88 protein-coding genes and 3 tRNA genes (1 of these 91 cut by a window edge) are annotated in these 95,610 nt (G+C 70.9%); 30 read left to right on the top strand and 61 right to left on the bottom strand.

Annotation, left to right across the window (positions count from 1 at the left end; translation table 11 throughout):
• Nucleotides 1-392 precede the first annotated feature (392 nt).
• The 6 genes from WFJ01_RS03260 to WFJ01_RS03235 all read right to left on the bottom strand — a co-directional run bounded on the left by WFJ01_RS03260 (nucleotide 393) and on the right by WFJ01_RS03235 (nucleotide 4,600).
• Nucleotides 393-1,082, bottom strand: a complete 690-nt coding sequence (locus WFJ01_RS03260; protein ID WP_336628182.1) for a response regulator transcription factor — start codon at nucleotides 1,080-1,082, stop codon at nucleotides 393-395.
• A gap of 159 nt (nucleotides 1,083-1,241) precedes the next feature.
• The gene (locus WFJ01_RS03255) at nucleotides 1,242-1,916 is read right to left on the bottom strand and encodes a hypothetical protein (RefSeq protein WP_336628181.1); all 675 of its coding nucleotides are present in this window, start codon (nucleotides 1,914-1,916) and stop codon (nucleotides 1,242-1,244) included.
• On the bottom strand, nucleotides 1,909-3,033 hold the full coding sequence (locus WFJ01_RS03250) for a hypothetical protein (protein ID WP_336628180.1): 1,125 nt from the start codon (nucleotides 3,031-3,033) through the stop codon (nucleotides 1,909-1,911). The genes WFJ01_RS03255 and WFJ01_RS03250 overlap by 8 nt, the downstream gene beginning before the upstream one ends.
• Nucleotides 3,034-3,188: 155 nt before the next feature.
• On the bottom strand, nucleotides 3,189-3,500 hold the full coding sequence (locus WFJ01_RS03245) for a hypothetical protein (RefSeq protein ID WP_336628179.1): 312 nt from the start codon (nucleotides 3,498-3,500) through the stop codon (nucleotides 3,189-3,191).
• A gap of 55 nt (nucleotides 3,501-3,555) precedes the next feature.
• A complete protein-coding gene (locus tag WFJ01_RS03240) occupies nucleotides 3,556-4,323 on the bottom strand; it encodes an ABC transporter ATP-binding protein (protein WP_251444054.1) in 768 nt (255 codons plus the stop codon).
• Between the two features lie 16 nt (nucleotides 4,324-4,339).
• Nucleotides 4,340-4,600 (bottom strand): hypothetical protein, encoded by a 261-nt coding sequence (locus tag WFJ01_RS03235; protein WP_251444051.1) that lies wholly within the window; start codon nucleotides 4,598-4,600, stop codon nucleotides 4,340-4,342.
• A 202-nt stretch (nucleotides 4,601-4,802) separates the two neighbouring features.
• On the opposite strand from WFJ01_RS03235, the gene argG reads away from it, so the two are divergent.
• Nucleotides 4,803-6,251 (top strand): argininosuccinate synthase, encoded by a 1,449-nt coding sequence (argG, locus tag WFJ01_RS03230; protein ID WP_336628178.1) that lies wholly within the window; start codon nucleotides 4,803-4,805, stop codon nucleotides 6,249-6,251.
• 118 nt (nucleotides 6,252-6,369) lie between these two features.
• Here the strand turns inward: argG and WFJ01_RS03225 are convergent, their stop codons facing one another.
• Nucleotides 6,370-7,041, bottom strand: a complete 672-nt coding sequence (locus WFJ01_RS03225; RefSeq protein ID WP_336628177.1) for a class I SAM-dependent methyltransferase — start codon at nucleotides 7,039-7,041, stop codon at nucleotides 6,370-6,372.
• Nucleotides 7,042-7,246: 205 nt separating this feature from the next.
• Between WFJ01_RS03225 and WFJ01_RS03220 the strand changes: the two genes are divergently transcribed.
• The 4 genes from WFJ01_RS03220 (at nucleotide 7,247) to WFJ01_RS03205 (ending at nucleotide 12,023) form a co-directional block, all read left to right on the top strand.
• Nucleotides 7,247-7,915 carry a TetR/AcrR family transcriptional regulator gene (locus WFJ01_RS03220; protein WP_336628176.1) on the top strand — a complete coding sequence of 223 codons (669 nt, stop codon included), beginning with the start codon at nucleotides 7,247-7,249 and terminating at the stop codon, nucleotides 7,913-7,915.
• Entirely contained in the window at nucleotides 7,912-8,844 is a 933-nt protein-coding gene (locus WFJ01_RS03215) for a hypothetical protein (protein WP_251444039.1), read from the top strand. The genes WFJ01_RS03220 and WFJ01_RS03215 overlap by 4 nt, the downstream gene beginning before the upstream one ends.
• A complete protein-coding gene (locus WFJ01_RS03210) occupies nucleotides 8,841-10,736 on the top strand; it encodes a YhgE/Pip domain-containing protein (RefSeq protein ID WP_336628175.1) in 1,896 nt (631 codons plus the stop codon). The genes WFJ01_RS03215 and WFJ01_RS03210 overlap by 4 nt, the downstream gene beginning before the upstream one ends.
• 528 nt (nucleotides 10,737-11,264) lie before the next feature.
• Nucleotides 11,265-12,023, top strand: a complete 759-nt coding sequence (locus WFJ01_RS03205; RefSeq protein ID WP_336628174.1) for an alpha/beta fold hydrolase — start codon at nucleotides 11,265-11,267, stop codon at nucleotides 12,021-12,023.
• 37 nt (nucleotides 12,024-12,060) lie between these two features.
• Here the strand turns inward: WFJ01_RS03205 and WFJ01_RS03200 are convergent, their stop codons facing one another.
• Nucleotides 12,061-13,557: a glutamate-cysteine ligase family protein gene (locus tag WFJ01_RS03200; RefSeq protein WP_292882193.1), complete on the bottom strand. Its 1,497-nt coding sequence runs from the start codon at nucleotides 13,555-13,557 to the stop codon at nucleotides 12,061-12,063.
• 63 nt (nucleotides 13,558-13,620) lie between these two features.
• Here WFJ01_RS03200 and WFJ01_RS03195 point away from each other — a divergent pair, with 63 nt between their 5' ends.
• Nucleotides 13,621-14,175: a 4'-phosphopantetheinyl transferase family protein gene (locus tag WFJ01_RS03195; protein WP_336628173.1), complete on the top strand. Its 555-nt coding sequence runs from the start codon at nucleotides 13,621-13,623 to the stop codon at nucleotides 14,173-14,175.
• On the opposite strand, the gene WFJ01_RS03190 is transcribed toward WFJ01_RS03195, so the two are convergent.
• On the bottom strand, nucleotides 14,120-14,704 hold the full coding sequence (locus tag WFJ01_RS03190; protein ID WP_336628172.1) for a cysteine hydrolase family protein: 585 nt from the start codon (nucleotides 14,702-14,704) through the stop codon (nucleotides 14,120-14,122). The two genes, WFJ01_RS03195 and WFJ01_RS03190, sit on opposite strands and share 56 nt — an antisense overlap.
• A gap of 54 nt (nucleotides 14,705-14,758) precedes the next feature.
• Between WFJ01_RS03190 and WFJ01_RS03185 the strand changes: the two genes are divergently transcribed.
• Both WFJ01_RS03185 and WFJ01_RS03180 read left to right on the top strand, forming a co-directional pair.
• Nucleotides 14,759-15,211: a MarR family winged helix-turn-helix transcriptional regulator gene (locus WFJ01_RS03185; RefSeq protein ID WP_336628171.1), complete on the top strand. Its 453-nt coding sequence runs from the start codon at nucleotides 14,759-14,761 to the stop codon at nucleotides 15,209-15,211.
• 5 nt (nucleotides 15,212-15,216) lie between these two features.
• Nucleotides 15,217-16,632, top strand: coding sequence for an MFS transporter (locus WFJ01_RS03180; protein ID WP_336628196.1), 1,416 nt, complete (start codon nucleotides 15,217-15,219; stop codon nucleotides 16,630-16,632).
• A 6-nt stretch (nucleotides 16,633-16,638) separates the two neighbouring features.
• Here the strand turns inward: WFJ01_RS03180 and WFJ01_RS03175 are convergent, their stop codons facing one another.
• The 11 genes from WFJ01_RS03175 to WFJ01_RS03125 form a co-directional block, all read right to left on the bottom strand.
• Nucleotides 16,639-17,343, bottom strand: a complete 705-nt coding sequence (locus WFJ01_RS03175; RefSeq protein WP_336628170.1) for a GNAT family N-acetyltransferase — start codon at nucleotides 17,341-17,343, stop codon at nucleotides 16,639-16,641.
• Nucleotides 17,344-17,470: 127 nt separating this feature from the next.
• Nucleotides 17,471-18,859, bottom strand: a complete 1,389-nt coding sequence (locus WFJ01_RS03170; protein ID WP_336628169.1) for a M1 family metallopeptidase — start codon at nucleotides 18,857-18,859, stop codon at nucleotides 17,471-17,473.
• 61 nt (nucleotides 18,860-18,920) lie between these two features.
• Nucleotides 18,921-22,895, bottom strand: coding sequence for a Pls/PosA family non-ribosomal peptide synthetase (locus WFJ01_RS03165; RefSeq protein WP_336628168.1), 3,975 nt, complete (start codon nucleotides 22,893-22,895; stop codon nucleotides 18,921-18,923).
• A gap of 109 nt (nucleotides 22,896-23,004) precedes the next feature.
• The gene (locus tag WFJ01_RS03160) at nucleotides 23,005-23,937 is read right to left on the bottom strand and encodes a type IV toxin-antitoxin system AbiEi family antitoxin domain-containing protein (protein WP_442928028.1); all 933 of its coding nucleotides are present in this window, start codon (nucleotides 23,935-23,937) and stop codon (nucleotides 23,005-23,007) included.
• A 508-nt stretch (nucleotides 23,938-24,445) separates the two neighbouring features.
• The gene (gene mnhG / locus WFJ01_RS03155; protein WP_251444007.1) at nucleotides 24,446-24,835 is read right to left on the bottom strand and encodes a monovalent cation/H(+) antiporter subunit G; all 390 of its coding nucleotides are present in this window, start codon (nucleotides 24,833-24,835) and stop codon (nucleotides 24,446-24,448) included.
• The gene (locus WFJ01_RS03150) at nucleotides 24,832-25,101 is read right to left on the bottom strand and encodes a monovalent cation/H+ antiporter complex subunit F (RefSeq protein WP_251444004.1); all 270 of its coding nucleotides are present in this window, start codon (nucleotides 25,099-25,101) and stop codon (nucleotides 24,832-24,834) included. Before WFJ01_RS03150 ends, mnhG begins: the two co-directional genes overlap by 4 nt.
• On the bottom strand, nucleotides 25,098-25,676 hold the full coding sequence (locus WFJ01_RS03145; protein ID WP_336628166.1) for a Na+/H+ antiporter subunit E: 579 nt from the start codon (nucleotides 25,674-25,676) through the stop codon (nucleotides 25,098-25,100). The genes WFJ01_RS03150 and WFJ01_RS03145 overlap by 4 nt, the downstream gene beginning before the upstream one ends.
• Entirely contained in the window at nucleotides 25,673-27,235 is a 1,563-nt protein-coding gene (locus WFJ01_RS03140; protein ID WP_251443988.1) for a Na+/H+ antiporter subunit D, read from the bottom strand. The genes WFJ01_RS03145 and WFJ01_RS03140 overlap by 4 nt, the downstream gene beginning before the upstream one ends.
• Nucleotides 27,232-27,810, bottom strand: a complete 579-nt coding sequence (locus WFJ01_RS03135) for a Na(+)/H(+) antiporter subunit C (protein WP_292882220.1) — start codon at nucleotides 27,808-27,810, stop codon at nucleotides 27,232-27,234. The genes WFJ01_RS03140 and WFJ01_RS03135 overlap by 4 nt, the downstream gene beginning before the upstream one ends.
• A complete protein-coding gene (locus tag WFJ01_RS03130) occupies nucleotides 27,810-30,755 on the bottom strand; it encodes a Na+/H+ antiporter subunit A (RefSeq protein WP_336628165.1) in 2,946 nt (981 codons plus the stop codon). Before WFJ01_RS03130 ends, WFJ01_RS03135 begins: the two co-directional genes overlap by 1 nt.
• A 126-nt stretch (nucleotides 30,756-30,881) precedes the next feature.
• Nucleotides 30,882-31,970 carry a LacI family DNA-binding transcriptional regulator gene (locus WFJ01_RS03125; protein WP_336628164.1) on the bottom strand — a complete coding sequence of 363 codons (1,089 nt, stop codon included), beginning with the start codon at nucleotides 31,968-31,970 and terminating at the stop codon, nucleotides 30,882-30,884.
• 58 nt (nucleotides 31,971-32,028) lie between these two features.
• Here WFJ01_RS03125 and WFJ01_RS03120 point away from each other — a divergent pair, with 58 nt between their 5' ends.
• The 3 genes from WFJ01_RS03120 (at nucleotide 32,029) to WFJ01_RS03110 (ending at nucleotide 34,826) form a co-directional block, all read left to right on the top strand.
• Nucleotides 32,029-33,255, top strand: coding sequence for an MFS transporter (locus WFJ01_RS03120; RefSeq protein WP_292882226.1), 1,227 nt, complete (start codon nucleotides 32,029-32,031; stop codon nucleotides 33,253-33,255).
• Between the two features lie 152 nt (nucleotides 33,256-33,407).
• Nucleotides 33,408-34,103: an endonuclease NucS gene (gene nucS, locus WFJ01_RS03115; RefSeq protein WP_336628163.1), complete on the top strand. Its 696-nt coding sequence runs from the start codon at nucleotides 33,408-33,410 to the stop codon at nucleotides 34,101-34,103.
• A gap of 48 nt (nucleotides 34,104-34,151) precedes the next feature.
• A complete protein-coding gene (locus WFJ01_RS03110) occupies nucleotides 34,152-34,826 on the top strand; it encodes an HAD hydrolase-like protein (protein WP_336628162.1) in 675 nt (224 codons plus the stop codon).
• A gap of 263 nt (nucleotides 34,827-35,089) precedes the next feature.
• On the opposite strand, the gene WFJ01_RS03105 is transcribed toward WFJ01_RS03110, so the two are convergent.
• From WFJ01_RS03105 to WFJ01_RS03065, 9 genes are all read right to left on the bottom strand, one after another.
• Nucleotides 35,090-35,293, bottom strand: a complete 204-nt coding sequence (locus tag WFJ01_RS03105) for a cold-shock protein (RefSeq protein ID WP_045250254.1) — start codon at nucleotides 35,291-35,293, stop codon at nucleotides 35,090-35,092.
• Nucleotides 35,294-35,812: 519 nt separating this feature from the next.
• Nucleotides 35,813-36,397, bottom strand: a complete 585-nt coding sequence (locus WFJ01_RS03100; protein WP_336628161.1) for a GNAT family N-acetyltransferase — start codon at nucleotides 36,395-36,397, stop codon at nucleotides 35,813-35,815.
• Nucleotides 36,394-37,026 carry a TetR/AcrR family transcriptional regulator gene (locus tag WFJ01_RS03095; protein WP_251443965.1) on the bottom strand — a complete coding sequence of 211 codons (633 nt, stop codon included), beginning with the start codon at nucleotides 37,024-37,026 and terminating at the stop codon, nucleotides 36,394-36,396. Before WFJ01_RS03095 ends, WFJ01_RS03100 begins: the two co-directional genes overlap by 4 nt.
• Before the next feature lie 61 nt (nucleotides 37,027-37,087).
• Nucleotides 37,088-39,163: an MDR family MFS transporter gene (locus WFJ01_RS03090; protein ID WP_292882241.1), complete on the bottom strand. Its 2,076-nt coding sequence runs from the start codon at nucleotides 39,161-39,163 to the stop codon at nucleotides 37,088-37,090.
• Between the two features lie 177 nt (nucleotides 39,164-39,340).
• Nucleotides 39,341-39,958 carry a TetR/AcrR family transcriptional regulator gene (locus WFJ01_RS03085; RefSeq protein ID WP_251443959.1) on the bottom strand — a complete coding sequence of 206 codons (618 nt, stop codon included), beginning with the start codon at nucleotides 39,956-39,958 and terminating at the stop codon, nucleotides 39,341-39,343.
• A 55-nt stretch (nucleotides 39,959-40,013) separates the two neighbouring features.
• On the bottom strand, nucleotides 40,014-42,122 hold the full coding sequence (locus WFJ01_RS03080; RefSeq protein WP_336628160.1) for an MDR family MFS transporter: 2,109 nt from the start codon (nucleotides 42,120-42,122) through the stop codon (nucleotides 40,014-40,016).
• 425 nt (nucleotides 42,123-42,547) lie between these two features.
• Nucleotides 42,548-44,398 carry a lipase family protein gene (locus WFJ01_RS03075; protein WP_336628159.1) on the bottom strand — a complete coding sequence of 617 codons (1,851 nt, stop codon included), beginning with the start codon at nucleotides 44,396-44,398 and terminating at the stop codon, nucleotides 42,548-42,550.
• A 388-nt stretch (nucleotides 44,399-44,786) separates the two neighbouring features.
• Nucleotides 44,787-48,158 (bottom strand): LuxR C-terminal-related transcriptional regulator, encoded by a 3,372-nt coding sequence (locus WFJ01_RS03070; RefSeq protein WP_336628158.1) that lies wholly within the window; start codon nucleotides 48,156-48,158, stop codon nucleotides 44,787-44,789.
• Nucleotides 48,159-48,226: 68 nt separating this feature from the next.
• Nucleotides 48,227-48,310: transfer RNA gene (locus WFJ01_RS03065), tRNA-Leu, on the bottom strand.
• A 196-nt stretch (nucleotides 48,311-48,506) separates the two neighbouring features.
• On the opposite strand from WFJ01_RS03065, the gene WFJ01_RS03060 reads away from it, so the two are divergent.
• From WFJ01_RS03060 to pknB, 7 genes are all read left to right on the top strand, one after another.
• Entirely contained in the window at nucleotides 48,507-49,235 is a 729-nt protein-coding gene (locus WFJ01_RS03060) for a DUF3662 and FHA domain-containing protein (RefSeq protein ID WP_336628157.1), read from the top strand.
• On the top strand, nucleotides 49,228-49,746 hold the full coding sequence (locus WFJ01_RS03055) for an FHA domain-containing protein FhaB/FipA (RefSeq protein WP_295032239.1): 519 nt from the start codon (nucleotides 49,228-49,230) through the stop codon (nucleotides 49,744-49,746). The genes WFJ01_RS03060 and WFJ01_RS03055 overlap by 8 nt, the downstream gene beginning before the upstream one ends.
• A 9-nt stretch (nucleotides 49,747-49,755) precedes the next feature.
• The gene (locus WFJ01_RS03050; protein ID WP_251443945.1) at nucleotides 49,756-51,006 is read left to right on the top strand and encodes a PP2C family protein-serine/threonine phosphatase; all 1,251 of its coding nucleotides are present in this window, start codon (nucleotides 49,756-49,758) and stop codon (nucleotides 51,004-51,006) included.
• The gene (locus WFJ01_RS03045) at nucleotides 51,003-52,385 is read left to right on the top strand and encodes an FtsW/RodA/SpoVE family cell cycle protein (RefSeq protein ID WP_251443943.1); all 1,383 of its coding nucleotides are present in this window, start codon (nucleotides 51,003-51,005) and stop codon (nucleotides 52,383-52,385) included. The genes WFJ01_RS03050 and WFJ01_RS03045 overlap by 4 nt, the downstream gene beginning before the upstream one ends.
• Complete coding sequence (locus WFJ01_RS03040) at nucleotides 52,382-53,845, top strand: peptidoglycan D,D-transpeptidase FtsI family protein (RefSeq protein WP_251443941.1); 1,464 nt, start codon at nucleotides 52,382-52,384, stop codon at nucleotides 53,843-53,845. The genes WFJ01_RS03045 and WFJ01_RS03040 overlap by 4 nt, the downstream gene beginning before the upstream one ends.
• Nucleotides 53,842-55,554: a serine/threonine-protein kinase gene (locus WFJ01_RS03035; RefSeq protein WP_251443937.1), complete on the top strand. Its 1,713-nt coding sequence runs from the start codon at nucleotides 53,842-53,844 to the stop codon at nucleotides 55,552-55,554. The genes WFJ01_RS03040 and WFJ01_RS03035 overlap by 4 nt, the downstream gene beginning before the upstream one ends.
• Nucleotides 55,555-55,619: 65 nt before the next feature.
• Nucleotides 55,620-57,320: a Stk1 family PASTA domain-containing Ser/Thr kinase gene (pknB, locus tag WFJ01_RS03030; RefSeq protein ID WP_285814243.1), complete on the top strand. Its 1,701-nt coding sequence runs from the start codon at nucleotides 55,620-55,622 to the stop codon at nucleotides 57,318-57,320.
• Nucleotides 57,321-57,363: 43 nt separating this feature from the next.
• Here pknB and WFJ01_RS03025 read toward each other — a convergent pair whose 3' ends face one another.
• Complete coding sequence (locus WFJ01_RS03025; protein ID WP_292882268.1) at nucleotides 57,364-57,546, bottom strand: hypothetical protein; 183 nt, start codon at nucleotides 57,544-57,546, stop codon at nucleotides 57,364-57,366.
• Nucleotides 57,546-58,325, bottom strand: coding sequence for a class E sortase (locus WFJ01_RS03020; protein ID WP_336628156.1), 780 nt, complete (start codon nucleotides 58,323-58,325; stop codon nucleotides 57,546-57,548). The genes WFJ01_RS03025 and WFJ01_RS03020 overlap by 1 nt, the downstream gene beginning before the upstream one ends.
• 77 nt (nucleotides 58,326-58,402) lie before the next feature.
• On the opposite strand from WFJ01_RS03020, the gene WFJ01_RS03015 reads away from it, so the two are divergent.
• Nucleotides 58,403-58,642 (top strand): cell division protein CrgA, encoded by a 240-nt coding sequence (locus WFJ01_RS03015; RefSeq protein WP_233310795.1) that lies wholly within the window; start codon nucleotides 58,403-58,405, stop codon nucleotides 58,640-58,642.
• A gap of 264 nt (nucleotides 58,643-58,906) precedes the next feature.
• On the opposite strand, the gene WFJ01_RS03010 is transcribed toward WFJ01_RS03015, so the two are convergent.
• The gene (locus WFJ01_RS03010) at nucleotides 58,907-59,797 is read right to left on the bottom strand and encodes a rhomboid family intramembrane serine protease (protein ID WP_251443914.1); all 891 of its coding nucleotides are present in this window, start codon (nucleotides 59,795-59,797) and stop codon (nucleotides 58,907-58,909) included.
• A gap of 34 nt (nucleotides 59,798-59,831) precedes the next feature.
• Nucleotides 59,832-60,389 carry a peptidylprolyl isomerase gene (locus WFJ01_RS03005; protein ID WP_336628155.1) on the bottom strand — a complete coding sequence of 186 codons (558 nt, stop codon included), beginning with the start codon at nucleotides 60,387-60,389 and terminating at the stop codon, nucleotides 59,832-59,834.
• A gap of 132 nt (nucleotides 60,390-60,521) precedes the next feature.
• Here WFJ01_RS03005 and WFJ01_RS03000 point away from each other — a divergent pair, with 132 nt between their 5' ends.
• The 3 genes from WFJ01_RS03000 to WFJ01_RS02990 are packed head-to-tail and all read left to right on the top strand — an operon-like array spanning nucleotide 60,522 to nucleotide 62,071.
• Entirely contained in the window at nucleotides 60,522-61,031 is a 510-nt protein-coding gene (locus WFJ01_RS03000; RefSeq protein WP_295032249.1) for a DNA helicase, read from the top strand.
• Nucleotides 61,032-61,081: 50 nt separating this feature from the next.
• Complete coding sequence (locus tag WFJ01_RS02995) at nucleotides 61,082-61,531, top strand: aminoacyl-tRNA deacylase (RefSeq protein ID WP_251444361.1); 450 nt, start codon at nucleotides 61,082-61,084, stop codon at nucleotides 61,529-61,531.
• Nucleotides 61,532-61,585: 54 nt separating this feature from the next.
• Nucleotides 61,586-62,071 (top strand): hypothetical protein, encoded by a 486-nt coding sequence (locus WFJ01_RS02990; protein WP_292882278.1) that lies wholly within the window; start codon nucleotides 61,586-61,588, stop codon nucleotides 62,069-62,071.
• A gap of 1 nt (nucleotide 62,072) precedes the next feature.
• On the opposite strand, the gene WFJ01_RS02985 is transcribed toward WFJ01_RS02990, so the two are convergent.
• Nucleotides 62,073-62,501, bottom strand: a complete 429-nt coding sequence (locus WFJ01_RS02985) for an NUDIX hydrolase (RefSeq protein WP_251443902.1) — start codon at nucleotides 62,499-62,501, stop codon at nucleotides 62,073-62,075.
• Nucleotides 62,502-62,539: 38 nt separating this feature from the next.
• Complete coding sequence (locus tag WFJ01_RS02980) at nucleotides 62,540-64,168, bottom strand: amidohydrolase (protein ID WP_336628154.1); 1,629 nt, start codon at nucleotides 64,166-64,168, stop codon at nucleotides 62,540-62,542.
• A gap of 134 nt (nucleotides 64,169-64,302) precedes the next feature.
• On the opposite strand from WFJ01_RS02980, the gene WFJ01_RS02975 reads away from it, so the two are divergent.
• Entirely contained in the window at nucleotides 64,303-64,761 is a 459-nt protein-coding gene (locus WFJ01_RS02975; protein ID WP_336628153.1) for a hypothetical protein, read from the top strand.
• A gap of 17 nt (nucleotides 64,762-64,778) precedes the next feature.
• On the opposite strand, the gene WFJ01_RS02970 is transcribed toward WFJ01_RS02975, so the two are convergent.
• Nucleotides 64,779-65,657 carry a cytochrome c oxidase assembly protein gene (locus WFJ01_RS02970; protein WP_251443894.1) on the bottom strand — a complete coding sequence of 293 codons (879 nt, stop codon included), beginning with the start codon at nucleotides 65,655-65,657 and terminating at the stop codon, nucleotides 64,779-64,781.
• Between the two features lie 186 nt (nucleotides 65,658-65,843).
• Between WFJ01_RS02970 and WFJ01_RS02965 the strand changes: the two genes are divergently transcribed.
• The 4 genes from WFJ01_RS02965 to WFJ01_RS02950 all read left to right on the top strand — a co-directional run bounded on the left by WFJ01_RS02965 (nucleotide 65,844) and on the right by WFJ01_RS02950 (nucleotide 69,368).
• The gene (locus WFJ01_RS02965) at nucleotides 65,844-67,040 is read left to right on the top strand and encodes an inorganic phosphate transporter (protein ID WP_336628152.1); all 1,197 of its coding nucleotides are present in this window, start codon (nucleotides 65,844-65,846) and stop codon (nucleotides 67,038-67,040) included.
• Nucleotides 67,041-67,057: 17 nt separating this feature from the next.
• Nucleotides 67,058-67,348, top strand: a complete 291-nt coding sequence (locus WFJ01_RS02960; protein WP_251443888.1) for a hypothetical protein — start codon at nucleotides 67,058-67,060, stop codon at nucleotides 67,346-67,348.
• Nucleotides 67,345-68,019 carry a DUF3349 domain-containing protein gene (locus WFJ01_RS02955; protein WP_336628151.1) on the top strand — a complete coding sequence of 225 codons (675 nt, stop codon included), beginning with the start codon at nucleotides 67,345-67,347 and terminating at the stop codon, nucleotides 68,017-68,019. The genes WFJ01_RS02960 and WFJ01_RS02955 overlap by 4 nt, the downstream gene beginning before the upstream one ends.
• A gap of 227 nt (nucleotides 68,020-68,246) precedes the next feature.
• Nucleotides 68,247-69,368 (top strand): M24 family metallopeptidase, encoded by a 1,122-nt coding sequence (locus WFJ01_RS02950; protein ID WP_336628150.1) that lies wholly within the window; start codon nucleotides 68,247-68,249, stop codon nucleotides 69,366-69,368.
• A 55-nt stretch (nucleotides 69,369-69,423) separates the two neighbouring features.
• Here WFJ01_RS02950 and WFJ01_RS02945 read toward each other — a convergent pair whose 3' ends face one another.
• The 12 genes from WFJ01_RS02945 to WFJ01_RS02890 all read right to left on the bottom strand — a co-directional run bounded on the left by WFJ01_RS02945 (nucleotide 69,424) and on the right by WFJ01_RS02890 (nucleotide 80,603).
• The gene (locus tag WFJ01_RS02945; protein WP_295032262.1) at nucleotides 69,424-69,954 is read right to left on the bottom strand and encodes a flavin reductase family protein; all 531 of its coding nucleotides are present in this window, start codon (nucleotides 69,952-69,954) and stop codon (nucleotides 69,424-69,426) included.
• Nucleotides 69,951-70,325 (bottom strand): cupin domain-containing protein, encoded by a 375-nt coding sequence (locus WFJ01_RS02940; RefSeq protein ID WP_295032264.1) that lies wholly within the window; start codon nucleotides 70,323-70,325, stop codon nucleotides 69,951-69,953. The genes WFJ01_RS02945 and WFJ01_RS02940 overlap by 4 nt, the downstream gene beginning before the upstream one ends.
• Entirely contained in the window at nucleotides 70,318-71,802 is a 1,485-nt protein-coding gene (locus tag WFJ01_RS02935) for a 4-hydroxyphenylacetate 3-hydroxylase family protein (protein WP_336628149.1), read from the bottom strand. The genes WFJ01_RS02940 and WFJ01_RS02935 overlap by 8 nt, the downstream gene beginning before the upstream one ends.
• Entirely contained in the window at nucleotides 71,799-72,464 is a 666-nt protein-coding gene (locus WFJ01_RS02930; RefSeq protein WP_295032268.1) for a DUF2848 family protein, read from the bottom strand. Before WFJ01_RS02930 ends, WFJ01_RS02935 begins: the two co-directional genes overlap by 4 nt.
• Nucleotides 72,461-73,276 (bottom strand): nitrilase-related carbon-nitrogen hydrolase, encoded by an 816-nt coding sequence (locus tag WFJ01_RS02925; RefSeq protein WP_295032270.1) that lies wholly within the window; start codon nucleotides 73,274-73,276, stop codon nucleotides 72,461-72,463. Before WFJ01_RS02925 ends, WFJ01_RS02930 begins: the two co-directional genes overlap by 4 nt.
• On the bottom strand, nucleotides 73,276-73,998 hold the full coding sequence (locus WFJ01_RS02920; protein WP_295032272.1) for an alpha/beta fold hydrolase: 723 nt from the start codon (nucleotides 73,996-73,998) through the stop codon (nucleotides 73,276-73,278). Before WFJ01_RS02920 ends, WFJ01_RS02925 begins: the two co-directional genes overlap by 1 nt.
• Nucleotides 73,999-74,166: 168 nt before the next feature.
• Nucleotides 74,167-75,141, bottom strand: coding sequence for an AraC family transcriptional regulator (locus WFJ01_RS02915; protein WP_336628148.1), 975 nt, complete (start codon nucleotides 75,139-75,141; stop codon nucleotides 74,167-74,169).
• A 97-nt stretch (nucleotides 75,142-75,238) separates the two neighbouring features.
• The gene (locus WFJ01_RS02910; RefSeq protein WP_251443880.1) at nucleotides 75,239-76,093 is read right to left on the bottom strand and encodes an ABC transporter ATP-binding protein; all 855 of its coding nucleotides are present in this window, start codon (nucleotides 76,091-76,093) and stop codon (nucleotides 75,239-75,241) included.
• Complete coding sequence (locus WFJ01_RS02905) at nucleotides 76,090-76,941, bottom strand: ABC transporter ATP-binding protein (protein WP_295032276.1); 852 nt, start codon at nucleotides 76,939-76,941, stop codon at nucleotides 76,090-76,092. The genes WFJ01_RS02910 and WFJ01_RS02905 overlap by 4 nt, the downstream gene beginning before the upstream one ends.
• Nucleotides 76,938-77,864, bottom strand: a complete 927-nt coding sequence (locus WFJ01_RS02900; RefSeq protein WP_295032278.1) for an ABC transporter permease — start codon at nucleotides 77,862-77,864, stop codon at nucleotides 76,938-76,940. The genes WFJ01_RS02905 and WFJ01_RS02900 overlap by 4 nt, the downstream gene beginning before the upstream one ends.
• Nucleotides 77,861-78,928, bottom strand: coding sequence for an ABC transporter permease (locus tag WFJ01_RS02895; protein WP_251443871.1), 1,068 nt, complete (start codon nucleotides 78,926-78,928; stop codon nucleotides 77,861-77,863). Before WFJ01_RS02895 ends, WFJ01_RS02900 begins: the two co-directional genes overlap by 4 nt.
• Nucleotides 78,929-79,010: 82 nt before the next feature.
• A complete protein-coding gene (locus tag WFJ01_RS02890; RefSeq protein ID WP_336628147.1) occupies nucleotides 79,011-80,603 on the bottom strand; it encodes an ABC transporter substrate-binding protein in 1,593 nt (530 codons plus the stop codon).
• Between the two features lie 167 nt (nucleotides 80,604-80,770).
• On the opposite strand from WFJ01_RS02890, the gene WFJ01_RS02885 reads away from it, so the two are divergent.
• On the top strand, nucleotides 80,771-81,310 hold the full coding sequence (locus WFJ01_RS02885) for an Lrp/AsnC family transcriptional regulator (RefSeq protein ID WP_251443865.1): 540 nt from the start codon (nucleotides 80,771-80,773) through the stop codon (nucleotides 81,308-81,310).
• Nucleotides 81,311-81,397: 87 nt separating this feature from the next.
• Here the strand turns inward: WFJ01_RS02885 and WFJ01_RS02880 are convergent, their stop codons facing one another.
• The 3 genes from WFJ01_RS02880 to yczE all read right to left on the bottom strand — a co-directional run bounded on the left by WFJ01_RS02880 (nucleotide 81,398) and on the right by yczE (nucleotide 83,533).
• Complete coding sequence (locus WFJ01_RS02880; protein WP_251443863.1) at nucleotides 81,398-81,739, bottom strand: hypothetical protein; 342 nt, start codon at nucleotides 81,737-81,739, stop codon at nucleotides 81,398-81,400.
• A gap of 344 nt (nucleotides 81,740-82,083) precedes the next feature.
• On the bottom strand, nucleotides 82,084-82,905 hold the full coding sequence (locus tag WFJ01_RS02875) for a phosphatase PAP2 family protein (RefSeq protein WP_336628146.1): 822 nt from the start codon (nucleotides 82,903-82,905) through the stop codon (nucleotides 82,084-82,086).
• A gap of 7 nt (nucleotides 82,906-82,912) precedes the next feature.
• A complete protein-coding gene (gene yczE, locus WFJ01_RS02870) occupies nucleotides 82,913-83,533 on the bottom strand; it encodes a membrane protein YczE (protein ID WP_295032284.1) in 621 nt (206 codons plus the stop codon).
• Nucleotides 83,534-83,594: 61 nt separating this feature from the next.
• Between yczE and yczR the strand changes: the two genes are divergently transcribed.
• Nucleotides 83,595-85,019, top strand: a complete 1,425-nt coding sequence (gene yczR / locus WFJ01_RS02865) for a MocR-like transcription factor YczR (protein WP_295032286.1) — start codon at nucleotides 83,595-83,597, stop codon at nucleotides 85,017-85,019.
• A 49-nt stretch (nucleotides 85,020-85,068) separates the two neighbouring features.
• On the opposite strand, the gene WFJ01_RS02860 is transcribed toward yczR, so the two are convergent.
• The 6 genes from WFJ01_RS02860 to WFJ01_RS02835 all read right to left on the bottom strand — a co-directional run bounded on the left by WFJ01_RS02860 (nucleotide 85,069) and on the right by WFJ01_RS02835 (nucleotide 88,940).
• Nucleotides 85,069-85,542, bottom strand: coding sequence for a hypothetical protein (locus tag WFJ01_RS02860; RefSeq protein WP_295032288.1), 474 nt, complete (start codon nucleotides 85,540-85,542; stop codon nucleotides 85,069-85,071).
• Between the two features lie 229 nt (nucleotides 85,543-85,771).
• A tRNA-Ala gene (locus tag WFJ01_RS02855) sits at nucleotides 85,772-85,844 on the bottom strand.
• A 63-nt stretch (nucleotides 85,845-85,907) separates the two neighbouring features.
• A tRNA-Ile gene (locus tag WFJ01_RS02850) sits at nucleotides 85,908-85,981 on the bottom strand.
• 54 nt (nucleotides 85,982-86,035) lie between these two features.
• Entirely contained in the window at nucleotides 86,036-86,959 is a 924-nt protein-coding gene (locus WFJ01_RS02845) for a DUF4097 family beta strand repeat-containing protein (RefSeq protein WP_292882316.1), read from the bottom strand.
• Complete coding sequence (locus tag WFJ01_RS02840; RefSeq protein WP_292882319.1) at nucleotides 86,956-87,657, bottom strand: LuxR C-terminal-related transcriptional regulator; 702 nt, start codon at nucleotides 87,655-87,657, stop codon at nucleotides 86,956-86,958. Before WFJ01_RS02840 ends, WFJ01_RS02845 begins: the two co-directional genes overlap by 4 nt.
• Complete coding sequence (locus tag WFJ01_RS02835; RefSeq protein WP_336628145.1) at nucleotides 87,645-88,940, bottom strand: sensor histidine kinase; 1,296 nt, start codon at nucleotides 88,938-88,940, stop codon at nucleotides 87,645-87,647. The genes WFJ01_RS02840 and WFJ01_RS02835 overlap by 13 nt, the downstream gene beginning before the upstream one ends.
• A gap of 198 nt (nucleotides 88,941-89,138) precedes the next feature.
• Between WFJ01_RS02835 and WFJ01_RS02830 the strand changes: the two genes are divergently transcribed.
• Nucleotides 89,139-89,852, top strand: coding sequence for a VIT1/CCC1 transporter family protein (locus WFJ01_RS02830; RefSeq protein WP_292882322.1), 714 nt, complete (start codon nucleotides 89,139-89,141; stop codon nucleotides 89,850-89,852).
• A gap of 73 nt (nucleotides 89,853-89,925) precedes the next feature.
• Here the strand turns inward: WFJ01_RS02830 and WFJ01_RS02825 are convergent, their stop codons facing one another.
• The 4 genes from WFJ01_RS02825 to WFJ01_RS02810 form a co-directional block, all read right to left on the bottom strand.
• Nucleotides 89,926-90,327 (bottom strand): DUF3566 domain-containing protein, encoded by a 402-nt coding sequence (locus WFJ01_RS02825; protein ID WP_251443841.1) that lies wholly within the window; start codon nucleotides 90,325-90,327, stop codon nucleotides 89,926-89,928.
• Nucleotides 90,324-92,903, bottom strand: coding sequence for a DNA gyrase subunit A (gene gyrA, locus WFJ01_RS02820; RefSeq protein WP_336628144.1), 2,580 nt, complete (start codon nucleotides 92,901-92,903; stop codon nucleotides 90,324-90,326). Before gyrA ends, WFJ01_RS02825 begins: the two co-directional genes overlap by 4 nt.
• 65 nt (nucleotides 92,904-92,968) lie before the next feature.
• The gene (gyrB, locus tag WFJ01_RS02815) at nucleotides 92,969-95,050 is read right to left on the bottom strand and encodes a DNA topoisomerase (ATP-hydrolyzing) subunit B (protein WP_292882329.1); all 2,082 of its coding nucleotides are present in this window, start codon (nucleotides 95,048-95,050) and stop codon (nucleotides 92,969-92,971) included.
• Nucleotides 95,051-95,168: 118 nt separating this feature from the next.
• Nucleotides 95,169-95,610: the 3' portion of a DUF721 domain-containing protein gene (locus WFJ01_RS02810; protein ID WP_251443832.1), read on the bottom strand. Its footprint extends 50 nt past the window's final position; 442 of the gene's 492 nt are visible here — the last part of the coding sequence; its start codon lies beyond the right edge, outside the window — the gene reads right to left on this strand; it ends in the stop codon at nucleotides 95,169-95,171.

Below are 95,610 nucleotides of genomic sequence, written 5' to 3'. Positions count from 1 at the left end.
GCCACCGGAAGGACACTTATCGCGACCCGAGCGGATCCACCGCCCCCGCAGATCCCTTCAGGTCGCGATTCCTCCCTCCAGGTCGCAGTTTCGGCGCTTCCCCAGCCACCGGAAGGACACTTATCGCGACCCGAGCGGATCCACCGCCCCCGCAGATCCCTTCAGGTCGCGATTCCTCCCTCCAGGTCGCAGTTTCGGCGCTTCCCCAGCCACCGGAAGGACACTTATCGCGACCCGAGCGGATCCACCGCCCCCGCCGATCCGATCCACGGCCGGCACGAATCCATTCGCGACGCTGATCCGGATCGGAATCCGCCCCGCCCCGCCCCGCCCCGCCCCGGAAGCTTCTCCTGCCGCGCCTGGGCCACGACGCGGGCCCAGAACCCCGGGGGTCAGATCCGCTCCGGGATCCGGCCCAGCGCGCGCAGCACCACCTGCAGCCGATCGCGCACCTGCCACCGCGTCATGACGCGACCCAGATGGGCCTTCACCGTCGCCTCGGAGAGATGCAGATTCGCCGCGATCTCACGGTTCGTCATGCCCCGCATCAGCTGCCGCACGATCTCGCGCTCCCGCGGCGCCAGCGAGTCCAGGTCGGCGCGGTCGGCCGCGACGGCGCGACTCGGGCAGTGCACCACGTGATCCACGAGGTCGCGCAGCACCCGCCTCGACGCGATGACGTTGCCACCGGCCGCCTCGACGATCGCATGCACCAGTTCGCGCGGGTCGGCGTCGCTTCCGACCACCCCCTGCACGCCGACCTCGAAGAGCTCCCGCACGCGACCGAACGGCTCCGCCGGCGCGATCACGATGACGCGCGCCACGGACGTCGCTGCGGCGAGCGCCGCGAGGATCTCCTCATCAGGACCGCCGGCGCGCGTGAGATCGAACACGATGATCGGCGGATCCCCGCTCCGATCGCCGCGATCGCGGCAGATCGCCGTCGCGTCCCCGATCGACCCCCTCTGCTCGACCGATCGGCCGAACTCGGCCGAAAGGATCGTCGACAGCCCGGATGCCATCAAGCCATTGCCTGAGACCACGACGATCGGCGCGTCTCGAAGCTCGGTATCCACGTTCATGGAACCCCCTTCTCACAGTACAGGCATCTGTACTGTGAGAAGGGGAGGAACCCGTCCCTGTGGACAACGGTTCGGCGCCGCCTGCGAGACCGCGCCCCGCAGAGCACAGCCCGCGGGGCCGCGCCCCCGTCGCGCGGGGGCGCCCGCGCTCCGCGGAACTCACCGGCCGCGGATGATGGCCCGGAGGGTCGCGCCGTCGCCGGCCGGGAGCGCGAGCCCGGCCACATGCCCGGCCGCGATCAGGGTCACCATCAGCACGGCCGCCGGCGCCAGGGCGAACAACGGCCAGCCGAGGGACGCCGCGACGAGAGGCGCGAAAGGCCCGGCGAGCACGACCCGGAGGTCGGCGCTACGGCGGCCCGAGAGCCGCACCACCCGGCACGACGCACCTCTCACCGTCAGCACCGCCGGCGCCGTCCTGCCGACCAGGATCCGATACGCCAGCACGTGCCCGAGCTCGTGCACCAGCACCGAGCCGATCAGCGCGAGGCCCGTCAGCGACAGCGCGATCAGGGCCAGGAACCCCGCGCACACCCCGACGAGGAGCGCCGCTGCGAGCACGGCTCCGATCAGCCCCATCCCCGTGGCGAAGAACCGCAGGCACATCCCGGCCGCGGCCAGGACGCCGGAAGGCAGCCGCCGCGACCGCGTGGTGAACCAGGGCGGCAGCCGCCAGCGGCGTCCGGCGACGTGCACGAAGAGCTCGTCGCTGCAGAGCCCGAGAGCGACCGCCTCCGGATCCGACTCCCGGATCCGGAGGCCCAGCGCCGGGCACTCGAGGAAGCCATCGGCCTCGCCGACCCCGCTCCGGGTGATGCGGCGGACCTCAAGCACGCGCCGGGTCCTGCACGCGCTGGCGCACGGCGACGACGGCGAAGAGGCCCGCGAGCAGGACGATCGCCGCGAGCACGATCACGCGATCCGTTCCCGGGGCGGCGACCGTCGACACCCAGCCTGCCGCGAGCGTCGCCGGCATGTAGATGAGGGCGACCAGGAACCCCGCGGCGGTCGCCGACAAGGGCTGCTCCTCGCTGTACGGCACCACGGCGCCGCCGAGCAGGCCCGCGACGAGACCCAGGGCGCACCGCAGCAGGATGTCGGGGAGCTGCATCGCGGGGACGAGGCCCAGCAGCAGCACCGCGAGCAGGATCGGCGCACCGAGCACGGCTCCGGAGAGCGCCGCCGCGAGCGCCTTGGGCCACAGCAGCGGCACGGCATCGCCGCCCGCCAGCCGCGCCACCCAGTGGGTGCGGATCGTGCGCCCCACCGCATGCACCGCCAGCACGAACGGCAGCACGGGCAGCGCTCCGGCGAGCGCGGGCACGATGATCCCCGCGGCGGGGACGGTGACGGCGAGCACCCAGACGGCCGCCGCCCCGAGCGGCAGCATGAGTGCGGCGACGACGAACTGAGGGTTGCGGATCGCGATCAGCCCCTCCGCCCAGAGCTGACCCCACCACGGCGTACGACGGAGCGGACGGGTGCCGCGGAGCAGTCGCACCGAGGTCCGCGGAGCCCCGGGCACGTGGTGACGGGACACGAACCAGAGCAGGCCGGCCGCCACCAGAATCCAGAGCACGACGAGCGCCGCAGACCACCCGTCCGGAGCCACCGCGGTGCGGGCGAAGACCCGCGACGGCAGCAGCTCGCCGATCCCGTCGCCCCCCGATCCGGAGCGGCGCAGCGCCAGGATGTCGGGTGCCGCGACGGCGAGCACACCGGCGAACGTCAGCACTCCCGCCACCGTAGAGGCGTAGGGGAGCGGCAGCCGCAGCCGCTTCATCCCGACGGACTGCAGGCCGGAGAAGACCGCGACCGCGGCGAGCATCATGCTGAGCAGCAGCAGCGCGTAGAGCACGAGGCCGCGCGCCATGCCGAGAAGATCCGGGCTCGTCCGCACCAGGACGACCACCGAGGTGCTGCTCAGGGCCGCGCTGGAGACGAGACCCATCGCCAGCACCGGCACGAGCTGCCCGAGACATGACGACGACGGAGCTCCCGGCGGCGACCGTGACCGTCCGCGTCGTCGTCCCGAGGATCTTCGCGACCTCCCTGACCCAGAGCTTCAGGACGACGGCCGACACCATGCTCAGTTCGCGCACGGAGTCACCCCGCGTTCTCCGCCTGCTGCCGCGCCTGGCGGGACCTCCGCCCGGCGAGCGTCCGGATGACGACATACAGCGCGGCGACGACGAGCACCCCGACCCCGATGCCGACCGGCTGCGGCACGAAGTTCAGCGCGGTCGCGTTGTTCTCCGCCGAACGCCAGATCCTGATGACCCCGGGGATCACGACATCTCCGGCGGTGCTGAACGCCATCGCCAGGGCCGCCGCGATGGCGATGAACATCACGCACACGCCGAGCACGAGACCGGTGAGGCAATGCAGGAGGACCTTGAGACCGAAGGGCATCGGCATGCACTTCCTTTCGAGATGCGGCGGACGGTGGGCTGCCGTTCACCGGTCGGGCGGATCAGAGGAAGACCGACGCGAGCTGCTCCGCACGCAGCGCCGCATCGCCCGCGCGACCCGTCACGCGCAGGAAGACGTCTTCGAGGGTCGCGCAGCCGTCGGTCTGCGCGACCAGTCGCGCCGGCGCACCCGCCACGACGATGGATCCCCGGTCGAGGATGGTCACCTCATCGCAGTCGCGCTCGGCCCGGAGCATGTCATGGGTCGCCACCAGCACGGTGTGCCCGCCTTCCGCATAGGCGAGGAGGAGACGCCGCACCCCCAGCGCGGCGTCGGGATCCAGCCCGCGGAAAGGCTCGTCGAGGATGAGCAGCGCCGGCTCGTGCATGACCGCGGCGATGAGCTGGAGCTTGCGCTGCATGCCGTGCGAGTACTCGGCGACGGCGACGCCGAGGTCATCCGCGATGCCGAGCATCTCGGCGAGGCTCGCTGCGCGGGCGGAGTCGTCCCGTCCGCGCAGCGCATCGTGGAACCGGAGGAACTCCCCGCCGGTCAGGGCACCGGGGAGGGGCAGGTCGTCGGGAGCGAATCCCACCCCTCTCCGGCTCGCCTTGTCCTGCACGTCGACGCCGACGATGCGGACGCGGCCCCGATCCGGGCGGATCAGCCCGGTGACGATGTGCAGCGCAGTGGTCTTGCCGGAGCCGTTCGGACCGAGCAGCCCGTGGATCCTCCCCGGACCGACCTCCATAGAGAAGTCCCCCAGCACGGTCCGCGAGCCGTAGCTCTTCACGAGCGCCTCCGCGCTCAGCACCGCCTCCGCCGCCATCGCCGTCACCTCGCGCCTAGGAGGCGCAATAGACCTTCCACGTGCCGCCGGACGTCCAGGACGGCATGTCCAGTGCCGGCCAGCCCCCCTGATTGCGGCAGTAGATGAACCACGCGGTCATCAGCCCCAACGCGATCACGATGGCGATCGCGATGACGATGAGCCAGACGTAGCTGTCCCGACGGACCACGAGCAGACCTCGGATCCGCTCCTCCCCCGCCGCGACGGCCTCGGCCACGCGATTCTGCAGCAGTGCGGTCGCTTCCATCACAGACATACGACCCTCCCTCCGTTCTCTGCACCCCTCCATGGGCTGCATCTGCAGAGTAGGGATCGACGAGACGGAGCCGCTTCGCCCATTCGTCTCGACCGGTGAGACTTTCGTCGCCCCTTCGGCAAACTATCAGGTACCCGGGCAAAAGAACCCGCGCGCCCGCCTCGCCGTCATCGGGTCCAGGGCCGCCGATAGACTGGACCCCATGTCCAAGGTCCTCCAGTCCCTGCCCGTCGGCGAGCGCGTCGGCATCGCCTTCTCGGGAGGCCTCGACACCTCCGTGGCGGTCGCCTGGATGCGCGACAAGGGCGCCGTGCCCTTCACCTACACGGGCGACCTGGGGCAGTACGACGAGGACGACATCGCCTCGATCCCGGGCCGCGCGCTGGAGTACGGCGCCGAGGCCTCGCGGCTCATCGACTGCAAGACCGCGCTGGTCGAAGAGGGCTTCGTCGCCCTCAGCTGCGGGGCGTTCCACATCCGCTCCGGCGGCAAGACCTACTTCAACACCACGCCGCTGGGCCGCGCCGTCACCGGCACGCTGCTCGTGCGCGCCATGAAGGAGGACGGCGTCGACATCTGGGGCGACGGCTCCACCTACAAGGGCAACGACATCGAGCGGTTCTACCGCTACGGCCTGCTCGCCAACCCCCGCCTGCGCATCTACAAGCCGTGGCTCGACGCCGACTTCGTCACCGAGCTGGGCGGGCGCAAGGAGATGAGCGAGTGGCTCGTCGCGCACGGCTTCCCCTACCGCGACTCCGCCGAGAAGGCCTACTCGACCGACGCCAACATCTGGGGCGCCACGCACGAGGCGAAGACCCTCGAGCACCTCGACGTCTCGCTCGAGACCGTCGACCCGATCATGGGCGTGAAGTTCTGGGATCCGTCCGTCGCGATCGACACCGAGGACGTCACGGTCACGTTCGATGCCGGCCGCCCGGTCGCGATCAACGGCGTCGAGTACACGGATCCGGTCGCGCTCGTCATGGAGGCGAACACCATCGGCGGCCGCCACGGCCTCGGCATGAGCGACCAGATCGAGAACCGCATCATCGAGGCGAAGTCGCGCGGCATCTACGAGGCGCCCGCCATGGCGCTGCTGTTCATCGCCTACGAGCGCCTGGTCAACGGCATCCTCAACGAGGACACCCTCGCGACGTACCACGAGCAGGGCCGCCGTCTGGGCCGCCTCATGTACGAGGGCCGCTGGCTCGAGCCGCAGTCGCTCATGCTGCGCGAGTCGATCCAGCGCTGGGTCGGATCCACGATCTCCGGCACCGTCACGATCCGCCTCCGCCGCGGCGACGACTGGACGATCCTCGACACCGTCTCGCCGAACCTGTCCTACGGTCCGGAGAAGCTGTCGATGGAGCGCGTCGGCGACGCCGCCTTCGGCCCGGTCGACCGGATCGGCCAGCTCACGATGCGCAACCTCGACATCGCCGACTCGCGCGCGCGTCTGGAGCAGTACGCCGGCCTGGGCCTGGTCGGCGGCGCGACGGGCGAGCTCGTCGGCCGGGTGACCGCGGGTGAGGCGAACGAGATCACCGAGTCGGTCGAGGGCACGACCCTCGCCGAGACCGAGGAGGCCCTCGCCGACGCCGTGGACGCGGCCAGCGAGGGCGCGGCCTTCGACTCCGGCACCGACTGACCGCGGGCGGCATCGGCCGCCGTGAACGACCGGTTCCCGCTCGCCGCCCCCGGAGCGGGTCGACAGCGGCCCGCCCCGCGACGGGAGCCGTTCCGGGCATCCTCGGGGAAGGGCGGCGTCACCCTGCTGCCACCACGGCGGCCGGAGGCACCAGCAGACCACCGGGGCGCCCCCGCGGCCCGGGGCGCACGCGCCGGACGCGGAGACCGCACGCGCGCAGGAGCACCTCGTCCCGGGAGGCCCGCCCGTAGTCCAGCACGATGAGACTCCCCCCGCGCGCGAGCACCCGCGCCGCTTCCCGGAGCAGTTCCTCACGTGCGCGATCCGGGATGCTCGACAGCTGGAGCGTCACGAGCTGGAACTGCCCGTCCCGGTACGGCAGGCGGCATCCGCCCGCGAACGAGGTGGTCCCCCCGATCGTCGTGGTCGCCGTGGGGAAACGCGACGCCAGCATGAGACCCACGTGCTCGGGCGTCGCTCCGACCGTCAGGATGCGCGCATCGTGCTGCAGGCGCACCCCGCCGATCAGGCGCGCCCACAGCAGCACCCCTCCCGGCCCCTTCGTGTACCAGAACGATCGCAGCAGGCACGCGGCGGCGAACGCGGCGAGCACGAGAGCGGCGTGCAGCGCCCAGGCCTGCGACCCGAGGGCGGATCCGCCCACGAGGAACAGCGCCATGAGGACCGCGAGAAGGGCCAACGTGACGGACCTGCGTCCGACCGCCCCGGCGACGCGGCCCGCCCGAGACGAGACGCCGAAGCCCGACCGCCCTGGATCCATGGAGATCACGGCTCCACGGTAGGCAACGGATCCCTGAACCCGCGCCCGCTCGAGTCCAAGATCGTCGTCCGCCACAACGGGTGTTGGCCTGCGACAAGATCCGCGGGCCTCCGACCGGCCGAGCGGCGCGACCAGTCGGGCCCCGGGGCGTCCCGGAGCCGGTCCATCTCCGTAACTTGCACAGCACTGTGCAAGTTAGCGGTACACTTGTGCTGTGACAGAAACGACCGCTCCCCGGCGCCAGCGCCGCGACGCCGCAGAGAACCGCGCCGGCATCCTCGCCGCCGCCTCGCAGACGCTCGCCGCGGACCCGCACGCCTCCGTCGACCAGATCGCGCGCGCAGCCGGCCTGAGCCGGCGCGCCCTGTACGGGCACTTCGACGATCGCACCGCGCTCGTGCACGCGCTGGTCTCCGCCGGGGCGGCACGCTTCAACGCGATCGCGCAGCGGGTCGACGATGCCGACAGCCGCATCGCTCTGGCGCGGCTCACCGCCGACCTGTGGCGCGAGGCCGCTCACGTGCAAGTCGCCGCCGCCATCGCCCTCGACGAGGCGCACGTCGAGGAGACCGCGGCCGCGCTCGCCCCGCTGCGGCGCGTGCTGGCCGCGCTCGTGCGGCGCGGACAGGACGACGGCGAGCTGCGGCAGGACATGACCGCGCCGACGCTCGCCCGGCTCATCGAGGAAAGCGCACGCACCGTGGTCACCCGCACCGACGCCTCCTCGCCCGTCGCCGCGGGCATCGCCGTGCGGGCGGTGCTCAGCATCGCCGGCCTCGGCTGGCGGGAGATCGACGCGCTGCTCGCCTCCCACCCGGGACTCGCGGCGACCGTCGCGCCCGATACGCTTGCCACGATTCCCGCCGAGGAGGGCCGCGCATGAGGATCGCCGTGCACGAGGTCAGCAAGGGCAAGAAGGGCCACGCGCTGCCCACCACATCGCTCGAGATCGAGACGGGCCACGCCCGGTTCGTGCTCGCCGAGACCGAGCTGCGGCCCACGGTGCTGGGGCTCATCGCCACGGGCCGCATGCGGCCCGACACGGGCGAGGTCACGATCGACGGCACCCGCAACGACCGCGACCTGCGGCGCCGGATGGCCCTCGTCGACGCCCCCGAGGTCAGCGACCCGCACCCCGGAGTGACCCTCGCCGCGGTCGTGGGCGAGGAGCTCATGTTCGCCGGTCTCCCCGCCACCCCGCTGCACGCCCGGCGCTGGCTCGAGCAGATCGGCTTCGCCGAGCTCGCCACGCAGCCGATCGGCACGATCAAGCCCTCCGTGCGCGTGCGCGTCATGGCCGAGCTCGCCGTGCTGCGCGACGACGTGGAGGGGTTCGTGCTGGTCTCCCCCGACCGCCACGGCGGACGCCCCGAGGGATGGTGGCGCATCGCCGCGGAGTTCGCCGAGCGCGGCTTCGCCGTGCTCGTGATCGTCGGCGGATCCGCGGCCGCCGTCATCGAGCGACTCCCGGAGGCGCTCGAGACCGACTATCCGTCCAACGCGACAGTGCCGGTGCGTCCGCTCGCCGACGTGACCGGCTCGACGGCGGTGATGGCGGCGGATCCGAGTGAGGACCTGCTGCCCCCGGTGGACGTCGAGCAGGCACCGGCGGAGCCGGAGCGGGAGGAGACCCCGCCACCCGACGAGCGGCGCGTTTCGTCTCAGGCGCCTGCGGGGTCTTCGCTCGACGACCCCGAGGAAGACCCGGCGCCCTCGCTCGATCCCGAGGAAGACCCGCCGTCCTCGCTCGATGACCCGCAGGATCCCCCCGCCCACACCCCCACCGAGACCGAGAACGGAGCCGAGCGATGAAGATCCCCGCGATGATCGGCGCAGAGCTCCGCCGGCTGACCGCGTCACCCATGGCCGTGATCGCGCTGATCGCGCTGATGGCGGTGCCGATCCTGTACGGCGGCCTCTACCTCTGGGCGAACCAGGACCCGTACGGCAAGTTCACCGAGGTGCCGGTGGGTCTCGTGGTCGAGGACACCGGCGCCACGTCGGGCGACACCACCACGAACTACGGCGAGAAGGTCGCCGACAACCTCGTCGAGGGCAAGGCGTTCGACTGGCAGCGCCTGAGCGCCCCGGCCGCACGCGCCGCGCTCAAGAACGGCGACGTCGACTTCACGGTGACGATCCCGAAGACGTTCTCCGAGGCGCTGCTGTCCTCCTCCGGCACGAGCCCCCATCAGGCGCGGATCGAGCTCGAGACGAACGACGCCAACAACTACCTCGCGTCGTCGATCGGATCCGGCGCGGTCGAGAAGATCCGGCGCTCGGTCGCCGAGATGGTGGGCCAGGAGGCGGCCGACAAACTGCTCACCGGACTCAGCGACGTGCGCGACAAGCTCGGCGAGGCCGCCGACGGCGCCGGAAAGCTCTCGGACGGAGCGAACACCGCGGTCTCCGGCAGCGGTCAGCTCGCCGACGGGACCACCCAGCTCGCCGACGGGGCCGCACAGCTCGCGGGCGGCACGGCCCAGATCGCCGACGGCTCGCAGCAGCTCGCCGACGGCGCGGCGACCCTGGCGAACGGCGCGCAGCAGGTGAGCGACGGCAACCAGCAGATCGCGCAGTACGCGAACGAGGCCGGATCCCTCGTGCAGCAGGCGACCGACGCCCTGCCCCAGGTGCGCAGCGACATCGCCGCCGCCCTCGCCGACCGCGGACTCTCGCCGTCCGAGATCGACGCGGTGCTCGCGAAGCTGGATCCGCTCGGCGACAAGCTCCGCAGCGGCAACGACACCGTGCAGGGCGCGGTCGGCAAGATCGACCAGCTCGCCGACGGTAGCGCCCAGGTGGCGTCGGGCAGCGCGACGCTCGCCGACAAGTCGCAGCAGCTCGCGAACGGCGCCCAGACCGCGGCATCGGGCGCCGCGACCCTGAGCTCCGGCGCGGCGAGCGCGCGCGACGGCGCGAAGGCGCTGCACGACGGCCTCGGCACGCTCGCGAACGGCATCGTCACCCTGCGGGACGGCCTCGCCGCCGGCGTCGACGCGATCCCCGCGTCCACCCCCGAGCTGCGGTCCGAGCAAGCCAAGACCATCGCGAACCCCGTCGACGTGTCGAGCGACAAGGTCGCCGCGGCGAAGGACTACGGTCAGGGCCTCGCGCCGTTCTTCGCGGCGCTGGCCGGCTGGATCGGCATCTACGCGCTGTTCCTCATCATCAAGCCGATCTCACGGCGCGCGGTGACCGCGCTGCACTCGCCGATCCGGATCACGCTGGCGGGGTGGCTCACGCCCGCCGCCTTCGGCGCTCTGCAGATGCTGGGCCTGCTGGGTGTGCTGGCGTGGGCGCTCGGGTTCACGTTCCAGAACGGCTGGGGCGCACTCGGGATCATGGTGCTCGCCTCGGCCACCTATGCCGCGATCATCCTGGCGCTGAACGTGTGGCTCGGATCCGTCGGGCAGTTCATGGGACTCGTGCTCATGGTGCTGCAGCTGGTGACGGCGGGCGGCACGTTCCCCTGGCAGACGCTCCCGACGCCGCTCACCGCCCTGCACCACGTGCTGCCGATGGGCTACGTCGTGGACGCGATGCGCCAGCTCATGTACGGCGGCCAGGTGGGCCGGGCGATGACCGATCTGGGCGTCCTCGGGATCTGGCTGGTCGGATCCCTGCTGATCGCCATGATCGGCGTGACGAGGATGACGCACAAGCGCACCCTGCGCGACCTGCAGCCCAGCCTGATCGGCTGAGGCACGGCGCCGCTCGCCACGGTGGGGCGGGGCAGGCCGGGGGCGCGGGTCGGGCGGGCGCCGAGGTGGGCGGCGCCGGCAGCGCGGTTGGGTGCGCCCCCGGCGCCGGACTCGCGGTGGCCGCACCGGCGCCGGACTCGCGGTGGCCGCACCGGCGCCGGACTCGCGGCCGAGCACAATTCAGGCTGGACAACGGCGAAACGGCAGTTCAGCCCTCCGTTCCGGCGCGGCGCAAGATCCAGCCTGAGTTCGGCGCGGGTGCGTGCGGCGACCGGCTCGGGCGGGTGGGGCCGGCGGCCGGATCCTCAGGCGGTCCAGGCGACGTCGGTGGCCTGCCGTCGGCCGACCGCATTCAGGCTGGACGTCCGCGTAAGGGCGCCCCGGCCGTCTGTTTCGGGTCTCCGCGCGAGTCTGGCCTGAATTCGGCATGCGCCGCGGGCGCGCGGGCCGGGCGCGCGGGCCGGCAGCGCGGGCCGGCAGGGCGGGTCGGTAGGGCTCCTCCTCCGCCCGATGTGATGAGGTGGTGAGGTGAGCACTCCCGATCTGACGCCGGCGCTCGACGGCGACGTCCTGGCGTTCACGGACGGTTCGTCGACGCTGATCGCCGAACACGCCGGATCCGGGTCCGACGCCTTCCTGCTCGTGCACGGTCTCGGCATGGGTCGCAGCGTCTTCGCCGATCTGGCGCGCCGGCTCGACGGGAGGGTCGTGGCCGTCGACCTCCCCGGGTTCGGCGCGGCTCCGGAGCCCCGACGTCCGCTCACGATGCCGGGGCACGCCGACCTGATCGCCGCGCACCTCGCGGCAGCGGGCGTGCCGCCGGTCACCGTGATCGGCCACTCGATGGGCAGCCAGGTCGCGGCCGAGCTGGCCGTGCGCCATCCCGACCGGGTGCGGGCGGTGGTGCTCGCGGCGCCGACGGTCGACGCCGGCGCCCGTCGTGTGGCGCGGCAGGCGCTGCGCTTCCTGCGCGACACCGCCTCGATCGACCCCCGTGTCGTGGCGCGCGGCGTACGGGAGTATCTGCGGGCGGGCCCGCACATCATCCGCAAGATCCGCGCCACGGTCACGCACGACCCCGACGAGGTCTATCCGCGGATCGCCGTGCCGACCCTCGTCCTGCGCGGCGTGCGCGACCCCGTCTGCCCGCCGGTGTGGACCCGCACCGTGGCCGACGCGATCCCGCGCGGCGAGTTCGCGGAGATCCCGGGATGCGGGCACGAGACGATGATCCGCGATGCCGGCCCCGCCGCCGACCGGATCCGGAAGTTCCTCGCAGGGCTCTGATGCGCGCGGCACACGGCGTGCACCCGACGCCGGCCGGTCAGTGCTCCCAGGTGTGCACCGGATCGCCCGTGTGCATGTGCTCCAGGTAGTCGGCGAGCATGCCGTGCAGCGCCTGGGACCGGGTGGCCCCGGCGCGCTCGCGCGCGGCGACGTTCTCACGCTGCCACACCGCGCCGTTGCGCCCGGTCAGGCAGCGCTGCTCGATGATCCCGAGATAGCGGTCGCGCTCGACCGGATCCACCCCGTAGCCGTCCAGCCCCTCGGAGGCGAGGGCGAGCAGGCGCCGCAGCACCAGCTCGCGCGGGCCGATCCAGCCCAGCTCGGGCCAGTACAGGCGCGATTCGATGCCGTCCCGCGCCGCGGCGTGCAGGTTCTCCTCCGCGGCGTCGAAGGTCATCTGCGTCCACAGCGGACGATCGGCCTGCGCGAGCGCGTGCACGAGCCCGTAGTAGAACGCCGCATCGGCGAGCACGTCCACGATGCTCGGGCCGGCCGGCAGCACGCGGTTCTCGAGCCGCAGGTGGTAGCGATCGCCGTTGCCGTCGTAAATCGGACGGTTCCAGCGGTAGACCGTGCCGTTGTGCATGCGCAGCTCGGCGAGCGCGGGCGTGCCGCCGCGCGCCAGCACGGCGAACGGATCCTCGTCGGTGCTGACGGGCAGCAGCGCGGGGAAGTACCGCGAGTTCTCCTCGAAGAGGTCGAAGATCGACGTCACCCAGCGCTCCCCGAACCACACCCTCGGGCGCACGCGCTGGTTCTTCAGCTCGACCGAGCGGGTGTCGGTCGCCTGTTCGAAGAGCGGGATCCGGGTCTCGTGCCAGAGGGCCTTCCCGGCGAAGAAGGGCGAATTGGCGGCGAGCGCGACCTGCACGCCCGCGATCGCCTGGGCCGAGTTCCAGTACGCCGCGAACTCCGCGGGATCCACCTGCAGATGCAGCTGCACCGAGGTGCACGCCGCTTCGGGCAGGATCGTGTCGCAGACGATGTCGAGCGTCTCCCGTTCGGCGCCGTCGCCGAGCGCCGGTCCGTCCAGGCGCAGCTCGATGTCCTCCCCTCGGGCGGCGAGGATCTGCTGGCTGAGCAGGTCGTATCGCGGATCCGCCGACAGCCATTCCCCGGTGAAATGATGCTCGTCGAGGGTCGGCAGCATCCCGATCATGGCGAGGCCGCACCCCGTGCTGCGCGCCTTCTCGTCCGCCGCGTTCAGCGAGGCGCGCAGCGAGTGCTCCAGGTCGGTGACGCTGCGTCCGGCGAGCGGGCGGGGCTCGACGTTGATCTCGATGTTGAACTGACCGAGCTCGGTCTGGAACGCCGGGTCGGCGATCGCGTCGAGCGCCGCGGCGTTCGCCATCGCCGGATCGCAGGCGTCGTCGACGAGGTTGAGCTCGATCTCCAGACCGAGCCGCGGTTCCGCGATCTCGAACTGCCCGTCGGCGAGCATCATCGCGAGCGCGTCCAGGCAGCGCGCGGTCTTCTCGCGGAACTCCGTGCGGTCCTGACGGGTGAACACCCGTTCGTCGACATGGTCTCCCATGGCGAGAAGCTACTCGCCCCGGGCCCGCCGCGTCGAGGACGGATTCCGCCTTACGCTGATCCCGTGCAGCAGACGATGGTCGAGGGGGTGCGCGTCGCCTGGGCGCGCTCGGCCCCCGACGACCGCCGCGAGACCGCGAGCACCCTGATCGGCGCTCTGGCCGCCGAGCTCGCCCCGGGTTCCGACCTGAGGATCGAGCACCGCTGTCCCGTCTGCGGCGGACCGCACGGACGGCCGGTGGTGCTGGAGGCTCCGGTGCACGCCAGCGTCGCCTACGCGGACCCCTGGGTGGTCGTGGCGGTCGCCCCGGATCGGGAGGTCGACGCTCTCGGCATCGACGCGGAGGTCCCGGACACCGCGCTCGATCTCACGGCGCTGTTCGCACCCGCGGACGCCCCGGACCTGCGCGGCTGGACGGCGATCGAGGCCGTGCTCAAGGCCGACGGGCGCGGACTGCTCGTACCCCCGGATCAGGTGCTGTTCGCGCCGGACGGAGTCGCGTCGGTGCCCGGCGGCGGTGCGTTCCGGATCCTGCCGGTCCCCGCCGGTCCCGACCTCGTCGTCAGCCTCGCCCTGCGTCGCCGCCGCTCAGCCCCGACGCCCACTCGTCGACCGTGACCACGTCCGCCTGACGGGGGAACACCTTCTCCAGCAGCACCCGATGCACCTCCGGATCCTGATCCGCGCAGGCGTCCGAGAGCACCGTGAGCCCGAAGTCGTGGTCGGCCGCGTGGCGCACGGTGCTCAGCACGACCCCGCTCGTCGAGACGCCGGCGAGCACGAGGTCTGTCGCATCGAGCCCCCGCAGCAGCACGTCGAGGTCGGAGGCGAACGCGCCGTACCTCCGCTTGATGACGACGGGCTCTCCGGGGAGGGGTGCAAGAGCGGCGACGATCTGCGTGGCCTCGGCGTCCTCCCCCATGTACGGCGCCGTGGGCGACTGGCGGATCGCGCCGAAGGCCTTGTTGCGTGCGGCCGCCTCGGGGAAGCCCTCTCGGAAGGCGACGCGGACGAAGACGACGGGGATGCCCGCGGCGCGAGCGGCGGCGAGCGCGCGCTGCGCGTGCACGAGCACATCGGAGCCGCCTTCGGCGTAGCGTCCGGCGATGCCGTTCTGGAAGTCCATGAGCAGGAGTGCAGTGGTCACCTCAGGTCCTTTCGACCCTTAGACAGGTACAACTGTGCAGTTTAGACTGTTGATATGTCCGAGACCTCGCCCGCGACCGATGCATCCGCTGTGAGTGCGCGTCAGACCGCACTCGACCTCCGCGCCGTGGTCGCCCGGCTGCTCCGCCAGTTCCGCGAGGCCGGCGCCGACGAGACGATCACGCCCTCCCAGGCCTCGGCCCTGGCCCGGCTGGGCAAAGGCGGCGTCTCGACCGTGAGCGCCCTCGCGACGGCCGAGCGCGTACGGCCGCAGTCGATGGCCGCGACCGTCGACGCGATCGAGGCGCTCGGACTCGTCACGCGCAGCCCCGACCCGGGGGACGGGCGCCGGCAGATCATCGAGCTCACGGACGCCGGACGCGCCAGGATCGAGGGCCAGAGGGATGCGGCCGCGACCTGGCTCGAGCACGCTCTGGACGCGCTCGACGAGAGCGAGCTGCGCGTGATCTCCACCGCGACCGGACTGCTGGAGCGGATGCTCCCGTGATCCGGATGCCCGCGGCGCCGATCGGCGGGCCCGCGCCCGAGGGCCGCTTCGACCGGCGGCTGCTCGCCCCGATGATGGTGGGGTCGATCCTCAATCCGATCAACACGGCCATCATCGCCGTCGCGCTCACCCCCATCGGCCTCGCGCTCGGCGCCCCCGCCCGGGAGACCGTCTGGCTGGTGTCCAGCCTCTACCTCGCCACCGCGATCGGTCAGCCCCTCGTCGGCCGTCTCGTCGACATCTTCGGCGTGCGCTCCCTGTACCTGCTCGGCGCGGTGCTCGTCACCGCCGCGGGCGCCATCGGGCTGCTCGCGCCGGAGAACCGCGACAGCATCTGGTGGCTCGTCGCGGCGCGCGTCATCCTCGGCCTCGGCACCTGCGCCGGCTACCCCGCCGCGATGCACATGACCCGCGCGGAAGCAGACCGCACCGGCCTGGCATCGCCGGCGGGGATCCTCACGCTGCTCAGCGTCACGACGCAGACCATCGCCGTGATCGCGCCGGCGCTCGGCGGCGTGCTCGTGGGGGCCTGGGGCTGGCGCGCCACGTTCGCCGTGAACGTGCCTCTGGGGCTCGCGACGCTGCTGCTCGGCGCCCTCTTCCTCCCGCGCCGGACGGGCCTCGAGCCCGCCGTGCAGGATCGGCCGCGGATCGACGGGATCGGGATCCTCCTCTTCGCGGTCGCGATGCTCGCCCTCCTCGTCTTCCTGCAGAACCTCGCACCGACCCTGATCTGGCTGCTGGTCGTCGCCCTCGTGGCCGCAGCGGCCTTCGCGTGGTGGGAGCGCCGGATCCCGGATCCCTTCATCGACGTGCGCGTGCTCTGGGGCAACGGGCCGCTGCTGCTCAGCTACGTGCGCTCCCTGCTGACCGCGACCATCTCGTACACGTTCGTCTACGGCTTCACCCAGTGGCTCGAGGACGGCCGCGGCCTCAGCCCGACCGTCGCGGGACTGGTGCTGCTCCCGGTCTTCGCCACGGGGATCGCTGTCGCACTCGCCTTCGGGCGGCGACCCGAAGTGGCCGGCAAGCTGCTGGTCGGATCCGCCGCGCAGCTCGTGGCCGGGATCCTCGTGCTGTTCATGACCGGGTCTTCGCCGATCTGGTTCCTCGTGCTCGCGATGCTCGTGCTCGGCATCCCGCAGGGCCTCAACAACCTCGCGATCCAGAACTCGCTCTACTACCAGGCCGAGCCCGAGCGCATCGGGTCCTCGGCCGGCCTGCTGCGCACGTTCTTCTACCTCGGCGCGATCGTCTCCTCTGTGGTCTACGGCAACGTCTACGGCGCGCGGGCGACCACGGAGGGTCTGCACGTGCTCGGCTGGGTCGTGGTCGGGATCGCCACGGTCTTCCTCGTCCTCACCGTGTTCGACAGCTCGCTCGCGCGGATCGGGCGGGACGCACCGGACGCCGGGACCTGAGGCCGCTCAGCCCTCGGCGAGGTGCCTCCACCACGTGATGCCGGTGCCCACGCGGGTGAACCCGCACCGTGAGTAGAGGAGCTCCCCCTCCGGCGTCGCGTTGAGCACCGCCTCCCGGGCGCCGGACCGCGCCGCGGCCGCGCAGACGGCGGCGAGCAGCCCGGTTCCGAGGCCGCGCCGACGGAACGCCGGCCAGACCGCCATGTCGAAGACGCCGGCAAGGTCCCCGCTGCGGAAAGACCAGGCGCGCCCGGCGAACCGCTCCGACTCCGCGTCGCGGGCCACGGCGCACCAGGCGATCGCGGGCTCGATGCGGGCGAGGGCGAGCCGCTCCTGCTCGAATCCGCCGGCGAGGGATCCGGGTTCGCGGATCAGGGCGATCCGCGCGTCATCGTCGACCGGCGTCTCGGCGAGCGTCGCGGACATCCAGCACGGCGCCCAGCCCCGCTCGAACCCGGCCTCGGCCAGCGGCGTCTCGTCGACCTCCGCGCCGAGCCAGACCCCGACGATCCCCCGGCCCCGCTGCTCGGCCCGCGCGACCCCGCGCCGCAGCGCGTCGACCGTCGGCGCCTCCGGGAACAGGAGGTTCATGCCGTCCGGCCCGTCGGTCCAGACCAACCCGTCCTCGACCAGGCACTCGCCACCCAGCGTCTCCGCCCGGGCGCGGAACCACGCGGTCTGCACGCGCTCGCACTCCGCCACCGTCGCCACGATGTCCAGTGTGACCGGTTCCGGCTATCAGGCACAGCCCCCGCGGGTGGCCGGTGGGCTCACGTCTCGGCCCGCCCGGCCACGAGTGGTCGTCAACCCGCCTCGCCCGCCCGGCCACGCGTGCTCCTCAGCCCGCACCGCCCGCCCGCGGGGTCACGTTCAGCGCCTCGGTCACCGGAGCCGGCTCGACGGCCGCGATCCCCGCCGGCGGTTCCGGCAACCTCGGCAACGCGGTCGCGTCGAGCCAGGCGTCGAAGAAGGCCTCCAGCCGGCGGCCCGCGATCTCCGCGGCGAGCAGGCGGAAGTCGGCCGTCGTGGCGGTCGCCGCGGCGAAGCGCGAGGTCCACTCCCGCAGGATCCGGAAGAACGTCTCGTCGCCCACGGTGAGCCGCAGGGCGTGCAGCAGCAGGGCGCCGCGCTTGTAGACGCGATCGTCGAACATCAGCTCGGGACCGGGGTCGGAGAGCACCAGATCCTGCGGCTCGGCGGCGAGCGCCGCCCAGTGTCCGAGCGCCTTGGCGTGCGCACTGTGACCGCCGCTGCGCTCGGACCAGATCCATTCGGCGTAGCAGGCGAAGCCCTCGTTGAGCCAGATGTCGCGCCAGCGCTCCACGCCCACACTGTTGCCGAACCACTGGTGCGCGAGCTCATGCGCGATGAGGCGCTCCAGGCTCCCCCGCCCGTCGATGTGGTTCGCGCCGAACACGCCCATGCCCTGCGCCTCGAGGGGGATCTCCAGATCGTCGGCGGTCACCACGAGCCGGTACGAGGGCAGCGGATACGGCCCGAAGGCCTCGGCGAAGACCGCCATCATCTGCGGCAGCGGGGCCAGGTCCGCGTCCACCCGCGCGGTCAGCGCGGCCGGATGGAGCACCTGCCCCTCGACCCCCGCGAGATCCATGCCTCGTGCGACATACTTGCCGATCTGCACCGTCGCCAGGTAGGTCGGGGTGGGGGTCGGGCGCTCGAAGACCCAGGTGGTGCGCCCGCCCTTGGTCGCGGTGGAGACGGGCTCGGCCGCGGCGACCGCATAGCCCGGATCCGTCGTGACGGTGAGCCGGTAGGTCGCCTTGTCGCCCGGGTGGTCGTTGCAGGGGAACCACGAGGGTGCGCCGATGGGCTGCGAGGCGACGATCGCCCCGTCCTCCAGCTCCTCCCAGCCCAGCGTGCCCCAGCGGGTCCGCCGTGGGCGGGGAGCCCCGCCGTAGGAGACGGCGAGCTCGAACGGATCCCCCGGTGCGAGCTCGCGCCCGAACGCGACCTTGAGCTTGCGGTCGGTCTGGGTGAAGCCGATCCGGCCGCCCTTTCCCGCACCCCCGCGCGGGGCCTGCACCTTGGTCGCACGGAGGCCGACGAGGTCCAGCGAGATCGACTTCGTCGGCTCGAGCACGCGTCCGTGCACGAGCGCGACCCCGTCCAGCCGGTTGCTGCCGAGGCGGTAGTCGATCCTCAGGTCGTAGTGCTCGACGCGGTAGCGGCGGTCGCCGCTGTGCGGGGTGTAGTCGTCGGGGCTCACGGTTCCATGCTCACAGATCGCGGCGTGCGATGCGCGCCCCCCGCGCCCGCAGGAACGACGTTCATTCCGCGTCCTGGTAGGTGCGCACCTTGACCGCGCGCCACGGGCCGATCGGGTTGCCGCTCCAGCGGCTCCCCACCGGCACGGTCTCCCCGCGCATCACGAGTGACGCCGGGCCGACCGTGGCATCGGATCCGATGGTCGCCGCGGGCAGGATCACGCTGTGCGGGCCGAGGGTCGCTCCGGCTTCGAGGGTCACCGTGTCGATGCTCATCACCCGGTCGTGGAAGAGGTGCGTCTGCACCACACAGCCGCGGTTGACCGTGGCGCCGTCGCCGAGGGTGACCAGATCCGGCTCGGGCAGCCAGTAGCTGTCGGTCCAGACGCCCTTCCCGATCCTCGCGCCCAGCGAGCGCAGCCAGACGGCGAGCGCGGGCGTGCCCGCCGCCGCGTTGGCGAACCAGGGCGCGGCCATCATCTCGGTGAAGGTGTCGGCGACCTCGGTGCGCCACACGAAGCTCGACCACAGGGGGTGCTCCCCGGGGCGGATCGGCCCGACGAAGATCCACTTCGCGGCGGTCGCGAACCCGGCGGCGACGGCGCCGGCGATCAGCAGCACGACGCCGGAGAGCACCACCGTCCAGCCCAGGCCGACGCCTGTGGCGAGGGCGGCGAGCGTCAGCAGCACCGCCAGTCCCAGGGCGCAGGTGAGGATGACCGGCACGAGCCGGCACAGCTCCCACAGCCCGCGGGCGACCCGCAGGGCGGTGCGCGGGCGGTAGGTGCGCTCGAGGTCCGACTCGTTCACGACCCGGCGCAGACGCACCGGCGGCGAACCCAGCCAGGAGGAGCCCGCCTTCGCCTTGTCCGGCGCGACCGACAGCACCGCGACGAGGCCGTCCTTGGGAACCTTGTGCCCGGCGCCGGCCATCCCGGAGTTGCCGAGGAAGGCGCGCTTGCCGATGCGGGCCGCGGCGATCCGCATCCAGCCGCCGCCGAGCTCGTAGGAGGCGACCATGGTGTCGTCGGCGAGGAAGGCGCCGTCGTCGATCGTCGTCATCGAGGGGATGAGCAGCACGGTGGAGATCTCCACCTCCTTGCCGACCTTCGCCCCCAGCAGCCGCAGCCACGTGGGGGTGAGCAGGCTCGCATACAGCGGGAAGAGCAGCGTGCGGGCGGAGTCGAGCAGACGCTCGGTGGTCCAGGCCTGCCAGGCGATGCGCCCGCGGACCGGGTGGATCCCCTCGCGCAGCCCGATCGCGAGCAGTCGCGTGAACGCCACGACGAGCACCGCGAACACCAGTCCGGTGACGAGCACCGACGGCACGAGCCAGATCGCGAGTCCGGGGATCGCCGCGCCGATCGTCGCGGCCCCCCGCGCGCCCTGCACCAGCACCAGGGCGCCGAGGGCGAAGGCGATCACCGGAAGCAGTCCGAGACCCATGCTCGATGCGGCATATGCCCAGAGCCAGCGCCGCGGCGACGGCGGACGCTCGGGAGCCAGCGGGGCCGACTTGCCGCCCACCCGCACCGCGGGGGACCCGGCCCAGCGCTGGCCGGCGCGCACCCGCCCGAAGACGGCGGATCCGGGGGCCACCTCGGCGCCGCGCCCGATCCGCGTGCCCGGTGCGAGCGTGCTGCGGGCGCCGACCACCGCGCCCGCGCCGATCCGGATCGCCCCGATGCGCACGACGTCGCCGTCGATCCAGTAGCCGGAGAGGTCGACCTCGGGTTCGATCGCGGCACCCTGGCCGATCTCGAGCATGCCGGTGACGGGGGGAAGGGTGTGCAGGTCGACGTCGGGGCCGATCTTCGCCCCGAGTGCCCGCGCGTAGTAGCTCACCCACGGGGCGCCCGCGAAGCCGACCGGGTCGATCTGGTGGCTGACCTGCTCGGCGAGCCACAGGCGCAGGTGCACCCCGCCGCCGCGCGGGTGATCCCCCGCGCGCACCCCGGCGAGCAGCAGACGGGCGGCGACCGCGGCGACCGCCATGCGCCCGAACGGGGTCGCGAACACCACCAGGCCCACGACGAGCAGCCAGAGCGGTGCGGTCGGCAGCCAGCCGAAGCCCGGGACGAGCTGCAGGAGCGCGCTGCCGGTGAGCAGCCAGAGCACCCACCGGATGCCTCCGAGCACGAACAGCGGAACCCCGAGCACGGTCTGGATCCACTGCATCCGCCGCGGCGTCGGCCGCGACTCGTGGAAGTCGCCGGGCTCCGGCTCGTCGTCGCCGGCCTCGGCCTCGACCGCGTCGGCCATGCGGCGCAGGCGCGGCAGGTCGTAGACGTCGGCCATCGTGAACTCGGGCGCACGGGCGCGGATCCGGCTGACCAGCTGCGCGGCCGCAAGGGATCCGCCGCCGAGCTGGAAGAAGTCGGCGTCCTCGTCGAGCGGACGCACACCGAGCACGGCGAACCATTGCTCGGCGAGCCAGGCGGCGGTGCCGGTGAGGGTCGAGTCGTCGGCGTCGGGGTCGTTCAGCGGCCACGGCAGCGCGGCCTTGTCGACCTTGCCCGAGGTGCGCACCGGGAGGTCGTCCATGACCGCGAGCAGCGGGATGAGCGGCGCAGGGAGCGTCTCGGCGAGCTCGGCCCGTGCGGTCTGCCGGTCGAAGCCCTCGGTCGGCACGACATAGCCGACGAGCAGCGGGATCCCGCCCTCGCTGCGCTGCACCACCACCGTCGCGGCGGTGACCGCCGTGAGGTTCTGCAGCGCAGCCTCCACCTCGCCGAGCTCGATCCGCCGACCGCCGATCTTGACCTGGTCGTCGGCGCGGCCCTGGAACACCAGGCCCGCCTCCTCGTAGCGCACGAGATCGCCGGAGCGGTAGGCGCGCTCCCAGCCCAGCGACGGCATCGGCGCGTACTTCTCGGCGTCCTTCACGGGATCCAGGTAGCGCGCGAGACCGACGCCGCCGATCACGAGCTCACCGGCTTCGCCCTCCGCGACGCGGTTGCCCTCCGCGTCCACGACCGCGAGCTCCCACCCGTCCAGCGGCAGGCCGATCCGCACCGGCTCCCCGGCGCGCAGCGCGTCGCCGTCCATCTCCGCCGCGCAGGCGACGACCGTGGCCTCAGTGGGGCCGTAGGTGTTCCAGACCTCGCGGTCCTCCCCCACCAGGCGCGCGGCGAGCTCGGGCGGCAGCGCCTCGCCGCCGAAGATCAGCAGCCGCAGGTTCTCGATCGCGTCCTGGGGCCAGAGCGCGGCGAGCGTCGGCACGGTCGAGACCACGGTGATGCCGTGCCCGAGCAGCCACGGACCCAGATCCTCCCCTGAGCGCACGAGCGCGCGGGGAGCCGGGACGAGACAGGCGCCGTAGCGCCACGCGAGCCACATCTCCTCGCACGAGGCGTCGAAGGCGACGGAGAGACCGGCGAGCACCCGGTCGCCGGGGCCGATCGGCGCATCCTGCAGGAACAGGTTCGCCTCGGCGTCGACGAACGCGGCGGCGGAGCGGTGCGTCACGGCGACGCCCTTGGGCACCCCCGTGGAGCCGGACGTGAAGATGATCCACGCGTCGTCGAGCGGCATGGGCGGGGTCACGGTCGTGATCGCGACCGAGTTGGGGTGCGGCTCGTCTCCGCCGAACAGGCCGTCGCCCGCGACGCCGGCGGACGCGGATCCGGATCCGTCGTCCGTGTCTTCCGGGGAATCCAGGCCGCGGAACACGCCGCCCGCACCGATCACGCCGCGCACCTTCGCCTCGCCGAAGACGAGGTCGGCGCGCTCCTGAGGATCGTCGGCGTCGACCGGAACGTAGGCGGCGCCCGCCGCGAGGGTGCCGAGGATGGCGATGTACAGCTCCCGGCCGCCCGACGGCATGCGGATCCCGACCCGGTCGCCGCGCAGCACCCCGTGCTCCCGCAGGCGGGCCGCCGTGCGCCAGACCTGCGCGAGGAGCTCGCCGTAGCTGAGCGCGCCGCCCGCGTCCTCGATCGCCGAGGCGTTCGGATGCCGCCGCGCGGTGTCGACGAGGATGTCGATCAGGGTGCGGGGCGTCGCCGCGAGTGCGGCACGGTCGAGGATGTCTTGCATCGGGTTCCGTTCGAGCGGCTGCACGCGGGGCGCGTGCGCGCCCAGGGTACCGCGGGCGGGGAAACAGCAGGTGAAGCGGATCCGGTGGCCTGCGCACCCTCCGCGCAACTCAGGCCACATCGCGGATCCGGGCCTCGATCCGCCGTGTTTCTCCGGTTCTGCGATGCGGGACCTGAGTTGTGCGAGGACTGTACGAAGGCCGATGGGCGATCACCCGCTGAAGCTGCCGACGGAGCCAGCCCTGACGCTCGAAGGCGTCGCTGGCGATCACCCTCACCGTCACGTACCCGCGGGCGGCGGCCTCGAGGTCGCGTTCCCGGTCTCGCACCTGCTGCTCCCACCCGCCGTGATGGGCGCGACTGTCGCATTCGATGATCAGCCAGCCGTCCACCAGGAAGTCGACTCTGCCGACGTCGTCGATCCAGACCTGCAGCTCGACCGAGCAGTCCAGCCCGCGAAGGATCAGCCGCACCAGTGTCTCCGGCCCGGACTCGGCCCGGCCGTCCACGAGCCGCAGCAGGACGCCGCAGCGCGCGGGGAGCTCGGCGAAGATGTCCCGAAGGGCCTCCAGGTCGATGAGCCCGAGATGAAGAAGACTGTCCAGGGTGGCGATCGTCGCACGGGGGCTCTGACAGAGGACCGATTGCAGTATCGCATCCCGAAGACCGGCGGCATGCGTTCCCAGGGCCGGCCCGGACAGATCGCGCCAGTGCGCCACCTCCTGCGGGCCGCGTCGAGGAAGCCGCGCGGCATTCGGGGGCATGTGGCAATGAAGGCGCCGATCGTCCAGGACGAAGACACCCACGAGTCGCAGCAGCGACACGCAGGTCAGGCGGCCGCCGAGGCTCGCGGCCTTCGCCATCTCCGGGGGCGCGTCGGCCGAGGCGAAGACACCTCGACGCACACGGATGAGACGCCCCGACCGGACAGCGAGCTCGATGGCCGATCGCGTCCAACCCTGTGATCTCAGTTCGCGGGTCCGGAAGATGCAGGGATCCAGTCCGGTGGTGCCCGCCGGATCCGACGTTGTTGTTCGCAGCATTCACCGACCCTGGCGCAGAACGGCCCTCCGAAACCGGGTCATGAATAACTTCCCGCTCGCCGCCGATTGTGGAGGACGAACGAGCGCGCCCCTCTCCCGCGCACTATTCAGGCCCCGGTATCCGGAAACCCCGGAGAACGGCCACATAGGCCGCAAACCGAACGGTCCAGCCTGAATTGCGCGTGGCTCAGCCTCCGCACACCCGGAACCGCAGTCGCGTCGGCGCCACGCGCTCGCGCCAGCGGCGGTCCCGAGCGTCCGCTCCCGCACCGCGCCTACCGTCCGCACCGGCGGCCGGCTCGAGATCCCGGGCGCACAACTCAGGCCAGAACTCTGCATCGGCCCGCGCAGATACCCACATCCGCTCTGCGCACGGACTACAGCCCGAATTGTGCGGCGCGGGGCGACGCCACCGCACGGCTGAACCACCGCCCCGGGGCCGAACCACCGGCGCGGGGCCGAACGACTGCCCTACGGCCGGACCACCGCCCCGCGGCCGGATCGCCGACTACCCCGCGGCGGGCGGGGTGCGCTTCGAATCCGCGAGCTCGTCGACCACGAGGGAGCGCTCGTCGATCGTGCCGTTGCGGTACGCCTGCCGTCCGACCATGTGCGCCGAGAGCGGGGCGGTTGCGAACTGCATGAGCACCACGGGCGCCACGAGCAGCAGCCCCAGCACGATCCCGATGACGGAGCGCTGGGAGAGGGCGATAGCGAGGCAGATCAGCAGCAGTCCCAGCACCTGGGGCTTGGTCGCGGCGTGCAGCCGGTTCGGCACGTCGCGCAGGCGCAGCAGCCCGATCGCGGCGGTGAGGCACAGCAGCGCCCCGATCAGCACGAGCACCCACACGGCCGTGTCGACCACGGCATCCGGGATCCGCCACTCGAAGACGTTCATGACGGCGTGTTGTCCCTCCGCGCGACATAGCGCGCCACCGAGATGGATCCGAACACGCCCACCGCGGCGACCACGATGAGCACCGGGAGCGTCCGGGTGTGATGGTTGATCGCCATGTCCGCACCGAGCACGCACATGACCTCGGTGAGCAGCACGTCGGCGGCGACCGCGCGGTCGAGGATCGACGGGCCGATCACGATGCGCACCACGGCGAGGATCGCGGCGACCGCGAACACGACCATGATCACGAGCAGGAGCGGATTCACGGGCGGACCTCCCTCTCGGCGCGCTCATCGGCGCGCAGCTGCGCGGCCTGCGCCGGGGAGCCGAGGGCGCGCACGATGCGGCGCTCCCAGCGCAGGACTCCGGCGCGCTGGTGCTCCACGTCCTCGAGCGAGCGCACGCCGATCACGTGCAGGTACAGCGTGCGGGTGTCGCGCTCGGCCTCGACCACAAGCGAACCGGGGATGAGCGACGAGGTGACCGCGACGTGGGTCATCACGAGGTCGTCGGCGTACCGCAGCGGCACGGCGATGATCGCGGCCCCCGGCGGGCGCCGCGGGTTCAGCACCTGCGCGGCGACGCTGAGCGATCCGTGCACGACCGCGGCGAGGAACTGCACGACGAGCAGCGCCGCCCACCACAGGTTGATCCGCCCGGACAGCTCGATCGTGGGCAGCCGGAACACGCGCGTCACGAACAGCGCCACGACGACGCCGGTCACCGCCGACAGCGCCGTGAACTGACCCCAGAGCAGCATCCACAGCACGACCAGCCAGAGCAGGAACGGCAGCTGCAGGCCGATCTCGCGCCAGATCCCGCGCTTCGTCACCGCGCTCATGAGCCGGCCTCGTCGCCGTCGAGCATGTCGAGATGCACCGGCTGCAGCAGGTTGGCGCCGATCCGCTCGCAGAGCCCGTAGATCGGCCCCGCGAAGACGGTGAGGGCGAGCGTGACGGCCACCATCCCGCCGGTCGCGAAGGTCATGATGGTGGGGATCCGGCGCCGCTCCTGCTGCTCGTCGGCCGCGGGGGCCGCGCCGAGGTGGGCGATGCGCTCGTTCTCGATCTCCTCCGGCGTCTCGTCCTTGCTGCGCCAGAACGCGAGGTTCCACGCGCGCATGAGGGCGTACAGCGTCAGCAGCGAGGTGAGCACGCCGCCGACGATGAGCACCCAGATGAGGGGCGTCGCGACCTGGGCGGCCGCCTGGAACAGGGCGAACTTGCCGATGAACCCGGAGAACGGCGGGAGCCCGCCGAGATTGATCGCCGGCACGAAGTAGAGCACCGCGATGAGCGGCGCCGCCTTCATGAGCCCGCGCACCTTGAGGATCGACGTGCTGCCCGCCCGGCGTTCGACGAGTCCCACGGCGAGGAACAGCGTGGTCTGCACGATGATGTGGTGGACGATGTAGTACACGGTGGCGCCGATCGCGGCCGGCGTGGCGATCGCGAGGCCGAACACCATGTAGCCGACGTGGCTGACCAGCGTGAACGACAGGATCCGTTTCAGCTCCGCCTGCGCGACGGCGCCGAGTATTCCGATCACCATCGTCGCGAGCGCCACGATCATGAGCAGCGTGTTGATGCTCGACACGTTGAACAGCTGCGTCTCGGTGCGGATCAGCGCGTAGACGCCGACCTTCGTGAGCAGGCCCGCGAACACCGCCGTGACCGGTGCCGGTGCGGTCGGGTAGGAGTCGGGCAGCCAGAACGACATCGGGAACACCGCCGCCTTGATGCCGAAGGCGACGACGAGCATGAGGTGCAGGACGAGCTGCGTGCTCGGCGGGATCTCCCCGATCCGCTCGGCGATCTGCGCCATGTTGACGGTGCCGAGCGCGGCGTAGATGAGCGCGATCGCGACGAGGAACAGCACGGACGACACGAGCGAGACGACGATGTAGACCGCTCCGGTGCGGATCCGCGACTCGGTGCTGCCCAGCGTGATGAGCACGTAGGAGGCGACCAGCAGGATCTCGAAGCCGACGTAGAGGTTGAACAGGTCGCCCGCGATGAACGCGTTGAAGATGCCCGCCGCGAGGATCAGGTACGACGGGTTGAAGATCGAGATCGGGGTCTCCTCAGCCCCGTCGGCGGCGCCCTGGCCCACCGAGAACAACAGCACCGCGACGAGCACGATGCTCGACACGAGGACGAGCAGGGCCGCGAGCCGGTCGACGTAGAGCACGATGCCGAACGGGGCGGGCCAGCCGCCGACCATGACGGCGATCGGCTTGGTCTGGTCGACGACCACGAGCAGCGTCGCGGCGATGACCGAGACGGCGGCGAGCGTGGCGACCGTGACGATCACCTGGATCCGGGTGTTCCGGCCGAACACGAGGGTGATCGCCGCGCCGAGCAGCGGCAGGGCGACGAGCAGCGGGACGAGGGCGTTCATCGATCCCCCTCTCCCGGGCTGCGGTCGTCGTCGGTCGTGCGGTGAGCGCGTCCTCCGGCGTCGTCGGGGGCGGGATCCGGCAGATCCACGGGCGCATCGTCGACGAGCGCGGCGTGGTCCTTCGCGTGCAGCACCCGGATCGGCGAGGTCGCGACGCCCACGAAGTCGGTGGTCGCGTCCTCGTCCTCGAGGTCGACCTCGTCGTCCATGAGGTCTTCCTCGATCTCCGTGCGCTCGCGCAGGGCGATGTCGGCCTCGTCGTCCTCGACGGTGTCGGCCTTGCCCAGCTGCCAGGAGCGGTAGATGAGGGCGAGGAGGAAGGCGGAGACCGCGAACGTGATGACGATCGCGGTGAGGGTGAGCGCCTGCGGCAGCGGGTCGCTCATGTCGCCGTCGATGCCGTAGAACGGCGCGCGGCCCGGCCGGCCCATGACGATGAGCAGCAGCAGGTTCACGGCGTTGCCCAGCAGCAGGAAGCCGATGAGCACGCGGGTGAGGCTGCGCTCGAGCATCGCGTAGACGCCGCACCCGAACAGCACGGCCATGATCACGATGAGCACGAGGGAGACGTCCATCAGATGTCCACCCCCCTGGCGCGCATCTCGAGGGTCTGCCGGTCGACCTCGGCGCCGAGACTGCGCAGCACGTCGAGCACGAGTCCGATGACCACGAGGTACACGCCGATGTCGAAGATCGTCGAGCTCACGAACTCGATGTGCCCGATGACGGGGATCTCCGCCTCCCACACCGCGCTCGTCAGCGGGGCGAGACCGAAGAACAGGGGCACCACGGCCGCGCCGACCGCGAGGATGAGACCCCCTCCGAGCAGGCGTCCGGCGTCGGCGGGGGCGGCGGCGCCGAGCTCCCAGCGACCGCCGGCAATGTAGCGCATGACGAGGGCCATGCCGGCGACGAGGCCGCCCGCGAAGCCTCCGCCCGGGGCGTTGTGCCCGGCGAAGAGCAGGTAGATCGACACCACGATGATCGTGTGGAAGAGGATCCGCACGATCACCTCGAGCAGGATCGAGCGGTTCTCCGGCTTGACGTTGCCGCCGCCCACGAGCCACGCGCGGGGCGCCGTGTCGCCGGCCGTCTGCACGCGCACGCCCTCGGTCGTCTCGACCAGCGGAGCCCGGCGCGCCTTGCGCGGTCCTTCGGGCAGCGCCCTGGTGGCCGAGAGCCGGTCGGCGCGATGCGTCACGAACACGAGGGATGCCACGCCCGTCGCCGCGAGGACCAGCACCGACAGCTCGCCCATGGTGTCCCAGCCGCGCAGGTCGACCAGGGCGACGTTGACGACGTTCTTGCCGTGCCCGAGCTCGTAGGCGAGCTTCGGGAACGCCTCGGAGATCGGCTCGGCGACCCGGGATCCGGTGGCGACGACCGCCACGGCCGCCATCATCAGTCCGGCCGCGATGCCGAGGATCGCCCGCGGAACGCGTCCCACCGAGGCGTTGTGCTCCCCCATCCGCGCCGGAAGCCGGCGCAGCACGAGGGCGAAGGTGACCAGGGTCACCGTCTCGACGAGGATCTGGGTGAGCGCGAGGTCGGGAGCGCCGCTCGTGCCGAACAGCACGACCATGCCGAGGCCGGTGACCGAGACCAGCACGACGCCGGTGTAGCGCTTGCGCGCCCGGATCGCGAGGAGCCCCGCGGCGATCATGATGGGCGCGACGACGAGCTGCACCGGCGTGTGCCACGCGCTGAGTCTCGCGTCGATCGGACCGCCGGCGAGGAGGGCGGTCGTCTCCCCTGCGATCACGACGACGAAGATCGTCCCGACGTACACGGGCAGCGAGCCGCGCTGGGTGAGGGAGGTCGTCACGACCGAGAGGCGGTCGATCGCGCGCATAACCAGGTAGTACGCGTCCTGGGCGGTGAACCGCAACAGGCGGGGGGCACGGTCCCAGCCGAGGCGCCGGGTGAGCGGGAACAGCGCGAGTCCGAGCAGCACGGCGCCCAGCGAGAGGAACAGGGCCGGGGCCAGGCCGTGCCACAGGGCGAGGTAACCCGGATCCAGCGGATTGCCGTCGTAGTCCGGCGCCTTCGCGTCGTCCGCGAAACCGTAGAGCGCGACCGTGATCACCGACGCCAGGGGTCCGAGCACCAGGGTGCCGGCGGCCAGCACCACCGGGGACACGAGGAAGCCGAACGGCGGCGAAGGCCATTCCGTATCGGGAATATATGCGCCCGTCGCATCCTTCTTGCGCCAGAACGCGCCCCAGAGGAAGCGCGCCCCGTACGCGGCGGTGAGGATGGAGCCCAGGATCACGCCGGCGAGCGCGACGATCCCCCAGGGCGACCCGCGCAGCGCCTCGTCGAACAGCGCCGCGAGCGTCGACTCCTTCGCGACGAACCCGATCGTCGGCGGGATGCCCATCATGGATCCGACCGCGAGGAACCCGGCGGTCGCCAGCAGCGGCGCCTGCCGCCCCACGCCGCTGATCTCGGTGACGTCGCGGGTGGAGAGCTGGCGGTCGATGACGCCGACGATGAGGAAGAGGGACGACTTGAACAGCGCGTGGCTGATCACCAGGGCGAGACCCGCGAGGATCGCGTCCGAGGTGCCGTAGCCCAGCACGATCGTGAAGAAGCCGAGCTGGCTCACCGTGCCGAAGGCGAGGATGCGCTTCAGATCGGTCTCACGCAGCGCCTGCACGCCGCCGAGCAGCATCGTGAAGACGCCGAGCGAGATCGTGATCGGCCGCCACGGGCCGGACAGGGCGAACACGGGGGCGAACCGCGCGATCAGGTAGATGCCCGCCTTCACCATCGCCGCGGCGTGCAGATAGGCGCTGACCGGCGTGGGCGCCGCCATCGCGCCCGGCAGCCAGAAGTGGAAGGGGAAGATCGCCGACTTGCTGAGCGCTCCGACGAGCAGCAGCACGATCGACGCATCGACCAGCGGCCCGGTGGGTGCGATCTCCAGGATCCGGGAGATGCTCGACGTCCCCGCATCGACGGAGAGGAACACGACGCCGATGAACATCGCGAGTCCGCCGAGGGTCGTCACGAGCAGCGCCTGCAGCGCCGCACGCCGGCTCGCTCCGCGGCGGTGATAATGCCCGATGAGCAGGTAGGACAGGATGCTGGTGAGCTCCCAGAACATCACCAGCAGCACGAGATCGTCGGTCGTGACCAGGCCGTACATCGCGCCCGCGAAGGCGAGCAGCACGGCGGCGAACTGGCCGAGCCCCTCCTTGGATCCGCGGAAGTACCACCGGCAGTAGAGCAGCACGAGCGCCCCGACACCGCTGACGATGAGGGCCAGCAGCCAGCTCAGCTCGTCCAGCCGGAACGAGAGCGAGAGCCCGAGCTGGGGGATCCAGTCGATCGACTCCCGCGGGACCAGATCCGGATCGGCGGATCCGAGCAGCACCTGCGGGGTCAGCGCTGCCGTGTACACGAACGCCGCGGCCGGGACGAGCGCCGCGACGGCGAACGCGCGGGCCCCGATCCAGGCGACCAGCAGCGGCAGCAGCAACGAGGCGAGGGCGAACACGGCGAGGAGCGTCAGCATGGCGGTCTCCTCTGGCTCGTCGGTCTCTGCGGACTCAGCGGGTGGGCGCGCAGGTCGACACAGGCGGGCGGGTTCCCGTCCAGTTTAGGGGCAGTTGCCTGACCCGTTGCATGCCGGATCCGGAATCTAATGCCGGTGCGCCGGCGCCGGACCGGTCGTGGTGCCCTCGCGGAACGTGCAGGTGAAGCGGATCGATGCCGCCTGCTCCCCCGCGAGCAGGCGGGCCACGGCGTCTCCCGCTGCGCGTCCCTTCTCCACCGCAGGCTGCACGGCGGTGGTCAGCACGTGCTCGCCGAGGCCGTCGACAGCGATGCCGTCGAAGCCGGCCACGCTGACGTCCTCCGGCACGCGCAGCCCCGCCTCCTCGGCAGCCCGGATGATCCCGGCTGCGATGAGGTCGCTCTGCGCGATCACCGCGGTGGGCCGCGATTCCGGGTCGGCGAACAGCAGTCGCCCGGCGATCAGGCCCTCGTCGATGAGGCTGCCCCCGGCCGACACCACCCGGGCGTCCGGGAAGACCGCGAGCGCGCCCTCCAGGCGGGCGGCCGTCACGGGCGTCGTGATGCTCGCGATGCGCTCCGGGCTCGCATCGCCGCGCACCCGCTCCGTGTCGAACGGCAGCGTCACCACGGCGACGCTGCGGTGCCCCAGGGCCCGCAGGTGATGGGCGATCTGCGCCGCGGCCTCGACGTTGTCGAGCTCCATGCGAGGCACGCCCTCCCCCGCATCCCCCTCGATCACCACGACGGGCAGACCGCGCGCACGCACGGCCTGCAGCGTCTCGCGCATGCGGCCGCTGCAGCCGATCAGCACGGCGGCGTCGATCGGCGCGGTGGCGAGCGTCGGCGCATCGGCGCCCGCCTCGGGGTCGTCGCGCAGCAGCAGCACGCCGGCGCCGAGCGCGGCGAGGCCGTCGGTCAGCCCGTCCATGGTCGCGGTCTTGATGGGATCGAGGAACGCGGTGCGCAGGTGCTCCTCGAGCGCGACGGCGACGATGCCGCTCCTCCCCCGCCGCAGCGACGCCGCGCGGGGGTCGGGGCCGGTGTAGCCGAGCTCTGCGGCGACGGCGAGCACGCGCTCCCTCGTGGCCGCGGCCACCGGGGCCTTGCCGCTGAACACGACAGAAGCGGTGGACGGGCTCACCCCGGCGGCGCGGGCCACGTCGGCGATCGTCGCGCGGCGCCGCGGGGCCGCGGCGTCCGGATCCGAGCTCATGACTCGACAATAACACCGCGGGGAACACGGAATCGAATCGATTCGATACACTGTCCGGATGGACACCGCCCTCACCCGCTCCCAGTTCGTGCGCTGGCGCACCGCGATCTTCGCGATCTTCCTCGTCAGCGGCATGACGATGACGACCTGGGCGTCGCGCGTCCCGGCGATCAAGGAGGAGCTCGGGATCGACAAGGCGCAGCTCGGCTTCGTGCTCGTCGGCATGGGCATCGCCTCGATCGTGGGCGTGTCCACCAGCCCCGCCGTGCTCGCCCGCACCGGGGGACGACGCGGCATGCTGATCACGCTTCTCACGACGGCGGTCGGCACCGTTCTGATCGGTGTCGGCGCCGACGTGCTGCACGCCGTGCCCGTCGTGCTGATCGGCCTCGTGCTGTTCGGGCTGGGCGGCGGCAGCCTCGACGTGATGATGAACGTCGAGGCCACGGCGATCGAGCAGCACGCCGGCAAGACGATCCTGCCGGTGTTCCACGCCTTCTTCAGCTTCGGCACCGTCATCGGCGCGGGTCTCGGCGCCGCCGCGGCGGCGCTGCACATCCCCGTGTGGCCGCACACCCTCGCGATCGCGGGGGTCATCGTGATCGTCGCGCTCGTCAGCGTGGTCCAGGTGCCGAAGCGCGAGGAGACCCTGGATCCGACTCCCGACGCGCCGCGCGCCACCTGGAGCGAGCGGATGCGCACCTCGCTCGCAGTCTGGCGCGAGCCGCGCACGTACGCGCTCGGCGTCGTCATGCTCGGTATGGCCTTCGCGGAGGGCGGCGCCAACGACTGGCTCGCGCTCGGCGTCGCCGAGGACCACCACGCGGGTCCTGCGCTGGGAGCCGCGGCCCTGGCGACGTTCTCGGTCTCGATGACCGTGGTGCGCCTGTTCGGCGGACCACTCGTCGACCGCTTCGGGCGCGTCATCGTGCTGCGCGTGCTCGCGATCACCGCCGCGGCCGGGATCCTGCTGTTCATCCTCGCGCCGAGCACTCCGCTGGTGTTCCTGGGTGCGGCGCTGTGGGGGATCGGCGCGTCGCTCGGGTTCCCGCTGGGCATGTCCGCCGCGGCCGACGATCCGGCGAAGGCGGCGGCCCGGGTGAGCGCCGCGGCGACGATCGGCTACATCGCGTTCCTCGGCGGCCCGCCGGTGCTCGGCTTCATCAGCAACCACCTGGGTCTGCTCAACACGCTCTACATCATCGTGGTGCTCGCCGCCCTGTCCGGCCTGTTCTCCGGCGCCGCCCGGCCGCTCCGCGAGGACGAGAAGGTCTCCGCAGGCTGAGGCGGCCGAAGGGACGCCGGCTCGGCCGAGCAGGCGCCGGCGCCGTGTCGAGCGAGCGGACGCCGGGGCGACCGGGCGGGGAGCCGGGTCGACCGAGCGGGAGCCGGGTCGACCGGGCGACCCGCGGGCGCGCGGCGGGCTAGGCTCTTCGGGTGCGTCTCGTCATCGCCCGCTGCGCCGTGGACTACACCGGCCGCCTCAACGCCCACCTGCCCCTCGCCACGCGTCTGCTCGTGCACAAGGGCGACGGCAGCCTGCTCGTGCACTCCGACGGCGGCAGCTACAAGCCGCTGAACTGGATGAGCCCGCCGTGCCGGCTCGAGGCCGAGGCGCCGGGGGAGGAGGAGGCGTCGGCCGGGGTCACCGAGGTCTGGCGGGTCACCCACCAGAAGACCGGCGACGCGCTGCGCGTGCAGATCTACGAGATCCTGCACGACTCCGCCCATGAGCTCGGCGTGGATCCGGGACTCCAGAAGGACGGCGTCGAGGCGGATCTGCAGCGACTGCTCGCCGAGCAGGTGGATCGGATCGCGGAGGGCGCGACCCTGGTGCGCCGCGAGTACCCGACCGCGATCGGCCCGGTCGATCTCATGGTCCGCGACGCCGACGGCAGGGCGATCGCCGTCGAGATCAAGCGCCGCGGCGACATCGACGGCGTCGAGCAGCTCACCCGCTACCTCGAGCTGCTCGGACGGGATCCGCACCTCGCGCCCGTGCAGGGCGTGTTCGCCGCCCAGGAGATCAAGCCGCAGGCGCGCGTGCTCGCCGAGGACCGCGGGATCCGCTGCCTCGTCCTCGACTACGAGGCGATGAAGGGAATCGACAGCGGAATCCCCACCCTGTTCTGAGGGCCTCTCGCGACAACCCGCCTGAGCCCGCGCCCTAGGCTGGAAGGCATGGCCGTCTCCCCCTATACCTGCATCCTCTGGGACGTCGACGGCACGATCGCCGACGCTTCGGCCGGCATCCTTCCGCGCCTCATCCAGGTCTTCGCGGAGTTCGGCCTGCCGGAGCCGGCGCCGGAGTCGCTGTCGCGGTGGATCGGGCCTCCGATGTTCGAATCGTTCCGCGATCTGGCCGGGCTCTCCGAGGAGGACGCCCACCGGGCCGTCCGGGAGTACCGCCGGCTCGCCGCTCGGGACGGGTACGCCGCCAGTGTGCGCATCTACCCCGGCGTCGCGGAGGCGCTGCGGGCCGTGAAGGCCGCGGGGATCCCGCAGGCGACCGCCAGCTCGAAGCCCGAGAACCAGGTGTTCGCGATCCTGGAGCACTACGCGCTGCTCGACGACTTCGTCATCGTCGCCGGCGCTCTCCCCGATGCCTCCGGTCTGCACGACGGGAAGGAGGCGGTGCTGCGCCGCGCACTGCACCGTCTCGCCGATGCAGGTGTGGACGTGAGCCGCCCCGTGCTCATCGGCGACCGCCTCCATGACATCGAGGGAGCGGCCCCGCTGGGCGTCCCCGTGATCTTCGTGACCTGGGGCTTCGGCGCGGCGGGGGAGTCCGCCGGATCCATCGCCGAGGTCGCGACGCCGGAAGAGCTGCTGCGGATCCTGCTCCCGCACGGCTGAGCGCGACCCCGACGCTCCGCAAGACGCGCGCGACCGCGAGACGCGCGCGACCGCGAGACAGCACGGCGCGCACGACCGCGAGACCGAACTTCCGTCCCGAGACCGACGCTCGGATCGTGGGTTTCGGGACGCAGGTTCGGTCTCGCGGTCGTGCGCACGAATCGAGCCGACGGTGACGCGCACGGATCGAGCCGACGGTCACCCGCGGACAAAGAGAACTCCCCCGGGGCCGAAGCCCCGGGGGAGTCAGAAGTCCGTGTCGCTCAGAGCGGACGGATGTTCTCGGCCTGCAGGCCCTTGGGGCCCTGCGCCACATCGAACTCGACGCGCTGGTTCTCGTCGAGCGAGCGGTAGCCGGAGGATGCAATGGCGGAGTAGTGCGCGAACACGTCAGCTCCACCGTCGTCGGGGGAGATGAAGCCGAAGCCCTTCTCCGAGTTGAACCACTTAACCGTGCCCTGAGTCATGTACTGCCTTCTTGCTTGGGCTTACGCCGGCGCAGACGCGACCGACGATGCTAACGCTATCCGAGAGCACCGTCATTGCAACACCCCGCGGAACAAGGTGACGAAAATGTTGCATCCCGTGACGGGCCGGGATCCGGCTGCCGATCGGCGTTCCGCCGGGAAATGGAGCGGGTCCCCACCGCGGGGGGAGCGATGGGGACCCAGGACGACCGGAGGGTGCGTCTGAAATCAGCATAGCCCATGTTCGAAGGATTTGTCCCCCAAAAGGGGGACAGATTCCGGGTCGCGGGTCTATCATCGCAATACATCGGAATACTGGGGGAGGACGGCCCCCTCGGGGTATCCATTGGGGACTGGATATGCCGAGGGGGCCAATGTGCGCACAGGCCGCCGGTCGCTGGGGATGACCTTCCGCCTTCGCTGGGGACTCAGGACGGGAACGGCCCTTCTCATGTGCGCCGGGTCAACACTAGGCGAGTGCGCCCGGCCTGTCCAGGCGCTCCGGCCGAGAGGGCGCGATCACGCGGGCAGCGCGTGCCATTCCTCCTGGAGCAGGCCGTAGCTCATGCCGTCCATCCACTCGCCGCTGCGGTGCAGCGCGGTGCCCCGGCTGTGCTCCTCGCGCCGCATGCCCAGCCGCTCCATCATCCGCCAGGACGCCTCGTTCGCCGCGAAGCAGCCGGCGCTCACCCGGCGCAGACCCAGCTCGGTGAAGCACGCCGCCATCACCGCGCGCACCGCCTCCGTGGCGTAGCCCCGGCCCTGATGCGCCGGATCCATGGCCCACCCGAGCTCGGCCTGGACGCCCTCCGCCTGCGCGCGCACCTCGGTCTGCGCCCACGCGTCCTCGACGCGCAGCATGATGTCGCCGATCACGCCCGCCCCGGGCAGCTCCACGAGCAGCGTGACGGCGAGCCGCTCCGGGTCCATGAAGTGCGCACGGAACGCCTCCGCGTCGGCCGGCGCCGTGCTCAGCCAGCGCCCCACCTCGTCGATGCGGCGGTAGCGCCACACCGCGTCGGAGTCGTCCGCCGTGCTCGCGCGCACGATGAGCCGCTCGGTGCGCAGCGGGAGGGCGATCCGGTCCAGGGCGGGGGAGGTCATGCCTCCAGGCTAGGGTCCGGATCCGACATCCGCGCGGAGCGCACGTCGACGAGGCCGTCCAGAGCCTGCAGCAGGCGGGCGGCGCCGGGGCGATCGGGCGTGGTGCGGGTGTGCACCAGCACGTTCATCGCCGCGAGCACGAGCGACACCGCGCGCACGGCCTCGTCATGGTCGGACGAGCGACGCTCGGCGAGCTCGATGAGCTGCTCGCGCACCGAGCCCATCCACTGCGAGAACGCGGGCAGCAGCTCGGGCCGCCGGATGAGCAGCTGCTTGATCCGCTGCCGGTCCATCCCCTCGTCCATCGAGGAGCCGACCACCTCGCACAGCGCGGGGACGAGCTCGCCGCGTGCCGCGAGGAACCGCCGCACCACGTCGTCCGCCGCACCGGAGGCGGGCAGCTTCAGCGCGGCCGCGGCCTTGGAGGGGAAGTAGTTGAAGAACGTGCGCGGCGACACGTCGACGGCCTGGCAGATCTGCTCGATCGTGGTGCCGTCGAGCCCCTGCTCCTCGACGAGGCGCAGGGCGGCCTCGTGCAGTGCCTGGCGGGTCTGCTGCTTCTTGCGCTCGCGTCGGCCCTCGCCGGCGCGCTCGCTCACCGCGCCTGTGCCTTCCGCGATCTCGATCATGCTCCTCATCCTCCCCGACGGGAGGGCCGGAACGGGAATCGGCCCGTTCCGGCCCCTCCGTTCAGGCCTGCTGGGTCCTGATGGTGCCGGTCTCGCTGACGCCCGCCGCGTCGGCCTGCTCCTGCAGCGCCGAGCGCGTGCGCAGCGGCGGCGCCTTGAAGAACCAGCTCAGCACGAACGCGAGCATCAGCACGCCGAAGCCGACCCAGTAGATGACGTCGATGGCCTTCGTGAAGCCGACCATGAACGGCTTGGTGAGCGCCGGATCCGCCCCGTTCAGGAACGAGGTGTCGCTGACCGAGCTGCTGGATCCGCTCGAGGCCTTCGACGTGCCCTTGTCGATCTCCTTGACGATGTTCGGCACCAGCTGGCCGACCCAGTACGTGCGCTGATCCTTGTTCGACCAGTCCACGACGACCTTGCCGTCCTGCACCGTGCCGTGCGCCTTGTCCGCGACGGCCTGCAGGGCCTTCGCCTCGGCGGCGGGAGTCGCTTCGGCGACCTTCTGGTCGATCACGGTCTGCGCGGCCGCGGCGGGGAGCTGACCAGCGGCGACGGCCTGGTTCACCCCGGTCGTGACGGCGTCGGTCACCGCCTTGCCCGCCGCGGTCTTGGCCTCGGCGGCGCCCTTGTCGAGCTGCGTCTGGATGTTCGCCTCCAGCGGTCCCACGATCGGGTTCCACAGCTGCTTCATGACGGCCTTGTTCTGCTCCTTGCCCGCGACGGCAGGATCCAGTGCCGCGTTGAGCGCGGCCGTGAGCGTCGGCTTGTCGGCCATGCTGTGGGTGATGTTCAGCGGCAGCAGCGTGAACAGGATCGACAGCATGATCGCGGTGCCCAGCGTTCCGCCGATCTGGCGGAAGAAGGTGGCGGCGCTCGTGGCGACGCCCATGTCGGGCGCGGCGACCGCGTTCTGGCTCGCCATGGTCAGCGACTGCATGAGCTGGCCGAGGCCCAGGCCCACCACGAACATGCCGATCATCATGAACCACACCGGGGTGCTGGACGAGACGAAGGTGAGCAGCAGGAAGCCGAGCGCGGTGCACAGCGTGCCGGTGCGCGGGAAGATCCCGTACTTCCCGGTGCGCGAGGTGATCTGGCCCGCGGCCATCGACGAGGTCATGAGGCCGACGACCATCGGCAGCATCGCGAAGCCCGACTCGGTCGGGGTGAGACCGGCGACGATCTGCATGTACAGCGGGATGGTCATCATCGCACCGAACATGCCGAAGCCCACCAGCACGCCGATGACGGTCGCCATCGAGAAGGTGTTGGAGTGGAAGAGGCGGATCGGGATGATCGCGTCGTCCTTCATGGCGATCTCGATCAGCACGAACGCGATCGCGCCCAGGCCGCCGATGACGTAGCAGGCGATCGCGGCGAACGAGGCCCAGCCCCACTCACGACCCTGCTCCGCGACGAGCAGCAGCGGCACGAGGGCCACGATCACCGCGGTGGCGCCCCACCAGTCGATCCGGGGGTTGTCGTGCTTGGCGACCTTGGGCAGGTGCAGGAACGCGATCACCATGCCGAGGGCGATGAGGCCGATCGGGAGGTTGATGAGGAACACCCAGCGCCAGCCGGAGATCCAGAGGATCTCGTTCGCGCCCGCGAACAGGCCGCCGACGAGCGGGCCGATGAGCGAGGAGATGCCGAAGACGGCGAAGAAGTAGCCCTGGTACTTGGCCCGCTCGCGCGGGGCCAGGATGTCGGCCATGATCGCGAGCGGCAGCGACATCAGCGCGCCGGCGCCGATGCCCTGGAAGGCGCGGAACCCGGCCAGCATGATCATCGACGTCGAGAACGTCGACATCACGGATCCGATGATGAACACCGAGATGCCGAAGATGAACAGCGGGCGGCGGCCGAAGATGTCGCTGAGCTTGCCGTAGATCGGCACCGAGATCGTCGAGGTGATCAGGTACGCGGTGGTGACCCAGGCCTGCTGGTCGAGGCCGTGCAGGTCATCGCCGATGGTGCGGATCGCGGTGCCGACGATCGTCTGGTCGAGCGAGGAGAGGAACATGCCGGCCATGAGGCCGTAGATGACGAGCAGGATCTGCCTGTGCGTCATGATCGGGGCGTTCTGCTTGCGCTCGGTGCGCGTCGCCCCCGTGGTTGCTGTCGCGGTGGACATGGAGTCCCTTCGGGTGGATCGAGGACGCCGGAGCTCGTCGTCGACACCGGTCGCCTCGAGCGCCGACGTTGGCGGCAAGAATGTTGCAGCCCTGCAAGATTACACGAAAGGAAAGGTTGCGCAAACGCACTTTCGCTATGAGGTTCCTGGATCCTGCCCGGTCGCGGGCGCCCCGGCTCAGGCCGCGTCGCGCAGCCGTGCGCCCCGCGCGGCGACCAGCTGCTCGACGCCCTCGAGAAGCCGATCCGCACCGGGACGTTCGCCACCGGCGGTGCCGTCGTGCACGATCACGCTGAGCGCGGCCATCGTGAGGGCCACGGCGGCCATGGCATCGTCCTCGTCCGCACGCTCGCGCACGAGATCGACGTACTGCTGGCGCACCGAGCCCATCCACTGCGCGAAGGCGGGCATGAGCTCGGGGCGGCGCACCACCAGCGCCTTCATGCGCCGGCGCTGCTGGGCGTCGTCCATCGACGTGCCGATCAGCGCGCACAGCGCCGGCACCAGCTCGCCCTCCGCCGCGCGGAAGGCCGCGGCGCCGTCGGGGGAGACGGCCGAGTCGGGAAGGTCGAGGGCGGCCGCGGCCTTGGACGGGAAGTAGTTGAAGAAGGTGCGCGGCGACACGTCCACCGCCTCGCAGATCTGCTCGACCGTGGTGCCGTCGAGGCCCTTCTCGTCCACCAGCCGCAGGGCGGCCTCGTGCAGGGCCTCGCGGGTCTGCTGCTTCTTGCGCTCGCGGCGCCCGCAGGTGTCCGCGTGCGGATCCGCCGCGGCGGCCTCGTCGATGTTCGTCATCTCGCTCTCCTCGAGCGCCGGGGCGGGGTGCGCCCCGGCGCCCGTCAGGCTCGGCTCAGGCCTTGTGGGTCCTGATGCTCCCGGTCTCGGTCATGCCCGCCTTGTCCGCCTGCTCCTGGAGCGCGGACCGGGCGCGCAGCGGCGGCACCTTGAAGAACCAGGTGAGCACGAACGCGAGCAGGATCACGCCGAAGCCGACCCAGTACAGCGTCACGAGGCCCTGGATGAAGCCGATCATGAACGGCTTGCTGAGCGCGGCGTCGGCACCGGTGAGGAACGAGGTGTCGTTCACCGTCGTGCCGGACGACGCGGATCCGGAGGCATCGCTCTCCTTCTTCTTGATCTGGTCCTGCAGCGTCGGGACCAGCTGGTCGACCCAGTAGGTGCGCTGGTCGTGGTCGGCCCAGTCGACCGCGACCTTGTCACCCTGCACCGAGGCGTGCGCCTTCTCGGCGACCGCGCTCAGCACCTTCTCGTGCGCCGCCGCCTCAGCGGCGGGCGTCGCCTCGGCGACCTTCTGCGCGATCACCGCGGGGGCGGCCTCGGCCGGCAGTTGTCCGGCGGCGACCGCCTGATCCACGCCCGCGGTCACCGCGGAGGTCACCGCCTCGTCCGCCGCGGCCTTCGCCTTCGCGTCGCCCTCGGCGACGCCCTTGTCGAGCTGCGCCTGGATGTTCTCGGTCAGCGGGCCGACGATCGCACTCCACTGCTGCTTCATGATCGCGGCGTTCTCGGTCTTGGACGACGCGACCGGATCCAGCGCCGTGTCGAGCGCGGCGGTCAGGTTCGCCTTGTCCTCGGTGGCGTGCAGGATGTTGGCGGGCAGCATCGAGAACAGCACGGAGAGCATGACGGCGGTGCCCAGGGTTCCGCCGATCTGGCGGAAGAAGGTGGCGGCGCTCGAGGCGACGCCCATCTCGTGCGGGGCGACGGAGTTCTGGCTCGCGAGCGTCAGCGGCTGCATGAGCTGGCCGAGGCCCAGGCCCAGCACGAACATCCCGGCGAAGATCTGCCACAGCGGCGTCTCGTACCGGATGAGGGTGAGCGAGAAGAAGCCGACGGCGGTGAAGAGCGTTCCGAGGACGGGGAAGATGCGGTACTTGCCCGTGCGCGCGGTGAGCTGACCCGAGGTCAGCGAGGCGATCATGAGGCCGACGATCAGCGGGAGCATCGACAGGCCGGACTGGGTCGGGTTCATGCCGACGACGATCTGCATGTACAGCGGGATCGTCATCATCGCGCCGAACATCGCGAAACCCACGAGGAAGCCGAGCACGGTGGCCATGGAGAAGGTGCCGGAGCGGAACAGCTTCAGCGGGATGATCGCGTCGTCCTTCATGAGCGCCTCGATCACGATGAATGCGACGAGGCCGATGCCGCCGATCACGTAGCAGGCGATGGAGGCGGGGGAGTCCCAGCCCCAGGCGCGGCCCTGTTCCACGACGATCAGCAGCGGCACGAGTGCGACGATCACGGCCGCGGCACCCCACCAGTCGATCCGGGGACCCTTGTGCTTTCCGACCTTGGGCAGGTGCAGGAAGGTGATCACCATGAACAGGGCGAAGAGCCCGAGCGGGATGTTGATGAGGAATGTCCAGCGCCAGCCGTCGATCCAGAGGATCTCCTTCGCTCCGGCGAACAGGCCGCCCACGAGCGGGCCGATCACGGTCGCGATGCCGAACACCGCGAAGAAGTAGCCCTGGTACTTGGCGCGCTCACGCGGGGCGAGGATGTCGCCCATGATCGCGAGCGGCAGAGCCATGAGCGCACCGGCCCCGATGCCCTGGAAGGCGCGGAACGCGGCGAGCATCATCATCGACGTCGAGAACGCGGAGAGCGTGGATCCCAGGATGAAGATCACGATGCCGAGGATGAACAGCGGGCGGCGGCCGAAGATGTCGCTGAGCTTGCCGTAGATCGGCACGGCGATGGTCGAGGTGATGAGGAACGCGGTGGTGACCCAGGCCTGTTGGTCGAGGCCGTGCAGGTCGTCGCCGATGGTGCGGATCGCGGTGCCGAAGACGGTCTGCGCGAGCGACGAGAGGAACATGCCGCTCATCAGTCCGTAGATCACCAGCATGATCTGCTTGTGCGTCATGATCGGCTTCGCGGCGAGCGGAGCGGGCGCCTCGACCGTCGTGACGGTGTCGGTGGCGGTTGCCATGGAGGTCCTTCCAGGAGAGCGGGGGATGGTGCGGTGCGGATCCCGCCCGCGGACTTCATCGATCGACGCGGGCGCCGACGCCGGCGCAAAACTTGCAACCCTGCAATGTTACACCATTGCAAGCTTTCCTGCACGCACGGATCTGGATCCGGTTCCGGGCGTCGACCCCGACGCCTCCGCCGAGAGGGCGCCTCTCGGTCGTTCGGAGCGTGCACCACCGTCGGAGATGTGCGCCACGTTCGGAGGGAATCGCCGAATCCCTCCGAGGGTGGTGCACATCTCCGACGGTGAGGCCCGCGGTCCGCGGGCGCCTTCTGCCGCACGCGTCCGCGCCGCGCGGGCCGCGCGACCCGCGTCCGCGCCACGCGGGCCGCGCGACCCGCGAGCGCGCTCAGTTCGCGAGCGCACTCAGTTCGCGAGCGCGCTCAGCCCGCCGGCAGGTGGTCGCAGTCGGGGGTCGGCGCCTTCCCGTCCCAGCGGTCGAGGGTCCACTGCTCGAGCTGCGGAGTGAGCGGGGAGTCGGGGCCGACGAGCTCGACGTGCCCGAGACCGGGATAGGTGCGGTAGTCGATCGGGATCCCGGCGGCGCAGCGGGCCGTGACCCACGCGTCCTGGATCGCGGGCTTCACGAGCGGATCCGCGAGTCCCTGCGCGACGAGCACCGGGGCGGGGAACGGCCCGACGGGCTCCTGCGCCTTGAGCTCGTCGCCGAAGGGCCCGTCGAGGAGGGCGTCGGGGAAGATCTGGTTCGGCACCTGACTGCCGCGCAGGATCGCGGCGAGGCCGTCGTGCCCGTTGAAGCAGAGCCCGCCGATGCGCTCGACCGGCCCTGCGGAACCGGGGGTGAGGCTCTTCTCGACGTTCAGCTCGGGGAAGACCTTGTCCCAGGTCGCCGCGATGTAGGCCGAGACCGTCTTGCCCGCCGTCTCCGACTTGATCGCCTCGGCGAGCGCGTACAGGTTCGAGGCCGGGGCGAACGCCGCGACGCCCTTGACCGTGAACTCCGGGGCGTATGAGGACGCGATCTGCCCGGTCCACAGCGAGCCCTGTCCACCCTGCGAGTGGCCCCAGATCACGGTGTCGGTGGAGACCTTCAGCTCGCTGAAGCCGAGCACCGCCTTCGAGGCGTCCCAGACGTTGCGCGCCTCCGCGTCGCCCACGAGATAGGGGTGCGGCCCCTTCGTGCCCAGGCCGATGTAGTCGCTGGTCACGGCGACCCAGCCGTGCTGGGTCACCATGTCGGCCATGGCGGTGCCCGCACCGTCGGCGAACGGCGCGGCGCTCAGCGACGGCGCGCAGCCCGGAACGACCCCGACCGTGCCGTGGGCGACGGTGAGCAGGGGCAGCGGATCCGGCCCCGGGTCGGCGGGGGCGAGCACGGTGCCGCTGCTCACCGCCGGCGATCCGTCGGGATTCGTCGTCGTGTACAGGATCCGCCAGGCCCTGGCCCCCGCGGGGACGCCCACGGTCAGCGGCTCGGAGCGGATCAGCGTGCCCGGCTTCGAGGGCACCTCGGCGGGCGGCGTGTAGAAGGCGTCCGGCGTCGGCAGGGGGGTGCCGCCGAGCAGGGCGCCGCTGCCCGCGGCGAGCGCGACCGCCAGCACGAGTGCCGCGCTCGCGCCGATCGTGCGCAGCCACCGCGCACCGCGGCGTCGGGCGGAGGCCGGGCATGCGGGGGAGCGCCGCCACACGGCGCGCACGATGAGCTGCACGCCGAGGAAGAAGAACCACGCGCCGACGCCGAGCCGGAACACCACCAGGGTCAGCACCGGCCAGAACACGGTGATCGCGGCGACGGCGAGCGTGGCCATGGCGGCGATGAGCGCGGTCGCACGCTGATCCGCACCCGGCCGGAAGGCCCGCACCGCGGTCGCGACGGCGAAGGCGACGAGCGCGATGGTCAGCAGGAGGGAGAGGATCGGCGCACCCGCCGCCGGCCACAGCGCCATCCCGGCGCCGAGCAGCACGAGCAGCGCGCCGAGGCCCCGGCTGAGGATCAGGGGCAGCGATCGGGATCCGGGTCCCGGCGCGGGCGCGTCTGCTCCGTCACCGGGGGTGACCAGCACCGCGACCCCCGCGAGCAGGATCCCGATGCCGGCGACGAGCGCGATGGTCTGCACGGTCATCGACACGAGGAGGAACACCGCGCCGACCCCGACGAGAGCGAGGCCCAGCACGATCCGCAGCGGCGTGCTCAGCCGGTTCACGGCCGAAGCGCCTCGGCCGGCAGGGCGGGGATCGCCGGATCCCGCGGCGGCGCTGTCTTCCGGATCCACGACGTCTCCCTCGGCTCGCGCCGCGGGTCTGCGGCTGAGGTCAGACTAGCGGCGTCCGGGCCGGGCGCGAGGGCCTGATTCCGAGCAGGCGCTGCGCCGGCGGGACGCCGACATATCGGTGCGCGGGGATCGCCAGGAGAAGCGGATCGCCAGGAGAAGCGGATCGCCGGGAGAAAGGGATCGCCGGGAGAAAGGGATCGCCGGGAGAAGCGGTGCGCCCGCCGGCCCCAACCGACGGGCGCAACCGTGCGTCCCCAGCGCGACGTGCCTGCGCGTCGCTGCGCCCCCGCTCAGGCAACGGGAGGCGACGATCCACGATAGATCGGCCATCCGCCTCATCCCCGCCGGCGGCGGAACCCTGGTATCAACTACGCGCTCGGCGGTCCCGTCAGCGGCCGAGCTCCCGTCGCGAACGCGCGCCGAGCTTGGCCAGCACCCGTCTCATGTGGCCGCTCACCGTGCGCACGCTCAGGCCGAGTTCGTCCGCGATCTCCGCGTCGGTGAGGTCTCTGCTCGCGAGCTCGCCGATCTCCCGTTCGCGGCGGCTCAGGGCCGCCCAGCGCGCGTCGTCGCGCACCGCGGACGGCGCGGTGCCCGACGCCGGTGGCTCCCCGGGACGCAGCTGCCTGCGCGAGCCCAGCCCGAGCTTGCGCAGCACGTTGCCCATGTGGAATGCCACCGCCTTCACGCCGATGCCGAGAGCCTGGGCGATCTCCGCGTTGGTCCGCCCCTCGGCGGCGAGCGCCGCCACCTCGCGCTCCCGCGGGGTCAGCGCCGCGTGCGTCCACGCCGCCCGGACGCCGCCCGCCGCGTCGGGTCCCGTCGCGGCCGAAGCCGCGGGAGCCGAGCGGATCCCGACCGCGTACGCGGAGCGACGCGCACCGTCGAGCAGTGCGGCCGCCTCCGCCGCCGCCACCGGCCTGCCGAGGCGCAGGAAGCCCCGCTCCGCCGCGTTCAGGCAGCGGCGGGCCGTCCGCTGGGAGCCCCCGGTGGCCAGAGTCAGCCGGCCGGCGTCGAGGGCGGCCTGGGCGAGCGCCGCAGGCAGCGGTGCTCCCGGCGCGTCCTCCTCGGCGGCGGCCCGGTAGGCCCGCAGCGCCCGTTCGACGAGGCCGTACGCCTCGTGCACCCGTCCCTCCAGCCAGGTCATCGAGGCGTAGACCGGCTGGAACCCCGGCGCCGGGAGCGCGGCGAGACGCGCGAGCTCGCGATCCGCCTCCTCGGCCCGGCCGAGGGACGCCAGCGCGTCGACCTTGTAGGCATAGAGGTTCTGGCTGCGCAGCAGGCGTCCCGCGAGGGGGCCTTCCGGGTCGAAGACCGCGAGCTGCGCCGCCGGATCGTGGCGCGCCCTCGCCCGCGCGATGTGCGCCAGCATCTCGTACTCGACCCCGACGGTGTCGTACCCCCGCTGCGCCAGGCGCGCCGCGGCGTCCATGTCCGCGCGCCACGCCTCCTCGTCGCCGGCGTCGGCGGCCCGCACGGCGCGCAGCGCGTAGAACACCGGCCGGCCCACCGCATCCATGTCGTCGAAGATCGTCACCGCGGCCTCGGCGAGGGCGTCCTCGACCTCGGCCGTGTCGCCGAGCAGGTACCGGCCGTAGATGTGCAGGCCGCGCGCGGTGCCCGTACCCCATCCCGCGGTGCCGGCGCGCAGCATCCGCATGCAGGCGTCGAGGTCGGCCGCCGCTTCGCGCACGAACCCCGCCCCCGACAGCATCCCGGCATGGATCACCCGTGCGTCGAACAGGGTCGCGGACTCGGCCGGTGCCGCGGCGATCGCCCGGCCCAGCGCCGCGAACTCCACGGGCAGCCGCTCTGCCGGGCCGAGCACGCTGATGCCGAACACCTGCATCCCTGTCGCCCGCATCCGGACGTCGTGCGGGCTCGGCAGCCCCTCGTACGCTCCGCCCAGCGCGGCCCACGCGGCGCGCCACGTCTCGGGGTCCGCCTCCTGCACCGCGATCAGCCACTCCGCCCCGGAACGCGCCTCGGAGAACCGCTCCATGCCGAAGTCGCGGGGATCCGCCTGGGGCGCCATGATGCCCAGCACGATCAGCACCTGGAGGCGCACGATCAGGCCGCCGAGCGGATCCGGCGCGAGCAGGCCGCCGACCGCCGCGACGTCCTCCGGCGTCTGCGGAAGCGGATCCGGGAAGCGCGGCAGCCGGGCCAGGAGATCCTCGGCGAAGCGGCGCACCCAGTCGTAATCGCCGCGGAACTCGCGCACGTGCAGGAGGGCGAGGTCGCGGAGCGGACCGGGCGCGGCGCGCTCCAGCCGCGGGATGTACTCGATCATCCGCGGGAGCGCCGACAGCGCACTCGCCGCGCGGTACAGCCCCACGACGATCTCGTCGGCGAGGTCGTCCCCGGTGCGGTCCGCGAGCTCCATGGCCCGTCGGGCGACGGCGAACACGTGCTCGGTGCGCCGCGCGCGCACGCTCTCGGCCACGCCCGCGACGAGGAGGTCGCGCAGCGCGGGGCTCAGTGTCGACCCCCGCAGCAGCGCCGCGTCCAGGAGCCAGATCAGCGCTCGGTGGCGGGTGCCCTCCGCCTCCCCGGGGATGGCCTCCGCACCGGCGACGAGGATGCGGGCGCGCCGCTCGTCGTCGAGGTGCGCCGCGACGTCGGTGCCGTACAGATCGTGGAACACCGTCCACTCGCGTTCCCCCTCGGCACCGCCGTGCTCTGCTGCGCGGGAGATCAGCAGTCCGTGTGCGGAGGCCTCGGCGATGTCGATCGGCTCGCCGCAGAGCGCCGCGACACCGGCGAGCTCGTCGGCGCGCAGCGGCGTGGCCAGGACCGCGGCCATCTCGACGGCGGTCCGGGCCGCCCCCGGCAGGCCGGCGCCGAGCTCCCCGAACGGGTTGCCCGGCACGAAGCCCCGGGCGATGTCCGCATCCGTGACGTCCTCGTCGAACCTCGCCCGCCGCTCCGAGGTGACCCGCGCCCGCTCCGCCCAGACCGGCGCCATTCCGCTCACCACCTGGTCCACGAGCAGCGGTCCGCCGCCGGAGACCCGGCGGATCCGCTCGGCGAGCTCGAGCGAGACCTCGATGCCGTGGATCGCCGAGACGTACCGGCGCACGCCCGCCGCATCGAGCGCGTCGATGCGGATGCGGCGGCTCACCGGCCAGCGATCCGGATCCGCGGCGAGCACCGTCTCCCGCAGGGCGCCGGTGTCCGGATCCCGTCCCGCGAGCACCGCGCAGACGCCTCGGCCGGCGAGCTGGCGCAACACGAGGCGCAGCACGCGCACGGACCCCTCATCGGCCCGCTGCGCATCGTCGACCACGAGCAGCAGGCGCCGTCGGGAGGAGAGCCCTCGCTGCAGGGCCGTCGAGAGCCGCTCGGCCAGCGCCAGGAGCGTCGGCGCGGCACCGGGCGCGGACGCGGATCCGGGATCCGCTTCCGCGCCGGACCTCGACCGGGCGGACGCCGTGCGGACGCGGGCGGCGTCCGCCCGGCCCGCCGGGCTCGCGGCGTGGATGAGCTGCTCGGCGACCGCATAGAGGGTGCTGCGCCGGCCACGGTCGGCGACGACCGACACCACGCGCCAGCGCACGGCTCCCGGGCGTGCGGCCACCGCCGCGAGCTGCTGCACCCACACGGTCTTGCCCGCACCCGAGGGGCCGGTCACGGCGAACAGCGAGGCCGCCGCGAGCACGGCCTCGCCCAGGACGGCCTCCGGAGAGTCGGCCGGCGCGATCGAGGGGAGCACCGGCATCAGGAGACCCGCCGACAACCGCCCGTTCACCGAAGTCATCGCCGCCCCCATCGACCGCCAGGAACCAGAAGAGGCCCGGATCCGATGGATCCGAGCCTCTCATACTGTGCGCGAGGGGGGACTTGAACCCCCACGCCCTTGCAGGCACTGGCACCTGAAGCCAGCGCGTCTACCTATTCCGCCACTCGCGCATGTCGGTCCTCGCGAACCAACCTCCCGAGAATATCACGCTCCGGCACCGTGCTCGAACCAGAGCCGCAGCAGCGCACGGACCTCCGCCGAACCGCGGGCTCCTTCGGGGTTTCCCGTGTCTCCCGCCCGGCCCGGGGGATCATTCAGGCCGTGTCGCTAACATGGCCCTACCGATCGGTGAGCCATGGGAGCCCAGTGGGACTACTAGACAGCTTTGAGAAGGGTCTCGAACGCGCTGTGAACAGCGCCTTCGCGAAGACCTTCCGCAGCGGCATCCAGCCCGTGGAGATCGCCTCGGCTCTGCGGCGCGAGATGGACACGAAGGCCGCGGTCGTCAGCCGCGACCGGATCATCGTTCCCAGCACCTTCCTCGTGCACCTCGCCGGCGACGACGCCACCGCGATGCACGGACTCGGATCCGCCCTCCTCGACGAGCTGCACGTGCTCGTCAAGGACCACGCCAAGGCCCAGGGCTACAGCTTCTCCGGCCCCGTGAACATCGCCATCGAAGCCGACGACCGGCTCACGACCGGCACCGTGCGGGTCGAGTCCACCTCGACGTCCTCCGCCGGCGCCCGCGTCACCTGGCAGGCGGAGATCGCGACCGGAGGCTCCCGATACCCGCTCACCCGGGCGCGCACGGTCATCGGCCGCGGCAGCGACGCCGACATCACGATCGGCGACGCGGGGTCCAGCCGCAAGCACGCCGAGGTGCTGTGGGACGGCGATCACGCCATGCTCCGCGACCTCGGATCCACCAACGGCACCAAGCTCAACGGCCAGCGCGTGCGCGAGGCCCAGCTCGAGAGCGGCATGGTGATCACGATCGGCCGCACCGACCTCACGTTCCAGGTGGTTCCCGTGTCCGCCCCCGCGCGCGGCGGCCGCGGCGACGACGCGACCAGGAGCCTTCGGCATGAGTGAACTGACCCTGCTCCTGCTGCGCATCGGCTTCCTCGTGCTGATGTGGTTCTTCGTGTTCGCCGTGGTCTACTCGCTGCGCGCCGATCTCTTCGGCGTGCGCGTGCGCAAGATGCCGCAGGGCGAGGCGGCCGCGGCGAGCGCGCCCGCGAAGCCGGCCGCGGCGCCCGCGAAGCCGAAGGCGCCCCCGCGCAGCAAGCCGGGCGGCCCCGCCACGACGTCCACCGTCACGAAGCTCGTGATCACCTCCGGCCCGAAAGCGGGCCTCGAGGTGCCGCTCGGCTCCGAGCCGATGTCGATCGGCCGCTCCAGCGAGTCCGGGCTCGTGATCCGCGACGACTACACGTCCAGCCACCACGCGCGGCTGCTGCTGTGGGGCGAGCAGTGGATGCTGCAGGATCTCGACTCCACGAACGGCACCTTCCTGAACGGCGAGCGCGTCGGCGCCCCCGTCTCGGTGGCGGTCGGCGCCCCCATCAAGGTGGGCGCCACGACCTTCGAGCTGCGGGCGTAACCGGCGGCCATGGTCTTCGAGGGCTCGAGCGCCGCGATCTCCCACACCGGGAAGGTCCGCTCCAACAACCAGGACTCCGGCTATGCCGGGGCGAACCTGTTCGTCGTCGCCGACGGCATGGGCGGCCACGCGGGCGGCGACGTCGCCAGCAGCATCGCGATCCACCGGCTGCAGAACCTCGACCACGCCTACCCCTCGACGATGGACGCGCAGGCGTCGCTGCAGGCCGCGGCCACCACCGCGGCGGGCGACATGATCCGCGCCGTGAAGGACCGCCCCGAGCTCGCCGGCCTCGGCACCACCCTCGACGCGATCATCATGGTCGACGACTACGCCGTCATCGGCCACATCGGCGATTCGCGGATCTACCTCTACCGCGACGAGGCGCTGACCCAGATCACCACGGATCACACGTTCGTGCAGCGGCTGGTCGACTCCGGGCGCATCACCCCGGAGGAGGCGCGCTACCACCCGCGCCGCTCGGTGCTGATGCGCGTGCTCAGCGACATGGACGCGGATCCCGAGCTCGACATGTTCGTCATGCCGACCCAGCCGGGCGACCGCTGGCTGCTCTGCTCGGACGGCCTCAGCGGCGTGGTCGACGAGACGCACATGCTCAAGGCGCTGCGCCTGGGGATGGCGCCGGGCCGCACCGCCGACGGCCTGCTCAAGTTCGCGCTCGACGGCGGCGCGCCCGACAACGTCACGATCGTGATCGTCGACGTGGGCGGCCAGCATCCGGTGCTCTCCGGATCCGCCACGATCGTCGGCGCGGCCGCGAACCCCCAGGGCGTCATCGTCCCCGCCGCGCGCCCTGCCCGGCCGAGCTGGCTGCATCCGGTGCGCCAGGCGGCGAACGAGCCCACGCACTTCGAGCCCGCCGCCGGCTACCTCGAGGAGCTCATCGAGGAGGACCACCGGCGCGCCGTGCGACGGCGCATCGGCTGGATCACCGGGTTCATCGTCGTGATCGCGCTGATGGCGGCCGCGCTCTTCGGCGCCTACGCGTGGACGCAGACCCGCTACTTCGTGGGGGTCGGCGAGGAGACGGGCACCGTCGTGATCTTCCAGGGGATCCAGCAGGATCTCGGGCCGATCTCGCTCTCGCACGTCTACGAGGACACCGGCATCAAGGTCTCCGACCTGCCGGCGTTCTACCAGTCGGCCGTCAAGGAGACCACGAGCGCCAGCACGCTCGCGGCGGCGCAGACGACGGTCGACAGCCTCCGCGCCGCCGCAGGGACGGGGAAGACGCCATGACCGCCACCGCCCCCGACGTCACGGCCGACACCGCCGTGCTGCGCGCGCTGCGCCGCATCCGCGGTCCGCAGACGCAGCGCAACCGCGAGTTCTGGCTGCTGCTGTTCGCGGTGGTCGTCGCCGGCGCGGCGCTCACCCTCGTGCAGCTCGGCGCGCTCGGGCGCATCGACCCGATGATCCTGCTCATCGGCGGCGGACTGGCGGTGCTGGTGTTCGCGCTGCACATCGTGCTGCGCTTCGTCGCGAGCGACGCGGATCCGTTCGTGCTGCCGATCGCGACGCTCCTCACCGGCGTCGGCATCGCGGAGATCTACCGCATCGACATCGCGAACCACGACACGGGCTGGAACGCGTCGTCCAACAAGCAGCTCATGTGGATGGCGATCTCCGTGGTCGGCGCGATCGCGATCGTGATCTTCCTGCGCAACTACCGGGTGCTCTACAAGTACACCTACGTCTCGGGGCTGACGGGTCTCGTGCTCCTGGTGCTCCCCTTCATCCCGGGTCTGAAGGCCGACGCGAACGCCGATGTGTGGATCTCGATCGGCGGGCTCGGCTTCCAGCCGGGAGAGCTGTCGAAGATCTTCCTCGCGATCTTCTTCGCGGGCTATCTGGTGCGCACCAGGGAGAGCCTGTCGTCCGTGGGCAAGCGGTTCGCGGGGATCACCTGGCCGCGCATGCGCGAGCTCGGCCCCGTGATCGTGGTCTGGCTCATCTCGCTCGGCATCATCGTCGCCCAGCACGACCTCGGCACCGGCGTGCTCATCTTCGGCATGTTCATCGTGATGCTCTACGTCGCGACCGGCAAGACGAGCTGGGTGCTCATCGGCGTCGCGGGCGTGGTCGTCGGCGTCGCGGTCGTCTCGCAGTTCCTCACCTACGTGCAGAACCGCTTCAACACGTGGATCAACGCGTTCGACCCCGACCTCATGCAGGACCAGAGCTATCAGCTCACCCAGGGCATCTTCGGGCTCGCGCACGGCGGCCTGATCGGAACGGGTCTCGGCCAGGGCCGCCCGCAGATCACCCCGGTCGCCGAGAGCGACTTCATCATCACCAGCCTCGGCGAGGAGCTCGGCCTGATCGGCCTGTTCGCCCTGCTCTGCCTGTACATGGTGTTCGTGAGCCGCGGCCTGCGCATCGGCGTCGCCGGACAGGACGACTTCGGCAAGCTGCTCGCCGTCGGCGTCTCGTTCACGATCGGCCTGCAGGTCTTCATCATGGTGGGCGGCGTCACCCGCGTGATCCCGCTGACGGGTCTCACCACTCCGTTCCTCGCCGCCGGCGGATCGTCCCTCATCGCCAACTGGCTCATCGTCGGACTGCTGCTGCGGATCTCCGACGGCGTGCGCCGCCAACCCCGGGTGGTGATCGGATGACCAAAGAGCTCCGTCGCATCAGCATCCTCGTGCTGGTCATGTTCCTCGCCCTGTTCGGCTCGATCAGCTGGATCCAGGTCGTGCAGGCCGACGCCCTCGCGCAGAACGACGCGAACCGGCGCACCCGCTTGGACAGCTACGAGATCCAGCGCGGATCGATCATCGCGGGCGGCGCCCCGATCGCGACCTCCGTGCCGTCGAACGACATGTACTCGTTCCAGCGCGTCTACACGGACCCGCAGATGTGGTCCGCCGTGACCGGCTACTACAACCCGGCCCTCGGAAGCGCGACCGGCATCGAGAAGGCCATGAACAGCGAGCTCAGCGGCACGGGCGGCTCCCAGTTCCTGTCCTCGATCGAGCGGATCATCTCCGGCCAGCCGCAGAAGGGCGCGAACGTGGTGCTCACGCTCGACCCGGTCGCGCAGAAGGCCGCTTACGACGCGCTGCAGGGCTACCAGGGCGCCGTGGTCGCGATCGAGCCGAAGACGGGCCGGATCCTCGCGCTGGTCTCCACCCCCGGTTTCGACACGAACAGCCTCGCGGCGCACGACTCCCAGGCCGTGAACACCACCTACGACGCCCTGGTCGCCGACCCGAACAAGCCGCTGTCCAACCGCGCCATCGGCGGCAACATGAACCCGCCCGGGTCCACGTTCAAGCTGGTCGTGGCCGCGGCCGCGCTCGACTCGGGCAAGTTCACGATGCAGTCGACGTTCCCGAACCCGGCCGCCTTCACCCTCCCCGGCACCAGCACCGCCGTGCACAACGCCTGGGGCGGCACCTGCCCCGGCGGCGACGGGCAGAACGTGTCCCTCGCCGATGCGATCCGCTACAGCTGCAACATCCCGATGGCCGAGCTCGCCGTGCAGCTCGGCGATGACGCGATCCGCGCCGCCGCCGAGAAGTTCGGCTTCGGCCAGGAGTTCTCGCTGCCCCTGCAGTCGTCCGCGTCGACGTACCCGAAGAACCTCTCCCCGGACAAGACGGGCCTCACCGGCTTCGGCCAGGGCGACGTGCGCGCGACCCCGCTGCAGATGGCCATGGTCTCCGCCGGCATCGCGAACGGCGGCCTGGTGATGAACCCGCGCATGGTCGACCAGGTCGTCGGAGACGACCTCTCGGTGCAGAAGCAGTACGAGAACAGCCAGTTCCGGCAGGCGATGACCGGCGACGAGGCTGCGGCGATCACGGCCGCCATGCAGGCGTCGGTCTCAAGCGGCGCGGCGCAGGGTGCAAGAATAGACGGAGTCGACGTGGCCGGGAAGACGGGCACGGCGGAGAACGGCGACACAGACCCTTACACGCTGTGGTTCACCGGCTTCGCGCCCGCTTCGAACCCGGAGATCGCCGTTGCGGTCGTCGTCGAAGACGGCGGTGGGCAGGGACAGTCCGGATCCGGTGACACGATCGCGTCACCGATTGCGAAGAAGGTCATGGAGGCGGTGCTGAACAGATGAGGCCGACGCAGGGTGTGCATTTCGGCGGTCGCTACGAGCTGCAGTCTCGGATCGCCATCGGCGGCATGGGCGAGGTGTGGGAGGCGACCGACCACGTCATCGGACGGACCGTCGCCATCAAGATCCTCAAGGACGAGTACATGGGGGATCCGGGCTTCCTCGAGCGCTTCCGCGCCGAGGCCCGCCACGCGGCCCTCGTGAACCACGAGGGCATCGCCAGCGTGTTCGACTACGGCGAGGAGAACGGCTCCGCGTACCTCGTCATGGAGCTCGTGCCGGGCGAGGCGCTGTCGACGATCATCGAGCGCGAGGGATCCCTCAGCGCCGACAAGACGCTCGACATCGTCGCGCAGACCGCCTCGGCGCTGCAGGCCGCGCACGCCGCCGGCCTCGTGCACCGCGACATCAAGCCGGGCAACCTGCTGATCACGCCCGACGGCCGCGTGAAGATCACCGACTTCGGCATCGCCCGCATCGCCGACCAGGTGCCGCTCACCGCGACCGGCCAGGTCATGGGCACCGTGCAGTACCTCTCGCCCGAGCAGGCCTCGGGACACGCCGCGTCGCCCGCGACCGACATCTACTCGCTCGGCATCGTCGCGTACGAGTGCCTGGCGGGCAAGCGCCCGTTCACGGGCGAGTCGCAGGTCGCGATCGCCATGGCGCAGATCAACGACACCCCGCCGCCGCTGCCCCCCACGGTGCCGCAGCCGGTGCAGAACCTCGTCATGGCGATGATCGCGAAGAAGCCGGCCGACCGGCCGAGCTCCGCGGCGACCGTCGCACGGGCCGCGCAGGCGCTGCGCCGCGGCGACCTGAACTCCGCCGCGATCGCCGTTCCCGCGGTCATCGCCGGAGTGGTAGGCGTCGGCGCCGCCGCGCCCGGGGGCGACGACGCCATGACCCAGCTGCTCGGGGCCACCCAGGGCGCGACCACGATCATGCCGACCACGGCGCAGATCCCGACCGAGGCCGACCAGGCTCCGGAGAAGAAGAAGCGCAGCCCCTGGACCTGGCCGCTGATCGCTCTCATCGCGCTACTGATCATCGTGCTCGGCGGCACCGTGTGGGCCCTGCTGTCGAACCAGAAGGCGCCCACGCCGCCACCCAGCTCGTCGGCGTCGCAGACCCCGCCGTCCAAGACGCCGACACCCACGCCCACGCAGACCAGGGTCGACGTCGACGCCCTCGGGCTCGTCGGCCTCACGTGCGACGACGCCACGGCGAAGGCGCGCGACGCCGGCCTGCAGGCCACCTGTGCGGACGGCGACCCGGCTCCGGCGGCCGACCAGGTCGGCAAGGTCTACAACGTGAATCCGACCGGCAAGGTGCCGAGCGGATCCTCGATCGCCCTCACCCGGTATGCCGACCGCACGCAGCCCCCGAAGCCGGCGTCCGCGCCGACCTTCTCCGGCGACATGGTCGCCGGGGGCACGATCACCGTCTCCTGGGGATCCGGTTACGTCTGCCCCAACGGCACGTCGATCACCGGCTACATCGTCACGATCGACGGCGGCTCCTTCATGTCCGGCGGCCCCGGGTTCCCGGCGGAGACGACGAGCACCGAGGTCCGGCTGGCGCAGAGCGGCGACTTCACCGCGAAGTTCTCCGTCAAGTGCGGCGACCAGCAGAGTCCCGACTCCGACGCGCGCACCGCGCAGATCCAGTCCGGGCCGACGCCTCCGGTGACGGTACCGCCCACGCCCTGAACCGCGGCACCGCAGCAGAATCACGAGAACGAGGGGGGTCCTCCGTGACGACGACCACGCGCGTCATGGCCGGTCGCTACCGCGTCGATGACCTCATCGGCCGGGGCGGCATGGCCCATGTGCACCGGGGGTACGACCTGACCCTCGGCCGCGAGGTCGCGATCAAGATCCTGGACCGCGAGCTCGCCCGCGACGCCGGCTTCCGCACGCGCTTTCGGATGGAGGCGCAGGCCGCATCGCGCATGTCGCATCCGTCGATCGTGCGCGTCTTCGACGCGGGGGAGGACTCCACCCCCGAGGCCGGCGGCACCCCCGCCGAGCCCGTGCCCTTCATCGTGATGGAGCTGGTGCCCGGCGAGCTGCTCAAGGACGTCATCGCGCGCGGCCCGGTGCCCACCGCCGACGCCGTGCGCTACGCCGACGGGATCCTCGAGGCTCTGGAATACTCGCACCGCGCCGGTGTCGTGCACCGCGACATCAAGCCGGGCAACGTCAAGATCACGCCCGCCGGCACCGTGAAGGTGATGGACTTCGGCATCGCCCGAGCGGTGTCCGACTCGTCGTCGACGGTCGCCGAGACCACCCAGATCATCGGCACCGCCGCCTATTTCTCGCCCGAGCAGGCCAAGGGCGAGCAAGTCGACGCGCGTACCGACCTGTACTCGACCGGGGTCGTGCTGTACGAGATGCTCGCGGGGCGCCAGCCGTTCCGCGGGGAGTCGCCGGTCGCGGTCGCGTACCAGCACGTCAGCGAGACGCCGCTGCCGCCCAGCGAGGTCCACGAGGAGGACCACTCGTCCGCAGAGCTCCAGCGCATCAGGGCCCTGGAGCCGATCGTGCTGCGCGCGATGGCGAAGGACCCGTTCCAGCGGTTCCCCGACGCGGCCTCGTTCCGCACCGCGCTCGATGAGGCCGTGACGGGCGCGGCTCCCACGAAGAAGCAGCTCTCCTCGCTCACCAGCGAGCTGTACGGCGCCAGCCCCCGGCACGCGCAGGAGACCGCGCGGACGCTCCGCCAGCTCTCCTCCGACACGACGATGACGCGCACGCAGTCGGGTCCGCCCGTCGCGTGGGTCTGGGCCGGCGTCGCCCTGCTCGTGGTGCTGCTCGCATCGGTGCTCATCTGGGTGCTGGCGATCAAGCCGACCACCGGGGTCCCGAGCGCCGGTCGCACGGTGCCGAACGTGGTCGGTCAGACCTACGAGACCGCCGTCGAGCTGCTCGACAAGAACGACCTGCGCGCGATCCGCATCGACCAGGCGGATGCCACCGTCGACAAGGGCAAGGTCATCAGCACCGATCCGACGGCCGGCAGCGGCATGGACAAGGGCCAGTCGGTCACCGTCTACGTCTCGACCGGTGCCGCGCAGATCGTAGTCCCGACGCTGGAGGGGCTCAGCGCCTCCGCCGCCAAGGACGCACTGGCCAAGGCCGGGCTGCAGCTGGGCTCGGTCACCCAGAAGAACGATCCCCGCACGCAGCACGACATCGTCCTGTCCGCGAGCGAGCAGGCCGGAGCCAAGGTCCCGCCGGGCACCGTCGTCGACCTGCTCGTGGCGAGCGGGGTCGTGACGGTGAACGATCTCACCGGCTGGTCGCTCGATTCGGCGACCCAATGGCTGGAGCAGCAGGGACTCACCGCGAACCCCGTGGAGAATCCCGGATGCAAGGCGACCGACCCGAAGACGGTGTCCTCGATGTCGGTGCCGCCGGGCGACGTGCCCGTGCAGTCGACGGTCGATCTCTCCTACTGCACCGGCAAGTGACCGGCGCCGGGGCTCGTTGAGCGACGGCGCGCGACGACGGCCCTCAGGGGCCGGCGGACGGAGCCGGCGACGACCCGATGCTCACGTCGCCCGGCGACACCAGAGGACTCACCCAGGGGAAGACCCAGAACATCAGGGCGTACAGCACGGCCGCGAGCAGCACGAGCACGACGATCAGCCGCACCCACCACGGGCCGGGGAGGATCCGCCACAGGGCGCCGTACATCAGCTCACCGCCTTCAACGAGGCCGGGGCGCCCAGCGCCCTCGGCTGGAAGCTCTCGAACACTCCGTAGGCCACGATGCGCTCCGCGAGGGAGTACAGCGGCGAGCACGCCGTGAGCGTGATGTACCGTCCGCCGGGGGCCGCCTCCGGCGCCTGGGGCACGGGATCCAGCACGTCGACGCTGTCGGGGGTGACGTACTCGAGCGTGCGGAACCGATAGGTGTACCACCCCTGCTCCGTCTCGATCACGATCGCGTCGTTCAGCCGCAGCCGGTCGAGCTGATTGAACGGCTTGCCCCAGGTCGTGCGGTGCGCGGCCATGGAGAAGTTGCCGACCTGTCCCGGCATCCCCGAGTTCGGGTACACGCCGATCCAGCCGTGGTCGAGGGTGGCGGGCCGGGTCACGCCCCCGGCGATCTCGACGTTGTAGTCGGAGCCCCAGCGGGGCACGTGCATCTGAGCACCCCAGGGGACGCCGTCCTCGGGGGGACTCATGACCGGCGGGACGTACTGCGGATGCGCTCCGTCGGTGCCGTGTCCGTCGTCGGCGATCGGCGGCAGCGGCGGCTTCGCGTCCGCCCACTTCTGGGAGACCTGCCGGCCCTTGTCGTTGGCCTCGGCGCTCATGATCGCGTCGCCGATCCACATCTGCCAGGCGACGAACAGCAGCACCAGCACACCCGCGGTCAGCAGCAGTTCGCCCAGCACGCTGACGAACGTGGCGCGCCGCCGCGGACGGCGGCCGACGCGACGGGCGGAGGCTCGCGGAGCGTCGGTCATGCCGCGATCCTACCCAGCCCTCCTTTGCGCCCGATTCCGCCCTCTGGTCGGCACGGGCCTTTGGGTAGACTGTGCGCATGGCACGATCCCGCAAGCCCGAAGAAGCCGCCACCCCGAAGGTCGACGGCGAAGCCGCTCCCAACGCCGTGTGGTTCAAGCCGGTCATGGTCGGCTTCATGCTGCTGGGCCTGGCCTGGATCCTGGTGTTCTACATCACCGGCATGCAGTACCCGATCCCCGGCCTGCAATCCTGGAACCTGCTGATCGGACTCGGGATCGCGCTCATCGGCTTCCTGATGACGACCCGCTGGCGCTGACGCCGCCCCTCCTCTTCGGAACGCCCCTGCTCATGCGGGGGCGTTTCTGCTTTCCGGCGTTCGATGGGCTCGGGAGACCGGATCCCGCAGGGTTGTCCACGGATCCGGCCGGTTATCCACAATCTGGGGATGGATATGCACACCCCCTCCCCGGAGTTATCCACAGATCTATCCCCATGTGGGGAGAATTACACGGGTGTCATTCACACCCGCGGCGGAGACGACGAAGGCCTCCGCCGCAGCGGAGGCCTTCGTGGTGCGCGGTCAGTGACCGGCGGTGATGATCAAGGGCGGAACGACGGCGACCACGACGAGCAGCACGAGCACGATCGCCGCGACGAGGCCGATCCACCAGAACTTCGCGTTGCGGCGCCCGTTCGTACGGACGTAGACGAGCGCCACCAGGGCTCCGACGACGGCACCGCCGACATGCGCCTCCCAGGCGATCCCCGGCACGATGAAGCCGTACGCGAAGTTGATCGCGAGCACGACGAGCGCTCCGACGATGTTGCCGCCGAGATGACGCCCGATCACGATCAGGGCGACGAACAGGCCGAAGATCGCCCCGGACGCTCCGATCGTGGGCTGGCCCGGATCGATCAGCGCCATCGCGACAGAACCGCCGAGACCGCTCACCAGATACAGCGTGAGGAATCTCGCCCTGCCCAGCAGCGGCTCGAGCTGCTGACCGACCATCCACAGCGCCAGCATGTTGAGGCCCAGGTGGATCAGTCCCTGATGCACGAGCAGCGCCGTCAGCAGGCGCCAGGGTTCGAACGGGAGTCCGGACAGCGACGGATACAGATAGGCGCCCGCGAACTGCAGCGCCCCGGTGATCGGTCCCTGGAGGCCCGGGATCATCTGCAGCAGACTCACCGCAGAGGTCACCGCGAGGATCCAGTACGTCACGATCGGACGCCCGCCCACCGCGGTCATCGACCGCGCGCCCCAGCGCCGGTTGGCGCGGCGCTGGGCGGGCGTCTGGTTGCGACGCTGCTCCTGCATGCATTCGGGGCAGATCACGCCGACCGGGGCCTGCGTCTGGCACTCCGGGCAGATCGTGCGCATGCAGCGCTGACAGAGCACGAAGCTCTGCCGGCCCGGGTGGCGGTAGCAGAAGTTGTCGGGATTCGCGTGGAACTCCGAAGTCGTCATCCGTGCGCTCCGGAGTCCACTCGCGGAAGGATGATCAGTTCGCGACGATGTCGACGGACTGCAGCACGACGTCCTCGACCGGACGGTCGCCGGCGCCGGTGCGCACGGCGGCGATCTCGTCGACGACGGCCTTGGACGCGTCGTCCGCGACCTCGCCGAAGATCGTGTGCTTGCCCTGCAGCCACGGGGTCGGGTCGGTCGTGATGAAGAACTGCGAGCCGTTGGTGCCCTCGGCCTGGCCGGTGATGGCGTTGCGACGCAGACCGGCGTTCGCCATCGCGAGGATGTACGGCTCGTTGAAGTTCAGCTCGCCGTGGATCTCGTCGTTGAAGGTGTAGCCGGGACCGCCGACGCCCTGTCCGAGCGGGTCGCCGCCCTGGATCATGAAGTTCGGGATGATCCGGTGGAAGATGACGTCGTTGTACAGCGCGCCCTCGCCGGGCTTCCCGGTGGCCGGGTGCGTCCAGGATCCGGTGCCGTCGGAGAGTTCGACGAAGTTCTTCACCGTGCGGGGAGCGTGGTCGCCGAAGAGGTTGACGACGATGTCTCCGTGGTTGGTGTGCAGCGTGGCGACGTGAGTGGCGTGAGGCATGGATCCATTCTCTCGCATCGGATCCCGCCGAGCCTCCGATTCATCGGTGAACTTCTCGAACGCACACGCGTTGCACAGGAGCATGTCTGGCAAGATGGAGAGTCCGAACCCCGTTTCGATTGGGAGGGCATCGTGAGCCTGAGCCGCAAGCGTCAGAAGGAACTCCGCCAGCTGCAGAGCGAGGCCGCCAAGCTGTGGGCCGCCCAGCAGGTCGTCGTCGGCGAAGCCGCGAACGTCGCCCGAGAGGCGGGTCGCCAGCTCGACAACTTCCGCCGCGAGCAGGTCGTGCCGACCGTGCAGGACGTCTACGAGCACCGCGTGGTGCCCGCCGTCGACAAGGGCGTCAAGTTCTCCCGCGACATCGTCGACCACAAGGTCGTCCCCGCGATCGGGGGCGTGGTCGGATCCGCGCTCACCGCGTGGGACATCGCCAACGCCAAGCGCACCGGCACGACGCACGCCCCGCGCGCGCTCGTCACCGTGCCCGCCGAGCGCAAGAGCGGCCTCGGCATCGGCGGTGTCATCGCGATCATCCTCGGTGCCGCCGCCGCGGTCGGCGTCCTCGTCGCCGCCTGGCAGGCCCTGCGCGCCGATGACGAGCTCTGGGTCGCGGACGACCCGCTGAACGCCCCCGAGGTGTGAGCACGCCCTCGTCCTCCGACCCGCACGACGGGTCGGATCCGCACGCGCGCGTGCGCGATGCCGCCGCAGAACGCGGACTCGACATCGAGATCCGGCAGCGCCCCGCCGCGAACAGCCTGCACGAGGCCGCTGCCCTGCTCGGGCTGGATCCTTCCGGCATCGTGAAGACCCTCGTGGTCAAGAGATCCGACGACACCTTCCTGTTCGCGCTGATCCCGGGCGGTCGCAAGATCTCCTGGCCCAAGCTGCGCGCCGTCGTCGGCGTGAACCGGCTCAAGCTTCCGGATCCTGACGTGGCCCTCGCCGCGACCGGCTACGAGCGCGGCACGATCGTGCCGATCGGCAGCACCACGGCGTGGCCGGTGTTCGCCGACGAGACGATCCGCGGCCGCCGCATCGCGATGGGCGCGGGCGCGCACGGGTACAGCCTGTTCGTCGACGGCGACGCCCTCATCGCCGCCTACGACGCCACCGTGGCGGACATCTCCGAACCCGAGTGACCCGGGTCGGACCCGCTCCCGCACGCTGAACCCTCGCGGGAGTAGCATCCGGGGATGACGGATGCACTCCAGGCGTGGTCGGAGTTCCATGTGGCGATGCTGGGTGCCACCGCGGCCCTCGCCGGCCTCCTCATCGTCGCCGCAAGCGTCAACATCGCGAAGATCATCGCCGCGGAGACCCTCACCGCACGTCTCGCCGCGGCGATCGCGACACTCGTACTGGCGATCCTCACCTCTGGCATCGCGCTCATCCCGCACATCGCGCTGGATCTCTTCGGTGCACTCGTGCTGCTCGTCGCCGCCGGCGCGACCGGTTTTCAGGTGCACGCCGCGCTTTCGCTCCGGCGTGATCGCGGGAACGGCAGCCCTCTGCTCCGGGCGGCTCTGGGCTTCCTCCCCTTGGCCGCGTACGTCGCGGGCGGTGCGCAGCTGCTGTTGGCGCCGCCCCTCGGACTCGGGCTCATCGCCGCCGGCGCGCTGCTGGCGATCGTGGTCGCGATCGTGATCTCGTGGATCGCTCTCGTCGAGGTGCTGCGCTGACTCAGGCCGTCAGACCGGCCATCCCCAGCGCGATGTCGACGAGCCGCACCCGCTGCAGGCCGCCGATCTCACCCAGCCGATACCAGGCCGCCATGTCCGTGGACCCGTTCTTCTCGAACCGCAGCCGGCCGCCGGTGATGCGCGCGCGATAGACGATGCGCAGCGTGTGCAGCGGCGCGGTCGCGCCGGGCGTGACGCGGCGGCGCGGAGGGATCACCCGGGAGTGGATCCCGAGCAGATCATCGATGACGACCTTGTAGCCGGTCTCCTCCAGCACCTCGCGGCGTGCGGCGACCTGGGGATCCTCGCCGTCTTCGAGGCCGCCGCCCGGCATGGTCCACGACACTCGGCGGCCTTCGGTCCAGCGCGCCAGCAGCACCCGGTCGTCATCGTCGACGATGACCGCGTATGCCGCGACCCGCATGTCCATGAGACACACCCTAGGCGCTGTGAGCCGGTATGGCGTCGTCAGGTCACGCGACGTCCCCCGAGACGTACCTCTCGGACCTCGGCGGAGGCGAGTTCCTCCGCCGGCACGGTCAGCGGATCCCGGTCGAGCACGACCATGTCGGCGAACAGCCCGGGATCCAGGGATCCGATCTCGTGCTCGCTGAACAGCTGCCATGCGGCGTTGCCGGTGTGCGCGGCGAGCGCCTGGGGGCGCGTGACGGGCGTGCCGCCCGGCATGACCCGGCCGGACCTCGTGCGCCGGATCTCGGCGACCGCCATGTTGCGCAGGGGCTCGGCCGGGGTGACCCAGCCGTCGTTGTGGAAGGTCGCCCGGTGGCCCGCGGCGAACGCGGCACCGGCGTCGGCCCAGGCGCCGCCGCGCTCCGGGCCGAACAGATCGTCCACGAGCACCTCCCCCCAGTAGGTGATGTGATCGACGAAGAGGCTGACCGTGACCCCGAGGGCTGCCGCGCGCGCGAACTGCGCGGGCGTCATCGCCCCGACGTGCTCGAGCCGGAAGCGATGGTCGACCAGGCCGTGATCGCGGATCAGTCGCTCGTAGACGTCGAGCGTCTCATCGACCGCCAGATCGCCGTGCGCGTGGCAGGCCAGCTGCCAGCCGGCCGCCGCGGAGGGCTCCGCGATCGCGTGCAGCTGCTCTGCGGTGTAGTTGGAGGCGCCGCGGTGCCCCGGCGGCAGACCGAGGTCGCGGGTGGCCGCGGTGTCGAGATAGGGGAAGCTCGTGGCGATGTTGCCGATCCACGGGGATCCGTCGGTCCAGGTCTTGACCCCGACCTGGCGCATCACCGCGTCCTCGGGGAGGGACTCTTCGTTCCCTCCCCGCCGTCCCGGGTGCGGGGCCGGCGTCCCACCGGGACGGGACATCTCGTACCAGCGCAGCCGCAGCGGCATGCGGCCGGCGGCGCGGAGTGCATCGACGGCGGGGGAGAGCGCGGGGTTCCAGCTGAGATCGGCCACCGTGGTGATCCCCCGGCGGGAGAGGTCGGCGAAGTGCGCGCCGAGCAGCTCGACGATGTCGGCCTGCGCGGCCTGCAGCAACGGGGCGGCGACGCGTTCGACCGCGCCGGCCTCGAGGGCGACCCCGTTCAGCTCACCGTCCGCGGTGCGGCCGAACGACGCTCCCACCGGGTCGGGCGTGGAGCGGTCCAGTCCGGCGAGGCGGGCGGCCGCGGTGTTGAAGTACGCCGAGTGCCCCGAGTTGTGCACGATGACGAGCGGGGTGGATCCGGCGAGCTCGTCGAGCAGGCGCAGGTCGGGATCCAGCAGGCCGCGCTGCAGCAGGGCGTCCCACCCGTTCGCATACACGGGTGCGCCGTCTGCGGCGGCGAGCGCCGCCCGCAGCGCGGCCATCACCCCGTCGGCGCCCGGCACGACGACAGGCCGCAGATCGAGCACGCGGTCCGAGAGCAGCACCGCGGCGGTGCCGGGGTGCCCGTGCGGCTCGATGAGCCCCGGCATGGCCCAGCCGTCCAGCGCCACGCGCTCGGCCGCGGGATCCTGCGCGGCGAGGTCCGCCGCGGCGCCGACCGCGACGATGCGTCCGTCGTCGTCGACGAGCATCGCCTCGACGAGAGCGGGAGCGGCAGCGGAGAGCGGCCGGATCCGGCCCGTGAACAGCGTCGTCATGCGCCCATCGTGGCAGGTTTCCCGTCCGCGAGGAGAGGGCAGGCGGATCGATCAGTTCTGAAGAAGCACGCCCGCCGACGCCTTCCTAGGCTGAGGGGCGACCCGAATCCCGGGTCGGACGAACGGAGGATGCCATGACCGAGAACACCGCACCCGTGCTGACCGATTTCGAACGGGCCGCCGTCAAGGAGGCCGCGAAGGAGAGCCGCACGCGCGTCGCGCGCAAGAAGGCCTCGCCGGAGGAGCTGCGCGCCGCCGGGGAGGCCGACGTGCTGGCCAAGATCGCGGAGATGGACGAGGAGGACGGATCCCTCGCCACCGCCCTGCACCGGCTGGTCTCCGAGAACGCGCCGCACCTCGTGCCCAAGACCTACTACGGCATGCCGGCCTGGGCGAACGCCGCGGGCAAGGTCGTCTGCTTCTTCAAGCCCAAGGCGAAGTTCAAGGTGCGCTACGCCACGTTCGAGTTCGAGTGGCCGGCGCAGCTCGACGACGGGACCGTGTGGCCCGTCTCCTACGCGGTGACCGCGCTCACACCGGAGGACCTCGCCTTCCTCGGCGAGCGCATCCGCACCGCCGCCCCCGCCGCCTGAGCCGGGACCGGGAGCCGTCATTCCCCGCGCAGGTGTGCGGCCGTGAGCTCGGCCATCTCCTCGTCGCTGAGCTCGTCCATGCTGCGGGACTCGCGCCGGTCGGACCGGATCCACCGCATCATCAGGATCACCAAGATCGGCACGTCGACGATCTCGGCGATGAACCAGAGGAAGTCGCCGGAGAGCTGCTGATCCCGCAGCGGATTCGGGAACCAGAGCGGCAGCGTCCCGGGCCAGGATCCGGCCTGGTCGAACACGACCGTGCCCAGCCGCAGCAGCACGCCCGGGATGGCGTCGAGCACGAGCTCCACGAACGCGAACAGGAACTCGGCCACGATGAACAGGCTCGTGCGCGCGACCGTGTGCGCGGCCATCGGCAGCACCATGAGCAGGCCGAGCACCGGGACGAGGGCCGAGATCGCGCCCTCGGCGACCGGAGAGAACCGCAGCACCGCGGACAGCGGCGTGAAGAACACCGAGAAGACGAGGCAGGTGAACACCGGCGCCATGATCGCGTTGCCGAAGAACCTCGCGAGCCAGGAGCGCAGGAACCCGTTCACCCGGGCGCGAGGACCCGCCGAGAGCACGGCGCGGGCCAGGGACACCGGTCGGCCCAGGGTGATCAGGACCGGCACGACGAACAGCAGGAGTGCGATCCGGGTCGAGAACGCCCAGCGCAGCTCCGGGCTCCACGTGCCGAGGAAGCCGAAGGACACGACCGCATAGGAGCCGAGGCCCAGCAGGAGGTACATCAGCGTCAGCCGCAGCGGCCAGCGGTGCCCGCGCCGCCGCAGTACCGCGACACCGCCGAGATAGAGCCCGGCGGCGATGACGAGCACGACGAGCGCGGCGGGATCCACGCTCCAGGTGCCGAGGAAGACGGGGATGGGAGGCACGCGCTCTCCCCTCGTCGTCCGGTGCGGATGCGGCACCACCCGCGGCGGGCCGCGACGACGCTACGCCCGACGCCTATGCGCGCGATGGGATCCGATCCGATCGCCGTCTTAACGCCGAGTGAACTCTGGCGGTCGAGTGCGGGAAACCGGCCGTCGGCGGGGCTGGGCCGCGCGAAGCTGACGACCATGAGCGCCGAAGTGCTGATCCTCGTCCTGGTGGTCGTGACCGCCCTCGGATTCGACTTCACCAACGGTTTCCACGACACGGGCAACGCGATGGCGACGTCCATCGCCACCGGCGCGCTGAAGCCCAAGGTCGCGGTGGCGCTTTCCGCGGTGCTGAATCTCGTCGGCGCCTTCCTCTCGGTCGAGGTCGCGGCGACCATCACCAAGGACGTGCTCACGATCCAGGGGCCGAACGGCGACCTGGTCCCGGGGCTCTCCCCGGAGGCGGCGATGATCATCATCTTCGCGGGGCTCGTCGGCGGCATCCTGTGGAACCTGCTCACCTGGCTGCTCGGGCTGCCCTCGAGCTCGTCGCACGCGCTGTTCGGCGGACTCATCGGGGCGGGGATCGCGGGTGCCGCCACCGTCAACTGGGCCGGGATCGTCGGCAAGATCATCGTTCCCGCGGTGCTCTCGCCGGTCATCGCCGGCGTCGTCGCGGCGGTCGGCACCTGGCTCGTCTACCGGCTCACCCGCACCGTGCACGCGAAGCACCGCGAGGCCGGATTCCGCTGGGGCCAGATCGGCACCGCGTCGCTGGTCTCCCTCGCGCACGGCACCGGCGATGCGCAGAAGACGATGGGCGTGATCGCGCTCGCGCTCATCGCGCACGGCACCCTGACCGGGGACCAGATCCTCGCCGAGGGGCTGCCGATCTGGATCATCGTCAGCTGCGGCGCGGCCATCGCGCTGGGCACCTACCTCGGCGGCTGGCGGATCATCCGCACCCTGGGCAAGGGCCTCGTCGAGATCGAGTCGCCGCAGGGCCTCGCCGCCGAGGCGTCGTCGGCCGCGATCATCCTCACCTCGAGCTCGATGGGGATGGCGCTGTCCACCACGCACGTCGCGACCGGGTCGATCCTCGGATCCGGCGTGGGGCGCCCCGGCGCCCAGGTGCGCTGGGGCATCGCCGGCCGCATGGTCACCGCGTGGCTGATCACGATGCCGGCAGCGGGCGTGGTGGGGGCGCTGTGCTTCTTCCTCGCCCACGGCATCGGCGGTCTCGCCGGCGCCATCACCGTGTTCGTGCTGCTGCTCGCGGCCGCCGCGCTGATGTACCTGCGCAGCCGCCGCCAGAAGGTCGACCACCACAACGTCAACGCCGAGTGGGACGGATCCCTCGCGCCGAACGCCGCCGCGCAGGGCGCGACGGCCTGAACCGAAGGACGCATGAGATGAACTTCGACATCGCGCAGATGGCGCTCTCCGCCGGGCGCGTCCTGCTGGTCGGCCTGCTGTTCGGGGCGGGGCTGCCCGCCCTGTTCGCACTCGGCATGCGACTCCAGTCTGCCGGCACCGGCGAGGTCGACGGGGAGGCTCCGGGAACCCGGCGCCCTGTGCTCACCGTGGCGGGCTGGATCCTGTTCGCGATCGTCATCGCGGTCGTCCTGGCCGGAGTGCTCTTCATCACCCGTTTGAGCATCTACCACTACTTCGGGATCTCCCTGTTCGGGGTGGGGAAATGAGCGGCAGCGTCCTCAGCCGCGTCCTCGACTGGCTGCGCGCGGGCTACCCCGAAGGCGTGCCGCCCAAGGACTACAGCCCGCTGCTCGCCCTCCTGCACCGCACTCTCACCGCGGAGGAGCTCGCCGACGTCGTCGCCGCGCTCGCCCGGCAGGAGACCGATCCGGTGCGCGTCTCGCAGATCCGCGCGGCGATCGCCGAGATCACCGCGGCGAACCCGGGCGAGGACGAGGTCCGTCGCGTCGCCGCGCACCTGGCTGCCCGCGGGGTGCCGCTGAGCACGAGGGCGCAGCGGATCGTCGCCGCTCGCGAGAACGTCGCAGACGCTGCTGCCGGCGCGCCCGGTGCCGGTGCCGGCACCACGGCCGGTTCCGTCGATGCGACCGCCCCGAACCCGATCGCGCAGGCGCTGCGCTGGCTGGGAGCCGGGTACCCCGACGGCATCCCCGCGCAGGATCGGGTGCCGATCCTGGCCCTGCTGCGCCGTCGGCTCACCGACGACGAGGTGCAGGAGGTCTGCGAGGCCGTGGCGGCGCAGACCGGGGCGGATCCCGATGTCTCCCTCGTCGACGCGCAGGTGCTCATGATGAGGGTGCTGGGCGAGCTCCCCGGCGACGACGACGTGGAGCGCGTCCGCGCCCGCCTCGAGGAGTCGGGCATCGCGCTCGCGTGACCGCGCCTCGTGCGGCGTGTCGTCCGGTGGGCTGCACCGCCCGCCATCGGCATCGGCGTGTCGAGCCGGCCCGACGAGCGCACAAGTGTCCGTCCTAACTCAGGCCACAAGTGCAGGAACAGACGATTCCGCCTCGAAATCGGCTGTTTTCCGCAGTTCATCCTGAGTTCGGAAGACCGGCCTCGGGATCCTGGCGCACGCGGGCGCACGCCGCCTAGCGTGGAGGGGTGAGCACCCCGTTCCCCGCCTCCGTGTACGCCGCCCGTCTCGACCGCGCCCGCGCCCTGACCGCCGAGGCCGGCTTCGACGCCATCGTCGTGGGGCCGGGTCCGGATCTGACCTATCTCGCCGGCGTGGAGGGCGACACGATCGAGCGGCTCACGGCGCTCGTGATCCCCGCGACGGGGGAACCGACGGTCGTCGTGCCGCGCATGGAGCTCGCGAAGGTGCGCGACACCGCGGTCGGCGCGCTGGGACTCGCCGTGGCGGACTGGGTGGACGGCGAGGATCCGTATGCCCTCGTGACCGCGGCGATGGGCGGATCCGTCTCGCGGTTCGGCGTCGCCGATGCCCTCCCGGCACTGCACGTGGTTCCGCTGACGACGCGTCTGGATGCCCGCCCCGAACTCGCGACGCCCGTGCTGCGCGAGAGCCGCATGATCAAGGACGCGGCCGAGATCGCCGAGCTGCGCCGCGCCGGCGACGCCATCGACGCCGTGCACCGCCGCGTGCCCGGCCTCCTGCGCGCCGGACGCACCGAGCGCGAGGTCGCGGCCGACATCGCCGCAGCGCTCGTCGAGGAGGGGCACCGCACGGTCGAGTTCGTGATCGTCGCCTCGGGCCCGAACGGCGCCGATCCGCACCACGAAGTGTCGGATCGCGTGATCCAGGACGGCGACATCGTGGTGGTCGACATCGGCGGCGCGGTTCCCAGCGGCTACAACTCCGACAGCACCCGCACCTACGCGGTCGGCACCCCGGATCCCGAGACCGCGCGCAGGATCGCCGTGCTCGTGCGGGCCCAGCAGGCCGCCGTCGACGCGGTGCGCCCCGGCGTCACCGCCGAGCAGGTCGACGCCGCCGCCCGCGACGTGCTCGCCGCTGAGGGGCTGGCGGAGGCGTTCCTGCACCGCACCGGCCACGGCATCGGCGTCACGACGCACGAGGAGCCGTACATCGCGCCCGGCAACGCCCTGCCCCTGCGTGAGGGCATGGCATTCAGCATCGAGCCGGGGATCTACTTCCCCGGGCAGTGGGGCTCCCGCATCGAGGACATCGTGGTCGTCACCGCCGACGGGTGCACGAACCTCAACACCACGCCGCACGAGCTGACGCCCGCCCTGGACTGACCCAGGCGGGCGAAGCCCCGGGGGCGCAGCACGGAGTGGTCCCGGCGGTCGCCGATCAGAAGGACCAGGGAAGCATCTCGTGCCCGAAGTCCTGGAACGCGCCGAAGCGTCCGCCGAGGAAGCCGAGCGGAGCGCCTTCGCGGAACCGCGCGGCGACGACACGGCCGAAAGACACCTCATGATCGCCGACGACGTCCCGGCCGTGCACCTCGCATTCGAACTGGACGAGCGCCTCGGCCACGACCGGGATCCCGCACGGCGCCTCCTCGAACTCGCCGCCCTCGAATCGCTCGCCGCCCGGCACCGCGAATCGCCGGGCGATCGCCTCCTGCTTCTCGCCGAGGATCGAGACCGCGAAGCGACCGGTCTCCTGCAGCGCGACGCCGGTGCGCGTGTCGAAGTTCAGCGCGATCATGACGATGGGCGGTGCCAGGCTGATGGACCCCAGGGAGCTGATCGTCATGCCGTGCCGATCGCCGGCCCGATCGACCGCGGTCACGACGGAGACGCCGCTGAGCAGCCGACCCATCGAGCGACGCATCTGCAGGGGATCCGGATCATCGACGTACTTCCCGAGACGGCTCATGCTGCGGTCTCCCGTGCGGCGTCTCCCCGGCGGTAGTAGCGCACCTCGAACATGCGGGCACCGTGCTCCGAGCGCCAGGGGCCGTGCTCCATCCCGGGAGGACGGGTCGCCCAGTCACCCGCCTGGAAGTCGCGGCCCAGGCGCAGATCCGTGAAGGAACCCTCAAAGATGAACACCTCCTCCCAGAAGTCGTGCGCGAGCGCCCCGTTCGGCGACGTGTCCGCGCCCGGTGCGAAGGTGAGGATCCTGGTCACCGCGTCACTGTCGCTGTCCCTCGCCAGGATCTGCTCCGAGAGCCCCTCGATGTGCGGGAAGCAGTCGGTGTGCGGGATCCGGTCGACCGGCCCGAACTCGAACTCCGGCTTAGGCATCGTGCACCACCTCCTCGGGAATTCCCGCACCATATCCGGCGAGGAACTCATCCAGTTCGGCGACGAGTGCCTCGTAACCGAAGTTGCGGTACGTGTACGCTCCCTTGACCACGAACGGGGCGCCCGCATAGAAGAGCTCGTACTGCTGATGCCGGCCTGCGAACTCGGAGCCGATGATGTCCCAGGCGAGCTTGAAGAGCTTGACCCGCTCCTCACTCGAGACGCCGGGCGATTGGATGTAGCGCTCCACATCGGCGCGGGTGAGGTCGCTGCGGAGATCCTCCACGCTCGAAGGGAGCTGCATGACCCCGCCGCCGACGAGATCGCGAAGGATCTGGATCGCCCTGGGGTAGGTCTCCGACTGCAGGCCCATGATTCCGTAGAGCGCCCGTCGTCCCGGCACGTAGAGACCGCTGTCGTCCGGGGCCGCTGTCATCTGGGCGGCGAGTAGAGCAGACTCGACGCAGGAGACGATCGCGGCGAGTTCGCCCAGCCTCTCCTGCACGCCGGGAATCCGGTCGGTGCCGTTGACCTGCGTGACCTTGCGTGCGACGGCTGCGATGAACTGCAGCTTGACGGTGAGCCGGGTCTGGGCCTGCCAGTTGCCCAGGGCGTGTGCGCCCGTGTCGAAGAACTGGCGTCGGAGGGCATCGAGATTGCGATTGATGAACACGCGGTCCCACGGCACCAGCACGTCGTCGAACACCATGAGCACGTCGTGCTCGTCGTAGCGCGACGTGAGGGGATAGTCGAAGTCGCTGGTCGCGGTCGTCGAGTACGGACGCCGACAGTACATCTTCATGCCGGGCGTGGCGGCCGGAAGGGCGAAGCTGATCGCGAAGTCGGTGTCGTCAGGACCGAGCGGCTTGATGCAGGTGACGAAGACCTCGTCGGCGACCGGGGCCCCGGTCGCGAGCATCTGCGATCCGCGGATGACCAGCCCGCCTTCGCGCTCCTCTACGACGCCGACCTGCAGGAAGTCCCCCTCCCAACCGGAAGCGGTCGTCGCCCGGGACACCTGCGGGGGGATGATCGCATACGTGACGTAGAGGTTCTCGCGCAGGATCCGCTCGTAGTAGCGCCGCACGTTGCCGGCGTAGTCGCGGTCGTCGCCCTCGACACCGGCGAACACCTCAGGGTGCGCAGCGAAGCCCGCGAAGAACGTGCCGACGTGGTCGGGGCTGCGCCCGACCCAGCCGTGGGTGTGCTTCGCCCACGTCTGCACGGCCTGTCTACGGGCATCGAGATCGGCCTGCGACCGCGGTGCCGAGAACACCAGGTTGGCGGTCTCACCCGTCTCCGGCGCCTGGTATTGCATCCCGCGAGCAGGCTCAGCGGCGATGTCGAAGAGCTCGGCGATCGTCGTGCGGATTCCCGCGAACGCGGGATGCGCCCCCACGTCCTCGACGACCTTGCCGTCGAGGATGACGGTCCGGCCGTCATCGAGGCCTGCCAGATACTCTGCTCCGGTTCTCATCGTCCCGTTCCTTCCATCGAGTAGTGATGCGTGAGTCGCTTTCCCGCGCCGAGTGCGATCTCGATGCCCCAGGCGCGGCCCGAGGAGAATCGACCGTCCAGAAGCGGTATCGTCCCGCCGAAGCACACGAAGTCCTCCCCCTCGAGACCGAGCCGGTCGAGGAGCAGGCCGACGACGTCGGCGGGCCGGCGGAGCGCGTCGAGCTTCCCCCGCTGGTACGGCACGTCGTCGACCGTCGACACCGCGAGGGCGCCGTCGAGGTCGAGCGCCTCGAAGTCGTCGATCCGGAGGACGGTGGGGCCGATCGGCTTCGGACAGGCTCGCTTGGACGCCGGTATGTCCGAACGCTCGAGGTCTCGATCGGTATGGTCGGAGCCGACGCCGAGGTAGAACGCGCCCCGGTGACGGATGTACACCGGCTCGACCTCGCCGCTCGTGAGCGCATCCGTGGACGTCGCAAGGACGGTCGCGGTGGTTACCACCTCCGTCGGCATCGGATAGAACATGGGAACCACGGGCGGCGCGGGGATCCCGATGGCGGCCAGCTCGTCGATGTGGTGCTGCACCGCCGCCGCGTCGCGGCCGGTGTAGCCCGCCACGACCGCACGAAACCCGGACAGGGTGATCGTGCCGCCCTGGATCACCTCGAGGACGAGACTCATGACTCTGCTCCTGACGCGTGGGAGAGCGCTGCATACTCCGCCAGCCGGTCAGCGAGCACCGGGAACGACGAGCGAGTGGCGGCGGTGAGCCCGGTGTCGACGTCCGCGGTGACGATCTGCTCTGCGTCGTCGCACTCGATCACGACGGTTCCACGGGGATCCACGAGCCGACTGCGACCACCGAGCTCGACCCCGCGTTGTGTCCCGCAGCCGTTCGCCGCCAGGACCCAGGACTGATGCTCCACCGCACGTGACGTCGTGAGGAGGCACCAGTGCTCGATCCTGGCCGCCGGCCATGCGGCAGGGATCACCGAGGTCTCGGCCCCGCGTGCGCTGACCTGCTGCCAGAGCCCCGGAAAGCGCAGGTCGTAGCAGGTGGTGCTCGCAAGGCGGCCGACCGGGCTGTCCACGACACTCAGGGCGTCACCGGGGGTGAGCAGCTCCGCCTCCAGGGAGTCATGGCCGAACACGTGGATCTTGCGGTACACCTGAGCGATCCGGCCCTGCGGATCCACCAGGACGGCGGTGTTGTGCAGCTGCCCGCCCCGGCCTCGCTCGACGATGCTTCCGAGGTGGATCCAGGCGCCGAGGCGCCGAGCGACTCCGCGCACCATCTCCGCCGTGGGGCCGTTCAGGGATTCCGCGCCTTCCTCGTAGCGGTCGAAAGCGAAGTAGCCGACGTTCCAGAGCTCGGGAAGGACGTACAGGTCCGCGCCCGGATTCTGCGTGAGCATCTCCTCGACACGCACGATCCGCTCGGCGGTCGTCTCGTCATCCGGGCTGGCGATCTGCAGCAGCGAAACCGTCGGCATCAGTCGCGACCGGCCTCGATGAACTTCCGCGCCGTGAGCTCGGGGTCGGTGAGCAGCACCTCGTGACTGCCCGACATGCCGATCAGCCGGAAGACGCCCAGCCGGTTCGACAGGCGCGGGTGGCGTCCCCACTCGCCCTGCGTGATGTCGTTGTCCTCGTACGGCGCGAGGTAGCTGCGCGCCGGCGTGACGTTCTCCCATCCCGTCATGTCGGCGGGGTCGGTGAATGCCCCGAACGGCTGCGGGCGCAGCACGTCGTACACCGCCTGGGCCTGCTCGAGCGTGCCGTCGTTGAAGAACGCGTCGCGCCACACCGGGAACGGCAGAACGACCCCGCCGTCACCACGCTCGGCCGCGCTCGCCTGCAAGGCGCCGACGAGGGCCGGCGGGATCTCGTCGACGAGCGCCTTTCCGTGCTCCGGCACGAACGCCGCGAAGTAGACCAGGCGGCGGATCCTCTCCGGCACCTCGATCGCGACCCGGGAGATCAGATAGCCACCCCAGCTGTGGCCGACGAGGACGACATCCCGCAGGTCGTTGCGCACGAGATGGTCGATGATCGGGGCCGACGCCTCGCGCAGACCGACGTGCTTGTCGTCGTCCGCGCCCAGACCACCGGCGGTCGGCGTATGCACCTCGTGCCCCGCCGCCTCCAGGTGCGCCTTCACGTCGGCCCAGAGCTCGCCGTAGTGCCAGGCGCCGTGTACCAGGACAAACCTCATCGTGTGCTCCTTCGTCGGGGTGCGAGACGTCTGCTGCACGCACCGGAGCTTCAGTCTCGATCGACCTGAAGGAGCGGACCATCGGATTCGCGCACGCCGATATCGGGTTCGTGCAGGCTCGTCCGGAGCTGCGACGATCTGCGGTGTGCGGCCGTCTCGAGGTCGTGCTCAGATGCTCTTCTCGCGCAGGACCGCGGACGGGAGCACACCGAATCGCGTGTGGAACTGCGCGGCGAAGTCACCGAGGTGCAGGAAGCCGTACTGATGCGCGATCGTGCTCACCGACGCCTCATCCGGCCGCGCCTCCGATAGCGCGCGATGCACCCGTTCCAGGCGCTGCGCGCGGATCCAGGCGCCCGGGCTGGTATCCAACTCGCGGCGGAAGGCGGCTTGGAGTGTACGCACGCTCACTCCGCACGACATCGCGACAGACGTGAGGCTGAGCGGCTCTGCGAGGTTCTCCAGTATGTGCTCCTGGGCAGCGGCCACGGTGCGAGCGGAGTGCGTCCCCCGGGCCGGAGTCTGCTGATCCGCCGCGTAGGGCGCAAGGACCGCTTCGACGAGCAGTTCCTCGATCTGCGACGCCATCCGCCCTCCGTGCGGGCTGTCCAGCGGAAGCGACAACCCGCTGCCCAGCAGGCTGATGAAGGCGGCGGATGACGCCGTCGCCTCCAGCGGCACCTCCACCTTCCGCCTCGTTCCGGACTCCAGGCCTGCGATCCGCTCGACTGTGGCCCGGGGGATGCGGACGACGATCTGGTCGTATGCGGCGGAGAAATCGAAGCGGAACGGCTCATAGGGACCGACGACGTACAGCGCTCCTGCTCGGGCGGTGGTCTCCTGCGCTCCGTAACGGAGCTCGCCGGCGCCACCGAGCGGCATCACGAAGAGGAATGTCTCCTCCTCCGGTCCCGCCGGGAGGACGGTGACCGGCGCCCCGTAGCGCAGCCGGTTGACCGAGCTCGTCGCGACCGGCGCCGAGCTGAGGGACGTGTGCAGATGCGCATGCGCCCCTCCGACGAGGAGCGCATGCGGGCGGAGCGACCCCGTGCACAGCTCGACGACCCGATCATGGTCGCTCGTTCCCTGCAGCAGCGGAACGGCGCGATCCTCGAGAAGAGCGGCAGCCGCTGCAACCGTCATCGGCGCCTCCCTGCACCCGGGCTGACGAATGGGATAGCACCGTCATGATAGCCCCGCGCCGGGGCCGATGACGCGGCCTTCCGACTCGGCCTGCGCCTCAGCGCACGCGGTCGAGCGCCTCGGGGATGTCCACGCGCCACGACGACGGCGCCTCCGATGCCGGCGCGGCGGGCAGCACGCCCTCGCCGTCGGGGTGCGGGATCGCGTCCAGCAGGGCCTCGGTGTAGGGGTGCACGGGGTTCGCCCACACGACCGGGGTGGCGCCGGACTCGACGATCCGCCCGCGGTACATAACGGCGACGCGGTCGGCCATCAGCCGCACCACGGAGAGGTCGTGCGAGATGAACAGCATCGCGGCGCCCGAGGCGACGCAGAGCTCGCGCATCATCGCGGCCACCGAGGCCTGAGCCGACGCGTCCAGCGCCGAGATCGGCTCGTCCGCCACGATGAGGTCGGGCTTCGCGGCGAGCGCGCGGGCGATCGCGACGCGCTGACGCTGCCCGCCCGAGAGCTGGTACGGGTAGCGGTTCTCCAGTGCGGGGGAGAGGCCGACGGCGTTCAGCCAGTGCGACGGCGCCTCGGTGTCGAGGCCCCGGGCGCGAGCCGCCCTGGATCCCTCGGCGATCTGCTGCGCGACCCTGATCCGCGGGTTGAGCGAGGAGTTCGGATCCTGGAACACCATCTGGATCGCCGTGAGCTCGGCGGGCCTCGTGCGCATCCCGAGCGGCTGCACGGGACGGTCGCGGTAGAGCACCGTCCCGCCCGCGGGCTTCTCCATGCCGATCACCGCGCGCGCGGTGGAGGACTTGCCGCAGCCGCTCTCGCCGACCAGGGCGAGCACCTCTCCGCTCGCGATGTCGAAGCTCACGCCGTCGACCGCGCGGAACGCCGCGCGTCCGCCGTACTCGACGACGAGCGAGTCGACGTGCAGCACCGGCTTCTGATCGCTCATCGGTTCTCCTCCGGCTCGGCGGTCGTGGAGCCTGCGGCAGGACCGTCCACGAGCGAGTCCTGCGCATCGGGCATCGCGTCGAGCAGCTCGCGCGTGTAGGGGTGCTGCGGATCCTGGAAGATCTGCTGCCGGGATCCGGATTCGACGATCAGCCCGCCCCGCATCACCGCGACCTCGTCGGCGATCGCGCTCATCACGCCGAGATCGTGGGTGACGAGGAGCACGGCGAGATCGCGCTCGGTGGCGAGATCGCGCAGCAGGTGCAGGATGCCCGCCTGCACGGTCACGTCGAGGGCCGTGGTGGGCTCGTCGGCGAGCAGCACCTCGGGCTCGCAGGCGAGGGCGATCGCGATCGCGATGCGCTGACGCTGGCCGCCGGAGAACTGGTGCGGGTACTTCCGCAGCGCCTCCTCCGGCTCCGGCACGCGCACCAGGGCGAGCAGTTCGGCAGCGCGCGTGCGGGCCTCTGCGCGCGAGAGGCCGAGGTGGGCGCGCATGCCGTCGGCGAGCTGGGAGCCGACGGTGATCTGCGGGTGCAGGCTCGCCGAGGGATCCTGGAACACCATCCCGACGCGCTTGCCGCGCACCTTCCGGTACGCGCGGCCGGTCATCCCGACGAGCTCGGTGTCGCCGCCGAGGAGGATCGATCCCGATGCGGAGCCGCCGGCGGGGAGCAGGCCGAGCACCGCCATCGCGGTCATGCTCTTGCCCGAACCGGACTCGCCCGCGAGTCCCTGGATGCGCCCCGGCACCAGGTCGAGCGAGATGCCCTTGACGACCTCGGTGCGACGGCTCCTGCTCTGCCCGAGCTCGACATGCAGATCGCGGATCGCGAGTGCGGCGCTCACGGGACCACCTCCCCGGTCGCGGCGGCGGCCGACACGGCGGTGGGCGCCTCGGCCTCGCGCTCGCGGGCGGCGAGCGGGTCGAGGGCGTCGCGCAGCGAGTCGCCGATGAAGTTGAACGCCATCACGATGCTGAGGATCGCGAGGCCGGGGAACAGCCCCAGCCACCAGGCGGAGGTGTTCTGCATGGCCGCGGCGATCATCGTGCCCCACTCGGGCGTCGGCGGCTGGGCGCCGAGACCGAGGAACGAGAGGCCCGAGAGCAGCAGGATCGCGGTGCCGATGTCGAGCGAGGCGAGCACGAGCACCGGGCCGGCGATGTTCGGCAGCACGTCGCGAAGAAGCGAGCGCAGCGGCGAGGATCCGAGGAGCCTTCCCGCGATCACGTAGTTCTGCGTGCGCAGGCCGAGCACGAGCGAGCGGGTGATGCGGGCGTAGGGCGGCCAGGCCACGATGATGCCGGCGATGACCGCGTTCATGATCGACGGGCCGAGGGACGCGGCGATGACCATCGCGAGGATCACGGTCGGGAACGCCATGACCATGTCGGTGATGCGCATGAGCACCTCGTCGAACCAGCCGCCGAGGTAGCCCGCGACGGCGCCGACGATCGTGCCCACGACCATGGCGCAGACGACGAGCATGAGCGCGAGGGGGATCGTGGTCTGCGCGCCGAGCAGCAGGCGCGAGAACACGTCACGACCGTTGACGTCGGTGCCCATGATCGCCTCGCCGCTCGGGGCCGCGAGACGCGGGAGGTCCTGCGCGAGCGGGTCGTGCGGGGCGATCCAGGGGGCCAGGATCGCGACGAGGATCCAGACCAGCGCGATCACGGTGCCGACCAGGGCGAGCGGGGTGCGCCAGGCGCGCGGCAGCCAGGGCTTGCGGCGCTTCGGCGCGAGCTTCTCGGGGATGACGAGGTTCACGAAAGCCTCACTCGCGGATCCAGGACGCCGTAGAGCACGTCGACGACGAGGTTGATGACGAGGTAGATGACGCCGACCACGAGGCCGACGCCGGTGACGGCCAGCAGGTCGAGGTTCTTCGACGCGTTGTAGGCGTAGGTTCCGAGGCCCGGCCAGGCGAACACCGCCTCGACGAGCACGGTGCCCGACAGCAGGCTGCCGAACGCGATGCCGACGAGGGTCAGGATCGGCAGGGCCGCCCCGCGCAGCACGTAGCCGACGACGACCCGGCGGCCGCTCAGGCCCTTCGCCCGGGCGGCGCGGGCGTAGTCCATGTCCAGCACCTCGAGCACCGAGGTGCGCACGAACCGGGTGAGGGTCGCGATCGTGAACAGGCTGAGCACCAGCACCGGGAGCGCCAGGTGGCTGGTCGCGTCGAAGAACCCGACCGAGTCCCCGTTGAGGAGGTAGTCGATCGTGTAGAAGCCGGTGATCCGCGGCGGCGGGGTGATGGTGGGGGAGATCCGTCCGGATCCCGAAACCCAGTGCAGGTTCATGAAGAACAGCTGGTAGCAGAGGATCGCCATCCAGAACGTGGGGATGCTGAGCCCGATCAGGGTCACCACCCGCACCACCTGATCCGTGGCCTTGCCCCGGCGGTAGGCGGCGAGCGTGCCGAGCACGACGGCGACGGCCAGGCTCACGATGATCGCGTAGAAGGCGATCTCCCCGGTCGCCGGCACGGCCTTGGCGAGGTCGGCCGAGACCGGTCGGCCCGTGGTCATCGACGTGCCGAGGTCGCCCTGCAGCAGGTTGCCCACGTAGCGGAAGAACCGGATCCAGACGGGCTGATCGAGCCCGTACTTCTCCCGGAACGCGGCGACCGTGGCGGGGTTCGACGATGCGCCCTCGCCGAGGGCGGCGCGCACCGGGTCGCCGGGCACGATCACGGTGAGGGAGAAGGTGACCAGCACGATCCCGAACAGCAGGATGACGCTCGTCACGGCCCTGCGGGCGAGGAACCGCAGCAGGGTGTGCTGCGACTGCCGCGTCCTGCGGGTGGCGATGGCTTGGGTCTCGGACAAAGTCGGCGCTTCCGGGTCTGCGGGGCGGTGACGGCGTGGTGCTGCGGGGGCCGGATCCCGGTGGATCCGGCCCCCGCAGGGCTTACTTGGCGGGGTGCAGCGTCCGCAGGTCCAGGGTCCAGGTCACGTTGTACTCGAGACCGGCGACCTTGGTGGAGCTGGCGAGGTTGATGCCGGGGACGATCAGCGGCACGAACGGCCCGGACTCCTGCATCGCCTTCGCGTAGTCGCTGAACGCCGTGTTGCGCGCGTCCACGGTCGTCGCGTTCTGCGCCTTGGTCACGAGGTCGGCGATCGCCGGGTCGGCCTCGGCGGTCCAGCCGGCGCGCAGGCCGACCTTCTGGCCCGGGCCGAACGGCAGGAACGACGAGGTGTCGGCGTAGTCGGGACCCCAGTACCAGAGCGAGAACGCCTCCTGCGCCTTGACGTAGGGCTGCACCTCGGTCGCGAACGGGGCGGGGGCGAGGGTCGCGTTGATGCCGACCGCCTTCAGCTGCTCCTGCACGCGCTCGGCGACCGGCGTGAACTCCACGCCGCCGACCGGGTTGTCGTTCGGGAACTGCAGTTTGACCTCCTGGCCGGTGTAGCCGGAGGCGACGAGCGCGGCCTTGGCCTTGTCCAGATCCTGCTTCACGCCGGTCTTGTTCGCGCCGGGGAACATCGGCGGGATGACGCCGGTGGCCTGCTCGGATCCGGATCCGGCGAGCTCGAGCAGCTTGTCGTAGTCGAGCGCGTAGCGCACGGCCTCGGCGAACTTCGGGTTCGCGGTCACGCCGCCGACGTTCTTGTCCTGGTTGATGAGGAGGAAGAGGGTCTCGGCCGACGGAGCGGAGTCGACGGTGAAGCCGTCACCGAGGTTCTTGACCTGGTCGCCGGAGAGGTCGACGGCCACGTTCGAGTCGCCGCCCTTGAGGTTGGTGAGCTGCGTGGACGACTGCGAGATGTTGCGCACCACGATCTTGTCGTAGGCAGGCTTGTCCTCGCCGTCGTACTTGTCGTTCTTCACCAGCACCACCTGGGTGGTGAGGTCGAGCGACTGCAGCTTGTACGGGCCGGATCCGGCGGAGTTCGCGTCGAGCCAGCTCTTCGCGCCGTCCTTGTCATCGGTGGTGCCGCCGTTCTTCTTCACGACCTTGGAGTTCAGGATCGCGAGCGACGGGTTGGTGACGATCGCGGGCAGCTGCAGCGAGGGCGTCTTGGTCGACAGCTTCACCGTCTTGTCGTCGACCTTCGTGACCGTGATCCCTGTCATCAGGAAGTTGGCCTTGGAGTCGGTGATGCCGGCGACGCGGTCGAAGGAGAAGACCACGTCATCGGCGGTGATCGGAGTGCCGTCCGAGAACGTGCGGCCGTCCTGGATCGTGAAGGTGAACTCGGTGGCGTCCGAGTTCTGCTTCATGGTCGCGATGTCGGGCTTCGGGGTGGTCGAGTCGGCGCCCTGGAACGTCAGCAGGGTGTCGTACACCGCGTGCAGCACCATGTTGCCGGTCGGGACATAGTTGCGACCGGGGTCGCCCGTCTCGAGCGAGAACGCGGTGTCGACCACGAGCGTGCCGCCCGAGGAGGAGGATCCGCTGGAGTTGTTGCTCGCGGAGTTGCCGCCGGAGCAGCCGGCGAGCGCGATGGCGGCCGCGGCGATGACCGCTGCGGCGACGTGGCGATAAGAACGGGCCACGGCTTCCTCCTCATTGAAAGAATGGACAGGTCAGACGACCAGATCGGGTTTCCCGGCACTATATCCGACGGATCGGCTCAATTTCGAGCAATCCATTGTCACGCTTCCATCACTACGGCAATATGTCCAGCATGAGCGAAGATCAGCCTCACGTATCTGGACGATCCGTGCCCGCGATCGACGAAATCGCGTACGACATCCTCCGCGCGCTGCGTCGCAACGGACGGATCTCGATCGCCGCCCTGGCCCAGGAGGTCGGGATCTCGCGTGCCAGCGCCTACTCCCGCGTCGAGTCGCTGACGCGGGCGGGCATCATCACCGGGTACACCGCGGAGGTCGACACCACACGACTCGGCCTCGGCGTGAGCGCCCTCGTGTTCTGCACGATCCAGCCGCAGTCCTGGACGTCGTTCCTCCAGGCGATCGGCGAGATGCCCGATGTCGAGTCGGCGATGGTGATGACCGGTGAGCACGACGTGATGCTGATCGTCCGCAGCATCGACATGGAGCGCATGCAGTCGCTCGTGATCGGCACGATCGCCGACCGTCCCGAGGTCACCAAGGTCGAGACGGCGATCGTGATGGGCGAGGTGTTCCGCCGTCCGTTCGTGCTGCCGGACGAGATCCCGCAGCGCGCGGCGATCGGGGTCGACAGCGGTCTGATGCGGTTCACCCGCACCGACGGCAGCAGGGGCACCCGGATCTGAGGTTCAGCCCCGGGGCCGTTGAGCGAGCACGGGCGTAACCGGAGCGACCCCGGGTCGGCGGCGCTGAACGGACCGGGTGCGGGCGCCTCAGACCTGCAGGCAGACGCTCACGTGGTCGACCCCGTCGACCGCGAAGTCCTCGACGAGGCGGATCCGGCCGTCCTCGGCCTGCTCGGCGCGGCTGACCGCGTCTCCCCGCACGACGGTGCCATCCGCCACGAGCGCATGCGCGAACGAGACCCGCACCTCGGCACCCGCCACCTCGCCGACGAAGCGCCCCTCCGTCACCGTGTCCCCGGTGTACTCGCCCCAGATCAACCGGCCGTCCTGGTGATAGTCGAAGGTCGTCGGAGCGGCGGAGTCGACGGCGCTGGCGGTCGAGGAGACCATGGCGAAGCGCAGCCCGTCGAGGGAGAGCGTGGAAGGCATGACGACGAGTATGGACCCCGCGCGGGCGATCGGCGCAATCCCGGCGCGCCCCCGATCGGGCGCGAGAGGGCGTCGGCGGATCGTGCAGACGTGGTCGGTCCGGCCTCGCTGATGACGACTTCCCGGTCCTGCGGAATCTATTAACAGGTTCATCCACATGTGGATTACTCAGGGAATGCGGAAATGATCCCGCACGACATTGTCCGACCGGATCGCTCGCCTGGATACCGGCTGTTCACCGGCTGTTTTCCGATTCCTCGCAGGAAAGGATCCGGCGCGCGACCGAGACGGATCCCTTCCTTTCCCGAGCCTGTGCGGAAGCTCGGGAGAACCTGTCGGACCCGTCAGGAGATCCGGCGGAAGAGGGAATTCCCGGCGGCCGCGAATGCGCTGCCGACGGCGAGGATGGCCGTGCTGCCGCCGGCGTAGGCGATCTGCAGATGGCTGCCGTGGTTCTCCACGGTGACGAAGATGACCACGAACGCGATCGCCGATGCGACCGCGCTCGCTCCGGAGACCCACCAGAGCGCTCCCAGCGACCGCGCCGGGGGAACGGCCTCCGGCACCCGCCACAGCAGGAGGGCGATGCCGCCGAGGCATCCGCATGCCGCGACGAGCATGAACGCCGCGACCACGTCGCTGGGGCGGTGCCACTGCTGGATCACGAGTCCGATGCCCGTCAGCACAGCGAACGCCCCGCCGAGCGCCGCCGCAAGCGGACGCCAGCGCGGAGGGCTGACCACGAAGACGGCGAAGGCCGCAGCCGCCGCCACCGTCGCATGCCCGGATGGGAATGAATTGTCGAGGAGGTCGGTCGCGCCGGTCGCGGCCCGCTCCAGGAAGACGTGCTTGGCGAGCTCTGCGGCGGCCACCGCCACGGCGCCGACGCCCAGCGCCACCGTCAGATGCCGGAACCGGCGGGTCACGATGCCGATGATGAGCGTGACCAGGATCCCGCCGCCGACGGCGACGGTCGGGACGTTGCCCAGGACCAAGCCCGCCACCCGGTAGACGGCGTCGTGCTGACCCGACGCGCCGACGAAGGCGCGCTCGTCGACGATCTGCCCGACGTAGGTGCGGACGAAGAACAGGTAGGTCGCTACGAATGCGACGGCCAGCAGCACGGCGGCAAGCGCGAACGGTGCCACCCCACGTCTCGCCGCCATGACTCCATCATGCAGGCTCGACCTGTGCAGGCGCCTCACGGTCGCTGCGGCTCGCGCGCGCCGTATCCAGCAGGGGCAGCGCGATGTGCACGAGCGGACCGATCCCGAGCGCGAAGACGACGGTGCCGATGCCCACGGTGCCGCCGAGCAGCCAGCCGATCACGAGCACCGTGACCTCGACCGTCAGACGGGAGACCCAGATCGGCCAGCCGAGACGCGCGTTCATGCCGGTCATGAGACCGTCGCGGGGGCCGGGGCCGAACCGTGCGCCGATGTAGAGCCCGCTCGCCAGAGCGACGACGAGCACACCCGCGACCAGCACGAGCACCTGCGCGAGCAGGCCGTGCACCGGCGGGACGACCGTGACGGTCGCCTGGATCGCGGTGCCCACGAGCAGCACGTTGAGCAGGGTGCCGATGCCGGGCTTCTGGCGCAGCGGGATCCACAGCAGCAGCACGAGCAGCCCGACGATGTTCGTGATCCAGCCCACGCCGATGCCGGTGTGACGAGCCAGGCCCTGGGCGAACACGGTCCACGGATCCACGCCCAGACCGGCGGTGATCATGAGTCCGTCTCCGACGCCGTAGAGCACGAGACCGATCAGCAGCTGCAGCACCCTTCGTGTCATGCCTCCATGATCGAGCAGAAATGGACTGTTGACACCAGTCCAATCGGCCTAGGCTGGCCTCATGGACTCCCGGCTCTCCGCTCGCGCCCTGGTCGAGCTGCTCGGACTGTGGCGCACCAGCGAACCCGCCTTCGACGCCCTCGCCGACGCCATCCGCCTGCTGTGCCTGGACAACCGGATCGCCGCCGAGACCGCCCTCCCGGCGGAACGCGAGCTCGCCGCAGCGCTCGGGGTGAGCCGCACCACGGTCGCGGCCGCCTACCGCAGCCTGCGCAGCACGGGCCACATCGTGAGCCGGCAGGGATCCGGCAGCGTGACCCGCCCGCTCGGACGCACGGCCGCGGCACGCTGGTTCGATCGGGAGGGCATCGATCTGCAGCAGGCGAGTCCTCCCGCCTGGCCCGGGCTTCCCGGAGTGATCGCCGAGGCCGCGGCTTCGGCGACCGCGCTCGTCTCCCGAGCCGGATACGACATCCTCGGTCACGCCGAGCTGCGGGGGGCGATCGCCGATCGCTATGCGCAACAGGGGATCGCGACGACGCCGTCGCAGATCATGGTCACGACGGGTGCGCAGCAGGCACTGAACCTCATCGCCTCCACGGTGCTGCGACGCGCCGACCGGGTACTGCTGGAGACGCCGAGCTATCCGCACGCCATGGAGACGTTCCGCCGCGTGGGCGCCCGGCTCGTCGGCGTGCCGGTGGACTGCGACCTCGGCTGGGACGTGGATAGGGCCGCCCAGGCGTTCGCCCGGACGAGACCGGTGCTCGCCTACCTGATGCCCGAGTTCCAGAATCCGACGGGCCGCACGATGAGCATCGCCGAGCGGGCGGTGTTCGAACGCTCGGCGCACGACGCCGGATCCTTCCTCCTCATCGACGAGACCACCGCCGATCTCGACATCGACGGGCTCCCGCGCCTGCACCCGCTCGGAGTCGGGCACACCTCGACCATCCGGGTCGGATCCCTCGGCAAGTCGGTCTGGGGAGGCCTGCGGATCGGCTGGATCCGCGCGGCCGACGACGTGATCCGGCGCCTGCGGGCCGCCCGCCCCACCCACGACCTGGGCACTCCCGACCTCGAGCAGGCCGTCGCGACGCGGGTGGTGCAGCGGCTGGATGAGATCCTGCCGCAGCGCTCGGCACTGCTGCGCGCCGGAAGGGACGCCCTGAGCGGCGCGCTCGCCCGCGCGCTGCCGGAGTGGTCTGTGCCCCGGGTGCACGGCGGGGTCGCGCTCTGGACCGGGTTCGCACAACCGCTCAGCTCGGCGCTGGTGATCGACGCCGCATCGCACGGTCTGCATCTGAGCGCCGGCGGCCGTTTCGCGGTGGAGGGCGGCCAGGAACGACGACTGCGGATCCCGTTCACGGCCGAGCCGCGCGAACTGGAGCGGGCCGTCGAGATCCTCGCGGCATCGTGGGGGCGCGTCACCGCGGGCGCTCCGCGCCTGTCTCCGATCGCCGCCCTCGCCGAGGCGGTCGTGTAGCACGCGGGCCCCGTGCCTCGCCCGCCGGGACCGGCGACGGAACGGCAGGTCAGTGCCCGCGCAGGTCGAACTCCTCGAACACCTCGCCCGGACCCTCGCCCCACGCGTAGACAACGAACGTCCCGGCCTCACCGGGTTCATCGAGGAAACCACCCGCACCGTGGAAGTCATTCAGCCGCCCGGACGGGGCGACGGCGACGGTCAGATCGCCGGGGATGCTCTGCGCGTCGTAGAAGGCCTGCAACTCGACCGCGCTCTCGTCGCTGCGGATGAGGAGGGCACCCAGGTACTGCATGCCGTTCCCGTTGCCCACGATCTTCGCCGCGCGGGACGTCGAGTCGACCAGCTCAGTCCTCTCCGGCAACGGAAGCGCCCGCAACGACGACTCGACGCTTCGCGCCGAGGCGTCGTTCACCAGGGTGATCGTCACCGGAGGACCGACGATCGCGGCGACGACGATTCCGAGCACGATCCAGCCGCCGAATCGGCGTCTCGCCTTCGGAGTCTGCGATCTCGTCGACATGCCAATCCCCCTCGCGGCCATCCTCTCAGCACTTCACACGACTCCTGCGAGGCCCCGGCGATCATGGCCGCTCGTCGGCGCCGCGCCCGCCGGGTCATCGGGTCGAGAAGCAGCTCTTCAGGCTCCGTCTCCTGCGCGGTCGACATCTTCGTCAGCCTAGGTGCGACGGCGCGCACGCGCGCTGTGCACCCTCTGTGAGAGAGGCGACGAGTCGATGATCAGGAAACTGTGGAGCCTAGGAGATTCGAACTCCTGACATCCTGCTTGCAAAGCAGGCGCTCTACCAACTGAGCTAAGGCCCCGTGTCGATGACGGGTTTCGACCGAATGAGCGGATCCGATTTCTCGGATCCGCTCACATGTCGGTGGGGCTACCAGGACTTGAACCTGGGACCTCTTCATTATCAGTGAAGCGCTCTAACCGCCTGAGCTATAGCCCCGTATCAACCTCCAAGACTTTACCTGACGGCGGCGCGAACACGAAATCGGCGCGGTCAGCGCCCTTCGGTCAGGGTGATGCTCCCTGCGGACAGGGTCGACTGGATGCGATGAGAGGACGACGGATCGGTCTGGATCTGCGCGTCCAGGCTCCCCGCAGAGGTGTCCTTCGACAGGTCGTAGCGGCCGGACGGAACCGTGACGTCCATGGATCCGGCGCTCACGTCGAGGCGGATCAGGTCGGGCTGGGAGCCGCTGATCGTGGCGCTGATGTCTCCGGCCGACATCGACAGGTCGGCGGTGGTCACGTCCTGCAGGCGCACCGTGGCGGATCCGGCGCTGATCCGCGTGGTGAAGGCTTTCGCTCCTCCGTCGACGGTCAGCTGCCCGGCGTTCACGGTGGTGGACAGCGTGTCGAACCGCCCCTCCGCCGTAAGCGATCCCGCATCCAGCTGGAGGTCCGCGTTCAGCTCACCCTCCAGCTCACGGGGGAGGGTGAGCGTCATCTGCGGATCCTGTCCGAACCAGGCGCCGATCCACCATCCGAAGGCTCCGCCCGGACGTTCGATCCGCAGCACGTCGCCCTCACGGCGCATGGTCCAGTCGCCCGCGTCCTGGCCGTCGACGATCATCGTCGCGTCGGTCGTGTCGCCGAACCGGATCGTCGCATCGCCGCGGCCGACGTCGACCTTCAGCGTGGTGATCCCGTCGGCGTCCACCGTGCTGCTGCTCCGCGCGGATCCGTTCCCGGTCGCGACCTGATGCATCGCGGCGAACGCCGACGTGCCGCCGACCGTGACGAGCGCGCCGCCGCCGATGATCGCCGCGGCGATCGTGATCGCGGTGAGCGCACCGCGCGGCGGCCGTGGCGCAGAGGAACCCGGGGAGTGCTCGGCGCCCGGGGTCCCCGGGGCCGCGGGCGTCGCCGGCGCCCCGCCGAACGGGTCCGTGCCGGGGGCGGGAGGGGTGACATCGGTCATCGGTTCGTTCCCGTCTGTGAAGGGGCGGCCGGGGATCCACCCCGGCCGGTGCTGGAGATGTGGGCGATCGCGGCGAGCACCCGGCGGTTGCCGGACTCGTCGGGTTCGAGCCCGAGCTTCTGGAAGATGGCGGTGATGTGCTTCTCGACGCTCGCCTCGGAGAGGAACAGCGTGCCCGCGATCGCCTGGTTCGACCGGCCCTCGGCGATCATCGCGAGCACCGTGCGCTCGCGATCGGTGAGACTCCGCATCCGGTCGTCCTGGCTCCGCCGGGTGAGCAGCTGCGCCACGACCTCCGGATCCAGCACGGTCGAACCCGCGGCGATGCGCTGCACCGACTCGATGAACTCGGCGACGTCCGCGACGCGGTCCTTCAGCAGGTAGCCCAGCGGACCCGCGGATCCCTGAGCCGCGATGAGGTCGGACGCGTACCGCTCCTCCACGTACTGCGAGAGCACGAGCAGCGGCAGCTGGGGGAGGCGCTTGCGCAGAGACAGAGCTGCGCGGATCCCCTCGTCCACGAACGTCGGCGGCAGGCGCACGTCGAGGATGCAGAGCTCGGGATCGCGGGCGTCGACGGTCTCGTCGAGCTCGGTGGCGTCGGGGAGGGCCGCGACCACGGTGTGCCCGGCGTCCTCGAGGAGACGCACGAGGCCCTCGCGCAGGAGGACGGAGTCCTCGCAGATCAGGATGCGCACGGGACGCTCACCTCCAGGCTCGTGGGACCGCCGACCGGGCTGTCCAGCCGGATGGTGCCGCCGGCGGCGAGCACGCGGTTGCCGATCCCGTCGAGGCCCCCGCCGGCGATGACGGTCGCACCGCCGATGCCGTTGTCCTCGACGCGGGCCCAGAGCGTGCCGCCGTCGCGCTTGCGCACCACGACACGGCACTCGCTCGCCCGGGAGTGCTTGGCGGCGTTGGTGAGCGACTCCGCGATGGCGAAGTACACCGCCGCCTCGGCGTCACGGGAGCAGCGGCCGTCCAGCCGCACGTCGAGCGCCACGGGCACCGGCGAGCGTCCGGCCAGCGCGGAGAGCGCCGCGTCGAGCCCGCGGTCGTCGAGCACCGAGGCGTGGATGCCGCGCGCCAGCTGGCGCAGCTCGGTGATCGCCGCCTTGGTGGACGTGTGCGCCTCGGCGATGAGCGCCTTCGCCGCCTCCGGATCCGTGTCGATCTTCTGCTGCGCCATCCCGAGGGTCATCCCGACGGACACGAGGCGCGGCTGCACGCCGTCGTGCAGATCCCGCTCGATCCGGGTGCGCTCGACATCGGCCGCCCGCACCGCGCCCGCACGCTGCGCGGTGGTGGTGCGCACCTGCTCGCTGAGATCGAGGTTGCGGTCGGGCGTCGCCACGATGCCGCGCGAGATCACCCGGTGCAGCAGCGCCAGGCTGATGATGCCGACGACGGCCGCCGCCGCGCCCGCGCCGCCGAGGACGGGGGCCCACTCGCGGGGATAGCTCGTGCCCCAGCCGGTGTCGACATCGCCGCCGGTGAACAGCGGCGCGAACGCCGTCACGGCGGACCAGCCGAACCAGGTCATGAGGCGCAGCACCAGCGAGCCCAGCGCGCACGCGATCGCGAAGTTCGCGATCGCCCGCCACATCCGCCCGTTGTAGGCCTGACGCCAGAGCGACAGCAGCCAGCCGCCGAAGCCCGGCCGCTCGCGAGGACGCCAGCGCAGAGCCGGAAGGTCGAAGCCGTAGAGGCCGTTCAGTCGTGCGATCTCGAACCAGCCGAGCCCGAACAGCGCGTAGACCAGCCCCACGAGCATCACGATCCCGACGCCGACGAAGAGGAGGCCGACCCCGCCGAACAGCCACGCCGTCAGGAAGCCGACGAGCCCGGATCCGATGACGCCGAGGGCGGCGAGCTCGAGGATCGTGAGAAACAGGCGCAGCGGCGTGCGTGCGGCGGCCGCGGGAAGCGGGCCGGCGGTCGCCCCCGAGGGGGGCGGGCTGTAGGACGGAGCGGTAGACATGGCTCCACGCTACGGGGGTGCTCGCGGACGGGGAACGGAGGCAGCCGGAGGAAGCCGTTCGGGATTTCCATAAGCCGTCTCGGGATGTCTCGGGATCCGGATCGGCGCGGCTTATGCATGCCTATCCTCGATGGACGAGCGCGCCCGCTCATGCTTACATGATCTCATGCACGCAGCGAGAGAACGGGACAGCACCACGTGAGCGCACTCCATCCGCAGGAACCGCACGGCTCCGGACTCGGTCAGCGCCTGAACTGGCTGCGCGCCGGAGTCCTCGGCGCCAACGACGGCATCGTCTCGGTCGCCTCCCTCGTCGTCGGCGTGGCCGGGGCGACCACCGACAACGCCGCGCTCCTCATCGCCGGCCTCGCCGGCCTCATCGGCGGCGCGATCTCGATGGCGCTCGGCGAGTACGTCTCGGTGAGCAGTCAGCGCGACAGCGAGCACGCCCTCATCGCCAAGGAGCGCGAGGAACTGCGCACCATGCCGGAAGCGGAGCTCGCCGAGCTGACCGAGCTGTACAAGCAGCGCGGCCTGAGCGAACAGACCGCGCATCAGGTCGCGGTCGAGCTCACCGCCCACGACGCCCTCGCCGCGCATCTCGAGGTCGAGCTCGGCATCGATCAGGACGACCTCGTCAACCCGTGGCACGCCGCCCTCTCCTCGGCGATCGCCTTCACCGCGGGGGCGATCCTGCCGCTCCTGGCGATCCTGCTGCCGCCGCCGGCCTGGCGCGTCCCGGTCACCTTCGTCGCCGTGCTCGTCGCCCTCGCGGCCACGGGCGCCCTCTCGGCACGGATCGGCGGCTCGAACGCGGTGCGCGCATCGCTCCGTCTCGTGATCGGCGGCGCGCTCGCCCTCGTCGCGACCTGGCTCATCGGCACGCTGCTGGGCACGACCGGAGTGGTCTGACGCCGACTCGGCCGCACCCCGACGACGAAAGGCCCGGATCCGAGGGATCCGGGCCTTTCGCGAGTCCGCTGCGTCAGTTCGAGGTGAAGCCGACCAGCAGTCCGCCGGTCACCTTGACCGCGAAGTTGTAGATCCCGGCGACGACCGCGCCCAGCACCGTGAACACGATGAGGTTCAGGATCGCGCAGACCGATCCGAAGGCCAGCACCTGGGGGAGGCCGATCACCTTGCTGAGCTTGAACCCGTCGGCGATGCCGCTGACGAACTCATCGGCCTTCCCCATCAGGCCGGTGGCGTCCACCACCAGGTAGATCAGCAGGAACGAGACCAGCGTGACGATCGCGATCGCGATCGCCCCCAGGAAGGACAGCTTCACCGCCGACCAGAAGTCGATGTAGACCAGGCGCAGACGCACCTGCTTGCTGGAGGTCTTCCGGGATGACTTCTTCGCGAGCTTGTCGGCTACCGTGCTCATGCGTCAGTTCCTTCGGGGGCTTCGGGGGACTCGGTCTCGGGGGCCGCACCGGAGTCCTCGGACTCCTCGCTGTCGGCCAGGCCGCGCTCGGTGTTCCGGGCGATCGCAAGGATCCGATCGTCCTCGTCGGTCCGGGCGAAAACCACGCCCATGGTGTTGCGACCCTTTGCCGGCACCTCGGCCACGGCAGAGCGTACCACCTTGCCGCTGGCAAGAACCACAAGGACCTCATCGTCTTCCTGGACGATCAGACCACCGGCGAGAATCCCCCGATCATCGTTCAGTTTCGCGACCTTGATGCCCTGACCGCCACGGCCCTGCACACGGTACTCGTCCACGGAGGTGCGCTTGGCATAGCCGCCGTCGGTGACGACGAACACGAAGCCGGAATCGGTGACGAGGGAGGCCGAGAGCAGGCTGTCCTCGGGGGCGAACCGCATCCCCTTGACACCCTCGGTCGCGCGTCCCATCGGGCGCAGCGCCTCATCGGTCGCGTGGAAGCGCACCGACATCCCGTGGCGGCTGATGAGCAGCACGTCGTCGGTCGCGTCGGCGAGGAACGCGCTGACCAGCTCGTCCTCCTCGCGCAGGCGGATCGCGATGACACCGCCCTGACGGTTGGTGTCGTAGTCGCCGAGCCGGCTCTTCTTCACCAGGCCGCCACGGGTGGCGAGGACGAGATACTGGGCCGCCTCGTAGTCGCGGATGTCGAGGATCTGGGCGATCTTCTCCTCCGGCTGCAGGGCGAGCAGGTTGGCGACGTGCTGGCCCTTCGCGTCACGACCGGCCTCGGGGATCTCGTACGCCTTGGTGCGGTAGACGCGACCCTTGTCCGTGAAGAACAGCAGCCAGTGGTGCGTGGTCGTGACGAAGAAGTGCTCGACGAGGTCGTCGGCGCGCAGCTGCGCCCCCTTGACGCCCTTGCCGCCACGGTGCTGCGAACGGTAGTTGTCGCTCCGGGTGCGCTTGATGTAGCCCTCACGGGTGACCGTGACGACCATCTCCTCCTCGGCGATGAGGTCTTCCATCGAGACGTCGCCGTCGAACCCGTGCAGGATGTGCGTGCGGCGTTCGTCGCCGAAGCGCTCGACGATCGCGGTCAGCTCGTCGCGGATGATCGAACGCTGACGACCCTCGTCGACGATGATCTCCTTGTAGTCGGCAATCCGCACCTCGAGCTCGGCCGCCTCGTCGATGATCTTCTGGCGCTCCATCGCCGCGAGGCGGCGCAGCTGCATGTCGAGGATCGCCTGGGCCTGCTCCTCGTCGATGTCGAGGAGCTTCTGCAGACCCTCGTTCGCCTCCTGCGCGGAGGGCGAGCGGCGGATCAGGGCGATGACCTCGTCCAGCGCGTCGAGCGCCTTGAGGTAGCCCTGCAGGATGTGCATGCGCGCCTCGGCCTTGGCCAGGCGGAACTTCGTGCGGCGCACGATGACGTCGATCTGGTGGTCGAGCCAGTGCGTGATGAAGCCGTCCAGCGCCAGGGTGCGGGGCACCCCGTCCACGATCGCGAGCATGTTCGCGCCGAAGTTGTCCTGCAGCTGGGTGTGCTTGTACAGGTTGTTCAGCACGACCTTGGCGACCGCGTCGCGCTTGAGCACGATGACCAGGCGCTGGCCCGTGCGGTCGCTCGACTCGTCGCGGATGTCCGCGATGCCGGTGATCTTGCCCTCACGGGCGAGGTCGCCGATCTTCACCGCGAGGTTGTCGGGGTTCACCTGGTAGGGCAGCTCGGTGATCACGAGGCAGGTGCGGCCCTGGATCTCCTCGACGCCGACCACCGCGCGCATCGTGATGGATCCACGTCCGGTGCGGTACGCCTCCTGGATCCCCTTCGTGCCGAGGATCTGCGCGCCGGTCGGGAAGTCGGGGCCGGGGACCCGCTGGATCAGGCCCTCGAGCAGCTCCTCACGGGGCAGCGAGGGGTTCTCGAGCGCCCACAGCGCGGCGTCGGAGATCTCGCGCAGGTTGTGCGGCGGGATGTTCGTCGCCATGCCGACCGCGATGCCGATCGAGCCGTTGACGAGCAGGTTCGGGAAGCGCGCCGGCAGGACGTCGGGCTCCTCGGTCTGGCCGTCGTAGTTCGGCGAGAAGTCGACCGTGTTCTCCTCGATGTCGCGCACCATCTCGAGCGCGAGGGGAGCCATCTTCGTCTCGGTGTACCGGGGGGCCGCGGCGCCCATGTTGCCCGGGGAGCCGAAGTTCCCCTGACCGAGCGCGAGCGGATAGCGCAGCGACCACGGCTGCACCAGGCGCACGAGGGTGTCGTAGATCGCGGTGTCGCCGTGCGGGTGGTACTGACCCATGACCTCGCCGACCACGCGGGCGCACTTGGAGAACGACTTGTCGGGGCGGAAGCCGCCGTCGTACATGCCGTAGATCACGCGGCGGTGCACGGGCTTGAGCCCGTCCCGCACGTCGGGCAGCGCGCGGCCGACGATGACCGCCATCGCGTAGTCGAGGTACGACCGCTGCATCTCCGACTGCAGGTCGACCTGGTCGATCTTGCCGTGGTTGTGGCCGTCCCGGATGTCCTGCGCGCCCTCGTTCGTGATGATCTCTTCGTCGTCAGCCATGTCTGCTCTTCCTGAGTGGTCCAGAAGTTCTGTGCGCGCTGCGGCGCGCGGATCCCGTCACGGGATCAGATGTCGAGGAACCGCACGTCCTTGGCGTTGCGCTGGATGAAGCTGCGGCGGGACTCGACGTCCTCGCCCATCAGCACGCTGAAGATCTCGTCCGCCGCGGCGGCGTCGTCGATCGTGATCTGGCGGAGCGTTCGCGTGGTGTGATCCATCGTGGTCTCCCACAGCTCCTTGGCGTTCATCTCGCCCAGACCCTTGTAGCGCTGGATGCCCGCTTCCTTGGGGATCCGCTTGCCGTTCGCGAGCCCGTCGTTCAGCAGGGCGTCGCGCTCCGCGTCGGAGTACACGTACTCGTGCGGGGCGTTCGTCCACTTGAGGCGGTACAGCGGCGGCATCGCGAGGAACACGAAGCCGGCCTCGATGAGCCCGCGCATGTAGCGGAAGAGGAGCGTCAGCAGCAGGGTCGTGATGTGCTGGCCGTCGACGTCGGCATCGGCCATCAGCACGATCTTGTGATAGCGCGCCTTCTCGAGGTCGAAGTCCTCGCCGATGCCCGTTCCGAAGGCCTGGATCATCGCCTGGACCTCCTTGTTGGCCAGGGCCTTGTCCAGTCGTGCGCGCTCGACGTTGAGGATCTTGCCGCGCAGCGCCAGGATCGCCTGGGTGTGCGGGTCGCGCCCCTGCACGGCCGAACCGCCGGCCGAGTCGCCCTCCACGAGGAAGATCTCCGAGATCGACGGATCCTTGCTCGTGCAGTCCTTGAGCTTGTCGGGCATCGCGGCCGACTCGAAGACGCTCTTGCGGCGGGCGGTCTCCCGCGCCTTGCGGGCGGCCATGCGGGCGGTGGCGGCCTCGACGGCCTTGGTCACCACGTTCTTCGCCTGCTTCGGGTTGCGGTCGAACCAGTCGCCGAGCTGGTCGCCGACCACCTTCTGCGTGAACGCCTTCGCCTCGGTGTTGCCGAGCTTGGTCTTCGTCTGGCCCTCGAACTGCGGTTCGCCGAGCTTGATCGAGATGACCGCGGTGAGGCCCTCGCGCACGTCGTCGCCGGTGAGGTTGTCGTCCTTCTCCTTGAGGATGTTGTTCGCGCGCGCGTAGCGGTTGACGAGCGTCGTCAGCGCCGCGCGGAAGCCCTCCTCGTGGGTGCCGCCCTCGTGCGTGTTGATCGTGTTCGCGTAGGTGAACACGTTCTCGGTGTAGCCGGTGGTCCACTGCATGGCGACCTCGAGCGAGATCTTGCGCTCGGTGTCCTCCGACTCGAAGGCGATGATCTCGTCGTTGACCACGTCGGCCTTGCGCACGTGGTTGAGGTACTCGACGTAGTCGACGAGGCCGCGCTCGTAGAAGAACACGTCCGCGCGCTGGTGGGTGACGACGGTGCCGTCGACCTCCTCGTCGACCGTCGCGCCCTCGCGCTCGTCGACGAGCTCGATCCGCAGGCCCTTGTTCAGGAACGCCATCTGCTGGAACCGGGTGCGGAGGGTGTCGTAGTCGAACTCGACGGTCTCCTGGAAGATGCTGCCGTCCGGCCAGAACGTGATCGCGGTCCCGGTCTCGTCGGTGGCCTCGCCCTTCTCGAGCTGCTGCTGCGGCGCCCCGCCGTCGGCGAAGCTGTGCCGCCAGACGAAGCCCTTCTGCTTGACCTCGACCTCGAAGCGGGTGGAGAGGGCGTTCACGACCGATGAGCCGACGCCGTGCAGACCACCGGAGACCGCGTAGGCGCCGCCGCCGAACTTGCCGCCGGCGTGCAGGATCGTGAGCACGACCTCGACGGTCGACTTCGTCGGATCCGACGAGTGGGGATCCACCGGGATGCCGCGGCCGTTGTCGACGACGCGCACGCCGCCGTCGGCGCGAAGCGTGACGAGGATCGTGTCGGCGTAACCGGCGAGGGCCTCGTCGACCGAGTTGTCGACGATCTCGTACACCAGGTGATGCAGACCCCGCGGGCCGGTCGAGCCGATGTACATGCCGGGGCGCTTGCGCACCGCCTCGAGGCCTTCGAGGATCTGGATCGAGTCGGCGCCGTACTCGGCAGGCTCGGCCGGCGTGCCGGCGGTGCTCTGGTTCGTCGCGGATCCGGGTGCTTCAGCCCCCGTCTGGGTCGATTCGTTCGCGTCAGAGGGGGTTTCAGGCGTCATCTGAGGGGAGGCTCCACATCGAAGATCTAGGTCGTCAGTCTATCGGAAAGACCCCTTCCTGTCTCGTTGTACGCGCTTCTGCGCGCCTGAAGCCCCCCTCGACGGGATGGATCATGTCCTAACCGTAGGTATCGCGCGGACCGCGCCCTGGAGCGACTCTGGGGCCCCATTTCCAGGAAGGGACGTCCGGCCCGACGAAGCGGATGTTCTCCACGCCCGCCTCGGGGTAGCGCCGGCCGATCTCCGTGATGATCACGGCGCGCATGTACTGCAGGTTCTTCGCCCAAGCCGTCGAGTCGCACTTCACCGTGAGCATCCCGCCCTCGAGCGACACCGGTTCCGAGTGCTTCGCCGTGTCCGGCCCGGCGAGCTCGGCCCACTGGAGCACCAGGTCCTCACGGCTCAGCGCCGCCTCCCAGCCCGCATCCCTGGTGAGCTTCGCCAGCACGTCGCCGAGCGTGCCCGGATCCCGGCCCGCGGTGAACGGCGCGTTCTCGTCGTCGACGAGGCGCTTCTTTCGCTTCCAGTTCTTCGAGCTCGGCTTGAGTCCGCGCAGGCGC

Source organism: Microbacterium sp. MMO-35, assembly GCF_037147555.1.
Taxonomy (GTDB): Bacteria; Actinomycetota; Actinomycetes; order Actinomycetales; family Microbacteriaceae; genus Microbacterium.
This window is presented reverse-complemented; position numbering and strand designations above follow the sequence as displayed.

What these genes read in the sequence shown, in the direction of transcription:
- WFJ01_RS03260 (WP_336628182.1), bottom strand. Translation starts at nt 1,082, where the DNA reads ATGAACGTGGATACCGAGCTTCGAGACGCGCCGATCGTCGTGGTCTCA.
- WFJ01_RS03250 (WP_336628180.1), bottom strand. Translation starts at nt 3,033, where the DNA reads ATGGGTCTCGTCTCCAGCGCGGCCCTGAGCAGCACCTCGGTGGTCGTC.
- WFJ01_RS03245 (WP_336628179.1), bottom strand. Translation starts at nt 3,500, where the DNA reads ATGCCGATGCCCTTCGGTCTCAAGGTCCTCCTGCATTGCCTCACCGGT.
- WFJ01_RS03240 (WP_251444054.1), bottom strand. Translation starts at nt 4,323, where the DNA reads ATGGCGGCGGAGGCGGTGCTGAGCGCGGAGGCGCTCGTGAAGAGCTAC.
- WFJ01_RS03235 (WP_251444051.1), bottom strand. Translation starts at nt 4,600, where the DNA reads ATGTCTGTGATGGAAGCGACCGCACTGCTGCAGAATCGCGTGGCCGAG.
- argG (WP_336628178.1), top strand. Translation starts at nt 4,803, where the DNA reads ATGTCCAAGGTCCTCCAGTCCCTGCCCGTCGGCGAGCGCGTCGGCATC.
- WFJ01_RS03215 (WP_251444039.1), top strand. Translation starts at nt 7,912, where the DNA reads ATGAGGATCGCCGTGCACGAGGTCAGCAAGGGCAAGAAGGGCCACGCG.
- WFJ01_RS03210 (WP_336628175.1), top strand. Translation starts at nt 8,841, where the DNA reads ATGAAGATCCCCGCGATGATCGGCGCAGAGCTCCGCCGGCTGACCGCG.
- WFJ01_RS03200 (WP_292882193.1), bottom strand. Translation starts at nt 13,557, where the DNA reads ATGGGAGACCATGTCGACGAACGGGTGTTCACCCGTCAGGACCGCACG.
- WFJ01_RS03185 (WP_336628171.1), top strand. Translation starts at nt 14,759, where the DNA reads ATGTCCGAGACCTCGCCCGCGACCGATGCATCCGCTGTGAGTGCGCGT.
- WFJ01_RS03180 (WP_336628196.1), top strand. Translation starts at nt 15,217, where the DNA reads ATGCCCGCGGCGCCGATCGGCGGGCCCGCGCCCGAGGGCCGCTTCGAC.
- WFJ01_RS03165 (WP_336628168.1), bottom strand. Translation starts at nt 22,895, where the DNA reads ATGCAAGACATCCTCGACCGTGCCGCACTCGCGGCGACGCCCCGCACC.
- WFJ01_RS03160 (WP_442928028.1), bottom strand. Translation starts at nt 23,937, where the DNA reads ATGCTGCGAACAACAACGTCGGATCCGGCGGGCACCACCGGACTGGAT.
- mnhG (WP_251444007.1), bottom strand. Translation starts at nt 24,835, where the DNA reads ATGAACGTCTTCGAGTGGCGGATCCCGGATGCCGTGGTCGACACGGCC.
- WFJ01_RS03145 (WP_336628166.1), bottom strand. Translation starts at nt 25,676, where the DNA reads ATGAGCGCGGTGACGAAGCGCGGGATCTGGCGCGAGATCGGCCTGCAG.
- WFJ01_RS03140 (WP_251443988.1), bottom strand. Translation starts at nt 27,235, where the DNA reads ATGAACGCCCTCGTCCCGCTGCTCGTCGCCCTGCCGCTGCTCGGCGCG.
- WFJ01_RS03135 (WP_292882220.1), bottom strand. Translation starts at nt 27,810, where the DNA reads ATGGACGTCTCCCTCGTGCTCATCGTGATCATGGCCGTGCTGTTCGGG.
- WFJ01_RS03130 (WP_336628165.1), bottom strand. Translation starts at nt 30,755, where the DNA reads ATGCTGACGCTCCTCGCCGTGTTCGCCCTCGCCTCGTTGCTGCTGCCG.
- WFJ01_RS03125 (WP_336628164.1), bottom strand. Translation starts at nt 31,970, where the DNA reads ATGAGCTCGGATCCGGACGCCGCGGCCCCGCGGCGCCGCGCGACGATC.
- WFJ01_RS03120 (WP_292882226.1), top strand. Translation starts at nt 32,029, where the DNA reads ATGGACACCGCCCTCACCCGCTCCCAGTTCGTGCGCTGGCGCACCGCG.
- WFJ01_RS03110 (WP_336628162.1), top strand. Translation starts at nt 34,152, where the DNA reads ATGGCCGTCTCCCCCTATACCTGCATCCTCTGGGACGTCGACGGCACG.
- WFJ01_RS03105 (WP_045250254.1), bottom strand. Translation starts at nt 35,293, where the DNA reads ATGACTCAGGGCACGGTTAAGTGGTTCAACTCGGAGAAGGGCTTCGGC.
- WFJ01_RS03100 (WP_336628161.1), bottom strand. Translation starts at nt 36,397, where the DNA reads ATGACCTCCCCCGCCCTGGACCGGATCGCCCTCCCGCTGCGCACCGAG.
- WFJ01_RS03095 (WP_251443965.1), bottom strand. Translation starts at nt 37,026, where the DNA reads ATGATCGAGATCGCGGAAGGCACAGGCGCGGTGAGCGAGCGCGCCGGC.
- WFJ01_RS03090 (WP_292882241.1), bottom strand. Translation starts at nt 39,163, where the DNA reads ATGTCCACCGCGACAGCAACCACGGGGGCGACGCGCACCGAGCGCAAG.
- WFJ01_RS03085 (WP_251443959.1), bottom strand. Translation starts at nt 39,958, where the DNA reads ATGACGAACATCGACGAGGCCGCCGCGGCGGATCCGCACGCGGACACC.
- WFJ01_RS03080 (WP_336628160.1), bottom strand. Translation starts at nt 42,122, where the DNA reads ATGGCAACCGCCACCGACACCGTCACGACGGTCGAGGCGCCCGCTCCG.
- WFJ01_RS03070 (WP_336628158.1), bottom strand. Translation starts at nt 48,158, where the DNA reads ATGACTTCGGTGAACGGGCGGTTGTCGGCGGGTCTCCTGATGCCGGTG.
- WFJ01_RS03055 (WP_295032239.1), top strand. Translation starts at nt 49,228, where the DNA reads ATGAGTGAACTGACCCTGCTCCTGCTGCGCATCGGCTTCCTCGTGCTG.
- WFJ01_RS03050 (WP_251443945.1), top strand. Translation starts at nt 49,756, where the DNA reads ATGGTCTTCGAGGGCTCGAGCGCCGCGATCTCCCACACCGGGAAGGTC.
- WFJ01_RS03045 (WP_251443943.1), top strand. Translation starts at nt 51,003, where the DNA reads ATGACCGCCACCGCCCCCGACGTCACGGCCGACACCGCCGTGCTGCGC.
- WFJ01_RS03040 (WP_251443941.1), top strand. Translation starts at nt 52,382, where the DNA reads ATGACCAAAGAGCTCCGTCGCATCAGCATCCTCGTGCTGGTCATGTTC.
- WFJ01_RS03035 (WP_251443937.1), top strand. Translation starts at nt 53,842, where the DNA reads ATGAGGCCGACGCAGGGTGTGCATTTCGGCGGTCGCTACGAGCTGCAG.
- pknB (WP_285814243.1), top strand. Translation starts at nt 55,620, where the DNA reads ATGGCCGGTCGCTACCGCGTCGATGACCTCATCGGCCGGGGCGGCATG.
- WFJ01_RS03025 (WP_292882268.1), bottom strand. Translation starts at nt 57,546, where the DNA reads ATGTACGGCGCCCTGTGGCGGATCCTCCCCGGCCCGTGGTGGGTGCGG.
- WFJ01_RS03020 (WP_336628156.1), bottom strand. Translation starts at nt 58,325, where the DNA reads ATGACCGACGCTCCGCGAGCCTCCGCCCGTCGCGTCGGCCGCCGTCCG.
- WFJ01_RS03015 (WP_233310795.1), top strand. Translation starts at nt 58,403, where the DNA reads ATGGCACGATCCCGCAAGCCCGAAGAAGCCGCCACCCCGAAGGTCGAC.
- WFJ01_RS03010 (WP_251443914.1), bottom strand. Translation starts at nt 59,797, where the DNA reads ATGACGACTTCGGAGTTCCACGCGAATCCCGACAACTTCTGCTACCGC.
- WFJ01_RS03005 (WP_336628155.1), bottom strand. Translation starts at nt 60,389, where the DNA reads ATGCCTCACGCCACTCACGTCGCCACGCTGCACACCAACCACGGAGAC.
- WFJ01_RS02990 (WP_292882278.1), top strand. Translation starts at nt 61,586, where the DNA reads ATGACGGATGCACTCCAGGCGTGGTCGGAGTTCCATGTGGCGATGCTG.
- WFJ01_RS02985 (WP_251443902.1), bottom strand. Translation starts at nt 62,501, where the DNA reads ATGGACATGCGGGTCGCGGCATACGCGGTCATCGTCGACGATGACGAC.
- WFJ01_RS02980 (WP_336628154.1), bottom strand. Translation starts at nt 64,168, where the DNA reads ATGACGACGCTGTTCACGGGCCGGATCCGGCCGCTCTCCGCTGCCGCT.
- WFJ01_RS02975 (WP_336628153.1), top strand. Translation starts at nt 64,303, where the DNA reads ATGACCGAGAACACCGCACCCGTGCTGACCGATTTCGAACGGGCCGCC.
- WFJ01_RS02965 (WP_336628152.1), top strand. Translation starts at nt 65,844, where the DNA reads ATGAGCGCCGAAGTGCTGATCCTCGTCCTGGTGGTCGTGACCGCCCTC.
- WFJ01_RS02960 (WP_251443888.1), top strand. Translation starts at nt 67,058, where the DNA reads ATGAACTTCGACATCGCGCAGATGGCGCTCTCCGCCGGGCGCGTCCTG.
- WFJ01_RS02955 (WP_336628151.1), top strand. Translation starts at nt 67,345, where the DNA reads ATGAGCGGCAGCGTCCTCAGCCGCGTCCTCGACTGGCTGCGCGCGGGC.
- WFJ01_RS02945 (WP_295032262.1), bottom strand. Translation starts at nt 69,954, where the DNA reads ATGAGCCGTCTCGGGAAGTACGTCGATGATCCGGATCCCCTGCAGATG.
- WFJ01_RS02940 (WP_295032264.1), bottom strand. Translation starts at nt 70,325, where the DNA reads ATGCCTAAGCCGGAGTTCGAGTTCGGGCCGGTCGACCGGATCCCGCAC.
- WFJ01_RS02935 (WP_336628149.1), bottom strand. Translation starts at nt 71,802, where the DNA reads ATGAGAACCGGAGCAGAGTATCTGGCAGGCCTCGATGACGGCCGGACC.
- WFJ01_RS02930 (WP_295032268.1), bottom strand. Translation starts at nt 72,464, where the DNA reads ATGAGTCTCGTCCTCGAGGTGATCCAGGGCGGCACGATCACCCTGTCC.
- WFJ01_RS02925 (WP_295032270.1), bottom strand. Translation starts at nt 73,276, where the DNA reads ATGCCGACGGTTTCGCTGCTGCAGATCGCCAGCCCGGATGACGAGACG.
- WFJ01_RS02920 (WP_295032272.1), bottom strand. Translation starts at nt 73,998, where the DNA reads ATGAGGTTTGTCCTGGTACACGGCGCCTGGCACTACGGCGAGCTCTGG.
- WFJ01_RS02915 (WP_336628148.1), bottom strand. Translation starts at nt 75,141, where the DNA reads ATGACGGTTGCAGCGGCTGCCGCTCTTCTCGAGGATCGCGCCGTTCCG.
- WFJ01_RS02910 (WP_251443880.1), bottom strand. Translation starts at nt 76,093, where the DNA reads ATGAGCGATCAGAAGCCGGTGCTGCACGTCGACTCGCTCGTCGTCGAG.
- WFJ01_RS02880 (WP_251443863.1), bottom strand. Translation starts at nt 81,739, where the DNA reads ATGCCTTCCACGCTCTCCCTCGACGGGCTGCGCTTCGCCATGGTCTCC.
- WFJ01_RS02875 (WP_336628146.1), bottom strand. Translation starts at nt 82,905, where the DNA reads ATGGCGGCGAGACGTGGGGTGGCACCGTTCGCGCTTGCCGCCGTGCTG.
- yczE (WP_295032284.1), bottom strand. Translation starts at nt 83,533, where the DNA reads ATGACACGAAGGGTGCTGCAGCTGCTGATCGGTCTCGTGCTCTACGGC.
- yczR (WP_295032286.1), top strand. Translation starts at nt 83,595, where the DNA reads ATGGACTCCCGGCTCTCCGCTCGCGCCCTGGTCGAGCTGCTCGGACTG.
- WFJ01_RS02860 (WP_295032288.1), bottom strand. Translation starts at nt 85,542, where the DNA reads ATGTCGACGAGATCGCAGACTCCGAAGGCGAGACGCCGATTCGGCGGC.
- WFJ01_RS02845 (WP_292882316.1), bottom strand. Translation starts at nt 86,959, where the DNA reads ATGACCGATGTCACCCCTCCCGCCCCCGGCACGGACCCGTTCGGCGGG.
- WFJ01_RS02835 (WP_336628145.1), bottom strand. Translation starts at nt 88,940, where the DNA reads ATGTCTACCGCTCCGTCCTACAGCCCGCCCCCCTCGGGGGCGACCGCC.
- WFJ01_RS02825 (WP_251443841.1), bottom strand. Translation starts at nt 90,327, where the DNA reads ATGAGCACGGTAGCCGACAAGCTCGCGAAGAAGTCATCCCGGAAGACC.
- gyrA (WP_336628144.1), bottom strand. Translation starts at nt 92,903, where the DNA reads ATGGCTGACGACGAAGAGATCATCACGAACGAGGGCGCGCAGGACATC.
- gyrB (WP_292882329.1), bottom strand. Translation starts at nt 95,050, where the DNA reads ATGACGCCTGAAACCCCCTCTGACGCGAACGAATCGACCCAGACGGGG.